Raw genomic sequence first — 113,890 nt, forward strand, 5'->3', positions numbered from 1 at the left:
GAGACCGACCACGAGCAGGCCGGCTGCGCGTCGGGTCGTCGACACGCCCCGGTTCTGTCGGCGCCCGCGCTCGAAGATGAGCGCGATCTCCAGCGGCAGCCAGACCACGTAGAAGCCCTGCAGCGCCCAGGCGACGAGGAAGCTCCAGAAGTCGCCCGCGAATGCGAGCCACCAGCTCGCCGCCGCCGTGAGGATCGCCGCGATCAGCAGGATCCTCTTGTGCCCGTACATGTCGCCGAGCTTCGCGAGGACGGGGAGGACCAGCGCCGACAGCAGAAGCTGCGCCGCCTCGAACCAGTTGACGTCGGAGTCGTGGATGCCCAGCTCCGCGACGATGTCGCTGAACAGGGGGACGTAGAAGCCCTGCAGGATGCCGCTGGTGAGCTCGACGAGGACGAACCAGCCGATCAGGCCGGCGGTGATCCCGAGCGCGGATCCACGCAGGCGCTCGGCGGGCGACGTTGACACGAGGTGAGATTACCCTCCTGCCCCCGCTGCGCTGTGCGCAGGGCCGCATAGTGTGGACGGCGTGACCGATGCAGCGGCTGAGCGTGAACGACTGACGTGGGACGGCTTCGGCGAGGCATCCCGCACCATCGCCCGGGCGATCCTCGCGGACGGATTCGTCCCCGAGGTCGTGGTCGCGATCGCGCGGGGCGGACTGCTGCCCGCCGGCGCCATCGCCTACGGCCTGGGCATCAAGAACTGCGGGGCGATCAACGTCGAGTTCTACACGGGTATCGGGACCGTCCTCGACGCACCCGCCGTCCTCCCGCCCGAGCTCGACATGAGCTATCTCCGCGGCCGGCGCGTGCTGCTCGTCGACGACGTCGCCGACAGCGGCCGCACCTTGGATCTGGCCGTCAAGCTCCTGGCCGACCAGGGCGCCGAGGTGCGCTCCGCGGTCATCTTCACCAAGCCGACGACGATCGTGGAACCCGACTACTCCTGGAAGGCGACGTCCCTCTGGATCGACTTCCCCTGGTCGTGGAAGGGCTCCGTCGTCGAGGAGGACACCGGGGCCGTCGAGAGGTCCGCTTAGCCGATGGCGCTGACGCTGCCCCAACTGGCGGACGCGGGGCTCCTCGATCCCGACTGGGCTGCGGCGCTCGGACCCGTCGGTCCCGACATCGCCGCGCTCGGCGACCGCCTCCGGGCCGAGGTGGCCGCGGGGAGGACGTATCTTCCGGCGGGCGATCGCGTGCTCCGCGCGTTCCAGCGCCCCTTGCGCGATGTCCGGGTGCTGCTCGTGGGGCAGGATCCCTATCCGACCCCCGGGCACCCCATCGGCCTGTCGTTCGCCGTCGACCGGCACGTCCGGCCGCTGCCGCGGAGCCTCACGAACATCTACCAGGAGCTCCACGCCGATCTCGGCATCCCTCCCGCCGCCCACGGCGATCTGTCGGGCTGGAGCGATCAGGGCGTCATGCTGCTGAACCGCGTCCTCACGGTCGCCCCCGGCGCCTCGGCCTCCCACCGCGGCTGGGGCTGGGAGAAGGTCACCGAGCACGCGATCCGCACTCTCGCCGCACGTGACGAGCCGCTGGTGGCGATCCTGTGGGGGAGGGATGCCGCGAACCTCCGCCCGCTCCTCGGTGCGACCCCCGTCATCGAATCCGCCCACCCGTCGCCGCTCTCCGCGAGCCGCGGCTTCTTCGGCTCCCGCCCCTTCTCGCGGGCGAACGCCCTGCTCGAGCAGCAGGGCGCCCCCGCGATCGCGTGGACGCTCCCCGCGTAGGCTGGAACCCATGCTGGAGGAGGAGTATGAGAAGACGCGCCGCCGCCTTCCTCAGCACCTGCAGAAGCAGCCCGAACCCGAGCGCCCCTTCGCGTACACGATCCGGTCCGTCGAGGATCGTGACATCCCCGACGTGCGGGAGATCTACAACTACTACGTCACCAACTCGGTCGTGACCTTCGACGAGAGCCCGTGGACGATCGGGCAGTGGCGCGACAAGCTCGCGCATCTGCGGAAGCTCGGCATGCCGTTCCTCGTCGCCGAGTCGCCGACGGGGCAGATCCTCGGATACGCGCTCGTGCAGCCGATGTCCACGAAGAGCGCCTACCGCTTCTCGGTCGAGAACTCCATCTACCTCGGGCAGGCCGCGGCGGGGAAGGGCCTCGGCCGCGCGCTCCTGGAGGCGCTCATCTCGGCGTGCGAAGAGGCCGGCATCCGCGAGATGGTCGCCGTCATCAGCGACAAGGGCGCCGAGGCATCCGTCGCCCTGCACGAGAAGCTCGGCTTCGTCGAGGTCGGGCGCATGGGCCGTGTGGGGTTCAAGTTCGGCCGCTGGCTCGGCACGATCTATCTGCAGAAGCACCTCAAGCCCGTGAAGAAGAAGAAGGGCCTCTTCGCGCGCTGAGCCGGCCGCCTGCGGGTCAGTCCGCGGGCCCGGCGGAGCGGTTGCCGTCGCTCCAGTCGCGGACCGCGTCGACGAGCTCGCGCCAGGGCCCGGTGAGCGCGCGGTCGGGCAGTTCGGCCTCACGGTCCTCGTCGGGTCCGCATCGCGCGTGGATGTTCCACTGGAAGCGGTCGGCGCCGCGGCGGTCGCCGTCGACGGGAGCGTCCCAGGGGCAGCGCGAGATGAGGGCGACCCAGTCGGATGCCTCGTCCTGGCGCGGCTGGGCCGTCCAGACCTTGGTGAGCCCGGCGAAGCCTCCCGTGCGCGTGACGGCGACGACGAGGAGCGGCGAGCCGTCGGGCGTCGCCCCGTCAGGCCGCGGGCTTCTCGATTCGCTCATCGCCGATGACGCCGACCTCGGTCCACGCATCGCGGACGGCCGACACCTCCTCCGACTCCACACCGTACTCCGCTTCGGCGGTCGCGATGGTGGCGGCGGCGAACTCGGCGAAGTCCGCGGTGGGGGAGAGCGTGCCGGAGGTCAGCGTTCGGTACCAGATGCGCCCTGCGCGCTCCCAGGCGGAGCCTCCCAGGGCGAGTGCGGCGAGGACGAAGGCCCGGTTCGGGATGCCGGAGTTGATGTGCACTCCGCCGTTGTCGTTCGTCGTCACGACGTAGTCGCGCATGTGGCCCGGCTGCGGGTCCTTGCCGAGCACGTCGTCGTCGTACGCCGTGCCGGGATCCTTCATGGAGCGGAGTGCGCGGCCCTCCACAGCATCCGTGAAGATCCCCTCCCCGATGAGCCAGCTCGCCTCGTCGGCCGTCTGGCCGAGCTGGTGCTGTTCGGTGAGCGCAGCGAACACGTCGGAGATCGACTCGTTGAGGGCGCCCGACTGACCCTCGTACTCCAGCCCGCCGGAGACCTCGGTCACGCCGTGCGTGAGCTCGTGCGCGATGACGGTCACCGAGTTGGTGAAGCCCGTGAAGATCTCGCCGTCTCCGTCGCCGAACACCATCCGCTCACCGTTCCAGAAGGCGTTGTCGTAGTCCTCGCCGTAGTGGACCGTCGCGAGGAGCTCCCCGCCGGCGTCGTCGATGCTGTTACGCCGATACGCGTCCCAGTAGAAGTCGAACGTGGCCCCGAGCCCGTCGAACGCCTCGTCGACGGCTTCGTCGCCCGTCGGCGGATCGTCCTCCCCGCGCACCCGGACTCCGGGGAGCGTCTCGCGATTGCGGGCGTCGGAGATCGTGCGATCGGGGGCGGGACCGGTCTCGGCGACGAGGCTTCCCGCCTCGTCGATCGACAGGCGCAGGCGCGAGCGGCTCGGCCGGTACTCCCGCTCGCCCTCGAGGGTCGCCCGAGCCGCCTCGGCGGCGCGCGCGAGGTGCGGCTCGGTCGCCGCCGCGATGCGGGCGAGCAGGTACGGCGGAACGATCGCGTGCCTCATGCCTCCGAGGCTAACGTCGGTCGGCGACACCGAGCGGCCGCCACTCGGTCGGCGCATCCTGTCGGTCGGCGACGGGGTGAGCGGCGGTTCGCGCCAGGTGAAGGGGATGGATGCCGCGGCCCGCGCGCGGACTTGGCGCATTCCGTCGGTCGGCGACGGGGTGAGCGGCGGTCTGCGCCAGGTGAAGGGGATGGATGCCGCGGCCCGCGCGCTGACGTGGCGCATTCCGTCGGTCGGCGACGGGGTGAGCGGCGGTTCGCGCCAGGTGAAGCCAGGTGAAGGGGGCGGCGAGGCGGGCGAAGGGTCAGGATGCCTCGGCGCCCGGGTCGATGACGGGGATCGACGCCAGCAGCCGCCGTGTGTACGAGACCTGCGGCTGCAGCAGCACCTTCTCGGTCGGGCCCTCCTCCACGATGCGGCCGTCCTTCATGACGACGACCTCGTCGCAGAGGTTCTGCACGACGCCGATGTCGTGCGACACGAGCAGCAGCGTGAGGCTGTCGCGCCGGCGCAGCTCGCCGAGGAGCTCGAGGATCTGCGCCCGCACCGTCACATCGAGCGCCGACATCGGCTCGTCGCCGACGAGGAGCCGCGGTCGGTGCACGATCGCGCGGGCAATAGCGATCCGCTGGCGCTGACCGCCGGAGAACTCGTGCGGGAAGCGATCGGCCATGTCGGGCTCGAGACCGACGTCCCGCAGCACCTCGTGCACGCGCGCCCGGCGACCGTCGCTCCCGGGCCCGCCCTCGCCGTCGAGTCCGAGCGCCCAGAGGGGCTCCGCGACGATCCGGCCGACGCTCATTCGCGGGTCGAGCGACGAGTAGGGGTCCTGGAAGACCATGCCGGTGTCGCGCCGGAGCCAGTGCAGGGCGCGGGCGCCGGCCGAGGCATCCACCTCCCGCCCGTCGAATTCGATCGTGCCCGCGGTCGGGGCGTCGAGCGCGAGGAGGAGGCGCACGAGCGTGGACTTCCCCGATCCCGACTCGCCGATGATGCCGACGGCGCTTCCGGCGAACACGTCGAGGTCGGCGTCCTCGAGGGCCGTCGAGGTGCGCGCCTTCTCGAAGAGGGTGGCCTTGGGCACGGGGAAGCGCCGCGTCAGGCCGCGAGCGCGCAGGAGGGGAGCCGGCGAGATCATGCGAGACCTCCCGGCCGCCACAGCGTCGCCGTGGCATCCCGCAGAAGCTCCCGCGTCACCGTGGAGGACGGCGCCGTCAAGAGCGTCGACACGGCCGCCGCCTCGACGACGCGACCCTCCTCCAGCACGATGCCGTGCGTGGCGATCCGCGAGAGCACGGCGAGGTCGTGCGTGATGAAGACGAGCGACATGCCGTCTGTCTCGACGAGCGAGAGCAGGAGGTCGAGGATCTCGGCCTGGATCGTGACGTCGAGCGCGGTGGTCGGCTCGTCCGCGATGAGCAGGCGCGGCCGGCAGGCCAGAGCCATCGCGATCGCCACGCGCTGCCGCTGACCGCCGGAGAGCTGATGCGGATACCGGGCGACGATGCGCTCGGGGTCGGGGAGCGCGACGCGCCGGGCCTCCTCGACGGCGCGGGCGTTCGCCGCGGCACGCCCGGCCCGCTGGTGGATGCGGACGGACTCCGCGATCTGCCGGCCGACCGTCCGGATGGGGTTGAGCGCCGTCCGCGGCTCCTGGAAGACGATGCCGATGTCGTCGCCGCGGAGCTCGGCGAGCTCCCTGTCGGCCAGCCCGAGCAGCTCCCGGCCGTTCCAGCGGACCGATCCGCCCGCCTCCGCGCCGTCGGGCAGGAGGCCCATCACGGCGAGCGCCGTCAGAGACTTGCCCGAGCCCGACTCTCCGATGAGCCCGACCCGTGCACCGTCGGGCACGTCGAACGAGATGCCGTCGACGACGCGCCGGCCGGCGATGTCGATCGTGAGGTCGCGGATCTCGAGGGTCACGAGACCACCTCCGGCACGTGCGTGCGCGCCTGTCGGGCGGCGCCGCCGCGACGCGACAGCGTCGGGTCGGTGGCCTCGCGCAGGCCGTCGCCGAGGAGGTTCAGCCCGAGGACGGTGAACGTGATCGCGAGCCCGGGCCAGACGACGGACAGCGGGTAGACGGTGATGAACTGCTGCAGCTCGGCGAGGAGGAGCCCCCACGACGGCTCGGTGACGGGGGCGCCGAAGCCGAGATACGACAGGCCGGCCTCGGCCAGCACGGCGACGGCCATCGCCCACGACAGCTGCACGATGAAGACCGGCGCGACATTCGGGAGCAGGTGCCGCACGAGATTCTGCCACGGGGTGAGTCCCGCCATGCGGCCCGCGAGCACGAAGTCGCTGTGCAGCACTCGCCGGAGCTCGGGCCGCGTCACGCGGGCGATGTTGACGCCGAAGCCGATGCCGACCGACCAGATGACGACCCAGAGGGATCCGCCCCACACGGCCGAGATCATCATCGCGATGAGAAGCACCGGGAACGCGATCAGGATGTCGACGAAGACCGCCACCGACTCGCGGATCCACCGCGCGGTGAGGGCGCCGAGGGCCGCGAGCGCGATGCCGACGATCGTCGCGATGACACCCGAACCCACCGCGACGACGACCGTCGTCTTCGCCCCCGCGATGACGAGGCTCAGGATGTCGCGTCCCGACCCGTCGGTGCCCAGGAGGTGCGGGATGCCGGGCGGTGCCCACCGGCCGCGCACGTCTACCTGCTGCGGGTCGAACGGCGTCCAGAACGTCGCGAGGAGGGCGGTCGCGAGCACGACGGCGACGACGATGAGGCCGAACCGGCCCGTGGACAGCGCCCACAGGCGGCCGAGCCACGCCCACCGCGAGGGGCGGCGCCGGGTCGCGCTCCGGCGGGAGCGCCGGGTATCGGCGAGGCGCTCGGTCATGACGCCTCCCGCTGCCGGGGGTCGAGTGCGCGGTGCACGAGGTCGACGACGAAGCCCACGATCAGCACGAAGCCCGTCAGGGCGAGGAGCTCTCCCTGCACCTTGGGAAGGTCCCGGGCGCTCACATCCGCGACGAGCATGCGCCCGATGCCGGGGAGGCTGAAGAGCTGTTCGATCACGACGGCGCCGACGATGATGCCGGCCACCTGAAGCCCCAGCACCGTGACGACCGAGAGGCCGACGTTCGGCAGGCCGTGGCGGATCAGCGCCGCGTCGCGCGTCAGCCCCTTCGCCGCGGCGGTTCTGACGTAGTCCTGGCCGACGGCTTGCAGGGTGGCGCTGCGGACGAAGCGCAGGAGCATCGCGCCCTCGACGATCCCGATGGTCAGCGCCGGCAGGATGAGCGCGCGCAGCGCCGCCGACGGGTCGGCCCAGCCGGCGCGCGGGAAGCCCTGCGCGGGGAGCCAGCCGAGCCAGACGGCGAACACGACGACGAGCATCATGCCCGCCCATACGACGGGCACCGCCGCGAGGGCCTGTGATCCGACGCTCAGCGCGGTGCCGGACGCCCGCCCGCGGCGCATCGCGGAGACGACGCCGAGCGGCAGGCTGAACAGGAGCGCGATCGTCAGCGAGAGGATGCCGAGGGGCACCGTCACCTGCGCCTTCTGCGCGAGCTCGCCGGTGACGCTCGAGCCGGTCAGCAGCGACGTGCCGAGGTCGCCGCGCAGGACCCCCCCCATCCAGTCGAGGTACTGCGCGGGAAGCGGCTCGCCGAGGCCGAGCCGCTCGCTGATCGCGTCGACCTGCTGCGGCGTGCTGCTCGTGCCCGCGATCAGCTGCGCGACGTCACCGGGGAGCACCCGCAGCGTCAGGAAGATCAGCACGCTGGCGACGAAGAGCCCGAGCAGGAGCAGGGCGAGCCGCGTCAGCGTGTATCGGATCACCCGTTGCTCTTGGCCAGCTGCGAGAGATCGAGGCGCTCGTTCACATTGATCGAGGGCATACCCGTGATGTTAGTGCCGACGGCGACGACCGACGCCCCGTTGAAGAGCCAGTCGGCCGCGGCATCCTCCGACACGATCCGGGCCGCCTCCTCGAGGAGCGCGGCGGCCTCCTCGGGGTCGGTGGCGGCGACGGACCGCCGGTAGAGCTCCTGCACCTCGGGGTTGTCGTAGGTGAAGTAGTAGTCGGGGTTCGCCCAGTTCTCGAAGTCGCGGGCCTCGGTGTGCAGCACGTAGCTCAGGTCGTAGTCCTTGTTGACGTACACGTCGTTGAGCCAGGTCGGGAAGTCGACGGAGTCGACCTCCAGGGTGATGCCGACCTCGTTGAGGTCGGACACGAGGATCTGCGGGATGGTGGTGGAGTAGAAGTTCGGGATCGTGAGGGTCAGGGTGAGGTCCTCGGCGCCCGCCTCCTCCAGGAGCGCCTTCGCCGCCTCGGGGTCGTAGGGGGCGACGTCCGAAAGGTCCTCGTAGCCGGGGTCAAGGGACGGGATCGGCCCGTAGAGCGTCTCACCCGAGCCCGCGGCCTCGATGAAGGCCTCGTGGTCGATCGCCTGCCGGATCGCCTGACGGACCCGCTTGTCGGCGAGCGGACCGGAGGCCTGGTTGAAGGCGAGCGTGCCCTTGTCGGTCGACTGCCCGAGCACGAGCTCGAAGTCGCCGTTCGCCTCCACCTGATCGCGGAGGTTCGCGTCGAAGCCGGTCACGACGTCGACCTCGCCGGCCAGCGCGGCGTTGAGGGCGGCCTGATTGTCGGGGATGTAGTCGAAGACGACCTCGCCGACCTGCGCGGGGTCGCCCCAGTACGCGTCGTTGCGGGTGAACGTGATGCTGTCGCCCTGGCGCCAGGTGTCGAGCACGAACGGACCGGTGCCGTTGGCCGCCGTCTTGTAGTCCACCGTGTCGCCCTGCTTCAGCACGAGGCCCGCGCGCCCCGTGAGGTTCCACAGGAGCGTCGAATCGGGGGCGCTCAGCGTGAGCGTGATGGTCTGTCCGTCCGCCGTGATCGTCTCGACGTTGGCCAGGCGGGCCGAGTCGGACCACTCCGGGGTGGTCTTGCGCGTCGTGAGCGACCACACGACGTCCTCGGGGGTGAGGGGCTGTCCGTCGTGGAACGTGACCCCCTCGCGCAGGGTGAAGGTGTAGGTCAGCCCGTCCTCGGACACCTCCCAATCGCTCGCGAGAGCCGGCACGATGTCCTGCTCGGGCGTGCGCGCGACGAGCCCCTCGTAGACGTTGTCGATCAGGATCTGGTCGAGCGCCGCGCCCGCCGTCTGGCGGATGTCGAGGTTGCTCGGCTCGAGGACGAGACGGATGACCGCCGAGGCGTCGGCGTCCGGCGCGCCGGCGCTGCTGGACCCGGTGCTCCCACCCCCGGTCGTGCACGCCGAGAGCAGCAGCGCTCCGACGGCGAGGAGGGAGGTCGCGGCGAGTGCGGTGCGGCGGAGCATGGCCGTCCTTTCGGGGCATCCGGTGCAGAGGGGAACGCGGTGCCGAGCGCGTCGGGACGCGATCTCGTGCGATCAACCAGCCTAGGCAACCGCGACGCGCCCCGAGCCCGGCCCTACGCACAACGAAACAGAAGCGTTAACCCTTCCCCGCCCGCTCCGCGACGAAGCGGCCCAGCTCGAGCGGGCGCTCCTCCTGCACGTTGTGACCCGAGTCGAACTCGACGACGGATGCCGCCGGCACCCGTTCGCGGAACGCGCGGGTGTCGGCATCGGTCAGGTATCCCCGCGTGCCGCGCACCAGCGTCAGGGGGGCGCGGATGGCGGCGAGATCCGTCCAGCCGCTTTCGGAGAGGACGGCGGCGAGGGCGTCCTGCTGCGCGGCAGCGGCATCCGCGAGCTCGGGGGAGGCCGCCATCGCGTTCGCCAGGTGCGCGAAGTGGTGCTTCCACTCCACGCGGCCGTCCGGCCGGATGCGGCTGTTGTGATAGACCCCGCGTTCGGCCGCCGCCCGCGACCCGCCGAGTCCGAACGCGAGGGCGCGCTCGACCAGCTCGTCGCGCGAGGTCCAGTCGGTGGGGCCTGCGAAGAACTGCCGCAGCTGTGCGGCTCCGCCGTTCGGGTCGAGCCCGGGGGTGATGTCGACGACGACCACTTCGCGGACGAGGTCGGGACGGGATGCCGCGACCGCCGCCGCCGTCAGCCCCCCGAGCGACTGGCCGACGAGGAGCTGCGGCCGATCGCTCCACGCCTCGATCCCCACGGCGACGTCCGGCGCCAGCGTGCCGCCGGTGTACGCCGCGTCGGCACGCCACGACGAGTCGCCGTGCCCGGGCAGATCGATCGCGAGGGCGGGCAGGCCCAGCGCGAGGATCGTCGTGTCCCACGTGTGGGCGTTGAGCCCCGCGCCGTGCAGGAAGGTCACCTGCGGGGCCTCTCCGCCGTAGCGGAGGGCGCTCAGCACCCGACCGTCCGGGAGCGGAAGCGACAGGCGCTCGCCGCGCGGAAGCGGCCCGTCGATCCCGATGTCGGCGGCCTGGGCGGGAAGGAACGAGAACTCGTCGGTGGGGTCGCTCACCCGGCCCATTCTGCCGCGCGGGCGAGCGCCGCGGCATCCGTCGCCGTCATAGGGTGAAGGGCATGAGCGAAGAACGTCGCGTGCACCTCTCGCGCTCGGCTCCCGACGCGTACAAGACGCTCGACGCCTTCTCGAAGACCGTCGGCCGCATCGCCGCCGATGCGGGGATCGACGGCCGGCTCAAAGAACTCGTGCAGATCCACGCCTCTCAGCTCAACGGGTGCGCCTACTGCGTGCGGGTGCATGTCGACCGCGCGCTCAAGGAGGGCCTCGATGCGGACCTGATCGCGCAGCTCGCGACGTGGCGCGACTCGGGCGTCTTCACGGATCGGGAGCGCGCGGGACTCGAGCTCGCCGAGGCGTTCACGTTCATCCATGACGGGGGAGTGCCCGACGAGGTGTACGACCACGTCGGCGGCATCCTCAGCGAGGACGAGTACGTCGCGCTCAGCTGGATCCTGGTGTCCATCAACGCCTTCAACCGCGTCGCCATCGCGGGCCGCTACCCCGTGCCCCCGCGCGCGACCGGTCGCGCATGACCGACCCGCAGGTCCCCGGCGCGGTGAATCTCCGCGATGTCGGGGGCCTTCCCGCCGGTGCTGGCCGGACCCGCTCCGGGATCCTCTACCGCTCCGGGAACCTCGCCCAGCTCGAGGATCCGGGCGTCGAGGCACTGCGAGGACTGCGCCTGCGTCGGATCATCGACCTCCGGGACGACGAGGAGGTGACGGCGGCGCCCAGCCGGCTCGGCGACCTCGCCATCCCGACGCAGCGCGCGCCCCTGTTCCTCGGATCGGTCGCCTCCTTCTTCCACGACGACATCCCGCTCGACGAGATGTATCAAAGGATCGTCGAGGACTCGGCCGATCGCGTCGTCGACGTCGTGCGCGGCATCCTCGTCGACCAGCCCGTGCTCGTCCACTGCACGGTGGGCAAGGACCGCACGGGAGTGACCGTCGGCTTGACCCTCGCCGCGGCGGGCGTCGATCGCGACGCCGTCGTCGCCGACTACGCCCGCACCGAGGGCCTCCTCCCCGAGTGGCGCAACCGTCATGTCGTCGAGAAGCTCCGGGAGCTGCATCCCGAGGCCGTACACCTGGAGGACCTCGCGACGCGTTCGCCCGCGCCGGTCATGGCGGGGCTGCTCGGCGACCTCACCGAGCGCTACGGGTCGCCGACGGACTACCTGCGCGCGCACGGGATGACCGACGACGAGATCGCCTCGCTGCGAGGGCTCCTGATCGAGGGCGCGTGACGCTGGGGTCAGGTTAGGCAACCCTATCCTCGGGGTATAGTGGGGCGAGATGATCGACACGACCGAGCACAACGCCGCGGCCTGCCGTGCGTCGCGCCACACGCGGGTCCAGCACCTCATCACGGCCGACGAGTCCTCTCTCGCGGCGCTGGAGGCACTGCTGGCGACACTGCCCATCTGCTCGACCGGTCGGGTCTTCATCGAGGTTCCGGACGCGTCCTGGGAGGCGCCGATCACGGCTCCGGCCCGCATGGTCGTGACCTGGCTCGACCGCTCGCGTCGCAGCGGCGATCCGGGCACGGGAAGAGCCTGCGCTGCCGGGCAGGCGCTGACCCGGGCGGTGACGGCGTGGGCCGACGAGATGCTGTGCGCGGAAGACGACCGCACGCGTATCCATCTGCTGGGCGGATACCTCGGGACGGCCGACATCGTCGAGCACCTCATCGAGCGCCGCGGCATCTCCGCATCGTCGATCCATGCGCCCGTGGAGTACGGCATCGCGAACCTCGCCTGAAGGCGATCCCGAGAGCTCGAATGCGTCAGTTCCCCTTGACGCTCTCGGTCGACGGGAGTTCGATGGTCGCCGGCGGGCGAAGGTGCCCGTCGACACCTGTGCAAAGGGGAAAACATGCGCAAGAAGCTGATGCTGGCGTTCGCCGTGGGGACGATGCTCGCACTCGGAGGCGCCGGCGGCGCCTTCGCCGGTGAGATCGGCGGCAACGGACAGGGCACTCAGGCACCGTCCCACGCGAAATCGGAATGCTCGTTCTCAGGCCTCGAGGACGGCTCGGAGGATCCGGAAGCCCCCTCGGGCCCCGGAAACACCCAGAACTGGGGTCACAGCAAGCAGTTCGCCGCCGAGATCGGGGCGACCGGCCACGGCGCCGCAGTCGTCACCATCCAGACGCCGGACGGACCGATCTCCTTCGGGTGCAACGCGAAGCAGTTCCCGATGAAGTGATCGCGCGACGGGTGCGGTCGGGCCTGCGCCCGGCCGCACCTTTTGCGTTTCCGGACCGCTGCCGGACGAGCGGCGATCCGCGTCCTTTCCTCTTGACGCCTCCCTCTCCCAGGAGTTCGATGGGCGCCGACGGGCGAAGGCGCCCGCCATCTCACGTGCAAAGGGGAGAACAATGCACAAGAAATGGATGCTGGGAGTCGCCGTGGGGACGGTGCTCGCACTCGGAGGCGCCGGCGGCGCGTTCGCGGGCGAGATCGGCGGCAACGGACAGGAGACGCAAGGACCCGCGCATGCGAAGTCCCTGTGCGTCTACTCCGGCCTCGAGGACGGCTCTGAGGGCGGTCCGTCGGGTCCGGGCAACACGCAGAACTGGGGACAGATCCCCCAGGAGCTGCGCAAGGCGTGGAGCGATAGGGGCGCTGCGGTGGTCAGCACGCCCTTCGGCGAGGAAGGATGCAACGCCCACCTGTACCCGGCCAAGTAGATCTCAGCGCGGTGCGGCCGGTCGGGACCGGCCGCACCTTCTCGCGTCTCAGCGGGGAACCGGCCGCCGCGGGCGCGGGACGTAGTTCCCGTCCTCGAGTCCCGCCTCGATCTCGAAGCGGTTGCGCAGGGGATCGCGGCCCGCGAGGAGGTAGAGCACCGGCAGAAGGAATCCGTAGCGCCGCCATTGCCGCGCATGGACCGCCTCGTGCTCCAGCAGCCGCTCGGACGGGTCGGCGCCTCCCGTCAGGAAGCAGCCGCCGACGCAGACCCCGCCGCGGGCGAAGGCCCAGCTCGGCAGCCCGCGGAAGACCCACAGTCCGTTCCGCTTCTCGACGGGGCCGGTGCTCCAGAGCCCGCCCCAGATCCAGCCGATCGCCGATCCGTACCAGTAGCCCGCACGGCTGACCGCCGAATCGAGCAGAAAGCGCGGGATGAGCCGGTCGAGGCGCCGGCCGCGGTCGACGGCACGCGCGGCGGCCGCCTCCCATCCGAGTGGGGGACGGGGGATCGGGTTCATGCGAGGGCCCCGACGATGCGCAGGATCGCGCCGAGGTCGTCACCGGCTGCCGCGGGCGAGCTGGGCGCGAACCCCGCGATCGTCGCGCCGGCCAGCGGCGCGACGCCCCGCACCGCCGCGATCGCCGCCACGAGCTGGGCCACCGTCAGGCCGAAGGGCACGGGTGAGGTGACCCCCGTCATCGCGGCCGGATCGAGCACGTCGAGGTCGACGTGGATGTAGACGCCCGTCGCGCCCGTCGCCTCGATCGCGGCGGTGAGCGTCGCAGGCTCGGCGAGGTCGGCGGCGTCGATCGTCGCGATCCCCGTGGTGGCGGCGCGCTCCTCCTCTTCGGCGTCGTAGTCCCGAGCGCCGGCGAGAACGACCCGCTCGGCAGGGACGAGCCCGGAAGGGAGCGAGAGGCTGTCGGGTCCGTCGCCCAGGACGGCGCTCAGCGCCATCCCGCCGAACGCCCCGGAGTGCGTCGTCCGAGACGTGTGCAGGTCGGGGTGGGCGTCGAACCACACGACGGCGAGTCGATCCTCACGTTCGGCCGCCACGCCGATCGGGGCGACTCCGACGCCGCAGTCGCCCCCGACCACGATGACCGGAGCCTCAGCGGCCTCCAGCTCGGCGACGACGGCATCGCTCGTGCGGATGAGCGAGCTGTAGCGCAGGACGCCCGTCTCGAGCGACTCTCCCGCCTCGAGGGGAACGTCGACCGCCGTGCACGCCGCGCGCGGCAGGTCGCCCGCGATCGCCTGCGCACCGTCGATGAGCTGCATCGCCCGTGCCGAAGGCGAACCCTGCCACTGGGGGACGATCAGGAAGCGAGCCATCCCTCCATCATTCCCCAGCGCTGAGTGCGGGGCATCCGCGCCATGCGGAAGGGCGCCGCGGCGGCAGCCGCGACGCCCTTCGAATCCGCGCCTACGGCGTGTACGGAGCGCTCGGCGCGTCGATGGCCGCCTGCGCCGGCTGCTGCCCGCCCTTGAGGGCCGCGAGTCGCGCCTCGACCTCGGTCAGCTCGCCGACGTCCTCGAGCTGGTTGAACTGGGCGTCGAGGCTCGACGCGGCCAGCTCCTGCTTGCCCTGGGCCAGCGCCTCCTGGCGGCGGATCTTGTCCTCGAACCGGCCGAGCTCGCTCGTCGGGTCGAGGACGTCGATCGACTTGACGGCGTCATGCACCTTGATCTGGGCCTCGGCGGTCTTCTGGCGTGCGAGCATCTCGGAGCGCTTGGACTTGAGCTGCTCGAGCTTCTGCTTCATGCCGTTGAGGCCGTCCTTGAGCTTGTCGACCACCTCCGTCTGGGACGCGATCGTGGGCTCGACGGCCTTCGCCTGGTTCTCCTCGCTGATCTGACGCTGCAGCGCGATCTTCGCGAGGTTGTCGAACTTGTCGGCGTCGGTCGTGTTGCCCTGCCCGCGCAGCTGGTCGGCCTTGCGCGAGGCGGCCAGGGCCTTGTTGCCCCACTCGGCGGCGGCCTGGACGTCCTCCTGGTGATCGCGCTCGAGCAGACGCAGATTGCCGATCGTCTCGGCGATCGCCGCCTCGGCGTCGGCGATGCTGTTGGTGTAGTCGCGCACCAGCTGGTCGAGCATCTTCTGGGGATCCTCGGCGGAGTCCAGAAGCGCGTTGATGTTCGCTCGGACGAGCGTGGAGATGCGACCGAAGATGGACTGCTTTGCCATCGGTTTTCCTTCCTGTCGAAGTAGGGGAATCAGGGATGCCGCGAGTCGGCGAACCCGGGGAAGTCGGTCAGAAGCGTCCTCCGCCTCGCCGGCCGCGCGTGCCGCCTCCGCCGAAGCTGCCGGGCCGGAAGCCCCCGCCCGAGCCCGAGCGCATGCCGCCGCCTCCGCCGAACACGCTGCCGCCGCCGACGCCCCCCGAGCGGCCGCCTCCGCCGAGCACGGAGTTGAGGACGATACCGCCGAGGACGGCACCGAGCATGCCGCCCCCTCCGCCGCCCGCACTGCCCATGCCCCCCGGCGCGGCGAGCATCCCGCCGCCTCCGAACGACCCGACATCGCTCTGCGCGTACTGGATCGCCTGCCCGGCCAGCTGATCGGCGCGCTGCGCGTACTGCAGCGCGCGATGCGGGTCGGCGGACTGGAGCTGCTCGGCCTGGACGAGCGAGGCGCCGGCTTCGGCGAGACGCGTGCGCGCCTCGGCACCCACCGCGCCGCGACGCGCCGTGATGTAGTCCTCCGCCGCCGACACCTGGGCGCGCGCCTGCATGATCGTCTGACCCAGCATCTGCTGGGCCCGCTGCGCCTGGGCCGCGGCGTCGCGGACGCCGGCGATGACGGCGTCGATCTGGCGGTCGGCCGCCTCGAGCGCCTGAAGGGCGGCGAGGGGACGCCGCTGGGTCGCCCCGAGCAGTGCGCGGGCCGCGTCGAGCTGCTGCCGCGTCGCCGTCACCGTCGCGGCGACCCGTCCGTCGGGATCGGGCAGAGCGGAGGCCGCCGCGATGTCCTGCTCGAGCTCGGCCACGAGCGCCAGCGCGCTCTGCTCGCCCGCGGCCAGGTCACGACCGAGCTTGTCGATCGCCTCTTCGAGGAGCTTCGCCTGCCCGACGGCCTCCTCGGCGGCTCGGATGCTGACGGCGGCCTGACCTCCGTCGCCGGCGCCGATCGCGGTCTGCGCCGACGCGAGCTGCGCCTCGGCGAACATCAAGCGGTCGCGGGCCTGCTCGGGGTTGTCCGCCACGGTCGAGAGGGCCTCCGGGGCATATGTCTGACCCAGGTCGGCGAGGCGGTCGGCCGCGGCATCCAGAGCCCCCGCGGCGGCCGTCCGCTGCTCCTGGACCCGCGCGAGCGCCTCCGGAGCGTTCTGCTCGAGCTTGCGAAGCTCGTCGAACGCCTCCGCCTTCTCGTCGAGTCCGTTATTGGCCTCTTCGAGCAGCTGGAGGATCTGGGTGTTCCAGGCGCGCACCTGCTCCTCGGTGTCGGGGGTCGCGTCGTCCAGCTGCTGCTGGAGCAGGAAGGCCTTGGTGAGGCTCGCCTTCGCCGCGTCGAGGGCCTGAGCGAACTCGACAGTGGCCGCGTCTCCGAACTGGGCCCTGGCGAACCCCAGTTCCTGCTCGCTCGTCTTCACCGCGTCGTCTGTCTCGACGAGGGCGGCCGACGCCTGGCGGGCGAGCTCCTCGGTGCTCACCGGGGGAGCCCCCTGCGGGCCGGGGATGCCGGCCGGCGCCTGCCTCCGCCGCCGGCGACGGACGACCAGCCAGATGATCACGCCGATGGCCCCGATGGCGAGGACGAGCACGAGGAGTCCGGTGAGCACGCTCCAGCCGGCTCCGGCCAGACCGGAGACCCCGCCGCCGCTCGTCCCGTCGCTCGTTCCGCCACTGCTCCCGCCGACGGCGGATGTCAGTCCGTCGGCGGCGGCGTCGATCGCGCCGCCCCAGTCGTCCTCGGCGAGCTGCGGCTGCACCTGCTGCTGCTCGATCGAGGTGAGCTCATCCGCGGTCACGGGGCCGGCCGAGTCGCCCGACAGGTAGAACTGGCGCCCGTCGACCGCGACGGCGAGAAGGTACTGGTTCGGGCCGAGCCCATTGACGGTGGCGGTCTGGTTCGCCCAGTTCGCAGCATCCGACGGATTCGTGAAGTCGTCGACGAACACGACCCACAGATCGACGTCGGTCTCATCCGAGAGCTGCTGCAGCCGCTCCTCGGCGGCCTGCTCCTCGGAGCCCGACAGCGCGTCGACCTGGTCGACGACGTAGCTGGATCCCAGCGTGACGGGATCGGTGGCGGAGGCGGCACCGGCTCCGCCCAGAAGCAGCAGCGAGAGAGCTGCTGTGAGCGCGAGTACTCGTCGCGCGGGCATCGCGTCCCCCTCCTCGGGAGCCGTGGACCCGCCCCCGTGCCGAGTCTATTCACGCCCCGGCATGCATCGGTAGGGGAGCGCGCCGCCCTTGACAGGAGGCGGGTCGCTCCCCGAGCGGAGCGTCCCGCGCGGGTACGCTGACCGCTTCGGAGGGCAGATGGACGATCGATACGGCGCGGACGTGCTCGCACCCGGGTGGAAGAAGCGGCTGCAGCGTGAGCTGCCGCGCATCCCCGCGGAGGCCGACCTCGTCGTCGAGGTCGCCGACGGGGGATTCTGCGGCGCCGTGACCGGTGTGCGTTCGGGCGCGGTGGAGCTCGAGGACCGGCACGCGCGGCGTCGGCTCTTCCCGCTCGGCCCCGGCTTCCTCGTCGACGGCGAGGACGTCGTGCTCGTCGCACCGGCGTCCTCCGCACGAACGGGACCCGCCCGCACGGCGTCGGGATCCTTCGCCGTCCCCGACGCTCGCGCTCGTGTCGCGCGCGCGAGCCGCATCTTCGTGGAGGGCCGGCACGACGCCGATCTCGTCGAGAAGGTGTGGGGCGACGATCTGCGCGTCGAGGGGGTCGTCGTCGAGTACCTGCAGGGGGTCGATCTCCTCGAGGCGGTGCTCGACGAAGAGCCGCCGACCGCCGACCGGCGGTACGGCGTGCTGGTCGACCACCTCGTGCCGGGATCGAAGGAGTCCCGCCTCGCGAACGCTGTCCTGCGGGGCCCGCACGGCGCCCACCTCAAGATCGTCGGCCACCCGTACGTGGACGTCTGGCAGTGCGTCACCCCACGCGCCCTCGGGATCGCGGCCTGGCCCGAGGTGCCCCGCGGCATCGAGTTCAAGGTGGGAGTGTGCCGCGCACTGGGCTGGCCGGCGCGGGACCAGGCCGACATCGCGCGGGCATGGCAGCGGATACTCAGCGCCGTGAAGAGCTATCGCGACCTCGAGCCGTCGTTCCTCGGCCGCGTCGAGGAGCTGATCGACTACGTGACGACCTGACGCTCTGACGAAGATGCCCTCCCTCGTCGGCCGCCGCGTGGCGTCCGTCCTCGTGAGGGCGGGATCCGCGCGGGCCGTTGGCTAGCCTGGAAGGGTGTCCGACGTCCCCGCCCCCTCCGCCGAGGCCCGCACCTTCCGCGACCGGCCGGTGTCGTTCGTGCGCCGCAGCGGCCGGATGTCCGAGGCGCAGGAGCGCGCCTGGTCGGAGCTGTCCGCGCAGTTCCTGATCTCCGTGGAGCGGGATGCCGCGGCCACGAGCGTCCGTCCCGGCGCGGCCGTGGAGCCTGCCGCCGTGTGGGGGCGCGAAGCGCCTCTCGTCGTCGAGATCGGCTCGGGTCAGGGGCACGCGATCGTGCGCGCCGCGGCATCCCATCCCGAACAGGACTTCCTGGCCGTCGAGGTGTTCAAGGCCGGTCTCGCGCGCACCATGCTCGACGCCGACCGCGCCGGCGCGCGCAACCTGCGCCTCGTCGAGGCGAACGCGCCCGAGGTGCTCGAGCATCTGCTGCCCGAGGCATCCGCCGACGAGGTCTGGGTCTTCTTCCCCGACCCGTGGCACAAGAAGAAGCACACGAAGCGCCGGCTCGTCACCGACTCCTTCGCGTCTCTCGCCGCGCGGGCGCTGCGCGATGGCGGGATGCTGCGGCTCGCGACCGACTGGGAGGACTATGCGCGCCAGATGCGGACGGTGCTCGACGACGCTCCGGACTTCGAGCGGGCCTACGAGGGGGACTGGGCGCAGCGCTTCCAGGGCCGCGTCCTCACCGCCTTCGAACGCAAGGGCGCCCGCGCCGGTCGCGTGATCCGCGACCTGACGTATCGCCGCCGGGACCGCCCGTGACGCGGCACGCCGACCCCCGGCGCCGGGGAGCCTGAGTGCCCGCGCATCCCGCCGTCCCGCAGTTCGTCCGCCCCGCCTGGTCGTGGGGGCTGCTCCCCGCCCTCCTCGCCTGCCTCGCCGCCCCGGCGTTCTTCGTGGTGCGCGTGCCGTGGGTGGGCTGGGCTCTCCTGGCCGCGGCGCTCCTGGCGGCGCTGCTGATCGAGCGCGGGCGGCTTTCGGATGCTGCCCCCGGACTCGCCGGGGAACCGGGGGTCGACGCCGTGGCTCCGGGCGTCGCGCAGGCAGCCGGCATCCGTCGCCCGCCGAGCCTCGTCCGCGATCTCTCGCTCATCGCGGTCGGACTTCTCATCGTGAGCGCGATCCCGCTGAAGGCCGAGCTCGACAATCTCGCGATGCTCCGCTTCGGGGTGGCTCTGGGCGCAGCGGTCGCGGTGCCCTACGTCCTGTCCCGGTGGGTCTACCGCGACTACGCGATCCGCTTCCCCTGGCGTGGGGGAGGGCGATGGACGCTCTTCCAGTGGTCGTGGCTCGCCCTCGTCCTCGCACTCGGATGGCTGATCCTCCCCTTCTACTTCATCACCTCGGGCGTCTACACGAACTGGCCCGTCGTCGACACCCCCGACCTCATCGCGCGGCTCTTCGTCGGAGTGGGCGCGGTCGGCATCTGGGACGAGCTCTTCTTCATCTGCACGGTGTTCGCGCTGCTGCGCCGGCACTTCCCGGACTGGCAGTCCAACCTGCTTCAGGCCGTCGTCTTCGTCTCGTTCCTCTGGGAGCTCGGTTATCAGGCGTGGGGACCGTTCCTGACGATCCCCTTCGCGCTGCTCCAGGGCTTCATCTTCATGGTGACCCGGTCGCTCGCATACGTGGTCACCGTGCATCTGCTCTTCGACGCCGTCGTCTTCCTCGTGCTCGTGCACGCGCACAATCCGGGCGTCCTCGACGGGATCTTCCTCGTCTGAGGAAGAGAGTGGATGCCGCGGCCCGCTGCTCAGAGGCTGCCCAGGCTGCTCGGCTAGGCTGATGCCGGATCCTCGACCGGATCCCCGGACGACGGATCAGTACCCGGTGAGCGACAAGACTGGCCAAGGAGGCGAGTCTCGTGTCGTGGGTCATCCTCGTCGTGTCAGGAATCCTCGAAGCCGTCTGGGCAACCGCGCTGGGAAAGTCCGAGGGCTTCACCAAGCTGTGGCCGAGCATCGTCTTCGGCGTCTCGCTCGTGGCCAGCATGGGCGGCCTCGCGTGGGCGATGCGCGACATCTCGACAGGGACGGCGTACGCCGTCTGGGTCGGGATCGGCGCCTCGCTGACCGTCGCCTACGCCATGCTCACCGGGGCCGAACCGTTCTCGATCGTGCGGCTCCTGCTCATCCTCGGCCTGGTCGGGTGCGTCATCGGGCTCAAGCTCGTCGGCCACGAGTGATCTCGGCGGATCGGGCTCGAAGTCTTTCCTCTCGCCTGACGGCTGGGTAGCGTCGAAGGACCTGCCGACATTGGGGTCGTCAGGCTGAGAGGAAATGTCATGCCGTCTACGAGACGTCGGGCATTCGCCGCGGTTGCGGCGGGAGCCCTGGCAGTGTCCGTCGCGTACGCCTCACCTGCGTACGCGGCACCGAACAACAATTCGGTGAAGAAGATCACGAAGGCCGTCACCGTCGAGGGGGTGATGAATCACCTCGAGGCGTTCCAGGCGATCGCCGACGAGAACGGAGGCAACCGGGCCGCGGGGCTGCCGGGCTACGAGGCATCCGTCGACTACGTCATGGCGCAGCTGGCGGCCGCCGGCTACACCCCCGAGAAGCAGGCGTTCGAGTTCGACTTCTTCGAGGAGAACTCGGAGCTCATCCGCATCAGCCCCGACCCGCGCACGTTCGTGAACGAGGTGGACTTCATCCGGAACCAGTTCGACTCGGGCACCCCCGAGGGAACCGCCGAGGGGCCGCTCGTCCCGGTGGGCCTGGTCATCCCGGCCGCCGGCCTCCCGAACAACAGCAACACCAGCGGCTGCGAGGCCGAGGACTTCGTCGGCTTCCCCGAAGGCGGCATCGCCCTCATGCAGCGCGGCACGTGCGGCTTCGCCGTCAAGGCGCTCAACGCCGAGGCGGCGGGGGCTGCCGGCGCCATCATCATGAACGAGGGTCAGCCCGGACGGACCGGGCTCATCGGGATGATCGGCGACGCCACCGGCCTCACAATCCCCGTGGTCAACGTCACGTCGGCGGCCGGCGAGAACCTCGCCGCCACGCCGGGCGCGACCGTCCGGGTCACGGTGGAGTTCACCGCCGACACCCGGACCGCGTGGAACGTCATCGCCCAGACGAAGACCGGGAACCCGGACAACGTCGTGATGGCGGGTGCGCACCTCGACAGCGTCCAGGAGGGCGCCGGCATCAATGACAACGGCTCGGGCAGCGCGGCGCTGCTGGAGACGGCCATCCAGATGCAGAAGGTCAAGCCGAGCAACGCCGTGCGCTTCGCGTGGTGGGGCGCGGAGGAGTCGGGCCTGCTCGGATCCGAGCACTACGTCGCCGAGCTGTCGGAAGAGGAGGCCGCCAAGATCGCGCTCTACCTGAACTTCGACATGATCGCGTCGCCGAACTACACCTACGGCGTGTACGACGGCGACGACTCCAGCGGGACCGCGACGGTCGAGATCCCCGAGGGCTCGGCCCAGATCGAGGACGTCTTCCAGGCGTTCTACGACAGCGTGGGCGAGCCGTACAAGGACACCGAGTTCTCCGGACGGTCCGACTACGGCCCCTTCATCGCGATCGGGATCCCCGCGGGCGGACTCTTCACCGGCGCCGAGGTGCCGAAGACCGCCGAGGAAGCGGAGATCTGGGGTGGCGTGGCAGGCGCTGCGCTGGACCCCTGCTACCACGCGTTCTGCGACAACCTGACGGGGGCCGGCCAGCCGGTCGCCCTCTACGATCAGCTCGCACAGGACTACGAGCTGGTCGGCAACATCAACGTCGATGCGCTCGACGTCAACTCCGATGCGGTCGCCGCCGCGATCGTCACCTTCGCCTTCGACACGTCGGCGGTCAACGGTGTGCGCTCGCCCGGCAAGTCGCACGGCGCGGGCAAGAGCATGGACGCCTTCAAGGGCCGGGCGGCAGCCTAGGCATCCGCTCGTTCCCACGCGGAGCGGCCGTCCCCTCGGGGGCGGCCGCTCTGGCGTGCCACGTCTTTCCAGGGTCTTCGTGGGCGCGGCGACCCGCGGCGAAGCCGCTTCCGAAGGCGGCTATGCGACCGGCCGTGTCGACGCCGCCCACGCGCTCGCAAGGCCCAGGGCGGCGGCCGCACCGACGTGGAAGACCCACTTGCGCGAGTGGGAGTCTCACTCCGGGTCGGCGTCTGCCAGCTCGTCCTCTTCCGGCTCGAAGGTGGACTGCTCGCCGGTGTGGCCCGCGGCCACCCCGTCGGGGTCGTCGGGGATGGTGCCGTCCTGCCCCAGGCCGCCGTCCTCCGGCGTGCCCTCGGGGTCGTTCTCGACGGGTGTGCTCATGGCTCCTCCTTCGGTACGGCCGAGACGGATGCCGCGGCCTGATGTGCGGTCAGCTCTTCGCGGTGCGCCGCTCCCCGCGCAGGCGCTCCCGCTCGCGGCGCTCCTCGTCCTCGCGCTCGACGCGCTCCCGGACGCCTCCATCCACGGTCGTCCCGGCGACGAGGGGCTCGTAGATCGCGCCGGTCGTGTTCGCGACCGGGACGCCCTTCTTTGACTCCGCATCGGCGATCTTCGCCGACACGCGCTCGGCGAGGTCGGGGAAGAGCTGATGCGACAGCTTCGCGCCGCGGGCCTTGCCGCCCACGGGCTGCTCCTCCTTGGGATCGACGCACGCGCGGACGATGGCGTCGACGACGATCCGGGGATCGTCGAGGGCCGCCATGCGCGGGGTGCGCCCGGTGTAGTTCGCCGTGTGGCTCCAGAACGGCGTGTCGACGGCCCACGGCATGATCGTGCCGACCTTGATGCGATCGCTCAGACCCGCCAGGCGCAGCTCCTCGTTGAGCGATCGGCCGAGGCTCAGCACGGCGGCCTTCGATGCGGCATAGCTCGTCTGGTACGCGAGCGGGATCTCGCTCTCGACCGAGCCGACGTTGACGAGCGTGCCCTCGCCGCGCTCCACGAAGTGCCGCAGCGCGACGTGCGCGCCGTACATCAGACCCTTCACGTTGACGTCGACGATGCGCGCGTGATCAGGGAGGGGCACGTCCCAGAAGAAGCCCAGCGCGGCGATCCCGACGTTGTTGACCCACAGGTCGATGCCCCCGAACCGTTGCAGGGCCGCCTGCGCGAGCCGGTGCACGGCGTCGGGGTCGCTCACGTCGGTCGGCACGGCGAGCGCCGCGCCGCCGGCGGACGTGATCTTCTCCGCGACCTCGTCGAGAACCGCGGAACGGCGCGCCGCGACGACGACGTTGGCACCCAGCTCGCCCAGCCGCTCGGCCGCACCCCGCCCGAACCCGCTCGATGCCCCTGCGACCACGATCGTCTTGCCCGCGACATCCTTCTCCGCACCCATGCCACCATGCTCCGGGCACGCGCGACCGGACTGAACCCCCTTGCCAGTCCGGAAGCGCGGCGCTACGAGCGCTCCGAGGATGTAGCGGCTCGCCCGCCCGATGGCAACCCCGAGACCGATCCGCCCAAGGTGGATTAGCAAAGAGTGGTGAAGGTTCTGGCGTACGCGGGTGGCGAGTATCTGACGGGCGACGACATCGCCGATGCGCTCCTGGACTACAGCCAGGCGCTCGCGGACGTGGGGTCGGCGGCGAGCGTCGAGATCCCCATCGTGGCCAAGGACGGCCACCACGCCGAGGCGACCTTCCTCGTCGGACCGGCGAGCCAGATCGTGGCGACGACCGCCGAGGGGGAGTACGAGGAGCTCGTGGACGACGATCTCGTGCATCGCCTGCGTGGGCTCGCCCGCGCGCTGCACCCTGTTGCGGTCCCCGTCGACGCCGACGACCGCCCGACCGACTTCGATTCGGCGATCTGAAACCCACCTGCCCGCCCGGAACGACGAGGGCCCGGCGGGTCAGAAGCGCGCCGAGAAGCCGCCGTCGGCGTGCAGCAGCTGACCCGAGATCCAGCGGCCCTCGGGTGACACGAGGAACGACACCGTCGCCGCGATGTCGCTCGGCGTGCCCAGGCGACCGAGCGGCTGGTGCGCTCGCAGGGCGCCGCGCACGCCGTCGTCCATCCATCCCGTGTCGACCGGACCCGGGTTGAGGACGTTGGCCGAGATGCCGAGCGTGCCGAGCTCCCGGGCGGCGGAGATGACGATGCGGTCGAGGGCGCCCTTGGACGCGCCGTAGGGGAGGTTCCCCGTGGTGTGGTCGCTCGTCAGTGCCACCACGACGCCTCCGTCGGCCGGCACCTGACGGGCGAACGCTGCGATGAGGAGGAGGCTCGCGCGCGCGTTGACGGCGACGTGGGTGTCGAAGCTCTCGGCGGTGGTGTCGAGGATGCCGGACTCCACGTCGTGCGCGTGGCTCAGGACAAGGGCCGAGATCTACCCGTGCGCTGCGCGAACGGTCTCCACGAGGGCGTCGGGACCGTCGGGGGTGGAGAGATCGCACGGGAAGTGGGCGTCGCGGAGGTCGCTCGTCGCGACCTCCCAGCCGTCCGCGCGCAGACGCGGCACGACACCCGCGGCGATGCTGTTCGCGCGCGCGGCGCCGGTGACCAGGGCAAGGGGCATGGCAGGACCCTAGCGGGAACGAGAGAAGGGGCCGCCCTGGCGGGCGGCCCCTTCTCGTACGCGCCCCCGACAGGAATCGAACCTGCGACCTTTGGTACCGGAAACCAACGCTCTATCCCCTGAGCTACGGAGGCGTACCGATCGAGGGTATCACCGAGCGAGCACCGTCCCGTGCCGCCAGCCGGGGAAGCATCAGCCGGCGTCGGCGGTCACGCCGTTGCCCTCGGCGAGCCTGGCAAGGCCTGTGGCGAGCCGCTCGGCGAGGAGCGCGTGGCCCTCGGTCGTGGGGTGGTCGCGGCCGATGTCGGACGTGTCGATGACCGTGCTGTAGTTGGCTTCGGTGATCCAGTTCTCCGCGATGGGGGAGATGTACCACCAGCCGCGTGCGGCCGCGAGCTCGGCGAGATCGGCGTCGATCCTCGCCGTGGGCTTCTCGACGGGCAGGACCTGCGGCGCGGGGCCCAGGATGACGAACTGGGCCTCGGGATAGAGCTCGGCCAGCGAGTTCCAGGCTGCGGTGACGGCCGCGCGGTATCCCGCCGGGTACAGGCGCCGGTCATTGATCGAGCCCTCGACGATCACGAGATCGGGATCGAGGTTCGGGTCGAGCTGCGCGATGCGCTCGCCGAAGCTGCCGCCGTCGAGGCCGGGCTTGAGATAGCCGCTTCCGCGGACCCCGTCGACGACGGTGTTCCAGCCGAGCGTCTCGCCGATCACGTAGGCGTAGCCCAGAGTCGGAACCGTCGCGGCCGACCCGTAGGTCCACGAGTCGCCGAAGACCAGCACCGTCGGCTCCTCCGGGAGGACAAGGGGTGCCGGGGCGACGGCTGCCGCTTGGGCTCGAGCGACGGACGCGACCGGCTCGACGGGGTTCATCCAGGCCCTCCAGGCGCCGACCGAGCAGACGACGGCGACGGCGACCAGGAGGCCGATCAGCAGCCACACCGGACGCCGCGCGCGACTGCGTCCGTGCGGGTTCACGCGGGCGAGTGTACGTCAGAATTCCCGGAACGCCGCATCGGCCCGGAACCCGCGGAAAACCGGGGCGCGCGGCATCCCCCTACGCCCGTCGGGAAGCGCTCCCGGCTCCGTTGCCGCACGTCTTTCATCCGTGCGGGCGGAGCGGTCGTCACGGCATGCGAGGATACTGCGGTGCAACGCCTCGTGACCGCCGAACTCGACCTCGATCTGGGGTCGTCCGTCGACCTCATCTTCCAGATCACGGCGGCCCAGCAGGTGCCGGTCGTCAGCGAGGAGCTGACGTTCACACAGGGCGAGCGCGTGTACACGCCGACGGAGATCGTCGACCAGTCGGGCAGCCGGCTGCATCGCCTGATGGGCGAGGCCGGACGCCTCGAGGTGCGCTACCGGGCGACCGTGGAGGGGCAGATGGCGGCGAGCCGCACGAGCGACCTCGAGGCCATCACCTACCTCCGCCCCAGCCGCTACTGCCAGTCCGACGAGGTGTTCTCGCAGGCCCGCCGGCAGTTCAAGGGCCTGCACGGCTACGAGCTCATCGCCGCCGTCAGCGACTTCGTCGCGACGAGCACGACCTACACGCCGGGCCTCAGCCAGGGCACCGACAGCGCCGTCACAACGCTCATGACCGGTCAGGGAGTGTGCCGCGACTACGCGCACGTCGTCATCGCGCTGCTGCGCGCGATGGACATGCCGGCCCGGTACGCCGCGTGCTTCGCGCCGGGGCTCCGGCCGATGGACTTCCACGCCGTCGCCGAGGCGTACCACGACGGCGCCTGGTACGTCATCGACGCGACGCGCCTGGCGAACCGCCGCTCGCTCGTGCGCATCGCGACGGGCCGGGATGCCGCGGACTGCGCGTTCCTGAGCTACCACGGCGGGTACGTGGGCCTCGCGCGCATGCGGGTCGACGCTGCGGTCCTGCCCGACGACGTGTCGGGCGAGGGCCTCCAGACGCAGCCGGTCCGGGCCGAGGCATCCGATCCCGCCGCCGACGACCCCGCGAGCCTCGTCCAGCTCTCCTGACCCGCCGGTCCCTTCGCGAATCCACTCATTCGCGCCTCGGACTCCACCCTCGAGCCGCTCGAGAACCGCTTCTCGGGCGGGACCGTGTGGGTTGACGCCCGGCGGTGAGTCACGCTCGCCTCCCCAAGCGCGGAGGAGTCATCGGTGCTCCACAGGGGCGGGGGGCATGGATGCCGAGGCGCTGCCGTCGCGCACGCTCGAGGTGTGAACCTCGACGAAGTGAGCGCCCACGTCCTGTCGGCGGAGTCGCTGCGCATGTCGCGCCGACTGAGCCGCGAGGGCCTTCGGGTCGCCGTCGCGCAGAAGTCGATCATCGTCGTGCATCGGGGCTGGTACGTGGACGCCGACACGTGGTCGCGCTGGTTCGCGGAGGAGCGTCATGCCGCACGCGCGATCGCGGCCGCCCGGGCGGCGCGCGGCGGCGACGTCGTGTTGTCGCACACCTCGGCCGCCGTGCTGTGGAACCTCCCGCTCTTCCGTTACGAGCCATCCCGAGTCCACGTGTCCGGAGCGACGGCCCACGGCCTGACCAAGGGGCCCGGGCTTGCGCGGCACGCCACGCGCGTTGAGGACGACTGGGAGACGATCGGCGGTCTGCGGGTCACGAGCCTCGCTCGCACCGTGGCGGACGTGGTCGGCATCCTGCCGTTGGAGGCGGCCGTGGCGCTCGCGGACGCCGCATCGCGCCTGGTCGCGTGGGACTCGGCGAACCGGACGTATGCCGACGGGGCGGCCGACCGATTTCGCACCGACGTCCTGGCTCGACCCGCCCTGCAACCAGGTGCCCGCGGCGTGGTGCAGGCCCGATGGGTGGTCGGCTTCGCCGACGGGCGCGCCGAGTCGCCCCTCGAGAGCGTGAGCCGCCTCTACCTCCTGCTTCTGGGCTTCGCCGCACCTCGGCTGCAGGTGCGGGTCTCGCACAGCCGCGGCTTCTACGAACTCGACTTCGCTCTGGACGATGCGGATGTGTGGGCAGAAGTGGACGGCACCGTGAAGTACACGGATGCAGCGGTGCTCGCCGACCGCACGGCAGCTGACATCGTGCTCGCCGAGAAGCGGCGTGAGGACGACATCCGCGGGCGCACGGGACGGCGCGTGATCCGCTGGGGCTCGAGGGAACTGAGAGACCTCGAGCGCTTCCGAGCGGTCCTCGCGTCGTTCGGCGTGCGTCCGTCGCGACAGCCGGTGCAGCCGCCCCCGACGTTTCGCGACGTACGTCGGGGCGCGGCGGTGCCGAGACCTCACATCGCCGCGTGAGCCTCCACGCCGCGGCCGCCCGGAGATCGATGGTCGAGCGCGCGTGTGTTGGGTCGGCGCCTCACGCCGGCGGGGATGAGGGGGGAGGGTGGGGCGGGGCGAGGGCGCATCGGGAGGAGAGGCGCCGAAACGTAGACTGGTGCGGTTATGACTCCTGACGCACTCTCCGCCGCTCTCGCCGCCGTCATCGTCCCCCTCGCCGAGGCGCGGCGTCCGGGATCCGGCGAAGGCGTCACGGCGTCGGGGCTTCCCCTCGAGCGCCCGAAGAACCGCGAGCACGGCGACTGGGCGTCCAATGCCGCACTCAAGCTCGCCAAGGCCGTCGGGGCGAACCCGCGCGAATTCGCTGCCGAGATCGCCGGCAAGCTGGCCGAGACGCCGGGCGTGGCGAGCGTCGAGGTCGCGGGGCCGGGCTTCATCAACATCCGGCTGGATGCCGCGGCCGCCGGCGCGCTCGCGAAGAGCATCGTCGATGCCGGCGCCGCCTTCGGGACCAGCACCGCTCTCGCCGACGAGGTGATCAACCTCGAGTTCGTCTCCGCCAATCCCACCGGGCCCATCCATCTCGGCGGCACGCGATGGGCCGCCGTCGGCGACTCGCTGGCGCGCATCCTCGCCTCTCAGGGCGCGAAGGTCACGCGCGAGTACTACTTCAACGACCACGGCGCGCAGATCGATCGCTTCGCGCGCAGCCTCGTCGCCGCACACGAGGGCCTGCCGACCCCCGAAGACGGCTACGGCGGCGGCTACATCGCCGACATCGCCCGCCGCGTCGCCCTGGCGTACGAGGGCGACATCGATGCGCTCGACCCAGACGCGAAGCAGGAGGCGTTCCGCGAGCTCGGCGTCGGCTTCATGTTCGACGAGATCAAGAAGAGCCTCCACGACTTCGGGGTCGACTTCGACGTCTACTTCCACGAGAACGACCTGCACGAGTCCGGCGCCGTCGAGCGCGCCGTCGAGCGGCTGCGGGATCTCGGCCACATCTTCGAAGAGGACGGCGCGGTCTGGCTGCGCTCCACCACGTTCGGCGACGACCGTGACCGCGTCGTGATCCGCTCCAACGGCACGCCCGCCTACATCTCGGGCGACCTCGCCTACTACCTCGACAAGCGCGAGCGCGGCTTCAACCGGTGCATCATCATGCTCGGCGCCGACCATCACGGCTACGTCAAGCGCCTCATGGCGATGTGCGCCGCGTTCGGGGACGAGCCCTACGTCAGCCTGCAGATCCTGATCGGCCAGCTCGTGAACCTGGTCAAGGACGGCCAGCCCGTGCGCATGTCCAAGCGCGCCGGCACCGTCGTGACGATGGAGGACCTCGTGGAGATCGTGGGCGTGGATGCCGCGCGCTACGCCCTCACGCGGAGCTCGGCCGACTCGAACCTCGACGTCGACCTCGATGTGCTCCAGCGCCGCACGAACGACAACCCCGTCTTCTACGTGCAGTACGCGCACGCCCGCACCCACAACGTCGGGCGCAACGCCGACGCGGCGGGCGTCGACCGGTCGGAGTTCGCCCCCGAGCTGCTCGACCACGAGACCGAGTCCGCGCTCCTGGGCGCGCTGCAGGAGTTCCCGCGCGTCGTCGCGTTCGCGGCGGAGACCCGCGAGCCGCATCGGGTCGCCCGCTTCCTCGAGGAGCTCGCCGGCCTCTACCACCGGTGGTACGACAACTGCCGCGTGATCCCGCAGGGCGACGACCCCGTGGAGACGCTCCACCGCACCCGGCGGTGGCTCAACGATGCGACCGGCCAGGTTCTGCGCAACGGACTGTCCCTGCTCGGAGTCCACGCACCGGAACGGATGTAGCGACATGACCGTCGGCGACACGCAGCCCACTCAGCCGCTCCCGGACTGGACGACGGCTCCCCCCGAGCCCCGCCGTCGCCGCCGCGCATGGCCCTGGATCCTCGCCGCGGCGATCGTCATCGGCCTCGCGGTGGCGGCGTGGTTCCTCGGCGAGAGCATCGCGCGGGGGATCGTCGAGAAGACCATCCGCGATCAGGTCGTGACGAGCCTGGCGCTGCCGGCCGACCAGGAGGTCGACGTCGAGGTGGCCGGAACCGTCATTCCGCAGCTCGTCGCCGGAACGCTCGACGACGTGACCGTGTCGTCGGACGACGTGTCGTTCGGCGAGTTCAGCGGGGATGTGACCGTGCACGCGACGGGCATCGGCATCCGCGGCGAACCCGAGGCAGACGCCGCCACGGCCACCGTGCGCCTGGACGAGAACGAGCTCAAGGCGCTCCTCGCCGGCGTCCAGGACTTCCCCGTCGACTCGCTCAGCCTTGCATCGCCCGACCTCGCGGTGTCGACCGAGCTCCAGTTCCTCGGCATCGCCGTCCCGATCGGGGTGTCGCTCACGCCGTCCGCCGCCGACGGCGACATCGTGCTGACTCCGTCGAGCCTGCAGGTCGCGGGGGCGGAGGTCTCGGCGGACGACCTGACCTCCCGCTTCGGAGCGATCGCCGACACAGTCCTGAAGGACTACACCGTCTGCATCGCGCAGTACATCCCGGCCGGGCTCACGCTCACTCAGGTCCAGGTCGACGGCGACCACGTCGTCGCCGACTTCGACGTGGACGGACGCATCGCGAGCGATCCCGCGCTCCGCGAGAACGGGACCTGCGACGCGTGACGCCGCCCGCGCGACCGTGCCCGCACCGCAGGCCGGGAGCGGCATACGGCGTGCCCTAGACTGCAAGGACTGCCCGGCGCGTGAGTCCACCGGCCGCGGCATCCGTCGCCCTGTCCGTCGGGACGACGTCGCGCCGAAGCCTTCACCGATTGGTCCCCGCCGTGTCCGCCGCCCCGCAGAGCCGAGCCACCCCCGTGCCGGCCGCCCCGGATGATGCGAACGACCTGCCGGCGAGCGTCTGGCCGGAGGCCGCCGAGCGCGACGAGCACGGGGTCCTCGTGCTGGGGGGCATCCGCGCCACCGCGCTGCGCGAGCGATTCGGCACTCCCCTCTACGTGCTCGATGAGGACGAGGTGCGCCGCGCCGCACGGCGCACGCTGGCGGCCTTCCGCTCGGCGGCGGGCGCGCACGGCGCGCAGGCGCGCGTGTACTACGCCGGGAAGGCCTTCCTCTCCACCGAGGTCGTCCGGTGGGTGATGGAGGAGGGCTTCGCCGTCGATGTGTGCACCGGAGGAGAGCTCGCGGTCGCGCTCGCTGCCGGCGCCGACCCCGCCCGCCTGGGGTTCCACGGCAACAACAAGAGCGTCCGCGAGCTCGAGCGCGCCGTCGAGGTCGGCATCGGCTCCATCGTCCTCGACAGCTGGATCGAGCTCGAGCGCCTCGCCGCGATCGTCGAGCGCCGCGACGCCCGGCAGGCGGTGCTGCTCCGCGTCAGCAGCGGCGTGCACGCCGAGACGCATGACTTCCTCGCGACGGCTCACGAGGACCAGAAGTTCGGCTTCACGCTGGAGGATGCCCCGGCCGCCGTCGCGCGCATCCGGGAGCTCGACGGTCTCGAGTTCACGGGACTGCACTGCCACATCGGGTCTCAGATCTTCGGCACGGCGGGCTTCCGCGAGTCCGCGGCGCGCGTCGTCGAGCTGCACGCCGAGCTTCTCGCGGGCGGGGACATCCCGGTCCTCAATCTCGGCGGCGGCTTCGGAATCGCCTACCGTCCCGAGGACGATCCCACGCCGATCGAGGCGCTGGCCACCGGCATCGTCGACGCGGTGGCGCAGGAGTGCGCCGTGCGCGGCATCCCCGTCCCCCATCTCGCCTTCGAGCCGGGCCGCGCGATCGTCGGCAAGGCGGGCGTGACGCTCTACGAGGTGGGGACGACGAAACCCGTCCAGGTGGACGACGCGCTCACGCGGCTCTACGTGAGCGTCGACGGCGGCATGAGCGACAACGCGCGGCCCGCCCTCTACGGTGCGCAGTACAGCGCGCGCATCGCATCGCGCACGAGCGACGCGGATCCCGTGCTCGCCCGGGTCGTCGGCAAGCACTGCGAGTCGGGCGACATCGTGGTGGATGCCGAGCACCTCCCCGGAGACGTCGCCCCCGGCGATCTCCTCGCCGTCCCCGCGACGGGCGCGTACTGCTTCTCGCTCGCGAACACCTACAACTACGTCCCCCGTCCGCCCGTCGTGGCGCTGCGCGGGGGCGAGGCGCGCGTCATCGTGCGCGGCGAGACGGTCGACGACCTCCTCGCGCGGGACGCCGGCCTCACCGCCACCCCGACGGAAGGGAACGACATGCCGAGAATGAGTCAGCGGAGCGAGACGACGTGACCGACTACCGTCGCCTGCGCGTCGCGCTGCTCGGGGCCGGAGCCGTGGGCTCCCAGGTCGCCGCGCTGCTGCTTCGCCACGGGCAGGAGCTGGCCGACCGCGCAGGGGCGACCCTCGAGCTCGTCGGCATCGCCGTGCGGGACCCGGCGGCCAAGCGCGACGCCGACCTTCCCGCCGAGCTGTTCACGACCGACGTGGAGCCCCTCATCGTCGGCTCCGACATCGTCATCGAGCTCATGGGAGGCATCGAGCCGGCGCGATCCCATCTCCTGCAGGCGATCAACTCGGGTGCCGACGTCGTGACGGCGAACAAGGCGCTTCTGGCGACGCACGGCCCCGAGATCTTCGACGCCGCCGACCAGGTCGGCGCGCAGGTCTACTACGAGGCCGCTGCGGCCGGCGCCATCCCGATCATCCGGCCGCTGCGGGACTCGCTCGCCGGCGACCGTGTGCAGCGGATCATGGGCATCGTCAACGGGACCACCAACTACATCCTCGATCGCATGGACACCGAGGGCGCCGAGCTCGCGGACGTGCTCGCGGACGCTCAGCGCCTCGGGTACGCCGAAGCGGACCCGACGGCGGACGTCGAGGGGTACGACGCCGCGCAGAAGGCCGCGATCCTGGCGAGCCTCGCCTTCCACACGACGGTCCCGCTGGAGAGCGTCCACCGCGAGGGCATCACAGGCATCGACAAGGCGATGATGGACGCCGCGCGTCACGCGGGCTATGTCGTCAAGCTGCTCGCCGTGTGCGAGCGCCTGACCGACGGCTCGGGCGAGTCGATCTCGGTCCGCGTCTACCCCGCCCTCATCGATCGCACCCACCCCCTCGCGAGCGTGCACGGCGCCAACAACGCCGTCTTCGTGCAGGCCGAGGCGGCCGGCAACCTCATGTTCTACGGCGCGGGCGCGGGAGGGGTGCAGACGGCCTCCGCCGTCCTCGGCGACGTCGTCTCGGCGGCGCGGCGGCACATCGCGGGCGGTGTCGGCGTCGGGGAGTCCACCCGGGCGAACCTCCCGATCGTCGAGATCGGCCGGGTCACGACCAGCTACCAGATCACCCTCGAGGTCGACGACGAGCCCGGCGTGCTCGCGACGATCGCCGGCATCCTCAGCGAGGGCCGCGTCTCCATCGCGACCCTCGAGCAGACCGTGGTCACCGAGGCGAACGGCGAGCCCGGGGTCGCGCGGCTCGTGATCGGAACCCACAAGGCCCTGGAGCAGGACCTGAGCGAGACCGTCCGACGGCTCGCCGCGAGCGGCGTCGTCGAGCGCGTCGTCTCGGTCCTGCGCGTGGAAGGAGACTGACCGACATGGCAGCACACGTCTGGCGCGGAGTACTCCGCGAGTACGGCGACCGTCTGGGCGTCTCGGATGCCTCGACCGTCGTGACCCTCGGCGAGGGCGGCACGCCGCTCCTGCCCGCACCCGCGCTGTCGCAGCGCACGGGCGCCGACGTGTGGGTCAAGTTCGAGGGCATGAACCCGACCGGGTCGTTCAAGGACCGCGGGATGACGGTCGCCGTCTCGCGCGCGATCGAGCACGGCGCCAAGGCCGTCATCTGCGCGTCGACGGGCAACACATCCGCCTCGGCCGCCGCCTACGCGGCGCACGCCGGCATCACGGCGGCGGTGCTCGTCCCCGAGGGCAAGATCGCGATGGGCAAGCTGAGCCAGGCGGTCGCGCACAACGGCCGGCTCATCCAGATCCGCGGCAACTTCGACGACTGTCTCGAGATCGCCCGCGAGCTCGCCGACGACTACCCCGTGCACCTGGTCAACTCGGTCAACCCCGACCGCATCGACGGGCAGAAGACCGCGGCTTACGAGATCGTGGAGCAGCTGGGCGATGCGCCCGACTTCCACTTCATCCCGGTGGGCAACGCCGGCAACTACACCGCGTACACGCGCGGCTACACCGAGGAGGCCGAGGCGGGCGTCTCCGCCCGCGTCCCGCGGATGTTCGGGTTCCAGGCCGAGGGCTCCGCCCCGCTCGTGACCGGCGCGGTCGTGAAGAACCCCGAGACCGTCGCCAGTGCGATCCGCATCGGCAACCCGGCCTCGTGGCACCTCGCGATCGATGCGCGCGAGGCGACGGACGGCTACTTCGGAGCCATCGACGACGACCGCATCCTCGCGGCGCAGAAGCTGCTCGCGGGAGAGGTGGGCATCTTCGTCGAGCCCGCCTCGGCGATCAGTGTCGCGGGCCTCCTCGACCGCGCCGAGGCGGGAGTCGTCCCGCGCGGCGCGCGCGTGGTGCTCACGGTGACCGGGCACGGACTCAAGGACCCCCAGTGGGCGCTGCGCAACGCCGACGGCACGACGGTCGAGCCGACCGTGGTCGACGCGACCACGTCGGAGGTGGCATCCGTCCTTGATCTGGTGCCCGTCGGGGCGGCCGAGTGAACGCAGCCGCGCGCGGCTCGACCCCTGAGCTCCTCGAAGGGCGCAGCGTGCTCGTGCGCGTGCCCGCGACGAGCGCCAACCTCGGTCCCGGCTTCGACACCCTCGGTCTCGCGCTGAGCGTCTACGACGAGCTGATCGTCACGGCGCTCCCGCACGCGGGGCTCGAGATCGAGGTCACGGGCGAGGGTGCGGCCGACGTCCCGCGCGACGCCTCCAATCTCGTCGTGCGCTCGATCGCCTACGCCTTCGAGGCGGCGGGGCGACGGATGCCGGGCCTGCGCCTCCGGGCCCGCAACGTCATCCCGCACGGCCGCGGCATGGGATCCTCCGGAGCAGCCGTCGTGTCGGGACTCCTCGCGGCGAAGGGACTCCTCGAGGGGGACGTGCCGTTCGGCGACGAGACGCTCCTCTCCCTGGCCACGGAGCTCGAGGGGCACCCCGACAACGTCGCGCCGGCGCTCTTCGGCGGGCTGACGATCGCGTGGATGGACGAGACCGGCCCACAGCACAAGAAGCTGCTCGTGCACCGTGGCGTCTCCCCGCTGGTGTTCGTTCCGGAGTTCACGATGTCGACGAAGCTCGCGCGGAGCCTGCAGCCCCTGCACGTCCCGCGGGAGGACGCGGTCTTCAACGTGTCGCGCTCCGCGCTGCTCATCGCCGCACTCACCCAGAGCCCGGAGCTCCTGCTGGCCGCGACCGAGGACAAGCTCCACCAGAACTACCGCGCGCAGGCGATGCCCGGCACGGACACGCTCGTCCGGTCGCTGCGCGCAGGCGGTTTCGCGGCGGTCGTCTCGGGTGCGGGTCCCAGCGTGCTGGTGCTCGCCGACGGGCCCGGCCAGCGCCTCGCGGCCGCCGAACTCGCTGCCACCGTGACCGACACCCCGTGGGACGCGCTCATGCTCGCCGTCGACTTCAAGGGTGGTACAGTGAGGGAGTACGCGGAGGGTTCCACGTAAACACGTGAATCTGGCCTCCGTCGCAATTCTGCGAAACCCTGGCACATCCCCGCCTGATCGACCGCTGAGCGGCCACCCGGTTGTCTGAGCAGTCCGTCCAGGCCTGCGCGGCCTGCATTTCTGCCGCGCGCGGGACGGCGCCGGCGTGCACATCCATTCGTTTCACAAGGGAGAACTCGTGGAGTCCATCTCCGAGATCCACAACGTCGACACGTCCTCCGAAGAGCGCATCGAGGCGCCCGAGGATGCCGAGAACGTGACCGCCGGCGACACCGTCGCCGACGCCGAGGGCGCCGTCGAGGTGCCCGCGGAGCCCGCGGAGCAGGCCGAGGAGCCTGCCGCGGAGCCTGACGCGCAGGCGGAGGAGTCCGCCCCGGCCGGGGCCGACGTGCCCGCGGAGCCCGCCGAGCAGGCTCCGAGCGCGACCGAGCCCGAGCCCGGGGCTACCGCCGACGCGCCCGCGGAAGCGCCGGCCGCCGCGGAGCCCGAGGCCGCCCCGGAGCCCGAGGCCGCGCCGGCCGCCGAGGCGCCTGCCGACACGCCGGCCAAGGCTCCGCGCAAGCGCGCCCCGCGCCGCGCCAAGAGCACGGGCGCGAAGGCCGACGCCGACGCCGCGGCCGCCGAGACCGCGGAGGCCTCGGGCGAGGCTGTCGCCGAGGTCCCGACGCAAGGCCCGGCCGAGGTTCCGGGTGAGGGCGGGCAGGCGGCCGAGGGCGCCGTCGCGGGCGAGGAGCCGGCGGAGTCGCCCGCCGAGTCCGAGGCCCCGTCCGACGCCGAGCAGGCCGACGCCGAGCAGGCCGACGCCGAGCAGACCCCCGGCGAGCAGGCTCAGGGCGCCGAGGGCGAGGCATCCGCAGCCGACGCCGCCGGCGAGGAGACGCCGTCGCGCTCGCGCAGCCGGTCGCGCAGCCGCAACCGCAACCGCGGACAGAACGCCCAGGGCAACGGCCAGAACGCCCAGAACGGGCAGACCGCTCAGGGCGCTCCGGGCGGCCAGAACGCCCCGTCGGCCGCGCAGCCCGCCGAGCAGGACGACGAGCAGGCGCAGGGCGCCGGTCGAAACCGCCAGCGCAACAAGCGTCGCGGTCAGACGACGGGTGACGAGTTCGAGACCGAGATCGGCGAGGACGACGTCCTGATCCCGATCGCGGGCATCCTCGACGTGCTCGACAACTACGCCTTCGTCCGCACCACGGGATACCTCCCGGGGACGAGCGACGTCTACGTCTCGCTCGGCCAGGTCAAGAAGTACAACCTGCGCAAGGGCGACGCCGTCGTCGGCGCGATCAAGCAGCCCCGCGAGGGCGAGCAGTCGAGCCGCCAGAAGTACAACGCGCTCGTCAAGGTGGACTCGATCAACGGCCTGTCGGTCGACGATGCGGCGACCCGCGTGGAGTTCGGCAAGCTCACGCCGCTCTACCCGCAGGAGCGCCTGCGCCTCGAGACGGCGCCCGAGAAGCTCACGCAGCGCATCATCGACCTCGTCGCGCCCATCGGCAAGGGCCAGCGTGGCCTCATCGTCGCACCGCCGAAGGCCGGCAAGACGATCGTGCTGCAGCAGATCGCCAACGCCATTGCGATCAACAACCCCGAGGTCCACCTCATGGTCGTGCTCGTCGACGAGCGCCCCGAAGAGGTCACCGACATGCAGCGCACGGTGCGCGGCGAGGTCATCGCCTCGACCTTCGACCGTCCGGCCGAAGACCACACGACCGTCGCGGAACTGGCGATCGAGCGCGCGAAGCGCCTCGTCGAGCTCGGTCGCGATGTCGTGGTGCTCCTCGACTCCATCACGCGCCTCGGCCGCGCCTACAACATCTCGGCGCCGACGTCCGGCCGCGTTCTCACCGGTGGCGTCGACGCGTCGGCGCTGTACCCGCCCAAGCGCTTCTTCGGCGCGGCGCGCAACATCGAGAACGGCGGGTCGCTCACGATCCTCGCGACGGCCCTCGTCGAGACCGGCTCCAAGATGGACGACGTCATCTTCGAGGAGTTCAAGGGCACGGGCAACAGCGAGCTGCGCCTCAACCGCCAGCTCGCCGACAAGCGGATCTTCCCCGCGGTCGACGTCAACGCGTCGAGCACGCGCCGAGAGGAGATGCTCCTCAGCCCCGACGAGGTCAAGATCACCTGGAAGCTGCGTCGCGCGCTGGCGGGCCTCGACCCGCAGCAGGCGCTCGAGGTCGTGCTCGGCAAGCTCAAGGAGACGAGCTCGAACGTCGAGTTCCTCGTGCAGATGCAGAAGTCGATCCCGACTCCCGCGCACGGCGGCGGGCACAGCCACGGTCACGAGAACAGCATCCGCTGATCCCTCGACCCGTGTCCTCTCCGGTCCCTGAGCCCGTCGCGGGGTCATGATGTCCGACCCCGCGATGTTCGATTCCGTCCGGGCGCTGATCGACGAGCACAAGGCGGTCCAGGAGGAGCTCTCCGACCCGGCCGTGCACGCCGACGCGGGGCGCGCGAAGCGCGTCAACCGCCGCTACGCGGAGCTGTCGAAGATCGTCGCCGCCTACGACGCGTGGGTCGCGGCATCCGATGACCTCGACGCGGCGCGCGAGCTGGCGCGTGAGGACGCGGCGTTCGCCGACGAGGTGCCGGTCCTCGAGGAGCGCCTCGCGGAGGCTCAGGAGAGGCTGCGGCGCCTGCTGATCCCGCGCGACCCCGACGACGCGCGCGACGTCATCATGGAGATCAAGCAGGGCGAGGGGGGCGCCGAGTCGGCGCTGTTCGCGGCGGACCTCCTCCGGATGTACCTGCAGTACGCGGCGTCGAAGGGCTGGAAGACGGAGCTCCTCGAGCGGAACGAGTCCGACCTCGGCGGCTTCAAGGACGTCCAGGTCGCGATCAAGGGCTCGTCGTCCGACCCGGCGCAGGGAGTCTGGGCGCACCTGAAGTACGAGGGCGGCGTGCACCGCGTGCAGCGCGTGCCGGCGACCGAGTCGCAGGGGCGCATCCACACCTCCACGACGGGCGTGCTCGTCTTCCCCGAGGTCGACGAGCCCGAAGAGATCCAGATCGACCCGAACGACCTGAAGATCGACGTGTTCCGCTCTTCCGGTCCGGGCGGGCAGTCCGTCAACACCACGGACTCGGCCGTGCGCATCACGCATCTCCCGACGGGCATCGTCGTCTCGATGCAGAACGAGAAGTCGCAGCTGCAGAACCGCGAGGCCGGCATGCGCGTGCTCCGGGCGCGCCTGCTGGCCAAGCAGCAGGAGGAGCGGGATGCCGCGGCATCCGATGCCCGTCGCTCGCAGATCCGCGGAATGGACCGCTCCGAGCGGATCCGCACCTACAACTTCCCGGAGAACCGGATCGCCGATCACCGGACCGGCTACAAGGCGTACAACCTCGATCAGGTTCTGGACGGCGCGCTCGAGCCGATCATCGAGTCGGCCATCCAGGCCGACGAGGAGGCGCGGCTGGCGGCCCTCGGCTCCGACGCCTGAGAACGCGGCGAAGGCCTCACCACTCGCGGGCGATAGCGCGGCACCGCGCCTCTCGGGGTCATTAGCCTGAGCGCGTGATCACCTTCCTGATCCGCGCGGCGATCTTCCTCGTCTCGGCGTTCGTGGGGCTCGTCGCGGCGGACCTCATCCTTCCCGGCTTCTCCCTCCACTGGGACGACTGGTGGGGCATCCTCCTCGCAGTCGTCATCTTCGCGGTGCTCCAGAGCGTCCTGGCGCCGTGGCTCCTGCGGGTCACGCGCCGGCACGCCGAGGCTCTCATCGGCGGCATCGGTCTCATCTCGACGTTCGTCGCGCTCCTCATCGCGGTGCTGATCCCGGCGGCCGGCATCGGCATCGACGGGCCGGTGGCGTGGATCATCGGCACGCTCATCGTGTGGCTCGTCACGGCCCTGGCATCGTGGCTGCTGCCACCGCTGTTCCTCAAGAGGCGAGTCGCCGAGCGACGGGGATCCTGACGGATGCCTCCCCTCGCCGTCGCTGATCCGCCGGTCCGTCGCGTCTCGGCCGGATCATCCGCGTCGATCGCCTACGAGGTGCACGGATCCGGCGTCCCCCTGCTCGCGCTTCACGGCGCGTACTCCAGCCGTGTGGAGGTGCGCGGATTCCTCGAGCCCATGGTGGGGCACCGGGCCGTCCGCCGCATCTACGTCGACCTCCCTGGCCACGGCGACTCGCGACCCTCCTCCGGCGTGCCGACGCCGGACGCCGTGCTCGATCTGCTCGATCTCGTCCTCGACGCCGAGGCACCCGACGGACCCTTCCTCCTGCTCGGCCACTCCTTCGGAGGCCACCTGGCACGGGCCTTCGCGGCCCGCCGGTCGTCGCGGCTGGCGGGGCTCGCCGTGCTGTGCCCGGTCGTTCCCGGTCCCTGGGACACGGCCCGGGGCGATGTCGTGCGCGACGACGGGGTGGCGGCCGAGCTCGACGAGGGGGAGCGGAAGGAGTTCGAGGGCTACTTCGTCGTGCGCACGGCCGACACGTTGGAGCGCTTCCGGCGCGACGTCGCTCCGGCCACCGGCGAGGTCGACGACGACACGCTCGAACGCGCGATCGGCCCCGGGCCGCACGCCGTCGATCCCGACGGCGTCATCCTCACCGCCCCCGTCCTCATCGTGGCTGCCCGGCACGACCGCTACGTCGGCTGGCACCGTCAGCAGCGCCTGGGCGAGCGGTGCCCGCACGCGACGGTGGCGACGGTCGCCGACGCGGGACATGCGCTTCCGCACGAGCGACCCGCGCTCGTCGGGGCGCTCCTGTGCGACTGGCTCGACCGCGCGGGAGTCTGACGGCCCGCCGCAGCGCCCGCAACCGTGCGGGCCTGGCGTCCCCCGCCGACGGCCGGGCGGGCGATCAGATGTGGTACTCGGGCACCGTGAGCAGGGCGCGCGTGTCCTCGCCCGCCTGCCGGGCACGCGGCTTGGCGGGGACGCCGACGAGGATGCTGTCGGCCGGGGCATCCTTCGTCACGACGGCGTTGGCGCCGATGACCGATCCCGAGCCGATCGTGATCGGCCCGAGCACCTTCGCCCCCGCGCCGACCGCGACGCCGTCGCCCAGGGTCGGATGCCGTTTGCCCCCGTCGCGCGTGCGCCCGCCGAGCGTGACGCCGTGGTACAGCATGACGTCGTCGCCCACCTCGGCCGTCTCGCCGATGACGACGCCCATCCCGTGGTCGATGAAGAAGCGGCGGCCGATCGTCGCGCCCGGGTGGATCTCGATCCCCGTGAGCCAGCGCGCGACCTGCGACCCGGCCCTCGCCAGGAACCGATACCCGCGGAGCCACAGCCAGTGGTCGACGCGGTGAGCCCAGACGGCATGCAGGCCCGGGTAGAGCAGCGCGATCTCGACGCTGCCGCGAGCGGCGGGATCGCGCAGCTTCGCCGCGGCGAGATCCTCGCGGATGCGATCGAGGGCGGAGGAGATGGCGCTCATGCTCTCGCCCCTTCGGGCTCGCGCAGATGCTCGTAGAGCGCCGTCGAGAGATAGCGCTCGCCCGAGTCGGGGATGATCACGACGATCCGCTGCCCCTCCGCCTCCGGACGCGCGGCGATCTGAAGCGCCGCCCACACCGCCGCGCCCGCCGACATGCCGGCGAGGATGCCCTCCTCCGTCGCGAGCCTGCGGGCGATGTCGATCGCCTCGTCGAAGCCGACGTCGAAGATCTCGTCGACGACGCTGCGATCCAGCACGTCCGGCACGAAGTTCGGCCCGATGCCCTGGATGCGGTGCCCGCCGGCGCGCCCCTCGGTCAGCAGCGGGGAGTCCTTCGGCTCCACGAGCACCGACCGCAGCGCGGGGTTGCGCTCCTTGAGCACCTGGCTGACCCCCGTGATCGTCCCTCCCGTGCCCGATCCCGCGACGAACCAGTCCACCCGGCCGTCCGTGTCCCGCCAGATCTCCTCGGCGGTCGTGCGGCGGTGGATGGCGGCGTTCGCCGGATGGTCGAACTGCCGCGCCAGGACCGCCCCGGGCGTCTCGGCGACGATCCGCTTCGCGGCCTCGACGGCCTCGGTCATGCCCTTGTACGGGTCGGTCAGCACAAGTTCCGCCCCGTACGCCTTCAAGAGCGTGCGGCGCTCCTTCGACATCGAAGCGGGCATCGTGAGGATCACCCGGTAGCCGCGGGCGGCGCCGAAGAGCGCGAGGGCGATCCCTGTGTTGCCGCTGGTCGACTCCACGATCGTGCCGCCGGGCTTCAGCTCGCCGGACTGCTCCGCGGCATCGATCAGCGCGATGGCGAGCCTGCACTTGACGCTCTTGCCCGGGTTGTAGAACTCGAGCTTGGCCACCACCTCGGCCCCCAGCCCCTCGGTCAGGCGGTTCAGGCGCACCAGAGGGGTGTCGCCGAAGGCGGTGGTGATGTCGGCGTGTATGCGGGGCACGGGGGTTCTCCCGACGATGGAGCGGTTCAGCCCTCTCGCAGGTCTTCGTACAGGACGGTCGAGAGGTAGCGCTCTCCGAACGAGGGCACCACGACAACGATATTCTTGCCCGCGGCCTCGGGGCGCGCGGCGACCTGCAGCGCCGCCCAGACCGCAGCGCCGCTGGAGATCCCGACGAGGATCCCCTCCTTCGTGCCGACCTCGCGCGCGACGCGCAGCGCGTCGTCGAGCTCGACGTCCACGACCTCGTCGATGACGCCCCGGTCGAGGATCGCCGGGACGAAGTTCGGGCCGATGCCCTGGATCTTGTGCGGTCCGGGGGTGCCCTTGGTGAGCAGGGGCGAGTCGGCCGGCTCGACGGCCACGACCGTGGCGTCCGGTACGCGCTCCTTGAGCACCTGCCCGACACCCGTGATGGTGCCGCCCGTGCCGATGCCGGCGACGAAGTAGTCGACCTTGCCGTCGGTGTCGCGAAGGATCTCCTCCGCGGTCGTCTTGCGGTGGATGGCGGGGTTCGCCTCGTTCTCGAACTGGCGCGCGAGCACCGCGCCGGGCGTCTCGGCGACGATCTCCTCGGCCTGCGCCACGGCGCCCTTCATACCGCCGGACGGGTCGGTGAGCACGAGCTCGGCACCGTACGCCTTGAGCAGCAGGCGGCGCTCCACGGACATCGACGAGGGCATCGCGAGAATCACCTTGTAGCCGCGCGCGGCACCGACCATGGCCAGAGCGATGCCCGTGTTCCCGCTCGTGGCCTCGACGATCGTGCCCCCTGGCTTCAGCTGACCGGATGCCTCGGCGGCGTCGACGATCGCGATGCCGAGGCGGTCCTTGACGCTCGAGGCCGGGTTGTAGAACTCCAGCTTGGCCAGCACCGTGCCGGGCAGGCCCTCGGTGACGCGGTTGAGGCGGACGAGCGGGGTGTCGCCGAAGGCGCTGGTGATGTCGGAGTGGATGCCGGGCATGTTCTCTGGTCGGCCTTTCGATTCGGGTGGAGTCGGGTTCTGTCGCCGGCTGATCCGACGTGCGCGGGCGTCCCTGCCCGGATGGCATCAGCCTAGGAGAGCCGGTCGCGAAAATTACGGCATGTGACGCCTGGGCCCGCGCGGGAGGCGCCGGCGCTCCCGCGGGCCCGGAAGCCGCGAGCCCGACGGCCGTCGCGACGCACGTAGGCTGAGGGCGCCATGTCGTCAGATCATACGGATCCCGTTCCGCTCTCCGACCACCTGCGCCGAGCGGCGGCGGCGCTCACCGGGGCCGGCGTGCCCGACGCTCGGGTCGACGCCGAGCTGCTCGCGGCGCATGTCCTCGGGGGAGGACGGGGAGAGGTCCAGGCGCGGGCGCTGCGCGGGGAAGACATGCCGCTCGCGGACGCCGAGCGGTTCGAGGCCCTGGTCGCGCGACGCGCGACGCGCGAGCCGCTCCAGCATCTGACCGGCCGCGCGCCGTTCCGCCATCTCGAGCTGCGCGTGGGACCGGGAGTCTTCGTGCCGAGGCCCGAGACCGAGATTGTCGCCCAGCTGGCGATCGACGCGCTGCGGGCCGCGGCATCCCCCTCTCCCGTCGCCGTCGACCTCGGGACGGGCAGCGGCGCGATCGCCCTGGCGCTTGCCACCGAGGTGCCCCACGCGCAGGTGCACGCCGCGGAGAACTCGGCGGAGGCCTTCGCCTGGACCGAGGAGAACTTCCGCGAGGTGGACGCCGGGAACGCGCACCTGGCCTTCGTCGACCTCGAGCACGCGTTCCCCGAGCTGGACGGCACGGTCTCGGTGCTCGTGTCGAATCCGCCCTACGTTCCGGATGCCGCGATCCCGCGCGACCCGGAGGTGCGGCTCTTCGACCCGCCTGCGGCGCTGTACGGCGGCGAGGACGGACTCGACGTCGTGCGGGTGCTCAGCCGGGTGGGACGCCGGCTCCTGCATCCGGGCGGGACGATCGTCATCGAGCACGGCGAGTGGCAGGGCGAGGCGATCCGCGGCATCCTCGCCGGCGACGGCTGGCGCGCCCCGGCGACGCACCCGGATCTGACGCTGCGCGACCGAGCCACGACGGCGCTGCGGGCCTGACGCCCGGCGGGGCCGGCGGCGGGTCGCAGGTAGACTGACGGCGCCATGTCCTCCCTCTTCGACTGCCGCGACGAGGCGCAGCTTCTCCCCGGTATGCGCCAAGCCCGTCAGGCGATCGGCCGCGGCGAGCTCGTCGTCATGCCGACCGACACGGTCTACGGCGTCGCCGCCGACGCGTTCAGCGCCGGCGCCGTCCAGCGCCTCCTCGACGCGAAGGGCCGCGGCCGGCAGTCGCCGCCCCCCGTCCTCGTCGCGGGGCTCACGACGCTGCGCGCCCTCGTCGCCGAGGTCCCGCCGGCCGTCGAGAAGCTCGTCGAGGAGTTCTGGCCCGGTGGCCTCACGATCGTCCTGCCGGCACAGCCGTCCCTGTCGTGGGACCTCGGCGACACGCACGGCACCGTCGCGGTGCGCATGCCGGCGCACCGCATCGCCCTCGAGCTGCTCGAGGAGACCGGTCCGCTGGCCGTGTCGAGCGCCAACCGGACGGGCCGGCCCGCCGCCGTCCGGATCGAGGACGCGCAGGACATGCTGGGCGAGAGCATCGCGGTCTATCTCGACGACGGCTACTCCAAGACCGGCATCTCGTCCACGATCGTGGACGCGACGAGCCTCGTGGGGGGCGCGGAGCCGCGCATCCGCGTGCTGCGGGAGGGCGCGATCAGCCGAGCGCAGCTGCGCGAGGTGCTCGGCGGGCTCCTCGAGGACGATCCGGACTCCGAGGCCGCCGGCGGCGGCGCGTGAAGCAGTATCTCTTCACGGTGCTGTTCACGGCGATCGTGACCTTCGCCCTCTCGTGGGCGGTGTGGCGGCTCAGCACGAAGTACAAGCTGTATCCCGGCATCCGCGAGCGCGACGTCCACAAGACCCCCACCCCGCGCCTCGGCGGCATCGCGATGTTCTTCGGCGTCGTCGCCGCGATCGGGGTCTCCGCCGCCAACCCGTACTTCGCGATCGTGTGGAGCGTGCCGCAGCAGGTCTGGGCGATCCTCGCCGCGACGATCATCATCGTGATCGTCGGGATCTGCGACGACCTGTGGGACCTCGACTGGTTCATCAAGCTGGGCGCCCAGTTCCTCGCGGCGGGCATCATCGCGTGGTTCGGCGAGCTGCAGATCTACTCCCTGCCGATCGGCGGCCTCACGGTCGGCTCGGGGTGGGTGAGCTTCGCGCTCACCGTCTTCGCGATCGTCATCGTCATGAACGCCGTCAACTTCATCGACGGTCTCGACGGGCTCGTCGCCGGAGTGTGCCTCATCGCGAACGGCGTCTTCTTCGCGTACTCCTATATGCTCTCGCGCGACTTCACGGCCAGCAACTTCTCGCTCGCGACGTTCCTGGCCGCGGTCCTGATCGGCGCGTGCCTGGGCTTCCTCCCGCTCAACTGGAGCCCCGCGAAGCTGTTCATGGGGGATGCCGGAGCCCTCATGATCGGTCTGCTCATGGCCTGCTCGGCGATCGCCATCACCGGCCAGCTCGACCCGACGGTGCTCGACCCGGAGGACTTCGGGCGATCCCAGCTGCTCGGTGCGTTCCTGCCGATCCTCCTCCCGATCGTCATCGTGCTGCTTCCGCTCCTCGACTTCGGGATGGCCGTCATCCGGCGCATGCAGGCGGGCAAGTCACCGTTCTCGCCCGACCGCAAGCACCTCCACCACCGCATGCTCGACATGGGCCACAGCGATCGAGACGCCGTCGTGATCTTCTACGCCTGGACGGCGATCGTCGGACTCAGCGTCCTCCTGATGTACATCGGCACGACAGCCGGCTGGCCGGGCCTGTACGCCCCCGGCGTCCTCTACCTCATCGTCGGGGCGGCCGCCTGCCTGGTCCTGACCTTCCTGCCCTCTCGCCGGACACCGGCGCCCCGTCCCGTCCCGGAGACCGTCTCATGAGCCCCAGTCCTGTTTCGAGCACGCCGATCCTGCGCACGACGCTGCAGTGGTCGGGCATCGTGACGGCCGTCCTGGCGGTCCTCGCCGCCGTCATCGGCTTCCTCGTCGCCGGCAAGACCGGGATGTGGAGCGCGCTGGCGGGGGTGGTGATCGCGGCGGTCTTCCTCGCGATCACGGGTGCCAGCATCCTGATCGCGAATCGATGGTACGGCGACGACCTCTACGTGCCCATCTTCTTCGGCATCGTGCTGGGCGGGTGGATCCTGAAGTTCGTCATCTTCATCGTCGCCCTGCTCGTCCTGCGGGGGCAGCCGTGGATCGAGCCGACCATCTTCTTCGTCTCGGTGGTGGTAAGCGTGCTGGCCTCCCTGCTGGTCGACGTCGTCGTCATGCTGCGCATGCGCGTGCCGCACGTGAGCGATGTGCAGCTGCCCGACGATCCCGAGGCGGGGGAGAGGTCAGACCACAGGTCCGCCTAGCCCTGGCGCGGCTTCCGGGCCCTTCCGAGTTTGATAGGGTGGTTCTGCGCCCGCCCGCTCGCTTCGAGCGCTTGCGGAGTGACGCTCATCGACCATCGTCGCAACGGTTCACCCCGATGCCCCGAAGCTGGAGCCAGCGCTGTTCACTCAAGCTGCGACCCTGATCGCCAAAACCGCCGAAGAGGGCGAGGGCTTCCACGCGCCGTCGATCTTCGAGTTCTTCCCCGACGTGGTCACGACGGTCTTCGGCATCCCGATCACCCGCATCCACATCATCCAGCTCCTCGCGACGATCGCGGTCGTCCTGGTGTTCTGGCTCGGCACGCGCCGGATGAAGGTCGTCCCGGGCCGCTTCCAGAGCTTGACCGAGATGGGGCTCGGGTTCGTCCGCAACAACATCGCGTACGACCTGCTGGGCAAGAAGGACGGCGAGAGGTTCCTCCCGATCCTCACGACGATGTTCTTCATGATCCTGTTCATGAACATCACGGGAGTCATCCCGTTCCTGAACATCGCGGGCACGTCGATCATCGCGGTGCCCCTGACGCTCGCGGTCGTGAGCTACGTCACCTTCATCTACGCCGGCCTCAAGAAGAGCCCCAAGAACTTCTTCAAGAACTCGCTCTTCCCCTCCGGCGTGCCGTGGCCGATCTACTTCATCGTGACGCCGATCGAGTTCATCTCGACGTTCATCATCCGGCCGATCACGCTGACACTGCGACTCCTCATGAACATGATGGTCGGCCACCTCCTGCTCGTGCTGTTCTTCTCGGCGACGTCGTTCTTCCTCTTCACCGCCGGCGGCTGGTGGAGCATCCTCGCCGCGGGCAGTCTCGCGTTCGGCTTCGCCTTCACACTCTTCGAAATCCTCGTGGCCGTCCTCCAGGCCTACGTCTTCGCTCTCCTCACCGCGGTCTACATCCAGCTCGCGGTCGCGGAAGAGCACTGAGCGGGTCGGCTGACTGCCGCCCATAACCGAAAGGAAACACCCCCGTGGACGCAACTACGGTTCTCGCCGAGATCACCGGCAGCATCGCGACCGTCGGCTACGGCCTCGCGGCGATCGGCCCGGCCATCGGCGTGGGCATCGTCGTGGGCAAGACCATCGAGGGCGTGGCGCGCCAGCCCGAGCTCGCGGGTCGTCTGCAGGTCCTCATGTGGATCGGTATCGCCTTCACCGAGGCGCTCGCCTTCATCGGCATCGCGACCGCCTTCATCTTCGGCTACTGATCCGCCTTCACGACGTAAGGAGACAGGATGCTGAACGCTCTTGTCACACTCGCCGCGGAAGAGGGTGAGACCCCGAATCCGCTGCTGCCGGCCTGGTATGACATCGTCTGGTCGTCGGTGTGCTTCATCGTCATCCTCTTCATCTTCTGGAGAGTCGCGCTTCCGCGGCTGAAGAAGCTGCTCGACGAGCGTGCCACCGCGATCGAAGGCAACATCGCCAAGGCCGACGAGGCACAGCGCCGCGCCGAGGCTGCCCTCGAGGAGTACACCGCGCAGCTCGCCGGTGCCCGCAAGGAGGCCGGCGAGATCCGCGACGCCGCCCGCGAGGACGGCCGCAAGATCATCGCCGAGGCGAAGGAGACGGCTGCGGCCGAGGCCGCCCGCATCACGGCATCCGCGCACTCGCAGATCGAAGCCGAGCGCCAGTCGGCGCTGGTGTCGCTGCGCAGCGAGGTCGGGACGCTCGCGATCGACCTGGCCGGCGGCGTCATCGGCGAATCCCTCGCCGACGACGCGAAGGCGCAGAACGTCGTCGACCGGTTCCTCGCGGAGCTGGAAGCATCCGAGACGGCCGCCGCCGGCTCGGCTGACGGACAGAGGGCGTAATGGGAAGCGCGACCACTTCGGCGCTCGCCGCGACGACGGCGGTGCTCGACCGGACCGCCGGGGTCGACCTGAGGGTCGCGGACGAGCTGTTCGCGGCGGCTCGCGCCCTCGGCGACTCGCCGCAGCTCGCCGGCGCGCTCGCGGACTCCGCGGCGTCGACCGAGGCGCGCGCCAAGGTGGTCGCCGACGTCTTCGGCCGCACCTTCTCGCCGACGACGGTGTCGTTCCTCGTGGCGGCCGTCCGGCAGCGCTGGTCGTCGGCGTCCGACCTGATCGACGCGATCGAGGAGCTCGCGGTGCGCGCCGCCGCCCGTGCCGGGTCGGCGTACGACATCGAGGGCGAGATCTTCCAGTTCTCGCGCACGGTCGCCGCCAACCCTCAGCTCGAGCTCGCACTCGGCAGCCGGCTCGGGGATGACTCGGCGAAGGGCTCGCTCGTGCGCTCGCTCCTCGGCGGCCGCGCGAGCGAGGCGACGACGCTGATCGTCTCGTCGCTCGTGCAGCAGCCGCGCGAGCGCCGCGTTCGCCAGCTCCTGTCGCGGGCGATGGACCTCGTCGCCGACCAGCGCGGGCGCACCGTGGCGACGGTCGTCTCGGCGGTTCCGCTGAGCGCCGCCCAGAGCCAGCGGCTCGCCGCGGCGCTGTCGAAGCGCTACGGCACCGACGTGTCGATCAACGCGGTCATCGACCCGACGGTGGTCGGCGGCGTGCGGGTGCAGATCGCCGACGACGTCATCGACGCGAGCGTCTCATCCCGCCTCGCCGAGCTCCGGCAGCGACTGGCCGGCTAGCACAAGACTTCCCGCCCCCGCGGGCGGAGACTTCGGGACCGGTCGCACGACGGTCCCACTGAACGAAGGAAGACAATGGCAGAACTCTCAATCAGCCCCGACGTCATCCGTGACGCGCTGAAGGACTTCGTCGCCGCATACGAGCCCACGGGGGCTGCGGCCACCGAGGTCGGCACCGTCATCGACGCTGCCGACGGCATCGCCCACGTCGAGGGACTGCCCGGCGTCATGGCGAACGAGCTCGTCGTGTTCGCCGACGGCACCCAGGGCCTGGCGCTCAACCTCGACGAGCACGAGATCGGCGTGGTCGTCCTCGGCGACTTCTCCGGCGTCGAGGCCGGCCAGCAGGTCACGCGCACCGGCGAGGTCCTCTCGGTCCCCGTCGGCGACGGCTACCTCGGCCGCGTCGTCGACCCGCTCGGCAACCCGATCGACGGCCTCGGCGAGGTCGCGCCGCTGGACGGCCGGCGCGCTCTCGAGCTGCAGGCGCCGGGCGTCATGCAGCGCAAGAGCGTGCACGAGCCCATGCAGACCGGCATCAAGGCGATCGACGCGATGATCCCGATCGGCCGCGGTCAGCGCCAGCTCGTCATCGGCGACCGCCAGACCGGCAAGACGGCGATCGCCCTCGACACGATCATCAACCAGAAGGCCAACTGGGAGTCGGGTGACCCCGTCAAGCAGGTCCGCTGCATCTATGTCGCGATCGGCCAGAAGGGCTCGACGATCGCGGCGGTGAAGGGCGCGCTCGAGGACGCCGGCGCGATGGAGTACACGACGATCGTCGCGGCCCCGGCCTCCGACCCCGCCGGCTTCAAGTACCTGGCGCCGTACACCGGCTCGGCCATCGGCCAGCACTGGATGTACGACGGCAAGCACGTGCTGATCGTGTTCGACGACTTGACCAAGCAGGCCGAGGCCTACCGCGCCGTCTCGCTGCTGCTTCGCCGCCCGCCGGGTCGCGAGGCGTACCCCGGTGACGTCTTCTACCTGCACTCGCGTCTGCTCGAGCGCTGCGCGAAGCTGTCGGACGAGCTCGGCGGCGGATCGATGACGGGTCTGCCCTTCATCGAGACGAAGGCCAACGATGTGTCGGCGTACATCCCGACCAACGTCATCTCCATCACCGACGGACAGATCTTCCTGCAGTCCGACCTCTTCAACGCCAACCAGCGTCCCGCGGTCGACGTGGGCATCTCGGTGTCGCGCGTGGGCGGCGACGCGCAGGTGAAGTCGATCAAGAAGGTGTCGGGCACGCTCAAGCTGGAGCTCGCCCAGTACCGCTCGCTCGAGGCGTTCGCGATGTTCGCGAGCGACCTGGATGCCGCGTCGCGTCGTCAGCTCGCCCGCGGGGCGCGACTGACCGAACTGCTGAAGCAGCCCCAGTACTCGCCGTACCCCGTGGAGGAGCAGGTCGTCTCGATCTGGGCCGGCACGAACGGCAAGCTCGACACGATCGAGGTCGAGGACGTGCTGCGCTTCGAGCGCGAGCTGCTGGACTACCTTCGCCGCAACACGACGATCCTCACGACGCTGCGCGACACGAACGTGCTCGACGACGACACCGCCGCCGAGCTCGCCAAGGTCACCGACGCGTTCATCCTCGAGTTCCAGGCCGGCAAGGGCGGTCAGGCGATCGGCACCCCCGGCCACGAGGAGTACGACGCCGCCGCCGTCGAGGACGTCAGCCAGGAGAAGATCGTCAAGGGCCGCCGCTAAGGCAGGTCTGGACAGGGACAATGGGCGCTCAACTCAGGGTCTACAAGCAGAAGATCTCTTCCGCTCAGACGACCAAGAAGATCACCAAGGCGATGGAGCTCATCGCGGCTTCGCGCATCCAGAAGGCGATGGGACGCGTGCGCGCCTCGGCGCCGTTCGCGCGCGCCGTGACGCGCGCCGTGTCGGCGGTCGCGACGCACTCGAACGTCGACCACCCGCTCACGACGGAGCGCGACGTCATCCGCCGGTCGGCGGTCGTGATCTTCGCCTCCGACCGGGGCCTGGCGGGCGCGTTCAACTCCCAGATCCTGCGGGAGGGGCTGCAGCTGGCTGAGCTCCTGCGCTCCCAGGGCAAGGAGCCGGTGTTCTACCTCGTCGGCCGCAAGGCCGTCGGGTACTTCCAGTTCCGTCGCATGGAGAGCGCGGCGGAGTGGACGGGCGACACCGACACCCCCCACTTCCACACCGCGGAGGAGATCGCCGGCGTCCTGCTCGATGCGTACGACCGGGGCGGCGACCAGGGCGGCGTCGACGAGATCAACCTCGTCTACAACCGCTTCGTCAGCATGATGACGCAGACGCCCGAAACCGTCCGCCTGCTCCCGCTCGAGGTCGTGGAGGCGGACGCGTCGAGCGCGACCGTCTACCCGCTCTACGAGTTCGAGCCCGAGGCGGGGGTCGTGCTCGACGCCCTCCTGCCGGTGTACATCCAGAGCCGCGTCTTCAACGCGCTCCTGCAGTCGTCGGCCGCGAAGCACGCCGCGACGCAGAAGGCCATGAAGTCCGCGAGCGACAACGCCGACAAGCTCATCACCGACTACACCCGCCTGCGCAACAACGCGCGCCAGGCCGAGATCACGCAGCAGATCGCCGAGATCGTCGGCGGCGCCGACGCTCTGGCGTCGGGCAAGTAGACCATACGAAAGAGAAGAAGCCATGAGCCTCACCGCTGAGAAGACGGAAGCCGGCACCACCGCCGCGCCCGCCGTCGGTCGCGTCGCCCGCGTGACGGGCCCCGTCGTCGACATCGAGTTCCCGCACGACTCGATCCCCGACATCTACAACGCGCTCACCACGAGCGTCACGGTCGAGGGCGTGACCACCGAGTTCACCCTCGAGGTCGCTCAGCACCTCGGTGACGACCTCGTCCGTGCCATCGCCCTGAAGCCCACCGACGGCGTCGTGCGCGGCCAGGAGGTGCGCGACACCGGCGGCCCCATCACCGTCCCCGTCGGCGACGTCACGAAGGGCCGTGTCTTCAACGTGACCGGCGAGGTGCTCAACGCCGGACCCGACGAGAAGATCGAGGTCACGGAGCGCTGGGGCATCCACCGCTCGGCGCCTGGCTTCGACCAGCTCGAGTCGAAGACGCAGATGTTCGAGACGGGCATCAAGGTCATCGACCTGCTGACCCCGTACGTCCAGGGTGGGAAGATCGGCCTCTTCGGCGGCGCGGGCGTCGGCAAGACGGTGCTCATCCAGGAGATGATCCAGCGCGTCGCGCAGGACCACGGCGGCGTGTCGGTGTTCGCCGGCGTCGGCGAGCGCACGCGTGAGGGCAACGACCTCATCCACGAGATGGAGGAGGCGGGCGTCTTCGACAAGACCGCTCTCGTCTTCGGCCAGATGGACGAGCCCCCGGGGACGCGCCTGCGCGTGGCCCTGTCCGCCCTGACGATGGCGGAGTACTTCCGCGACGTCCAGAAGCAGGACGTGCTCCTCTTCATCGACAACATCTTCCGCTTCACGCAGGCGGGCTCGGAGGTGTCGACGCTGCTCGGCCGCATGCCCTCCGCCGTGGGCTACCAGCCGAACCTCGCCGACGAGATGGGGGTGCTCCAGGAGCGCATCACCTCGACGCGCGGTCACTCGATCACGTCGCTCCAGGCGATCTACGTCCCCGCCGACGACTACACCGACCCCGCCCCGGCCACGACCTTCGCGCACCTCGACGCGACGACCGAGCTCTCCCGGGAGATCGCGTCGAAGGGTCTCTACCCGGCGGTCGACCCGCTCGCCTCGACGAGCCGCATCCTCGACCCGCGCTACATCGGCGAGGACCACTACCGCGTGGCCACCGCCGTCAAGCAGATCCTCCAGAAGAACAAGGAGCTCCAGGAGATCATCGCGATCCTCGGTGTCGACGAGCTCTCCGAAGAGGACAAGGTCGTCGTCTCCCGCGCACGGCGCATCCAGCAGTTCCTGTCGCAGAACACGTACATGGCGAAGAAGTTCACCGGCGTCGAGGGCTCCACGGTCCCGATCAAGGAGACGATCGAGTCGTTCGACGCGATCGTCAAGGGCGACTTCGACCACGTCGCCGAGCAGGCCTTCTTCAACGTCGGCGGCATCTCCGACGTCGAAGAGGCGTGGGCGCGCATCCAGAAGGAGAACGGCTGACATGCCCCTGAAGGTCACCCTCGTCTCGGCCGAGTCCGAGGTGTGGTCGGGAGAGGCATCGCTCGTCGTGGCGAAGACCGTGCTCGGCGAGATCGGCTTCATGCCCGGTCACGAGCCGGTGCTCGCCGTGCTGGCCGAAGGCCAGGTGCGCATCACGAAGACCGACGGCACCAAGATCACCGCCAACGCGCAGGACGGCTTCCTCTCGATGGACGGCGACGAGATCTCGATCGTCGCCGGCAACGCCGCCCTCATCGCCTGAAGACCGACCGGCCCCGAGCCTGTCGACGGCGCACGCCGTCCGGATCCGTCCGGGCGGCGTGCGCCATTTCCGGAAGCCCGCATGCTGATCCTCCTCCCGCCGTCCGAGACCAAGCGCTCCGGCGGCGCCGGCCGTCCGCTCGACCTCGAGCGCCTCGCCCTGCCCGGTCTGACGCCTCAGCGCGAGCAGGTGCTGGCGGCGCTGGAGGAGCTGGCGACGGATGCCGCGGCATCCGCCCGCATCCTGAGACTCGGAGCGACGCAGCTTCACGAGATCGAGCACAATGCCCGCGTGCGCACGGCCCCGGCGATGCCGGCGGTGGATCGCTACACCGGCGTCCTCTACGACGCGCTGGACGCGGCATCCCTCGACTCCGTCGCACGTTCGTGGTTGTCGCGGCACGTGCTCATCCACTCCGCTCCCCTCGGTCCGGTCGGGGCGCTCGACCGGATCCCGGCGTACCGGCTCGGGGCGTCGGCGTCGCTCCCCGGCATCGCGCCGCTGCGGCGGGTGTGGGCTCGGGCTGTGACCGACGCACTGGCCGCGGCGGCGCCGCCGTTCGTGCTCGACCTGCGTTCCGAGGCCTACTCGGCGCTCGGCCCCGTGCCGGAGTCGGTCCCGTCGCTCTACGTCCGGGTGGTGGCGGAGGCCGACGGCGGCGCCGTGCGTGCCCTGAACCACTTCAACAAGCATGCCAAGGGCGCCCTCGTCCGGCGCCTCGCGGTCGCGCGTCCGCGCGTGCGCTCCCGCGAGGGTCTCGTGCGGTGGGCGGATGCCGCGGGTCTGCGCGTGCGCGACGGAGCCCCGGGCGAGCTCGAGCTGTTCGCCTGAACTTCGCCGGCTCTCCTGCGCCTCACCGGCTCGCCTGCGCCACCGATGTCACGCGATCGAGCCGACGAAGCCGCCCGCCCCGCGGGCTCCGGCGTCAGCGCTCGGTGTTGTCGGCGGTCTGCTGGGTGTTCTCGGCGATGGCGATGAGCGCGACGACGGCCTCGATGATGAAGCGCAGCACCACGATCAACAGGAACGTGACGATCGGCACGATGATGAGCGTCGCCACGAGGAGCGAGACTCCCGCCCCGGTGTTGACGGGGATCAGGCCGATCGACCTCACGATCCCTCCGATGAAGTACACGAGGAAGCCGATGGCGATCGCCACCAGTCCCACCACGTAGAAGGCGCTCGCGAGGCGGCGCGTGATGAACGTCCGGAAGGAGATGTCGAAGAGGGCCCGGACGAAGCCGAGACCGACGTCCGAGGCATCGCCGGCGAGCCGGGGCACGCCCGTGTCGTCCGGGTCGGTCGCGGGGCTGTACGCAGCGGTGGTCGCCGGCGACGGTGACCCGCTGGCCGCGGTGTCGCCGGGCGCCGCGGATCCGGGGGAGTGGGCGGGCCGCCGCGCGCCCGCGCCCGCCGCGGCCTGAGAGGCCGGCTGCTCGGGAAGCGGCGGCCGGGGAGGGGGAGTGGGTTCGCTCATCGGGAGTCCTTCCGCTGATCTTCCGGCCAGGCTATCGCCGCAAGTGCGCCCGGCCGGGTATGCCGTGTCGATGACTGCCACGCGCGCACGCGCATCGCTACCATGTGAGGCGGCGGGGCGGAGCGTCTCGTCGGCGTGGCGACACGTCCCTCATGTTCCGGAAAGGGACACGATGTACGACTATTCCGACAGCGCGGGCCTCGCTGCCTTCCTTGCCATCGTCGGCTTCCTCTCGTTCGTGTTCTTCGTCGGGTTCTACGTGCTGAGCTCGTGGTTCCTGATGAAGATCTTCGACAAGGCCGGGGTGCAGGGCCGGTGGCGCGCGTGGGTGCCCGTCTACAACTACATGGTCTTCGCCAAGCTCGGCGACCTGAACCCGTGGCTGGTCCTGATCGGCCTCGGCGCGGGCATCGTGCTCAGCTGGGTGCCGGTCCTCGGATCGCTCATCGGAATCGCGACCTTCGTGCTGACCCTCCTGGCGGCGTGGCGCGTCGGACTGAAGCTGCAGAAGGAGGCGGTGTGGCTCGTTCTCTACTTCTTCCTGTCGATCGTGTGGCTCGGCATCCTCGCCTTCGACAAGTCGCGCTGGAACACGGCGATCCCCGCCGCTCCGTGGGCCGGCAACGGCTTCCTCTCCGACCGTACGAGCTGGAGCGGCATCCCCGCCCAGACGCCCGCCGGGGGGTACCCCGCCAACCCCGTCACCCAGCCCGGCTATCCGGCCGCGGGAGGCTACCCGCCGGCGGCGGGATACGCCGCACCGACCGCCGGCTACGACGCACCGCCCGCGGGATACTCGGCACCCCCGGCTGGCTACTCCGCCCCGCCTGCGGGGTACACCGCCCCGCCTGCCGGCTACACCCCGCCCCCCGCGGCCTCGGAGCCCCCTGCGGGGTACACCCCGCCGCCCGCGGCGGCGGAGCCCCCCGGCGGCTACACGGCGGCCCCGTCAGCAGCATCGGCACCCGAGCCGCCGGCCGCGCCCGAGCCGCCGGCCCCGTCCGAGCCGCCGGCCGCGTCCGAGCCGCCCGCCGCGTCCGAGCCGCCGGCCGCGCCCGAGCCGGAAGGCCCGAACGCTCCGCGCGCCTAGAGCACGTCGACAGAAGTCCCCGCCGGCCGGCGGGGACTTCCGTCGTCCGCCGGGCGGTTAGCGTTGACGGCATGACCACCGCCTCCGTTCCCCAGCGCCGGGTCGGCGCATCCGGTCTCCGCGTCTCGGCCGTCGGCCTCGGCTGCAACAACTTCGGCCGCAAGGACACCCGCACGGAGGGCATCGAGGGCACGCGTGCCGTGCTGGATGCCGCGATCGAGGCCGGGGTGACCTTCCTCGACACCGCCGACATCTACGGCCGGGAGCCGGGTCTGTCCGAGACGCTCATGGGCGAGGCGCTTCAGGGCCGGCGCGACCAGGTCGTGCTCGCAACCAAGTTCGGCCACGCCGACTTCGCCCCGGCGGTCCTCGGCGGGTCGAAGGCCTCGCGCAGCGCGGTGCGACGGGCCGTCGAGGCATCCCTGCGGCGCCTGCGAACCGACTGGATCGACCTCTACCAGCTTCACACCCCCGATCCCGAGACGCCCATCGAGGAGACCCTCGACGCGCTCGGCGACCTCGTGCGCGAGGGAAAGGTGCGCTACATCGGGCACTCCAACCTTCCGGGCTGGCAGATCGCCGAGGCCCATTTCGTCGCGCGCGAGCGGCGCTCGATCCCGTTCGTCTCGGCGCAGAACCAGTACAGCCTGCTGGCCCGCGACGCCGAGCGCAACGTGCTGCCGGCGGCCGAACGCTACGGCCTCGGCTTCCTCCCGTTCTTCCCCCTCCACAACGGCCTGCTCACGGGGAAGTTCGCACGGGATGCCGCACCCGCCGACACCCGGATCATGAGGCAGCGGCCGCACCTCTACGAGAACGCGCCGTGGGACGCGCTCGAGGCGTACCGGGCCTTCTGCGACGAGCGCGGTATCACGATGCTCGAGGCGACGTTCGGCTGGCTGCTCGCGCGCCCGGCGATCTCCAGCGTCATCGCGGGCGCGACGAGCCCCGAGCAGGTCCGCGCGAACGCGGCAGCCGCGGCCGCCTGGACGCCCACGGCGGAGGACCTCGAGGCCATCGACGGCTTCTTCCCGCCGCCGCCCCGCTCGGACACGTGACCCCCTCGCGGCGGGGGGCGCGGCATCCTCCCGGCGGTTCGCTCTCAGCGCACGCCCCGTATTTGTACCACGTCGTCGGGCAGGCGTAGCGTCAGTCGACGTGCGCGACCGCCTGGTGCGGATGTCGTCGCGTCGCGAAAGGACCCTCGTGCTCGGCAAGATCCTGGTGCGCTATCTCAGCCCGGCGTGGCTGCTGCTCATCGCCGTCGTCGTCTTTCAGCTGGCGCAGTCGATCGCTTCGCTCCTGCTGCCCACCCTCAACGCGGACATCATCGACAAGGGCGTCGTCACGGGCGACATCGACTACATCTGGCGGACCGGCGGGGTCATGCTCGTCGTGAGCCTCGTGCAGGTCGTCTGCGCGATCATCGCGGTGTACTTCGGCTCACGCCTGGCGATGGGCATGGGCAAGGAGCTGCGCGGCGACCTCTTCCACCGCGTCGTGGCGTTCTCGCAGCGCGAGGTGGGTCAATACGGCGCGCCGTCCCTCATCACCCGCAACACCAACGACGTCCAGCAGGTCCAGATGCTGGTGCAGGTCTCGGCGACCCTGATGGTCTCGGCGCCGATGCTGGCGATCGGCGGCGTCATCATGGCGGTGCGCCAGGACGCCGGACTGTCGTGGCTGATGGCCGTCGCGATCCCGATCCTGCTCGTCATCGTGGGGCTCATCGTGTGGCGGATGGTGCCGGCCTTCACGCAGATGCAGAAGAAGATCGACCGCGTGAACCAGATCATGCGGGAGCAGCTCACCGGCATCCGCGTCATCCGGGCGTTCGTGCGCGAGCGCGAGGAGCGCGTGCGGTTCGCGGCGGCGAGCGAGGACGTGATGGCGACCGGCCTTCGCGCGGGCAATCTCATGGCGCTCATGTTCCCCGCCGTCATGCTGGTCATGAACGTCTCCAGCGTCGCGGTGATCTGGTTCGGCGCCTTCCAGGTGCAGGACAACGGCGTGCAGATCGGCACGCTCATCGCCTTCCTCAGCTACCTCATGCAGATCCTCATGGGCGTCATGATGGCGACGTTCATGTTCGTCATGATCCCGCGCGCGGCGGTGTGCGCGAACCGCATCGGCGAGGTGCTGGACACCGAGCCGTCGGTATCGGCGCCCGCCGACCCCGAGGCGGCGCCCGAAGCGCTCGGACGGGTCGAGTTCGACCACGTCGACTTCGCCTACCCGGGCGCCGACGAGGCGGTCCTGCACGACCTCACCTTCACCGTCGAGCCCGGCACGACGACCGCCATCATCGGATCGACCGGTGCGGGCAAGACGACGCTCGTCGGCCTCGTGCCGCGGCTGTTCGACGTGACCGCCGGCGCGGTCCGCGTCGACGGCGTCGACGTCCGCGACTACGAGCCCGACCTGCTGTGGAGACGCATCGGGCTGATCCCGCAGCGCGCGTTCCTCTTCTCGGGGACGGTGGCCTCCAACCTCCGGTACGGCGACGAGGACGCGACCGACGGCGAGCTGTGGCGGGCGCTCGAGCTGGCCCAGGCGAAGGACTTCGTCGCGGCCATGCCGGGCGGCCTGGATGCCGCGATCGCCCAGGGCGGCACGAACGTCTCCGGCGGCCAGCGCCAGCGACTGGCCATCGCGCGCGCGCTGGCGAAGCAGCCCGCGATCTACATCTTCGACGACTCCTTCTCGGCACTGGATCTTTCGACGGATGCCTCGCTGCGCCGCGCCCTCGACACCCACCTGCCGCACGCGACGCGGCTCGTGGTCGCGCAGCGGGTCTCGACGATCCAGCATGCCGACCAGATCATCGTGCTCGATCACGGACGCATGGTGGGCGTCGGCACGCACGTCGAGCTCGTCGCGACGAACGACACCTACCGTGAGATCGTCGACTCCCAGCTCGCGGCGGAGGCGGCGGCGTGAGCGGCGCACAGGGGAAGGGCGAGAGCACCTCGACCGGATCGACGGCCATGCCGGCGCGTCGCATGCCCGCCGGACGCGGGCCCTTCGGGCAGGTCGCGCCCGGCGAGAAGGCGCAGAACTTCGGCCCCAGCGCCAAGCGACTGCTCTCGACCCTCCGGGTCGACATGCCGCTGCTCATCCTCGTGCTCGTGCTCGGCACGCTCAGCGTCGCGCTCTCGGTCATCGGGCCCAAGCTCCTCGGCGACGCGACGAACGTGGTCTTCGCCGGCTTCGTGTCGCTGCAGACGCCTTCCGGCATGACGCAGCAGCAGGTCATCGACTCCCTCGTCGCGCAGGGCGACCAGCAGCAGGCCGACATGCTCTCGACGATGGACTTCGTGCCCGGTGCCGGCATCGACTTCCCGAAGCTCGCCATGATCGTGACGGCCGTGCTCCTGGTATACGTCTTCGCCAGCATCTTCGGCTGGCTGCAGGCGAGGATCCTCAACGGCGTCGTGCAGCGGGCGATGAATCGCCTGCGGATGCAGGTCGAGGACAAGGTGCAACGGCTCCCGCTGTCGTACTTCGATAAGGTGCAGCGGGGCGAGCTCCTCAGCCGCGTCACCAACGACGTCGACAACATCGGCCAAACCCTCCAGCAGACGCTCTCGCAGGTCGTCATCTCGCTGCTGACCGTCATCGGCGTGCTCGTCATGATGTTCCTCATCTCGCCGCTGCTCGCCGTCATCGCGCTGGTGACGATCCCGCTGACCCTGATGGTGACGGTGTTCGTGGCGAAGCGCTCGCAGACGCTCTTCGTCGCGCAGTGGAAGGCGACCGGCGTCCTCAACGCCCGGGTGGAGGAGACCTTCTCGGGGCACTCGATCGTGAAGGTGTTCGGGCACCAGAAGGAGGTCGAGGCCGCGTTCCGCGAGGAGAACGAAGAGGTGTACCGCGCGAGCTTCGGCGCGCAGTTCATCTCCGGCATCATCATGCCCGCGATGATGTTCATCGGGAACCTCGTGTACGTCGCGATCGCCGTCGTGGGCGGACTGCAGGTCGCAGCGGGTCTCATGTCGATCGGCGACGTGCAGGCGTTCATCCAGTACTCGCGCCAGTTCACGCAGCCGCTCAGCCAGCTCGGATCGATGGCGAACCTCCTCCAGTCCGGCGTCGCGAGCGCCGAGCGCGTCTTCGAGCTCCTCGACGAGGACGAGGAGTCGGCCGACCCCAACCCCGCCGCGACGGCGCCCGAGTCGGCGAGTCACCTCGCCTTCGAGGACGTCTCGTTCCGCTACAGCCCGGACGAGCCGCTGCTCGACGGCCTCTCCCTCGAGGCCCACCCCGGAAGCACCGTCGCGATCGTCGGTCCGACCGGGGCGGGCAAGACGACGCTGGTCAACCTCATCATGCGGTTCTACGACGTGGACTCCGGCCGCATCACCCTCGACGGCGTCGACACGCGCACGATGACGCGCGACGACCTGCGCGCCCGGACGGGGATGGTGCTGCAGGACACCTGGCTGTTCGCCGGCACGATCCGCGAGAACATCGCGTACGGGCGACCGGATGCCTCGGAGGAGGAGATCGTCTCGGCGGCCACAGCCGCCTACGTGGACCGGTTCGTCCACGCGCTTCCCGACGGCTACGAGACGATGCTCGACGACGAGGCCACAAACCTCAGCGTCGGAGAGCGCCAGCTCGTCACGATCGCGCGCGCCTTCCTCGCCGACCCGCGGATCCTGATCCTCGACGAGGCCACATCCTCCGTCGACACCCGCACGGAGCTGCTCATCCAGCGCGCGATGTCGCGCCTCCGCGCCGATCGCACCGCGTTCGTCATCGCGCACCGGCTCTCGACCATCCGCGACGCCGACCTCATCCTCGTCATGGAGGACGGGGCGATCGTCGAGCAGGGCTCCCACGACGCGCTCCTGCGCGCACGCGGTGCCTACTGGCGGCTCTACAACGCCCAGTTCGAGGCGGCGATCGACGATGAGGCGTCGTCGGCGGCGCCCGCCCTGGTCGGCGCCCCGCCCGTGCCTACCACGGCGACCATCCTCGCCGCCACCGCGGAGGAGGACTTCGAGGCGCTCGAGGGGTAGTCCACTAGTATGTGAGCACGTCGGTGGGCCCGCTGGTCCGCCCTGGTTCCCTGGGAGATGGCGGCGTGCCGGAAGTTTCCACCCAGCATCGCTCGGTGCAGATCGGCGAGAGTTCGCACGGTGGCACGATCGAGCTCGCCTGGGCGGGCGCGACCCACACGGGCCGCCGTCGCGACGTCAACCAGGACGCGCTGCTGACCGAGTACCCGCTGTTCGTCGTGGCCGACGGCATGGGCGGACACCTCGGGGGCGAGATCGCGAGCACGAGCACGGTGGACCGGCTGCGCGGTGTCGTGGATGCCGGGAGCGTGACGCCGAAGACGATCGAGAAGGGCCTCGCGCGGGCCGTGAAGGACATCGCGTCCCACCCCGAGACCACGGACGACGGCACCGGCACCACCCTGACCGGTGTCTACCTCGACACCGCGGAGAACCCGCCCCACTGGGTGACGCTGAACATCGGCGACTCGCGGGTCTATCTGCTGCGCGACGGTGCGATCGCCCAGGTCACGACTGACCACTCGGTCGTGCAGGAGCTCGTCGCCGCGGGACGTCTGAGCCCCGAGGAAGCCGAGAACCACCCCTACGGGAACGTCATCACCCGCGCGGTCGGGCCGAGCGAGAGCGTGGCGCCGGACTACGTCAGGCTCGACGTCACCGACGGCGATCGGTTCGTGATCTGCTCGGACGGCCTGACGAAGGAGCTCACCGATTACGGCATCCAGCACTTCCTGACCGAGAACGCCGACCCCGCCGACGCGGTGTCGTCGATGATGGACGCGGCTCTGGAGAACGGCGGGCGGGACAACATCACGATCATCGTCCTGGACGTGGCGATCCCCGCCGCCTCCTCCACAGACGCCGGCTGACCCCCACCTCTCCCCGGACGGGGAACCGATCGCATCCGCGGCGGACCGCTCCGGCTTGGCTGGGACGGTGGCATCCTTCGCTTCGCTGCTCGATCCGGCGTTCGACCCCCTCGACGAGCCGCTGACCCTTCCTGCCGAGCCGTCGGCGCCACGTCGCCCTTCGGTGCCGATCATCGCGACCGCCGTGCCGGTGGCGGGCGCCGTCGGGCTCTGGCTGCTGACGGGTTCGGTGCTCTCGCTGTGGTTCGCCCTCCTCGGACCGCTCATCGCGGGCGCGACCCTCCTCGACGGGCTGCGCACCGCCCGTCGCGAGCGACGGCGGACCGCGCACGAGACGGATGCCGCGCGCGCCCGTGTCGCAGCATCCGTCGACGCACGCCACGAGCGCGAGCGTGAGCGGCGCCGCAGCCGTCACCCCGATGTGGCGGGCTATGTGGCCCGCGAGAGCGAGGTGTGGCGGGCCGCCCCGGGCCGCTCAGAGTCGCTCGTCGTCGGACACGGCGACGCGCCCAGCGGGCTGCACGTGGCCGGCGGTGGCTCCGACCCCGCGAGCGTCGCGCTCCGACGGCGCGCGCTCGTGCTCGCCGGCGCGCCCGTTCCGGTGCCCGTGGCGGGCGGGATCGCCGTCGTCGGTCCGCCGGTCCTCGCCTCGGCGGTGTCGCGCGCCCTCGTGCTGCAGGCATGCCTGGCGACTCCGCCCGGCGAGCTGCGGATCGTGGGGACGCCGGCCCCCGTCGACGCGTGGGTCGAGGCGCTTCCGCATCGGCGCGCGACGACGGGGAGGGCGCTGGCCCTGGTCGGAGAGGGCGAGCCGGTCCCGGTCGGGGCCGACACCTACATCGCCCGCGCGGCGCCGGGCGGTCCGCTGCCTCCCGGCTGCGGCACAGTCCTCCAGATCGACGCTCCGGGGCGCGCGCGCGTCGACAGCGTCGGGAAGGCGCATGTCGTCGCGATCGAGGGGGTGTCGGATGCCCAGGCCCGCCACCTGGCGGCGCAGCTCGCCATGCTCGCGCGCGACCTGCCGGGTGCCGACTCGCCGCCGACGGAGCCCGTCCTGCTGGCTCCGCTCCTTTCCGATCCGCCCTCGGACGGGCTCGCGGTGGTCATCGGAGTCGAGGCGGGGGCGCCCGCCGTCGTCGATCTCGTGGCGGACGGTCCCCACGCCGTCGTGGCGGGCATGACCGGCAGCGGGAAGAGCGAACTGCTCGTGACCTGGGTGCTCGCGCTGTGTGCGACCCGCTCGCCGCGCGAGGTCAGCTTCCTCCTCGCGGACTTCAAGGGCGGGACCGCATTCGACGCCCTCGCCGCACTGCCGCATGTGACCGGCGTCATCACGGATCTCGACGGCGACGGGGCGCGGCGGGCGATCCAGAGCCTGCGAGCCGAGGTGCGCTGGCGCGAGGGCGAGCTCGCGAAGGCGGGGGCGCGCGACATCCTCGACGCACGTGTCGATCTTCCTCGTCTCGTCGTCGTCGTCGACGAGTTCGCGGCCCTGCTCGGCGACCATCCGGAGCTGCACGCGGTGTTCACCGACATCGCCGCGCGAGGGCGGGCGCTGGGCATGCACCTCGTGCTGGGCACGCAGCGGGTCTCGGGGGTCGTGCGCGATGCACTGCTGGCGAACTGCCCCCTGCGCATCAGCCTGCGGGTCGCCGACCCGGCCGACAGCCGTGCCGTCGTCGGAACCGAGGAGGCTGCGCATCTGGCCGGGGGCGACGGGGCGAAGGGCGTCGCGCTGATCCGGGGATCCGTGGATGCCGCGCCCCGGCGCGTGCGCATCGCGCTGTCGTCTGCGGCCGATCTGGCGCGGATCGTGGCGGAGTCCGACCCGCATCGCCCGCGACGGCCGTGGCTCCCCGACCTGCCGAGGCGGATCGATCTCGCCGACCTGCTACGCCATGCCCCGAACGCCGAGATCGTCCTCGGGCTCGCGGACGAGCCCGACGCTCAGCGCCAGGTGCCGGTCGAGCTCCGGCGGGAGGACAGGGGAGTGCTCGTCGTCGGCTCGGCCGGCACGGGCAAGACGACGGCCCTGCGCACGATCGCCGCCCAGGCTCGCGATGCCATCGTGATCCCGCCGGACCCCGAGCGGGCGTGGGACCTCGTGGGCGCTCTCACGGAGGAGCCGCCGGCGCGAGGCACCGTCATCGTGATCGACGACCTCGACGCCCTCGCGGTCCGCTTTCCCCACGAGTACGGCCTCGAGCTCTGCGAGCGTCTCGAACGACTCGCCCGCGGCGCCGGCGACCATGGGCACCTGATGGTCGCGTCCGCGCAGCGCCTGGCCGGCGCGAGCCTGCGCATCGCCGATCTTCTTCCCCGGCGCGTCGTTCTGGGCGCCTCCTCGCGCGCGGAGTACCTCGCGCTCGGAGGCGAGAGCGCGCACTTCTCGCACGATCAGCCGCGGGGGCGCGCCCGCATCGACGGGCGCGCCGTCCAGATCGCCCAGGCTCCTCCGGTGGCCGAGCCCTCCGAGCCGGAACAGCGAGCGTGGCGTCCTGTCGAGGGGATCACGGGGTTCGCTGCCCGCAGGTCCGCCGCCGCCCGCGCGATGCTCGGAGCGTGGGAATCGGAAGGCGCGCACATCATGACGGTCGGCCAGGCGGCGGCCCTCGGCCTGCCGCAGCTCGCGGGCCGGGCGGGGCGCACGGTGATCGTCGGCGACGGCGAGGACTGGCAGCGGCAGTGGCAGCTCCTCTCGGCGGTGCGTGACGAGCACCGGCTCGTCATCGATCCCTCGGTGAGCCCCGACTTCCGGGCGCTGAGCGCGGATCGGGCGCTGCCGCCGTACTGCGCGCCGGGACGGGCGCGGGCCTGGCTGTGCCGGGACGGCCTCCCGCCGGAGCGGATCGTCCTTCCTCCGGCCGACGGAGCCGGGGCAGGGACCGCCCGGGAAGGGTGAGCGTGACCGGATCGTTCCTTGACCGCCTTCGGACGGCGGCCCTACGTTTCCTCTGTGTCTACTACCCCGATCGACCTGAACCGGCCCGACGGCAAAGGTCTCAAGGCGGGGGCTCTCGGACTGTGGGGATCCACAGTCATCGGCCTCGCCTCGACCGCTCCCGTCTACTCCCTCGTCGCGACCCTCGGATTCGTCGTGCTCGCCGTCGGCGCGCAGGCGCCCATCGCGTTCATCATCGCGTTCGTCCCGATGCTGTTCATCGCGTTCGCCTACCGCGAGCTCAACAACAGGGTCCCCGACTGCGGCACCACCTTCACGTGGGGCACCAAGGCGTTCGGCCCCTGGGTCGGATGGCTGGGCGGCTGGGGGGTCGCGGTGGCGGGGACCATCGTCCTCGCCAACCTCGCGCAGATCGCCGGGATCTACTTCTGGGCGCTGATCGACGGCATCGTCCGCAGCTCCGACGACGCGCTCCTCGCCGAGAACGTGCCGCTCGTGACCGCCACCGGCGTGGTCTTCATCGCGGCCATGACGTGGGTCAGCTGGCGCGGTGTCGAGATCGGCGAGCGCATCCAGAACGTGCTCCTCGCGATCCAGTACCTCGCCCTCGCGATCTTCGTCATCGCGGCGCTCTGGCAGTTCTTCGCCGGCACGGCGCCGGATCCGACGCCCCTCGAGCTGTCGTGGTTCAACCCGTTCGCCTTCACCGACTGGTCGGGATTCATCGAGGCGATCCTGCTGGCGATCTTCATCTACTGGGGATGGGACACCTGCCTCGCCCTCAACGAGGAGACCAAGGACCCCAAGCGCATCCCTGGCCGCGCCGCGCTCCTCACGACCGTCATCCTGCTCGTCACCTACGTCGGCGTCACGGTCGCCGCGATGATGTACGCGGGACTCGGCGAGACGGGGACCGGGCTCGGCAACGAGGCCAATGCCGACGACTTCTTCCTCGCCATAAAGGACGGGCTCCTCGGTCCCGTGGGCTGGGTGCTGGTCGTGGCCGTCATGATCTCGGCCATCTCGTCGACCCAGACGACCATCCTGCCGACCGCCCGCGGCACGCTGGCGATGGCGGCGTACAAGGCGCTGCCGAGGCGGTTCGCCCGTGTCCACCCCGAGTACAAGACGCCCTCGTTCTCGACGCTCACGATGGGCGTCGTGGCCAGCGTCTACTACGTGGGGATGACGCTGATCAGCGACAACATCTTGCAGGACTCGATCCTGTCCCTGGGCCTGGCCATCGCCTTCTACTACGCGATCACGGGCTTCGCCTGCGTGTGGTTCTTCCGGAGCGAGCTGTTCACCTCGAGGAGGAACTTCTTCTACAAGTTCCTCTTCCCGCTCCTGGGCGCACTCATGCTGACATACGCGTTCATCCAGTCGGCGATCGACATGTACGACGTGGACTACGGCTACACCGTGCTCCTCGGCATCGGAGGCACGTTCGTCATGGGAATCGGCGCGCTGGCCGTCGGCGTGCTGCTGATGCTGCTGTGGTATGTCTTCCCGCGCTCGAAGCCCTTCTTCCGGGGCGAGAGCCTCAACCGCGACACCCCGGTGCTCGTGCCCGAGGATCCCGCCGACTACGCGCGTTCGATCGACGGCGGACTCGTCTAGCGGCCCGCTCCGGCGGTCCGGACTCGGACCGCCGGAGCGGGTACCGTCTCTCAGCGGAGCGCGTCGGCCAGCGGCGCGAGCTCGAGCCCGTGCGCCGTCGCCACCCCCTGGTTGACGACGGTGCCGCCGACGGTGTTGAGGCCCGCGGCCAGCGCCGCATCGCGCGCGAGCGCCTCCTTCCACCCCGACCGCACGATCTGCCTGATGTAGGGCAGCGTCGCGTTGGTCAGCGCCGAGGTCGACGTGTTCGGGACGGCCCCGGGCATGTTGGCGACGCAGTAGAACACGCTCCCGTGCACCGGGAACGTGGGGTCGGCGTGCGTCGTGGGATGAGTGTCCTCGAAGCACCCGCCCTGGTCGACGGCGATGTCGACGAGGACGCTCCCGGGCCGCATGCGGCGGACCATGTCGTTGGTGACGAGCTTGGGCGCCTTCGCTCCGGGGATGAGCACCGAGCCGATGACGAGGTCGGAGTCGGTCACGGCCCGGTCGAGGTCGAGCGGATTGGATGCCGCGGTCTTCACCCGCCCCTGGAAGTGGTCGTCGAGGTACCGCAGGCGCTGGACGTTCGTGTCGAAGACGGTCACGTCAGCGCCCATCCCGACCGCGATCACCGCGGCGTTCGCACCCGCCACGCCTCCGCCGATGACCGTCACCCGTGCGGGACGTGTTCCCGGCACCCCCGACATGAGCAGCCCCAGGCCGCCCGCCGAGCGCATCAGCGTCGCCGCGCCGACGGTGGGGGCGAGGCGTCCCGCGACCTCGCTCATCGGCGCCAGGAGCGGCAGGCCGCCGCCGGGAAGCTGGACCGTCTCGTATGCGATGGCCGTCACACCGTCCGAGATCAGGCGCTCCGTCAACGGCCGATCGGCGGCGAGATGCAAGTACGTGAACAGCACGAGGTCGTCGCGGAAATGGCCGTACTCACTCGCGATCGGCTCCTTCACCTTGAGGAGCAGCTCGGCCCGCGCCCAGACCTCGGCGGCGTCCTCGAGGAGGGTCGCGCCGGCGTCGGCGTACTCGGCGTCGGGCATGGACGAGCCCTCGCCCGCGCCGCGCTGTACGAAGACCTCATGCCCCGCGGCGACGAGGTCGTGCACGCCCGCCGGCGTCAGGGCGACGCGATACTCGTTGTTCTTGATCTCGGTAGGGACGGAGATCCTCATCGATCGTTCCTTTCCGCTCCTCGTGGGAGCCCTGCTAGAAAGCGGGGCGGATGGCCCCGACATCTCGGCCGCCGCCGGACACCGACAGCGGGAGTCTCGTCATCGTCTCGGCGACGTCGGCGGAGGCGAGGGCCCCGGCCCTCTCGAGCAGTCGCAGCGCGACGGCGGTGGCAGCCCGGCCGTTGCCGTCGAGGATCTTGAGGGCGACCGTGGCGCCGTTCGGGGCGACCATCACCATGACGCCTTCGGCGCCCGTCTTCGCGAACACACCGAGGTGCTCGATGGCGATCGTGTCGGGCCGCCCCGGTCCGTCGATGGCCCACGGATTCGCGCGTACCGCGCGCACGAGCGTGCCCGCCTGACGGTGCAGGGCGAAGGGGGAGGTCTGCGAGGCCGTTCCGATCCGGTGGACGGCCTTCGACAGGCCCATGAGACTCATCGCGTACACCGGGGCGCCGCATCCGTCGACCGCCGTCGTGCTCACCTTCTGGCCGACGAGCCGCTCGATGACGTCCCGGATGTGGACCTGAAGAGGATGCTCGGGGTCGAGGTACCCTCGGGGATCCCAGCCCGTCGTGGTGCACGTCAGCAGCATCGCCGCGTGCTTCCCGGAGCAGTTCATCCGGATGCGCGACGGCTCGGCATGATCGCGCACGAGCTCGTCCCGGGTCGCCTGGTCACCCGGCCATGCCGGCGGGCAGCCGAGGTCCTCTTCGCCGAGGCGGGCGGCGGAGAGGATGTCGCGGACGACGCCGACGTGCCGGTCGGTGCCGGAGTGGCTGGCCGCCGCGAGCACGAGCTGCTCGCCCTCGAGAGGAGCGCCCGCGGTCAGGCACGCGAGGGCCTGCAAGGGCTTCAGGCTCGAGCGCGGGAGGATCGGCGCCTCGACGTCGCCGAGGCGCTCGACGACGACCCCGTCGCTCGACAGGACGACCGCGGCACCCGAATGGCGGGACTCGACGAACCCGCTGCGCTCCACCACGGCGAGCTCCACGGCGTCGGTTGCGGCGAGTGTCTGCGGCACCCCGCCAGCCTACCGTCGGGCCGGGCGGCGCCCGCGTCATGCGAGACTGGCGCCATGTTCGGCGAGCATCGATACCGTCTGCGCTCCACCTGGACGGGCAACCGGGGGCACGGGACGACGGGCTACCGCGACTACGACCGATCGGCGACGATCGAGATCGACGGCAAGGACGCGCTGTCCGCGTCGGCGGACAAGCCCTTCCGCGGCGATCCGGCGAAGTGGAATCCGGAGGACATGCTCCTGGCCTCGCTGAGCCAGTGCCACCTTCTGTCGTACCTGCACGCGTGCGTCGAAGCGGGCGTGGTCGTGGTGTCGTACCGGGACGAGGCATCCGGTCTCATGGTCGAGGACGGGCACGGCGGCGCTCGTTTCACCCAGGTCACGCTGCGGCCGCACGTGACCGTCGCAGACGCGTCGATGACGGATGCCGCCCTGAAGGCCCACGAGAAGGCCAACGAATGGTGCTTCATCGCGAACTCGGTGAACTTCCCGGTGCTGCACAAGCCGAAGATCGAGGTCGCTCAGCGGACATGACCGCTGCCGCGCGGACACGACGGACACCACGGCCACCGCGCCGGTGATGCACGGCCGGCGCGCAGCGGATGCGGCGGCGCGACCGACTCAGCGCCGCTCGTGCGGAAGCACCTGCTTCAGGCGGTCGATGCCGTGGGCAGGCGCCTCGTTGTAGGCGTTCGCGAGCTCCTGACCCGACAGCGCGTGGATCGCGGACATGATCTCGTCCGTCGCGAGGCGCCGCGCGCGCCCCGACTCGGCCGTGCCGTGATGCGAGACGTCGATCGGCGCGCCGAACCGCACCGTGATCCGCTCGCTGAGCGACGGGCGCTTCGCGCCGACGGGCATGACTCTGTCGGTGCCGACGAGCCCCACCGGCACGACCGGGGCGCCGGTCTGCAGGGCGAGGAAGGCCACGCCGGTCCGGCCCTTGTAGAGCCGCCCGTCGAGCGAGCGCGTCCCCTCCGGGTACAGGGCGACCGCCTTGCCTTCTTCAAGGAGCCGGCGCTGCTGATCCAGAGCGTCGAGGGCGGCCTGACCGGCTCCGCGCTGCACCGGCACGGCGCCGATCGCCGTGAAGAACTCGCGCGACATCCAGCCGGAGATGCCCGCACCGTCGAAGTAGCTGGACTTGGCGAGGAAGTGAACGGGGCGGGGAGCGGCGACCGGGATGGCGATCGAGTCGATGAACGACAGGTGGTTGCTCGCGAAGATGACGGGCCCGTGCTTGGGGACGTTCGCCCTGCCCTCGACGTGCGGCCGGTAGATCAGACGTCCGAGGGGGGCGATGATGAACCGGCCGAGCGCGTACGTCGCCCCCATGCGGGTTTCGGGAGCCTCCGCGACGGTCGACTGCGCGGCTGACGGCTCCGGAAAAGTCACCCGTCGAGGGTACTCCCGGTCCCATTCCCGCTCGGGCATGACCGCCTCTCAGCGCGTTCCGATGAAAGTTAGGGAAGGATGGAGTCTCCGCTTCCCCTTTCTCAGAGGTCTTCTGTGCGCACTCGTTCGCTCGCTCTCCTGTCACTCGCCGCGATGTCGGCGCTCGTTCTCGCCGGCTGCACGAACGCGCCGTCGGAGTCGGAGTCGGAGTCGTCGCCGTCGGCGACCACGGCCGCCGATCTGTGCGGCGCGCAGGTGGATCCGGGCTCGGCGTCCGACTCCGTCACCGTCGACGGCGCCGCCGGCACGGAGGCGACCGCGACCTTCACTTCGCCCCTGGAGGTCTCCGAGCTCCAGGCGACCCAGATCGATGAGGGCACGGGTGACGCGCTCCAGTCCGGCGACCTCGTCCAGTTCGCGCTCTCGGCCTTCGACGCCTCGACCGGCGAGAAGCTGGGCGCCCAGGGCTACAACGACGACCTCCCGCCGCAGCAGATCTCGCCGGACAGCGTGCTGGGCCAGGTCGTCGGCTGCGCCAAGCCGGGCTCGCGCTACGTGGCCGCCTTCCCCGAGTCGACCGAGCAGGGCACGGGTGCGCAGGTCTACGTCATCGACGTCCTGGGAACGGTCCCGACCGCTGCGTGGGGCGAGCCGCAGCCGCCCGCGGAAGGGCTCCCGACCGTCGAGCTCGACGCCGACGGCGCTCCCACCGTCACCCTGCCCGGCGACGACATCCCCACCGAGTTCGAGAAGGCCACGCTCAAGAAGGGCGACGGCGCCGTCGTCGAGCCCGGCGACTCGGTCCTCGTGCAGTACCACGGCGTCTCGTGGAACACCGGCGAGGTCTTCGACGAGTCCTGGGGCAAGCAGCCCTTCACCTTCACCGTCGGGAACGGCGTCGTCCAGGGCTTCTCCGACGCTGTCACCGGAGAGACGGTCGGCTCGCAGGTGATCGCCGTGCTGCCCCCGTCCGTGGCTTACGGCGAGGGTGAGATCAACGACGCCGACCTCAAGGGTCAGACCCTCGTCTTCGTCGTCGACATCCTCGCGGCGGCCAAGACGCCCGCCCAGTAGCGCACCGCCGCGAAGAGCCCGCCCCCGCAGAGGAGGCGGGCTCTTCGCGTGTCGCTCGGGCGCGCCGTCTAGGCTGACGGGGTGCGGCGCGTCATCATCCTCGGCTCGACAGGGTCGATCGGCACTCAGGCCCTCGACGTGATCCGCGCGAATCCTCGCCGGTTCGAGGTCGTCGGACTGTCGGCGGGATCCAATCGTGCGCTCCTGGACGCCCAGGCGGAGGAGTTCGACGTCGACGACACGGCGCTCGGCGCGGACGACGCCGAGCGGCTGATCCGGGATGTCGAAGCCGACGTCGTGCTCAACGGCATCACGGGGTCGGTGGGCCTCGGTCCGACGCTCGCGGCGCTGGAGAGCGGCCGGACCCTCGCGCTGGCGAACAAGGAGTCGCTCATCGTCGGCGGCGACCTCGTCACGGCGCTCGCCGCACCGGGCCAGATCGTCCCCGTCGACTCGGAGCACTCCGCGATCGCCCAGGCGCTGCGCTCCGGCGCACCCGAGGAGGTCCGGCGACTCGTGCTGACCGCCTCGGGAGGACCCTTCCGCGGCCGCGGAAGGGAGTCGCTCGCCGAGGTGACGCCGGCCGAGGCGCTGGCCCATCCGACGTGGGACATGGGTCGCGTCGTCACGACGAACTCGGCGACGCTCGTCAACAAGGGTCTCGAGGTGATAGAGGCGCACCTTCTGTTCGACGTGCCCTACGACCGCATCGATGTCGTCGTCCATCCGCAGTCGATCGTCCACTCGATGGTCGAGTTCACGGACGGCTCGACGATCGCTCAGGCGTCGCCGCCCGACATGCGGCTGCCGATCTCGCTCGGGCTGGACTGGCCGAATCGCATCTCCGGAGTCGGGCGGCCGATCGACTGGAGCGCCCCGACGTCATGGACCTTCGAGCCCCTCGACGCCGAGGCGTTCCCGGCCGTGCGCCTGGCCAAGCAGGTCGGCCGTGCGGGCGGCACGTACCCCGCGGTCTTCAACGCCGCCAACGAGCAGGCCGTCGACGCGTTCCACGAGGGAGCGCTTCCCTTCCTGGGGATCGTCGAGACCGTCGAGCGGATCGTGGACGCGCACGAGGCGCCCGACGAGCTGACGCGCGAGTCGCTGGCCGCCGCCGAGGCGTGGGCGCGCCTGGCCGCGGACCGCGCGATCGCGGCGCGCGGCTGACCGGTATCGCTCAGTCGATCGGGCGGCTCGGATCCGAGAGCGGCGTGGAGTCGGCGGGGTAAGGCACGGGCCAGTGCGCGTCCGGCACCGGCCACCCCTGTGCCCGCAGCGCCCGGCGTGCGAGCTCCCGGGCGGAGTAAGGGGTGCGCTCTCCGCGGATGTCGCGGTAGTCCTGATGGCCGGGCCCCGCCCAGAGGATCGCGTCGCCGTCGCCGACGAGCCTCACGGCCTCGATGATCGCGCGCTCCGGCGGCGAGAACTCGAGGATCTCCGCATCCGGCCGTGCCCGGCGGGCGCCCTCGATGAGGGTCGCCCTGATCGAGTCCGGGTCTTCGAATCGCGGATGGTGGTCGGTGACGATGAGGATGTCGCTGCCCTCGACGGCCGTGCGGCCCATGTCGTGCCGCTTGGTCGCGTCGCGGTCGCCGTCGGCGCCGAAGAGCATGACGACCTTGCCCGGGGTCACGTGCCGGACGGCGGCGAGCGTCTTCTCGAACGCGTCGGGGGAGTGCCCGAAGTCCACGTACACGGCCGGTCCCCGGTCGCCCGACACCCGCTGCGTCCGGCCGGGGAGATAGGCCTCGATCGCGCCGCCGTCGAGCGTGGCGACGAGATCGTCCCACGCGTAGCCGCCTTCGAGGATCATGACGATCGCCAGCCCGGCGTTCGCGGCCATGTGCCGGCCGATGACGGGGACGACCGTCGTGAGCGAGCGGCCGTCCTTTCCGCGGAGCACGAACTCGGTGCCCGCCTGCCGCTCGGCGACGATCTCCACGGTCCAGTCGGCGGCGGCCGCGGCATCCGGATCCGCGGCGATCGCGGGCGTTCCGACGGTGACGTGGGGCACCTCGCACCGCTCGACCACCTCGAAGCCCGGCGTCGAGTCGAGCGAGATCACGGCTCGGCGGGCGCGGTCGGGGCGGAAGAGCGGGAGCTTCGCCTCGAAGTACTCCCGCATGTCGGCGTAGTCGTCGAGGTGGTCGTGGCTGAGGTTCGTGAAGCCCGCGACGTCGAAGACGATCCCGTCGACGCGGTGGCGGCTCAGCGCCTGCGCGCTCACCTCGACGGCGACGGCCTCCACGCCGCGCTCGCGCATGAGGGCGAGGAGCGCGTGGAATTCGGATGCCTCGGGCGTGGTGAGCCGCGACACGATGACCTCGCCGGCGATGTGCCGCTCGGCGGTCGAGGACAGTCCCGTCACGACGCCGAGCTGCTCCAGGATGCCGTCCAGGAGGTGGGAGACGCTGGTCTTGCCGTTCGTGCCCGTGGTGCCGAAGAGGATCGGTATGTCGTCGCCGGGACCGGTTGCGTACACCCACGCCGACAGATCGCCGAGGAGCGCGCGAGGGTCGTCGACGACCACGATCGGCAGTCCGGCTCCGGCGGCGAGGTCGGCCCCCTCGGCATCCGTCACGATCGCGACAGCGCCCTTCCGGGCGGCGACCGGCGCGAACTCCGCCCCGTGACGGTTGACGCCGCGGATCGCGACGAACGCCTCTCCGGGGCGCAGATCCGCTGTGGCGAGGGTAACGCCCGTGAGCTCCACGCCCGCGGCGTGGCCGCGGACCTCTCGTCCGAAGCGCTCGGCGAGCTGCTCCAGCGAGCGGGCGGGCGGGTTCTCGGGTCGGAGCACGGGCGGCAGATTCGAGGGGATGTCAGTCGGCATGGCGATTCAATCCTCTCATCGAGCACCGGGTCGGACCCATCGGCTTCCTCGGCCAACTCAAAGGCGCGCGCGAGTACCGTTGGCCTGTGACCGCCATCGCGTTCCTCATCGGGGTCGTCGTGCTCGTCGTCGGCCTCGCCGTGTCGATCGCCCTGCACGAGCTCGGCCATCTGCTGCCGGCGAAGAGATTCGGCGTGCGCGTGGGGCAGTACATGATCGGCTTCGGCCCGACGCTGTGGTCTCGCCGCCGCGGCGAGACGGAGTACGGCTTCAAGGCCATCCCGCTCGGCGGCTACATCTCGATGGCGGGGATGTACCCGCCCTCGCCGCGCGAGCGGGCAGGCAAGGCCGGACGCGCAGGAGGCGGCTTCTTCGCCACCATGGTGCAGGACGCCCGTACGGCGAACGACGAGACGCTGCACGGCCGCGACGATGACCGCGTCTTCTACAGGCTGCCCGTGTGGAAGCGCGTCGTCGTGATGCTCGGCGGCCCGGTGATGAATCTCCTGCTCGCGATCGTCCTCTTCACGATCGTCTTCAGCGGCATCGGCATCCAGACCGCGACGACCACCGTCGCGGGGCTGTCGGAGTGCGTGCCGGCGACGCTGGCCTCGGAGTGCACGTCGGAGGATCCGCCGGCGCCGTCGCAGGCAGCCGGGATCGAGCCGGGCGACGTGATCGTCTCCGTCGACGGCACGCCGGTCGAGACGTTCGCCGATGCCTCGGCGATCATCCGTCAGTCGCCCGGGGTGCCCGTCGCCCTGGTGGTCGAGCGAGACGGCGCGGAGGAGACCCTCACCGTGACGCCCGCGGCGATCACGCCGTCCGGCGACGACCCGGACGCCGAGCCTGAGACGATCGGATTCGTCGGCATCAGCCCCACCGTCGAGTACGTTCGACAGCCCGTCTGGGCGGGGGCCCAGGCGGCGGTCGAGAACGTGGGCGCCGTGGCCGGCATCATCTGGCAGCTCCCCGTCAAGATCATCGACGCCGGCGTCTCGCTCGTCACCGGGGAGGAGCGCGACCCGAACGGTCCTCTCAGCGTCGTCGGCGCGGGGATCCTCGCCGGTGAGGTGGCGGCCGTCGATGCGCCCATCCTCAATCGTGTGTCGGCGATGCTGGGCCTCCTCGCCTCTCTCAACATCGCCCTCTTCGTCTTCAACCTCATCCCGCTGCTCCCGCTCGACGGCGGGCACATCGTGGTCGCGCTCTGGGACGGCCTGAAGCGTCTGTGGGCCCGGATCTTCCGGCTTCCGCCGCCGCAGCCGGTCGACGCGACCAAGCTCGTTCCGGTGACGTTCGTCGTGGTGATAGCCCTCATCGTGATGGGCGGCATCCTGATCCTCGCCGACATCTTCAACCCGCTGTCGATCATCCGATGACCGCCGGGTGAGATCTGTTCCGGTCGCGTGTCGAAATCGGGCTTGTCCGTTCGCTGATGAGGTGAAACGGTTCCCCTGACGAAAGGACCACGACCGTGAAGTACGTCATCATGTTCACTTCGACGCCCGAGCTCGACGCCGCCGTGCCCCCGGAGCGGGCGCAGGAGGTGTACGCCCGGGTCTACGAATGGTTCGGCCAGAACGCCGCCAAGATCGCCGACGGCGGTGCCGAGCTTCAGCCGGCGAGCACCGCGACGACCGTCGCGCATGGCACGGAGGGCCCGGTCGTCGCCGACGGGCCGTTCTCGGAGGCGAAGGAGGTCATCGGCGGATTCAGCGTGCTCGACGTCGACGACCTCGACGAGGCGATCGCGATCGCCCGCACCTGGCCCATGCTCGAGCTGCCCGGGACGTCGGTCGAGATCCGGCCGATGGTGACCGACTACAGCCAGTTCGAGCAGTGACCGACCGGGCCCCTGCGCCCCCTCCGCCCGACGCCGGCGCGTCGCGCGGAGCCTCCGGGCGTGGGGGCCCGCCCGCGTACCCCGGCGATCCCGCCCGCGGGGACGCGGCACCCGCGTCTTCGGACGCAGCCCTCGCGCGCGTCGTGCGCGAGGAGTCCGGCCGCATCGTGGCGGCGCTGACGGCCTCGCTCGGGAGCCTCGATCTCGCCGAGGAGTCCGTGGCCGAGGCCGTCGAGGAGGCGCTGCGGGAGTGGCGGGGACGCGGCATCCCTCCCCGTCCCGGCGCATGGCTCACGCAGGCCGCCCGGCACAACGCACTGGACCGCATGCGCCGCGAGAAGCGCTACCGCGAGAAGCTCGCGGTGCTCGCCGAGCGCCCCGTCGCTTCCGGCGACGGAGAGGTCGACGAGCGCCTGCCGCTGCTGTTCGGATGCTGTCACCCCGCGCTCTCGTCCGAGGCTCAGCTCGCGCTCACGCTGCGGGCGGTCTGCGGGCTCACAACCGCGCAGATCGCACGCGCGACGCTGACCGCCGAGACCACGGTCGGGCAGCGGATCGTCCGGGCCAAGCGCAAGATCGGGGCCGCCGGCATCCCGATCCGGATCCCGGAGGGGCCCGAGCGGGCGGAGCGGCTCGACATCGTGCTGACGATCGTCTCGGTCATGTACGCCGAGGCGCATCTCGTCGCGGGGCGAGACGCGTCGGCCGACCGCGACGTGGCGGACGACGCGCTCTGGCTCGCGGGCGTGGTCGCCGCGGCGCTTCCGCGCGAGGCGGAGGCGCACGGACTGCGCGCGCTCCTGCTCTTCCACCGGGCCCGGGAGGGAGCGCGGGCGGTGGACGGCGAGCTCGTGCTCCTCGGCGACCAGGATCGGGCGAGGTGGGATCCGTCACTCCTGACGCAGGCCCGGACGGCCCTCGAGCGCGCCGCGATGCTCCGGCGTCCGGGACGCTGGCAGCTGCACGCCGCGATCGCCGGGTGTCACGCGGATGCCGCGACCTCCGCCGACACCGACTGGCTGCAGGTCCTGACGCTCTACGACATGCTGCTGCGCTACGACCGGTCACCGCTCGTGCGGCTGAACCGCGCTGTCGCCCTGGCCGAGATCGAGGGACCCGCGGCGGCGCTCGTCGAGGTCGACGCGCTGGAGCCCGCCCTCGCCGGCTACCACCTGTGGCACGCCGTCCGTGCCCACCTGCTGCGCGCACTCGGCCGGGATGCGGAGGCCACCGCGGCGGACCTCCGCGCGCTGGAGCTCACCGCGAATCAGGCCGAGCGCCGGCTCCTCTCCGCCCGGCTGGCCGGCTGACCCGCCGAGCCGGGTCAGGCCCCGACGGGCGTGAGCGCGTGGGCGACCAGCCGCTCCAGCGTCGTCATGCCGTCGCGGGAGAGGATCGACTCGAGGTGGCCCTGCACCGACGCGAAGCCCGGCCCCCGCAGGGCGTAGACGTCGCCGGTCTCGGGGTCCGCCGACACCTCGACCCCGGCGACCGGGTCGGCGCCGGGCGCGAGGCGCGCCGTGAAGGTGTTGTAGAAGCCGATCGAGGCGGGCTCGCCGAAGACGTCCACCGTCTTCTGCAGCCCCTGATGCGGGCGGGCGAGCGGCACGAGGTCGAAGCCGAGCGAGTCCGCCAGGATCTGGTGGCTGAGGCACACGGTCAGAAGGGGCCGGCCCGATGCGCGGCGCCGCGCGACCACATCGCGCATGCGACGGATGCGGGGGCTCGACGTGTCGCGCGGATCACCCGGTCCCGGGCCGCACACGACGAGCTCGGCGTCGTCCACCTCATCGTCGGTCACGGCGCTCCACGGCACGATCCGCACCTCGAGGCCGAGGTGGCGCAGCTGGTGGGCGAGCATCGTCGTGAAGCGGTCTTCGACGTCGACCACGACGGCGGACCGCCCCGCGAACGGGCCCTCATCCGCTGCATCCTGCGGATTCAGCCAGAATGCGGCCAGCCGCGCGTTGCGGGACTGCAGCAGCGCGGAGATCTCCGGGTCGTCGGCGAGGCGGACGGGCTCGGCAGCCGGAGCGTCTTCGTCGATCTCGTCGACGGCGACGGGCGCCGGGGTGTCGCGTGCGATCGCGCCGATCGCGCCGAGCACGCCCGCGGCCTTGCCGTGCGTCTCGCCCACCTCGCCGTACGGGTCGGAGTGGCGCACGAGGGTCGCTCCCACCGGCACGCGCAGGCGGCCCTCGACGAGGTACGCGGTGCGGATGAGGATCGGCGCGTCGAGGTCGTGCGTCGGCTCACCGGTTCCCGCAGGCGTTCCCGCGGTGGACGGGCGGCGCGGCGTGAACAGTGCCGCGACGCCGGAGTAGTAGCCGCGCGGGGTGCGCTCGTGCCGGGTGATCACGGTGCACGCGTTCTGCATCGGCGATCCCGTCACCGTGGGCGCGAACATCGTCTCGCGGAGGATGTCGCGCGGGTCGAGGCGGCTCCGGCCGCGCAGGACGTACTCGGTGTGGGTGAGGCGCGACATCTCCTTGAGGTGCGGACCGGTGATGCGGCCACCGTCCGAGCAGACCGCGCTCATCATCTTCAGCTCCTCGTCGACGACCATGAAGAGCTCCTCGGTCTCCTTCGTCGACTCGAGGAACTCGCTCAGCGTCTCCGCCGTCGCCCCGCCCTCGGGGTGACGGAAGGTGCCGGAGATGGGATTCATGGTGACCACGCCGTCCCTCGCGCTGACGTGCGCCTCGGGGCTCGCCCCGACGGCGATGTGGCCGGGGGTCACGATGGCGAACGTCCAGTAGGCGCCGCGCTCGTACTCGAGCAGGGCCCGGAACCACGTGAGCGCGGCCGTGCGCGCCTCCGCATCGACCGTCGCGGTGAAGTCGCGGCGGATGACGAAGTTCGCGCCCTCGCCGCGTCCGATCTCGTCGGCGATGACGCGACGCACGATGTCGGCGTACTCCTCGTCGGCGATGTCGAAGCCCGCGTCCTGAAGGGGCACGGGGGCGGCGGGAAGCGCACCGAGGGCCTCGTCGCGCGCGTACGACTCGTGCGCCCCGACGATCAGGCAGCGCAGGGGCGCTCCGTCGTCGTGGCATTCGAAGCCGCGCTCGACGACCTGGCGGAACGGCACGAGCGCGAGGACCTCCCGGGGGTCGCCGTCGGGGCTCGAGAGCGGGATGTCGGCAAGCCGCTCCACGTCGACGACGTCTCCGGTCAGCAGCTCGACGGTCGATCCGTCGCGTGCGATGAGCGCGAACGAGTCCGCCGCGGCGAGCGCGGCGGTCAAGAGGGAGGGGCTAGCTGTCATCGCCGGCCTTTCATCGGGACGGGCGGTCGCTCACACAAGAAAGACCGCCCTCGGGGCGGTCTGTGGTCTGGGAACGCGAACACACCGCCGTCAGGGGGCGGGCCACCAGAAGGTGAGGTTCGCGGACATGCCGTCACGATAGCAGAGGGCAGGCGCCGCCTCGTCCGGCCGCTGCCGAGGCATCCGGTTCCTCAGACGCCGTTGCGCTCGAGGACGGCCGCCTGATGCCGGAAGCCGACCGTCTCGTAGCCGACGACGATGACGAACGGCGAGGCGGCCACGAGCAGGAGCGAGGTGCCGATCGAGACGCCGGCGGCCGCCGCGACGACGCTGAGGACCAGCACCGCCACCGCCCCGTCATCCGTCCCAGACGATGGCTCAGGCTCATGCCGGGCAAGATACCAGCGCCGCGCGGGCGCCGCGTCGCGGCATCCGCTCCCAGCCTCGCGCCATGTGCGCGGCGTAGGCTGTCAGCCGTGCCTGCTGTCAACATCGGGATGCCGAAAGTCCCCGAAGTCCTCGCCCCCCGACGCAAGAGCCGCCAGATCCGGGTCGGCAAGGTGCTGGTCGGCGGCGACGCCCCGGTCAGCGTCCAGTCGATGACCACGACGCCCACGACGAACATCAACGCGACGCTCCAGCAGATCGCCGAGCTGACCGCGTCAGGGTGCGAGATCGTGCGCGTGGCCGTGCCGTCTCAGGACGACGCCGATGTGCTCCACATCATCGCGAAGAAGAGTCAGATCCCGGTGATCGCCGACATCCACTTCCAGCCGAAGTACGTCTTCCAGGCGATCGACGCCGGGTGCGGCGCGGTGCGGGTGAACCCCGGCAACATCCGCAAATTCGACGACCAGGTGGGCGCGATCGCGAAGGCGGCGAAGGATGCCGGCGTGTCGCTGCGCATCGGCGTCAACGCGGGATCCCTCGATCCGCGGCTGCTGGAGAAGTACGGCAAGGCCACGCCCGAGGCGCTCGTCGAGAGCGCGGTGTGGGAGGCCTCCCTGTTCGAGGAGCACGACTTCCACGACTTCAAGATCTCGGTGAAGCACAACGACCCCATCGTCATGGTGAAGGCGTACCGCCTGCTCGCCGAGCGCGGCGACTGGCCGCTCCACCTCGGCGTCACCGAGGCAGGCCCCGCCTTCCAGGGCACGATCAAGTCGGCGACCGCCTTCGGCATCCTGCTCGCAGAGGGCATCGGCGACACGATCCGCGTGTCGCTGTCCGCGCCCCCGGCCGAAGAGGTCAAGGTCGGCCACCAGATCCTGCAGTCGCTCAACCTGCGCGAGCGCAAGCTCGAGATCGTCTCGTGCCCGTCCTGCGGCCGCGCCCAGGTCGACGTGTATTCACTGGCCGACAACGTCACCGAGGGGCTCAAGGACATGACCGTGCCGCTGCGGGTGGCCGTCATGGGGTGCGTCGTCAACGGCCCGGGCGAGGCACGCGAGGCCGACCTCGGCGTCGCGTCCGGCAACGGCAAGGGGCAGATCTTCGTCAAGGGCCAGGTCATCAAGACCGTCCCCGAGGCCGAGATCGTCGCGACGCTCATCGAGGAGGCGAACCGGATCGCCGCGGAGATGGGCCCGGACGCCCCGCTCGGCACCGCACAGGTCGTCACCGCCTGAGCCCGCAATCCTGGCGGGATCGCGGGCCGCAGGAGTAGCATCCCTGCACAGCGCTTCCGCCCGAGGGCGCTGTCGGCGGCTCGGTGTCGCGCCGCACGTGGGGACGGGCCAGGAGACACCGATGTCCCGTCGACGCACGCGCACGACCGTCGCCCTCACCGCAGCGCTTGTCGCGGCCGCTCTGACGACGGGCGCCGGGATCGCGTCCGCCTCGCCGTCCGCGGGTTCCGCCGGTGTCGTCGCGGGTGCGGCGGGGACGGCGATCGAGCGGGCACCGGAGGTCCGCGCCCCGAAGCCGAAGGCGACCGACATGCCCGAGAGCGCGGCCCCGGCGGTGCCGGGCCGCGGCTGGTGGAAGCACGTCTATGCGGGCCGCGGCAAGCCGAGAGTGGATGCCGCGACAGCGCAGGGTTACCTGGACACCGTGGCGTCGCGATCGTCCGTGTTCCCCGAGCATACGGACGCATCCACTCCGGCGTCCGCCCACGCGGTGCTGTCGCCGAAGGGCCGCGACGTGCGCGGGCGCGCCACGGCCGCTCTGCTGGTCGCCTGGCTGCAGTGGGCCGGCGGTGCGGTGGCGGAGGACGCCCTCGTGCCGCTGAAGTCGGGCGAGTTGCCGCTCTCGGAGCTGCTGTCGCGGGCAGAGGAGGTCGTGCTCGACCCCAGCGCCACTCCGGCCCAGCTCCGGGCGGTCACCCGCGACCTCGCGCGCGTCCGCCACGCGACCTGATCTCGAAGCCGGGCCGCGACGCGCCGTGCCCAGCTTGCCGCGCCCGCGCTCATCAGATCGCGGGGAGTCCCCCGCGAGGACTCGCTCCGCTCGTCGGCGGCTGCGCCGCGCCCCCGCTCATCAGATCGCGGGGAGTCCCCCGCGAGGACTCGCTCCGCTCGTCGGCGGCTGCACCGCGCCCCCACCTAGACTTGTCGCTCGTGGTCACCCGTCTGTCGAAGTTCTTCCTCCGCACGCTCCGTGAAGACCCCGCCGACGCCGAGGTCACCAGCCACAGGCTGCTCGTGCGCGCCGGCTACATCCGCCGTGCCGCGCCCGGCATCTTCACGTGGCTCCCGCTGGGGCTCCGCGTCAAGGCGAAGATCGAGGCCGTCATCCGCGACGAGATGACCCGGGCGGGCGCCTTCGAGGTGCACTTCCCGGCGCTCCTGCCGCGCGAGCCTTACGAGGCGTCCGGCCGCTGGACGTCGTACGGCGACGGCATCTTCCGCCTCCAGGACCGTAAGAACGCCGACTATCTGCTCGCGCCCACGCATGAGGAGATGTTCACGCTGCTCGTGAAGGACCTGTGCTCGTCGTACAAGGACCTGCCGCTGACGATCTACCAGATCCAGGACAAGTACCGCGACGAGGCGCGCCCCCGCGCGGGGCTCCTGCGCGGGCGCGAGTTCACGATGAAGGACGCGTACTCGTTCGACTACACCGACGAGGGTCAGGATGCCTCGTACCAGTCGCAGCGCGACGCCTACGAGCGCATCTTCCAGCGCCTCGGCCTCGAGTACGTCATCGTCGCCGCCGACAACGGCCTCATGGGCGGCGCGCGCAGCGAGGAGTTCCTGCATCCGACGCCGGTCGGCGAGGACACCTTCGTGCGCTCGGACGGAGGGTACGCGGCGAACGTCGAGGCCTACGTCACGACCCCCCCGGAGGCGATCCCGCTCGACGGGCTTCCCGCGCCGGTCATCTTCGACTCGCCGAACACGCCGACGATCCAGACGCTCGTCGATCACGCGAACGCGCACCTCGATCCGCCCGCGCCCGGGATCGCGGGCCCCGCGACCGAAGGCCTCACGCAGTGGTCGGCAGCGCACACGCTCAAGAACGTCGTGCTGGCCCTCACGCACCTCGACGGCACGCGCGAGCTCGTGATCGTCGGCGTCCCGGGCGACCGCGACGTCGACGACAAGCGGGTCGAGGTCGCCTTCGCGCCGGCGGCCGTCGAGCCGGCCACGGAGCAGGACTTCGAGGACAACCCGCTCCTCGTCAAGGGCTACATCGGCCCGTGGTCCGAGACGGGTCCGATCCTCGGCGAGGAGTCGGCGACGGGCATCCGGTTCCTGCTCGACCCGCGGGTCGTCGACGGCACCGCGTGGGTGACCGGCGCGAACATCGACCAGAAGCACGTCCACTCGCTCGTCGCTGGCCGCGACTTCACCGGAGACGGATTCGTCGAGGTCGCCACGGTCCGCGAGGGCGACCCGGCGCCGGACGGCTCCGGTCCCGTGCACCTCGCGCGCGGCATGGAGATCGGGCACGTCTTCCAGCTCGGCCGCTTCTTCGCCGAGACGCTGGGCCTGCAGGTGCTGGATGAGAACGGCAAGCTCGTCACCGTCACGATGGGGTCGTACGGCATTGGCGTGACCCGGATCCTCGCGATCATCGCCGAGCTCAACAACGACGACAGGGGCCTGATCTGGCCGGCGCCGGTCGCGCCGTTCGACGTGCATGTCGTGGCGACCGGGAAGGACGCCGTGGCGTTCGACCTCGCCGAGTCGGTCTCGGCGCAGCTCGAGGCATCCGGCCTGGACGTCCTCTACGACGACCGGGCGAAGGTGTCGCCCGGCGTGAAGTTCGCCGACGCGGAGCTCGTCGGGGTGCCGCGGATCCTGATCGTCGGACGAGGCGCGGCCGAGGGTCAGGTCGAGCTGTGGGACCGGCGCACGGGAGACCGCGGGGTCGTCGCCGCCGCGGACGCCGTCGCCCGCCTGACCGCCGGCTGAGCGCAGCCCCCGCCGCGCGGCCACCGCTCGGGGGAGGAGAACCGACGCGCGGAGGACGGATGCTGTCTCCCGGCCCTCCCCTGGTCCGTTCTCCTCCGCTCGTGCCGAGCGGGGGAGGAGCGACGGGCTCGCGCCCCGTGGCGTCAGTCCTCGGACGTCGCGGCGCGTGGCGATGCCGAGCCGATGAGGGCGCGCAGCTCGGCGTTGATCCGCTCGGACTCCTCGAGGAGGAGCAGGAGCTGAGCCGTCGAGGCGAGTGCGAACGACGGCGCCGCGTCGACGGCGCGTCCGGCATCGACCGAGCCCGCCGTCCCGCCCGCGGCCGATGCCGCGCCCGCCGTGACCGCGCCCGACACGGAGCCCGCCGCGAGGCCCGTCGCCGTGTGCTCGGCGGTCACGGGTGGGAGGGCCGGAGCCGCCGTGGCAGCCGCGGCCGCAGCATCCTTCTCCCCTTCGTCGTGTTCCTCCGCCTCCGCCCCGCGGCTCGGGCCGAGGAAGACGTTCGCCAGGTATCCCGTGAACGTACCGAAGATGCCGACGCCGACGACGATGATGAGCGTGCCGATGAGACGCCCTGCATTGGTCACGGGGTACTGGTCGCCGTAGCCGACGGTCGAGATCGTCACGAGCGTGTACCAGAGCGCGTCCGAGGCCGACGTGATGTTCGCGCCGTCGGCATCCTCCTCGATGAAGAGGATCGCGATGCTGCCGAACTCCAGCACGAGGATGCCCATCAGCAGCAGCGTCATGAGCGCGCTGTTGGCGCGGTCATGGATGACCGTGTTCCACAGGTTGCGCGGGCCGACGCCGCGCATCAGCCGGACGACGCGCCAGAGCCGGAAGACGCGCAGCACCTTCAGCTGCGGGAACCACAGGCTCGCCAGCAGGTCCGCCCATCCGAAGCCGCGGAAGAAGTAGTGGCTCGCCGACGGTGCCGTCGCCATCCGGTAGATGAAGTCCCCGAGGAAGATCACGCTGAAGAGCGCGTTCATGACCCAGAGGATGAGCTGCAGGGCCTCGCTGCCGTGCATGACGGCCATCAGCACCAGGTTGGCGATCGAGAGCACCGACAGGGCTCCGATGAAGATCTCGTACGAGATGTTCTTCAGTTCGGACCGCTCCGAACGCGCGCGTGATCTGGCCATCTCCGCTCCTCGGGCTCGCGGCCGCCGGGAGCGGCCGACGCCCCATTGTGGTCACGCGCACGGCCTCGTCACAGCGCGGCTCACGCAGTGCGGGTGACGTGTGGGCCGCGCAGCTGCGCACTCGCGCCGCCGTCCCCCGTACGACGGCGCGTCCCCATCCCGTCACCGTCCGTTCATCTGCCGGCACGCCGCGCTTCTCGTCCGCTCGGACAGGCTTGATGCGTCCGCCCCAAAGAGTGAGGATGCTCCATGACCGTCGTCGACGACTCCCGCCGATCGCTTCCCATGGCCGACCACGCGCGCGGCAAGCGCTCCGCTGTGACCTGTCAGTTCAAGTGCGCGAACGCGTGCACGAAGCCGGAGTGCAACACCTCGTCGAACGAGACCTTCCAGCAGGTGGCTGCGCGGGCGCTGTCGCGACGAGCCGTGCTGGGTCTCGGGGCTGCGGGCGCGCTCGCGCTCACGTTCGCCGGGAACGCGTCAGGGGCGCCGGGTGCGGCCGCGCTCGACCTGGACGCGTTCGGGCCCGGTCTGCCGGACCTGCCCCCCAAGGGACTGTCCAAGCTGCCGTACCAGGCGATCGCGCCCGTGCCGGCCAACGTCGACCAGTTCGTCGTACCGAGCGGCTATCGCTGGGCTCCGATCATCCGGTGGGGCGACCCGCTCTTCACCGAGAGTCCGGTCTTCGACATCGGCGCGCAGAGCGCCGAGGCACAGGCATTGCAGTTCGGCTACAACAGCGACTACCTCGACATCATCCCCGACAAGTCGCTCACGACCGGCGTGCTGGTCAACAACCATGAGTACGTGAACCTCAACATCATGTTCCCGACGTCGCCCGCGCCGGACGCTGCCGAAATCCGGCGCCGCGGCGACATCGCGAAGATGGCGCAGGGTCTGTCGGTCGTGGAGCTTGAACGGGGCAGGTACGGCGACCCGTGGGAGTACGTCGTCGATGGAAGGCGGAACCGGCGGATCACGGTCGAGACGGTCTTCGAGCTGACCGGCCCCGCGGCGGGGACCGATCTGGTCAGGACGGCCGACGACCCGGAAGGCCGCTGGGTCCGTGGCACGCTCGGGAACTGCGCGGGCGGAACGACGCCGTGGGGCACCATCCTGTCCGGCGAGGAGAACTTCGACGGGTACTTCGCCTGGGCGGCCGACACGCCGGCGCAGCGCCGGTACAGCGCGACGTCCACGAACTCGACCTCGACGGGGTGGGAGACCTACGACCCCAGGTTCAACGCGCACGACCCGGCCTTCGTGAACGAGCCGAACCGCTTCGGCTACATCGTCGAGATCGATCCGTACGACCCGACGTCGACGCCGAAGAAGCACACGGCGATGGGGCGCTTCAAGCACGAGGGCGCCAACGTCCACCTCGCGAAGGACGGGCGGGTCGTGGCGTACATGGGCGACGACGAGCGCAACGACTACCTGTACAAGTTCGTCTCCAAGCACAAGATCTCGAAGTCACGGAAGAAGAACCTGACGCTCCTCTCCGAAGGAGACCTCTACGTCGCGAAGTTCTCCGGCGACTCCCCGGCACCCGAGATCGACGGCACGGGCGAGCTCCCCGCCGACGGGGCCTTCGACGGCAGCGGGATCTGGATCCCGCTGACGAAGAACGGCAAGAGCGTCGTTCCGGGCTTCACCACCGCGCAGGTCCTCGTCTACACCCGCCTCGCGGCGGATGCGGTCGGCCCGACGAAGATGGACCGTCCCGAGGACGTGCAGCCCAATCCCTGGACGGGCAAGGTCTACGCCGCGCTCACGAACAACTCCACGCGCGGCACCGCGTACCCCGTCGACGAGGCGAACCCGATCAGCCGGGATCCCGGGACGCTCGCCGTGACCGGCAACCGCTACGGCCACGTCATCGAGATCACCGAGACCTCGGGCCACGCGGGCACGACCTTCGGGTGGAGCATCCTCCTTCTGTGCGGCGACCCGAAGGTGTTCCAGAGCACCTACTTCGCCGGGTTCCCCGCTGACAAGGTCTCGCCGATCTCCTGTCCCGACAATCTCGCCTTCGACGCGGCCGGAAACCTGTGGGTCGCGACGGACGGCGCGCCCAGCACCATCGGCTACAACGACGGCCTGTTCAAGATCCCGCTCGAAGGGTCCGACCGGGGGTTCGTGCAGCAGTTCCTCTCGGTTCCGCGCGACGCCGAGACGTGCGGCCCGGTGATCCACGACTGGGAGGGCAAGGTCTTCGTGGCCGTCCAGCATCCGGGCGAGCGCGGATCCTTTGAGCAGCCGACGTCGCGCTTCCCCGACTACGGCTCGAGCGCGCCGGGTGACACGTCCGATGCCCCGCGCCCCTCGGTCGTGCAGGTCTTCCGAGGCTGAACGTGACGGTGCGGGGCGTCCGACCGAACGCCCCGCACCGTGAGAGGCGGGCTGACCGACCCTGCCGTCAGATCGCGGTTCCGCCCGTGAGGCGGCCGTGGGCCATCGTGTCGTCGGGGGTGTCGCGGGTGACGAGGGACTTCACCATCTTCGCGGCCATGACGATCTTCCCCTGCGCCGGCTCCCAGAACTCCGCGGTCACGGGCGTCACGCACAGCAGCGCGATGTCGGGGGTGTCGAGGCCGTCCTCGAACCAGATGTCCAGCGACGGGGTGTAGAGCTCCTTCATCTTGGCCTCGTCGTACACGACGCGTGCCGTGCCGGCGACCGAGACGAACCGCATCCCCTTGGCGTCGACGTACGACAGGGAGACGTCGTGGTCCGCCTGGACTTCGTCGACCTTCTTCGAATGATCGGATGTGAAGAACCAGATGTCGCCGTCGTCGTCCATCTGGCGTGTGCTCATCGGCCGTCCGACGAGGTTGCCCCCCGCGTCGACCGTCGTGAGCATCGTGAAGTCGATGTCCTCCACGAGCTCCTTGATGCGGCCGGCGGCTTCCGTTCCCGTGACTTCGCTCATGCATCGAGGCTTCCTGATCGGGGGATGCCGCGACAGGGCTTGACAGGTCCCTTCGGGCTGCGACGGCATCCGTGGCGCGGAAGCAGCCGGCCGGGGTGCTTACCATGACCCCGTGAGCGAGTCGGCGAGCGCGGGCCGGAGGTGGCTGCGCTGGAGCGTGCTTCCGCGCGTGCTGGCCGGCGCCCCGCCCCAGCTCCTTCTGGTCGTCGGCGTCTTCATCATCACGCTCGCGATCCTGATCGTCGCTCGTCCGCTCACCTCGCTGCTGCTGCTCGGCCTCTACGTCGGCATCAGCGCGATCGTCTCGGGTGTCATCGAGCTCGGGACGCGGCATCCGTCGCCCTCGTGGTGGACCCGCGTCGTATCGGTGCTGTGGATCCTCCTGGGCCTCGCCGTGATCGTGTGGCTCGGCCGCAGCATCGAGCTGCTGCCGGTCGCGCTCGCCATCCTGCTCGTCGTGGGCGGACTGGCGTCGATGGGCGACGCGATCTTCGGCGGCAGGGTCAGCGAGCGCGTGCTCGCCGCCGCGTGGGGGATCGCCCAGATCGGCTTCGGCATCCTCGCGCTCACGTGGCCGGTCGTCACGGTGCTCGTCGTCGCCGTCGTCTTCGGCCTGAGGATGCTGGTCTTCGGCGCGTCGCTCGTGGTCCGGGGTCTGCGCACCCTTCTCCGCCGGCCCGCACGCGGGGAAGGCGCGCAGGCCGCTGCGCCGTCGCGGGCCGCCCGGGCGTGGACGGCAGCGGGACGCTACGCGCTGGCGGTGCTGCTCATCACGGCGACCGTCGCGGGCTGGTGGGTCGACGACTGGCTGGAGCGCGGCGCGCCCGTGGTCGACGCCTTCTACGAGCCGCCGGCCGAGGTGCCGCGCGGGCACGGCGAGCTGATCAGGGTCGACGACTATCCCGGCCGAGCGCCCTCCGGCGGGGAGGTGAAGCGGATCCTCTACACGACGCGGGACGCGATCGGCCGCCCCGCGGTCGCAAGCGCGCTCGTCATCGTGCCGACGGCGTCGAGTACCGGCCCTCGTCGCGTGGTCTCGTGGAACCACGGGACCACCGGCGTCGCTCGCGGCTGCGCCCCGAGCCTCCGCGACGACGCCGCGACGCGGTGGGCCATTCCGGCGCTCGAGGAGGCTCTCGCCCGGAACTGGGTGGTCGTCGCTTCGGACTATGCCGGTCAGGGCGCGCCGGGCGTGTTCCCGTACCTCATCGGAGAGGGGGAGGCGAGGTCGTCGCTCGACGCGGTCCTGGCGGCGGGTTCGATCGACGGCCTCTGGCTCTCGCGCGAGATCGTCGTGTGGGGTCATTCGCAGGGAGGGCACGCCGCCCTGTGGGCCGAGCCGATCGTCGCGGACTACGCGCCCGATCTCCGCGTGCGCGGCACCGCCGTGCTCTCACCCGTGACCGACACGGCGGCGCTGGCCGACGAGCTCACGCGGGGGAACACGAACGCGCTGCTCTCGGTCCTCATCGCGTGGGTGCTCGTCCCTTACGCCGACACCTACCCCGAGATCGAGCTGGACGACTACGTGGCGCCGGGCGCGCGGCTCATCGTGCGGGAGCTCACGCAGCGGTGCCCGTCCGAACCCGGGGCGATCGTCTCGGTCGTCGCGGCCCTGGGCGTGTCGGAGACGACTCCGCTCTACACCGCCGATCTCACCTCGGGAGCCTTCGGCCGCCGCCTGGATCAGAACGCCGCGAACGGGCCGTGGGCGTCGCCCGTGCTCCTGACGTGGGGGACGGACGACGAGGTGATCCCGCCCAGCCTCCAGGAGGCCTTCGTGGAGACGGCGTGCGCGCAGGGGACGAAGCTCCGCTGGGTCGTGATGCAGGGCTACGACCATCTCGGCGTGCTGCTTCCCTCGTCGCGATTCCTGCCTTCGCTGGTGCGCTGGACCGACGCCCGCTTCTCCGGCTCCGACGATCCGGTCGACGATTGCGGCCGGTGACCGCCGCGGGCAGCGGCGGCCGGTGACCGCCGCGGGCGGCGGCGGTCGGTGACCGCCGCGGGTGACGCGGCCGGTGATCCGGTCCGCTCAGATGCGCGCGTAGCGGGCGCGGAAGGCGCAGAACACCGCGTATGCGAGGAAGCCCACGCCGACGAGGCCCGCGAGCCAGGGCCCGATCGGCAGACGCAGGAGGGCCTGCATCGCGCCGTCGAGGCCGCCGGCGGCCTGCGGGTCCACGCGCACGGCCGCGATCACGAGGATGATCCCGACGGCGACGAGGGCGAGCCCCTTCGCGAGGAAGCCCACGACGCCGAGGGCTTTCACGAACGCTCCGAAGGCGCCGTCCGGAAGCTCGACCTTCTTCTCGAAGCTGCGCAGAACCCCCATGACGACGAACGCGACGCCCCCGCCCCCGATCGCCAGACCGATCAGTCCCAGCACGAACGGGCCCCCGGGGATCGAGAGGATGCCGCCGCTGACGTTCTCGGCAGCCCTCTCCCCGCTCGGCCGGACGCCCACGGCGACGGCCGCTGAGAACAGACCGAGCGCGACGAAGACGACCGCCTGGCCCCACTCCGCCAGCCGCCGGCCCCATTTCCCCGCCGCGCCGCGGACGTCGCCGCGGAGGTCGCGGGTGAGCAGGCCCTCCGCAGCGTGCCAGGCGCCGAGGGCGCACAGCGCCACCGCGAGCGCCCACAGCGCCGCGAAGCCGAGCGGCGCGGCGGCGATCGCCTTGAATGCGCCCGCCTGATCGGTCTCGCCGTCGCCGCCGAAGGCGAGGATGAGGACGAGGACCCCGACGAGCGCGTGCACGACGCCGTTCGCCACGTATCCGGCCCGGGCGAGCCATCGCAGCGCGGAGCTCTTCTCGACCTTGCGCGCGGCGTCCTTCGCGCCGGCCTTGACGTCGCTTGGCGTGCCCACCTGACCAGCCTAGGAAAGGGATCGCGCGTGTGCGGAGTCTTGACGCGCGTGCCCGACCGGGTCGCGTCGACCGCCAGCCCGCTCCCAGCCGGTGGAATGAGGCATCCGGTAACGTTATGGGGATGTCGAGGGGAGTGACGCCCTCGGTGAGAGCTGAATAGGGAAGAGGAGAGATCACTGTGGACATCGATCTCGGACTGCTGCGGACCGTCGAGCGGGAGAAGGAGATCCCCTTCGACGAACTCGTGGGCATCATCGAGCAGGCGATTCTGACCGCCTACGCCAAGCACACCTCTCCCACGGGCGAACTGCCGCCCGGCGCCCGCGCTCAGCTCGACCGCAAGACCGGTCACGTCGCGGTCTTCATCCCGCTGCTCGACGACGAGGGCGCGGTCGTCGGCGAGGAGGAGTCGACCCCCGAGGACTTCGGCCGCATCGCCGCCTTCGCCGCGAAGCAGGTGATCAGCCAGCGCCTGCGCGACATCGCCGACGATGCGGTTCTCGGCGAGTTCCGCGGCAAGGAGGGCGACATCGTCGCCGGTGTCGTGCAGCAGGGCCCGAACCCCCGCATGGTGCACGTCGACCTCGGCACGGTCGAGGCCATCCTCCCGCCTGAAGAGCAGGTGCCGGGCGAGGAATACCCGCACGGCTCGCGTCTGCGGGTGTATGTCACCTCGGTCGCGAAGGGGACGAAGGGTCCCTCGATCACCGTGTCGCGCACGCACCCCGGTCTCGTGCGCAAGCTGTTCGCGCTCGAGGTGCCGGAGATCGCCGCAGGACTCGTAGAGATCGTCTCCCTCGCCCGCGAGGCCGGGCACCGCACGAAGATCGCGGTGAAGGCGAACGACCCGACGATCAACGCGAAGGGCGCGTGCATCGGCGAGCTCGGCCGGCGCGTGCGGGCGGTCACGGAGGAGCTGGGCGGCGAGAAGATCGACATCGTGGATTACGACCCGGAGCTGGCGAAGTTCGTCGCGAACGCCCTGTCGCCCGCGAAGGTGTCGTCGAGCTTCGTCCTCGATGCGAACAGCAAGGCGGTCCGCGCGCTCGTGCCCGACTATCAGCTCTCGCTCGCGATCGGCAAGGAAGGTCAGAACGCCCGCCTCGCCGCGAAGCTCACCGGCGCGAAGATCGACATCCAGCCGGACTCGATCCTCGAGGACGCCTGACGCGGGCCGGCCGGCGTGTGCCGGCTCGGGCTTCACCGGTGCGGGAGGGAGGTCCGGGGGAGGATTCCCCGGGTGTAGAATGATTCCTGTACGAACGTGCGTCGGATGCCGCACGCGTGCTTCCCGCTCCGCCCTTCTCAGGGTGGTCGCCATCGATTCCGTTCTCGTCGTCGACGAGCGCGCGATCCTGCCGGGGAGGGGCGCGTGGGTGCACGAGACCCGCGAATGCATGGATGCCGCACTCCGGCGCCGCGCTTTCGTACGGGCACTCCGTGTGTCAGGCCCGCTTGACACGCAGACCATCGAGAAACGGCTGAACGGCTATGGAAACAAAGTGAACGGCTCGAAATGAGACCCGTCCGCGACTAATGGTCTGCCCTGTCTGGGCAGGCCCCAGACAGGAGAATTTGTGGCTGCCAAACCACGCGTGCACGAGATCGCTTCCGAACTCGGCGTCGACAGCAAGGTCGCTCTGGCCAAGCTGAAGGAACTCGGGGAGTTCGTCAAGAGCCCCTCGTCCACCATCGAGCCCCCCGTGGCTCGCAAGCTCCGCGCTGCCCTCGAGGCGGAGGGGGCTGCCAAGCCCGCCGCTGCCCCCGCGCAGTCGCCGGCTTCTTCCGCGCGTCCCGCCGGCCGTCCCGGCCCGGTGCGCCCCCCGGCTCCCGCCGCGCCCGCGGCATCCGCTCCCTCGGCCCCCGCGCGCCCCGCGGCGGCGCCGTCCTCCGCGGCGCCGGCGCCGGCGCCCGCGTCCGCGGCGCCCACCCCCGCTCCCGCCCCCAAGCCGGCTGAGCCGGTCGCACCGGCGGCCAAGGCGGCCCCCGCCGCGCCCGCGCCCGCTGCTCCCGCAGCCAAGCCCGGTGGCCCCAAGCCCGGCCCCGCCGCCACGCCGCAGCCGCCGCGTCCCGGCGGCGCCCCGCGTCCGGGCAACAACCCGTTCGCGTCCAGCCAGGGGATGGGTCAGCGCCCCGGCGGTCCGCGCCCCGGCAACAACCCGTTCGCGTCGAGCCAGGGCATGGGCCAGCGGCCGACGCCCGGCAACATCCCGCGCCCGCAGGCGCCGCGTCCCGGGGCCCCGCGTCCCGGGGCCCCGCGTCCGGGCGGCGCGGGTCGTCCCGGTGGCGGCGGACGTCCCGGCGCGCCGTTCCAGCAGCGTCCCGGCGGCCCCGGTCGTCCCGGCGGTGCCGGCGGCGGCTTCCAGCGTCCCGGTGCTCCCGGCGGCGCCCCCGGCGGCGGCTTCGCCGGTCGGCCCGGTGGGGGCGGCGGTCGCGGCCGTGGTCCGGGCGGTGGCACCGCGGGTGCCTTCGGCAAGGGCGGCGGCAAGTCGAAGCAGCGCAAGTCGCGTCGCGCGAAGCGGCAGGAGTTCGAGATGCGGTCGGCGCCCGTCGTCGGCGGCGTCAACGTCCAGAAGGGCAACGGCGAGATCATCCGCCTGCGCCGCGGCGCGTCGATCGCCGACTTCGCCGACAAGCTCGAGGCCCTGAACGGCTACACCGTCCAGCCCGGAACGCTCGTCACGATCCTGTTCAACCTCGGAGAGATGGCCACGGCGACCGAGTCGCTGGATGAGGCCACCTTCGAGGTGCTCGGCGCCGAGCTCGGCTACAAGATCCAGATGGTCTCGCCCGAGGACGAGGACAAGGAGCTCCTCGAGGGCTTCGGTCTCGACCTCGAGGCCGAGCTCGAGGCGGAGAACGAGGAGGACCTCGAGATCCGGCCCCCGGTCGTCACCGTCATGGGTCACGTCGACCACGGTAAGACGCGCCTCCTCGACGCCATCCGCCAGACCAATGTGGTCGCGGGCGAGGCGGGCGGCATCACGCAGCACATCGGTGCGTACCAGGTCTGGACCGAGCACGACGGCATCGAGCGCGCGATCACCTTCATCGACACCCCGGGTCACGAGGCGTTCACCGCCATGCGTGCCCGTGGTGCGCAGGTGACCGACATCGCGATCCTCGTGGTCGCGGCCGACGACGGCATCATGCCGCAGACGGTCGAGGCGCTCAACCACGCCCAGGCGGCGAACGTGCCGATCGTGGTCGCGGTCAACAAGGTCGACAAGCCGGACGCCAACCCCGCCAAGGTGCGTCAGCAGCTCACCGAGTACGGGCTGGTCGCCGAGGAGTACGGCGGCGACGTGCTGTTCGTGGACGTCTCGGCGCGCCAGGGGACCGGCATCCAGGAGCTCCTCGACGCCGTCCTGCTGACGGCCGACGCGGGCCTGGATCTCACCGCGAACCCGAACAAGGACGCCCGCGGTGTCGCGATCGAGGCGAAGCTCGACAAGGGCCGCGGTTCCGTCGCGACGGTGCTCATCCAGTCGGGGACGCTGCGTGTCGGTGACGCGATCGTCGCGGGCACCGCGTACGGTCGCGTCCGCGCCATGATCGACGAGAACGGCGACGCGGTCGAAGAGGCCTACCCGTCGCGTCCCGTCCAGGTGCAGGGGCTCAACTCGGTCCCGCGCGCCGGTGACACGTTCATCGTGACGGAGGAGGACCGCACCGCGCGCCAGATCGCCGAGAAGCGCGAGGCCGCCGAGCGCAACGCCCAGCTGGCCAAGGCCCGCAAGCGCATCTCGCTCGAGGACTTCACGCGCGCTCTCGAAGAGGGCAAGGTCGAGTCGCTCAACCTCATCATCAAGGGCGACGTGTCGGGTGCCGTCGAGGCGCTCGAGGAGTCGCTGCTCAAGATCGAGGTCGACGAGTCGGTGCAGCTGCGGATCATCCACCGCGGCGTCGGCGCGATCACCGAGTCCGACATCAACCTCGCCACGATCGACAACGCGATCGTCATCGGGTTCAACGTCCGTCCCGACACGAAGGCGCGCGAGCGGGCCGCCCGCGAGGGCGTGGACGTCCGGTTCTACTCGGTCATCTACAACGCGATCGACGATGTCGAGCAGTCGCTCAAGGGTCTGCTCAAGCCCGAGTACGAAGAGGTCCAGTCCGGCGTCGCCGAGATCCGCGAGGTGTTCCGCTCGTCGAAGTTCGGCAACATCGCCGGTGTCATCGTCCGCTCCGGCACGATCACGCGCAACGCGAAGGCGCGCGTCATCCGCGACGGCGTCGTCATCGCCGATGGCCTGGCCATCGAGTCGCTGCGTCGCTTCAAGGACGACGTCACCGAGGTCCGCACGGACTTCGAAGCCGGTATCGGGCTCGGCAAGTACAACGACATCCAGGTCGGCGACGAGATCGAGACCACCGAACTGGTCGAGAAGCCGCGAGGCTGACAACAGTTCCGGTCGTTGAGCGAGCGAAGCGAGACGGAACGCGCCGTGCGAACGCGACGCGTTTCGTCTCGTCGCTCCGCTCCTCGTCCAACGTCCGGGGAAAAGGAACACTCATGGCAAGCGAACGTCAAGCCCGCCTCGGCGACCGCATCCGCGTCATCCTCGCGGAGCGCCTCGAGCGGGGTCTTCGCGACCCGCGACTGGGCTTCGTGACGATCACCGACGTCCGCGTCACGGGCGACCTGCAGCACGCCTCGGTCTTCTACACCGTGCTCGGGTCGGAGGAGGAGCGCAACGCCTCCGCGGAGGCGCTCAAGTCGGCCACCGGGATGCTGCGCTCCGAGGTCGGCAAGCACCTCAACGTGCGACTCACCCCGACCCTGGAGTTCATCCCGGACGCGATCCCGGAGAACGCGGGGCACATCGAGGATCTCCTTCGCGAGGCGCGCGAGCGCGACGCCGCCGTGGCGGGGATCGCCGCCTCGGCGAGCTATGCCGGCGAGCCGGACCCCTACGTCAAGCCGCGCGAGGACGACGACGAGGACTGACCCCCGGCGCCGGCGTCAGCGGGGGAGTCGCAGGAAACCGCCGGATGCCTCGGCGAGGCCGTCGGCGAGAAGCGAGTCGATCGCGCGGTCGCGCTGCCGCGGGTCCGGCCAGTGCGGCACGACGTCGTCGAGCGGCACCGCGTAGGACGCGGCATCCCGGAGCACTCTGAGCACCGCGCCGCGCGCCTGGCGATCGCTGCCCTCGTAGCGCGCCTGCCGGCGGCGCTCGTCGCCGGTGTCGGGGAAGCCCGCAAGGCGCCACGCGCACCGCTCGGCGAGGGGACAGATCCCGCACCGCGGCGACCGCGCGATGCACACGGTCGCGCCGAGCTCCATCGCGGCCGCGTTCACGACGGCCGCGTCCCCGTCGTCGGCGGGAAGCACCGCGTCCATCGCCGCGAGGTCGCGGCGGGCCGGGGGACCCGGCTGCGACCTGCCCGCCACCGCCCGCGCCAGCACACGGCGCGTGTTCGTGTCGACGACGGGATGCCTCTGGCCGTAGGCGAAGACCGACACGGCGCGCGCGGTGTAGTCGCCGATGCCCGGAAGAGCCAGGAGCGCCTCGACGTCGCTCGGGACGACGCCTCCGTGCCGATCTCGGATCTCGACCGCCGCGCGGTGCAGCCACAGCGCCCGGCGGGGGTAGCCGAGGTTGGCCCACTGCCTCACGGCCTCGGCCGGGGCATCCGCGGCCAGCGCCGTGGGAGTCGGCCACCGTCGCAGCCACGCTTCGAGGTGGGGGATGACGCGGTCGACCGGGGTCTGCTGGAGCATGAACTCGCTCACGAGCACGCCCCACGCGCCGAATCCGGGCCTCCGCCAGGGCAGGTCCCGGGCGTGCTCGCCGTACCACGCGATAAGCGGCATCGCGAGATCGGGCATGCCGATCAGCCTAGGTCGCGCCGCCGCGTGCGCGCTCGCATGGCCGTCCGTCGGTCCGGCATCCGGAGCGGATGCACGCCGCCTGCGGCATCCGTCCGGCGTCTGTCGTCGCCGTAGGCTGGGAGCATGCGCCTGCCGACCACCCCCGCCACGACGCTCTGGCGGGAACTGCGCGACGAGGTGCGTCAGCACTACCGCGCCGGTCGTGTGATCGTCGCCGTCGACGGGATCGACGGAGCGGGGAAGACGACCTTCGCCGACGGCCTCGCGGCCGTCTTCGCCGAGGACGGATCGGCGGTGTTCCGGGCGAGCATCGACGACTTCCACCGTCCGCGCGCCGAGCGCTACGCGCGCGGCCGCACCTCGCCCGAAGGGTTCTACCGCGACTCCTACGACTACGCGACATTCCGCCGCGTGCTGATCGACCCCTTCCGAGAGGGGCGCCAGACAGCGGCGACGACGGGGTTCCAGCTCGCCGCCTTCGACCTCGCCCGCGATACGCCGCTGGAGTCGGCCTGGGTCACGGCTCCGCGCGATGCCGTGCTGCTCGTCGACGGCATCTTCCTCCATCGGCCGGAGCTGCGGGGCCTGTGGGACTGGTCGGTCTGGCTCGACGTCCCCATCGATGTCGCGTACCGGCGCGTGGCGGAACGCGACGGAACCGATCCGGACTTCCTCGCCCCGTCCAACGCGCGCTACCGCGAGGGCCAGGACCTCTACCAGCGCGACGCCGCGCCGCGCGCCGCGGCTTCCGCGATCGTCGACAACACCGACCTCGAGCACCCCACGCGGGTGTACCGGGACTTCTGCTGATGCCGGGCGACGCGCCGGCCCCCGGCATCCTCCTCGTCGACAAGCCCGGAGGGATGACGAGCCACGACGTCGTCGCGCGCGCCCGTCGCGCCCTCGGCACCCGCAAGGTCGGTCATGCCGGCACACTCGACCCGATGGCCACGGGCCTGCTCGTCCTCGGCATCGAAGGGGCGACGCGCCTGCTGACCTTCATCGTCGGGCTCGACAAGACCTACGAGGCGACGATCCGGCTCGGCGTGGCCACCGACTCCGACGACGCCGACGGGACGGTGACGGCGGCGACGGATGCCTCGTCCCTGTCCTCGGAGGCGATCCGCGCTGCCGTCGAGCCGCTGCGCGGCGCCATCTCACAGGTGCCGAGCCGTGTGTCCGCGATCAAGGTCGGCGGGAAGCGCGCGTACGCCCTCGCCCGCGAGGGAGTCGACGTGGAGCTCGCGCCTCGCGAGGTCGTCATCCACCGCTTCGACGTGCGTGCCGAGCGGCGGGAAGGCGAGGTCGTCGATCTCGACGTCGTCGTCGACTGCTCGAGCGGCACCTACATCCGCTCCCTCGCACGCGACCTCGGCTCGGCACTCGGCGTCGGGGGTCATCTGACGGCGCTGCGCCGCACCCGCGTCGGTCCGTTCGACGTCGAGGGCGCCGCGACCCTGGAAGCGCTCGACGGCCTTCCTCTGCTTACTCCCGCCGCGGCGGCGGAAGCCGTGCTCGGCCGGTTCGAGGTGAGCGCCGAGGAGGCGCGGGACCTCCGCCACGGCAAGCGACTCGGCGAAGCGGCGTCGCGGCTGAGCGCGCCGCGCGCGGCGGCCATCGATCCCGACGGCGCCCTCGTCGGGATCGTCGAGCGGCGGGGGACGGACGTGAAGAGCGCCATGAACATGCCCGAGGAGCAGAGCCGATGATCCTGTGGTTCACCTACCTCGAGGTCGCCGTCGCTGTGGTCGCGGGGATCTTCTGCTTCGTGCTGGGGCTCATCGGCCGCCGGCCGAGCGACTGGAGCGTCGGGTCGCTCGCCCTGGTCGAGCTTCTGCTCCTCGTGCAGGTCGTGATCGCGATCGTCTCGCCCCTCGCGGGCAATCCGCCGACAGGTTCGCTGCTGGAGTTCTGGGTCTACCTCGTCTCGGCCGTGCTCCTCCCGCCGCTCGCGGTCGGCTGGGCGCTGATCGAGCGCAGCCGGTGGAGCACCGTGATCATGGGGGTCGCGGCGCTCGCGATCGCGGTCATGGTGTGGCGGATGCAGGTCATCTGGACCGTGCAGATCGCCTGACGTTCAGCGCTTGACGAGGTAGGCGGAGTGCACCCAGCCGGTCCTGCCCGCGTACGTCACCTGGCGCCAGTCGCCGCTCGTGGCGAGGATGGGTCCGACGTTCGCCCCCTGAGGGATGATGAGGATCGTGGTGGCGGTGGTGGACGGTGCTGCTCTCAGCCGAAGCGGCGCCGTCGTGACGTACGTCGCCGGCGGCTGCGGTTTCGTGGGAGAGACGTAGGCAGCCGAGACCCAGCCGGACTCCGTGCCGACGCGAACGGGGATGAAGCTCCCCGAGATCGTTCCGGGCACGTGGCTCATCGCCGTCCCCTGCGCGAGCACGCGGATGATCGGGGAGGTGGTCGACGGTCCGGTGCGGAAGTTGAGGGCGACGACGGCGTAGTAGGTGCAGGTCGCCGGCGTGGGCGCGGCGGTCACGGCGATGGCCGACGCGTACAGGTCCACCCCGCGCGGCTGAAGGAAGGAGGCGGCGTTCTGCGCCTCGGACCCGGTCGAGGCGGCTTTCCACAGCTCGAGGTGGAGGTGATTGCCGGAGGAGACGCCGCTGCTTCCGACCTCGCTGATGCGCTGTCCGGCCGCGACGCTCTGGCCGACGCTCACGTGCGTCGTCGCCGACCAGATGTGCATGTACACCGATGTGTACTGCACTCCGTCGATGAGATGGCGCACCGAGATGTAGCCGGCTTGCGAGCTCGTGCCGCTCACCGTGGCCGTCACGACTCCCGCCGCGATGCTGTGGATCGGCGTGCGTCCGGGCGCGGCGAGGTCGACCCCGTAGTGGTAGGTCGATCCGCCCTGCACCGGGATGCAGCGGGGCCCGAAATGCGAGGACAGGTAGTAGGTCTTCGCGGCGATGGGAAGCACGAAGCTCGTCGCCGGGGCGGGGTCCGACGTGGCGAGCGTCGTCTGGGTCTGGGCCCGGGTGTGGGCCTCGGTCGGCGTCTGGGTCTGGGTCGCGGACGCAGGCGTCGCGGTCAGGCTCGCGAGTGCGAGGAGAGCGGCGACGAGTGCGCCGAGCAGCGGGGTTCGGATCGATCGCATGGCGGTCCGTTCGTGACGAGGGGCGGACAGGATGGGTGCGGTCGGGTTCCGTTGCTCAGCATGCTGGCACTGAATCGCGCGGGAGTCTACGGGCCTCCGTGACGCGGTCCCCCGCGCTGCCCGCGTCGCGCCAGCGGGGACGCCGGGCCCGGTCGGGCGGGCCCGGAATAGAATCGACGGCGATGTCTTCCCCCACCACGCGCTCCCGTCGCATGACGGGCATCGGCCGTGTCCTCGTGATCGTCTACGCCATCATGGCGCTCGCCGCGACCGGCCGCTCCTTCGTGCAGATCGTCGAGAGGTTCGACGAGGCGCCCCTGGCCTACGCGCTCTCGGCCGCCTCGGCGATCGTCTACATCGTCGCGACCCTCGCGCTCATCTTCGCCGGCAGCCGGGCCTGGTACGTCGTCGCCTGGATCGCGATCGGCTTCGAGCTCCTCGGCGTGCTGGTCATCGGCACGCTGAGCCTCGTGCTGCCCGAGCTGTTCCAGCATCCGACCGTGTGGTCGCTCTACGGCTACGGCTACCTCTTCATCCCGCTCGTCCTGCCGTTCTTCGGCATCTGGTGGCTGATCACCCACCCGCCGGTCGGTGACGCGAGGAAGACGGATGCCGAGGCCTCCGCGGTGACGCGATGATCGTCTTCCGCGACCCCGCCGAGGTGCCGGCGGGCTTCGGCCCGTCTGTCATCGCCATCGGCAAGTTCGACGGCGTGCACGCCGGTCACCGCGCGGTGCTCGAGCGCGCGAAGGTCGACGCCGCCAGCGGCGGGGCGCAGGTCGTCGCGGTGACGTTCGACCGCAATCCGCTGAGCCTGCTCCGCCCGGAGGTGTGCCCGGAGGACCTGATCGGCGTGACGCAGAAGGTGCACCTGCTGGCCGACACGGGCATAGATGCCACGCTCGTGCTGCGGTTCGACGAGGCGCTCGCCGCGCTGTCGCCCCGCGACTTCGTCGAGCGCGTGCTCGTGAACGCCCTGGGCGCGCGCACGGTGCTGGTCGGGCGGGACTTCCGCTTCGGGCGGGGCGGCGCCGGAAACCCCGGTGTGCTCCGCGAGCTGGGTGACGAGCTGGGCTTCCGGGTCGACGTCGTCGACGATGTGCGGTCGCTGGACAGCGACCGGCGCGTGTCGTCGACGTGGATCCGCGAACTGCTCTCGGCGGGAGACGTCGAAACCGCCGCGAAGCTCCTCGGCCGGCCGCACGCGGTGTGGGGCGAGGTGGTGCACGGTGCCAAGCGCGGGCGCGAGCTCGGCTATCCGACGGCGAACCTCGCCGCGGATCTCGAGGGCTTCATCCCGGCCGACGGCGTCTACGCGGGCTGGCTCGTCGACGAGGGCCCCGGCGGCCCTCGGCGATCGACGCGCTACCCGGCGGCGATCAGCGTCGGATCCAACCCGACGTTCGACGACGTGACGGCTCGCCAGGTCGAGGCGTACGTGCTCGATGAGACCGACCTCGACCTCTACGGCCGGCGCGTCGAGGTGCAGTTCACCGCCCGCGTCCGGAGCATGGTCGCCTTTCAGGGGGCGGACGCGCTCATCGAGCAGATGGGCGACGACGTGACCCGCGTGCGGGCGCTGCTGTCCTGACCGCCGCCCCCGGAGGCCCGTAGACCGGGCGGGAGGGCGGCCATACGATCGATCCGTGGATGCCGCAGCCCTCCCATCCGCCGCGGGCCGGACGGCGAGCCCCGCGCCCACCCCCGCGCCCACCCCCGAAGCGCTGCCCGACGCAGAGAATGAGAGAACCATGAGCCGCACCGAGCTGCAGACCCTCCCGCAGCGCGCCGTCGAACTGCTCGGCGGAGAACCAGACGACACGACGCTGCGCCGCTACCTGCACGGCCTGCCCGGCGTCGACGCCGTCGGCCTCGAGCAGCGCGCGGCGGGCCTGGGGACGCGCTCGATCAAGACGACCTCGAAGGCCTGGGCGCTCGACAAGATCATCGAGCTCATCGATCTCACGACGCTCGAGGGCGCGGACACACCCGGCAAGGTGCGCTCCCTCGTGGCGAAGGCGCTGAATCCGGATGCCTCCGACCCCTCCTGTCCGCGCGTCGCCGCCGTCTGCGTCTACGGCGACATGGTGCCTGCGGCCGTCGAGGCGCTCGGCGCCGCGCACGGCGATCCCGACGAGGGGGGAGTGAGCGTCGCCGCCGTCGCGACGGCCTTCCCCAGCGGCCGCGCGTCGCTGGACATCAAGCTCGCCGACACGGCAGCAGCGGTGGCCGACGGCGCGGACGAGATCGACATGGTGATCGACCGAGGAGCCTTCCTCGCCGGGCGCTACGGTCTCGTCTTCGACCAGATCGCGCGGGTGAAGCAGGCCTGCCGCCGCGAGGACGGCACGTACGCCTCGCTCAAGGTCATCCTCGAGACGGGGGAGCTCAACACCTACGACAACGTCAAGCGCGCGTCGTGGCTGTCGATCCTCGCGGGCGGCGACTTCATCAAGACCTCCACCGGCAAGGTGCAGCCCGCGGCCACCCTGCCGACGACGCTCCTCATGCTCGAAGTCGTGCGGGACTGGCACCGCGCGACCGGCGAGAAGATCGGGGTGAAGCCCGCCGGCGGCATCCGCACCTCCAAAGACGCGATCAAGTACCTCGTGACGGTCGCCGAGACCGTGGGCGAGGAGTGGCTGCAGCCGCACCTGTTCCGGTACGGGGCATCCAGCCTTCTCAATGACGTGCTCCTGCAGCGCCAGAAGATTCGAAGCGGCCACTACTCGGGCGCCGACTACGTGACCATCGACTGAGGACCGACATGACATTCCTGGAATACGCCCCCGCACCGGAGTCCCGCAGCATCCTGAAGCTGCGCGACGAGTACGGCCTGTTCATCGACGGCGACTTCCGCCCGGGCACGGGGGAGCCCTTCGCCACCATCTCGCCCGCCGACGAGCAGCAGATCGCGACGATCGCCGCTGCGAGCGGAGAGGATGTCGATGCCGCCGTCGCCGCCGCGCGCAGGGCGTACGACAAGACGTGGTCGCGGATGAGCGGCCGGGACCGCGGCAAGTACCTCTTCCGGATCGCCCGCCTGGTGCAGGAGCGTGCGCGCGAGCTCGCCGTCGCCGAGAGCCTCGACAACGGCAAGCCGATCAAGGAGAGCCGCGACGTCGACGTGCCGCTGGTCGCCGCGTGGTTCTTCTACTACGCCGGCTGGGCGGACAAGCTCGGCTACGCCGGGCTCGGCGCCGACCCGAAGCCGCTCGGGGTCGCCGGCCAGGTGATTCCGTGGAACTTCCCGCTGCTGATGCTCGCGTGGAAGGTCGCCCCGGCGCTCGCCGCGGGGAACACCGTGGTGCTGAAGCCCGCTGAGACGACGCCGCTCTCGGCGCTCATCTTCGCCGAGATCCTGCAGCAGGCCGACCTTCCCCCCGGTGTGGTGAACATCGTGACGGGCGCGGGTGCGACGGGCGCCGCCGTGGTGCGGCATCCCGACGTCGACAAGGTGGCGTTCACGGGCTCGACCGCCGTCGGACGCGAGATCGCGAAAGCCGTCGCCGGCACCGACAAGAAGCTGACGCTCGAGCTCGGCGGCAAGGCGGCCAACATCGTCTTCGAGGACGCGCCGATCGACCAGGCCGTCGAGGGGATCGTCAACGGCATCTTCTTCAACCAGGGTCATGTGTGCTGCGCCGGCAGCCGCCTGCTCGTCCAGGAGTCCATCCACGACGAGGTCGTCGACCGTCTCAAGACCCGCCTGTCGACGCTGCGCCTCGGCGACCCGCTCGACAAGAACACCGACATCGGGGCGATCAACTCCCGCGAGCAGCTCGACCGCATCCGGGAGCTCAGCCGCATCGGCGAGGAGGAGGGCGCGGAGCGCTGGAGCGCCGACTGCGTCATCCCCGACAGCGGCTTCTGGTTCGCGCCGACGATCTTCACGAACGTGCAGGCCTCGCACCGCATCGCCCGAGACGAGATCTTCGGTCCCGTCCTGTCGGTGCTCACCTTCCGCACGCCGGGCGAGGCGATCGAGAAGGCGAACAACACGCCGTACGGCCTGTCGGCCGGCATCTGGTCGGACAAGGGGTCGCGCATCCTCGCGGTGGCCGATCGCCTCCGAGCCGGCGTCGTGTGGGCCAACACGTTCAACCGCTTCGACCCCACGTCGCCGTTCGGCGGCTACAAGGAGTCGGGCTACGGGCGCGAGGGCGGCCGCCACGGCCTCCTCGCCTATCTGAAGGGAGGCCGTGCGTGAGCAACCGCCTGACCGTTCCCAAGACCTACAAGCTCTACATCGGCGGCGCGTTCCCGCGCAGCGAGTCGGGGCGCACCTACGAGGTCGCCGCGCGCACGGGCGGGTTCCTCGCCAACGCGGCGCTCGCTTCCCGGAAGGACGCGCGCGATGCCGTCGGCGCGGCGCGCGGCGCCGTGAAGGGCTGGTCGAGCGCGACCGCCTACAACCGCGGGCAGGTGCTGTACCGCGTCGCCGAGATCCTCGAGGGCCGCCGCGCCCAGTTCGCCGACGAGATCGTCGCCCAGACCGGAGCGTCGCGGGCTGCGGCCGAGACCGAGGTCGACGAGTCGATCGACCGATGGGTCTGGTACGCGGGCTGGTGCGACAAGTTCGCGCAGGTCGCCGGCAACGGCAACCCGGTCGCCGGTCCCTACTTCAACATCTCGGTGCCGGAGCCGACGGGCGTCGTCGGCATCATCGCGCCACAGGACACGGCTCTCGTCGGCATCGTCTCTGCGATCGCGCCCGCGCTCGTCGCGGGCAACTCCGTCGTCGCCGTGGCCTCCCAGCGGTACCCGCTCTCGGCGATCAGCCTCGCCGAGGTGCTGGCGACCTCGGACGTCCCCGCCGGCGTCGTGAACATCCTCACCGGATCGCCGGCCGAGCTCGCGCCGTGGCTCGCCTCGCACCCCGATGTGCACGGATTGGACCTCGTGGGCGCGGGCGACCTCGACTGGATCGACCTGCAGGTCGCGGCGGCCGAGACGCTCACGCGTGTGCTTCCTCCCGAGCAGGGGACGGATGCCGCGGCCCCGAGCATGGCGCGCATCGCGGCGTTCACCGAGACCAAGACGGTGTGGCACACGAAGTCGCTGGTCTGACGCGGTCACTGATGCCGTGGGGCAGGGCGCGAGCCCTCGATCCGCGCGTCCCCGCACGGCTCGCCGTGCAGTGTGGATCGATCGCGAGGAGTAAAATCGCAGCCGACCGTCGGAGTGGGCCGCGGTCGGAGGAGGCGTGACGATGCCGACCCGGAAGTGGCAGGTCTTCGTGCTCCCGATGGTCGTGCTGGGCCTGCTGACCGCGTGCGCAGCGGAGCCCGCCGACTCGTCGCCGTCTGCGGCGACACCGTCCGCGACCCGGACGGCGATCGCCTCGCCCTCCGCCACGGCTTCGCCCTCCGCGACGGCCACGGCCGGCATCGCGCTTCCCGGCGCCTGCGAGGAGATCTACTCGGCCGAGATGCTGGCGTCGCTGCAGGCGACCGTGCCACCCCTCAACGACCCCGACGTCACGATGCTCTCGACGCAGAACGTCGACCTTCTCGAGCAGCTCGACTCCGGCATCCCGACTCTCCGGTGCACGTGGGGCGGGCCGAGCGAATACGGCATGGCCACCGTCGTGTCGGTCATCGATCCCGCTGACGGCGAGGCGATCCTCTCCAGCCTCGGAGCGGCCGGCTTCGCGTGTGGCGACCATGCCCAGGGGACGATGTGCCGGATCGAGCAGCGCACCGTCGACTACGACGATCAGGAGATGGTCTCCGGCGAGACGCACTACGTGCGAGGCAACGGCTGGGTGTCCACGTCGTGGCTGAACGTCGCGCCGGAAGGGTACACGGAAGACATCGTCGCGACGCTGTGGGGCTGATGGGCCCTCGACGCGCTAGACTGGGCGGCGGGGATCCCGACCCCCACGCCGCGGCTCGCTGAAGCGAGTCCCAGTGGCGGGGGGCCGAGGCATCCCGTCCCGCGTCCGTGACGGCGCACGCGCCGCCCGCGGGAGCTGTGCAGACCCCGCCGGTCCTCCGACCGGTCTTCGCCGGAGCATCCGGCACCCTACGCTCAGGAGGAGCATGCCGCCTACGGCATCCGCCGCTTCGACCTCGACGCGGCGCAGGAAGGCCTCGCCGTCGCGCCGCGACGACGAGGCGCCCATCATCCCGATCCTCGCCCGCAAGGTGCGCGAGGTCGAGGCGAAGGCCCAGCGGGGCAAGCTCGGCCCGACCAATCGCGTCAAGTTCCAGGTGATCGCCTTCCTCGTCCGGGAGGAGCGCGCTCGCGTGAAGGCCGACACGGCCATCGCCGACGGCACCCGCGCCGAGCTGCTCAAGCGTCTCGACGGCGTCGCCACGATCCTCGCCAAGACCGCGGCGCGTGACACGAGCCTCATCCAGCTGCTCGAGGTCGACCAGGCCACATCGCCGGTCGCCCGCCGCATGCGCCGCGACTGGCTGCTCGAGTCCGGTGCCGAGCTCCCGCCCGACGAGCTCATCATCACGGACACCGTTCCCGCGGCGGCGCCCGTCGTTCCCGCGGCGCTGGCCGAGCGGCAGGTGGTGCCGATGCAGGTGCTCGCGCGGCGGGAGGCCAATCCGTTCCTCGCGCCCGACCTCACCCTTCGCCTGCCCAAGGAGACGCCGCGCCGGCGCCTCGACGGCTGGGAGCTCATGGGCCCCCTCTACAAGGCGTTCGAGACGGGCGCCGGCGGCGGCTCCGCCACGATGCCGCTCCCCGAGATCCCCGAGTTCGACCGGCTGTCGCCGAAGGGCCTCGAGATCATGCCGCACCAGTCGCGGTTCCTCGAGGCGGTCCGCGACGGACACCGCACGTTCCTCCTGGCCGATGAGCCGGGCCTCGGCAAGACGGCGGAGTCGGTGCTCGCAGCATCCGTCGCGGGTGCCTACCCGCTGCTCGCGGTCGTTCCCAACGTCGTCAAGATGAACTGGGCGCGCGAGGTCGAGAGGTGGACGCCGCAGCGTCGCGCGACCGTCATCCACGGCGACGGCGAGAACATCGACGCCTTCGCCGACGTCTTCATCGTCAACTACGAGATCCTCGACCGGCATCTGTCGTGGCTCTCCACGATCGGCCTGAAGGGCATGGTCGTCGACGAGGCGCACTTCATCAAGAACCTCACGTCCCAGCGCTCCCAGAACGTGCTCGCGCTGGGAAGCCGCATCCGGGAGCAGGTGCGCAACCCGCTCCTGCTGGCCCTCACCGGAACGCCGCTCATCAACGACGTCGAGGATTTCGACGCGATCTGGCGCTTTCTCGGCTGGACGAACGGCGAGAAGCCGGGTCCCGCGCTGATGGAGAAGCTCGACGAGACGGGGCTCACTCCCGCCGACAAGGCCTTCTACCCGCAAGCGCGCGACGCGGTCATCTCGATGGGCATCGTGCGGCGCAAGAAGAAGGACGTCGCGGCGGACCTTCCCGACAAGCTCATCGCCGACCTCCCGGTCGAGCTCGACGACGAATTCGGCCGGTCGATCCGCCAGGCGGAGCGTGAGCTCGGCGAGCGCCTCGCGGCCAAGTACCGCCGCATCATCGAGGCCCGTGGGGATCGCGGGCACGGCCCCGGCCACATCGACGACGACATCGTGCGGCTCGTCTCGCACAACGAGCTGGAGGAGTCGAAGGCGGCCGGAACGGGTGCCGAGAACGTCTTCACGATGGTCCGCAAGATCGGCCAGGCGAAGGCTCAGCTCGCGGCGGACTACGCGGTGCAGCTCCAGCGCTCGGTCGACAAGGTCGTGTTCTTCGCCAAGCACATCGACGTCATGGACCAGGCCGAGGCGCACTTCGCCGCGGCGGGTCTGAAGACCGTGTCGCTCCGCGGCGACCAGACGACGGCGGCGCGTCAGCAGGCGATCGACGCCTTCAACAACGACCCCGGAGTCGGCATCGCCGTCTGCTCGCTCACCGCGGCGGGGGTGGGCGTGAACATGCAGGCGTCGTCGAACGTCGTGCTCGCCGAGCTGTCGTGGACCGCTGCCGAGCAGACCCAGGCCATCGACCGCGTTCACCGGATCGGCCAGGACGAGCCGGTGACGGCGTGGCGCATCATCGCCGCGCACACGATCGACACGAAGATCGCCGAGCTCATCGACTCGAAGCAGGGGCTGGCCGCCCGCGCGCTCGACGGCGAGGCCGTCGACCCGCAGTCGAGCGACTCCGTGCAGCTCTCGGCGCTCATGCACCTGCTGCGTCAGGCGCTCGGCGCCGACTGACGCCCGCCCTCGATCGAAGGGGCTTGCACGGCGATGGATGCCTCGGCAAGCCCCTTCGTCGCGCGCGGGCCGCGCTCTATCGTCCGGAAGGAAGGAGAGGAGCCGGTCATGAGCGATCCGAGCAACCTGGAGCGGGAGGCCGTGCCGTTCGGCGCGATCCGCGACGAGAACGATGCCCCGCTGGACGAGGACATGGACGAGAACGCCGTCGACAGCGCCGACGCCGACGAGCGGGCCGCGCGCGAGGGCACGAAGGGCGACGAGCAGAACCCCGTGTGAGCGGTGATCCCGGGGGCCTCCGAGTGCGGGGCCCGCGGGCGATGAGCGGTGCCGCTCCGGCGGTGCCGGCGCCTGAGCGTGCGCCTCGGGTCGTGTGGCAGGGCCGCGGCATCCGACGATAGTGTCGGATGCGGCAACGGCGCCGATTCGTCACCCGACTTAAGGACCTCACATGAAGATCGGCATCCTCACGAGCGGCGGCGACTGCCCGGGGCTCAACGCGGTCATCCGCGGCGTCGTGCTGAAGGGGACGACCACGTACGACCTGGAGTTCGTCGGCATCCGCGACGGGTGGCGCGGAGTCGTCGACGGCGACTTCTTCCCCCTCACCCGCCACGAGGTCAAGGGACTGTCCAAGGTCGGCGGCACGATCCTCGGCACCTCGAGGACGAACCCGTACGAGGGTCCGCGCGGCGGCGCCGAGAACATCTCCAAGACGCTCTACGGACACCGCCTCGACGGGATCATCGCGATCGGCGGCGAGGGCACGCTCGCGGCGGCGGAGCGCCTCTCGAAGGACGGCATCAACGTCCTGGGCGTCCCCAAGACGATCGACAACGACCTGCGGGCCACCGACTACTCGTTCGGGTTCGACACCGCCGTGAACATCGCGACCGACGCGATGGACCGCCTCCGCACGACCGGCGACTCGCACCAGCGCTGCATGGTCGCCGAGGTGATGGGGCGCCACGTCGGCTGGATAGCCCTGCACGCCGGGATCGCCGCGGGTGCGCATGTCATCTGCATCCCCGAAGTGCCTCTGTCGATCGACGAGATCACCGCCCAGGTGACGAAGGCGCACGATCGGGGCCGAGCACCGCTCGTCGTCGTGTCGGAGGGCTTCACGCTCACCGGCATGGAGGAGGCCTACAGCGACAAGGGACTCGACGCCTTCAACCGCCCCCGCCTCGGCGGCATCAGCGAGGTGCTCGCGCCCGAGATCGAGCGCCGCACGGGCATCGAGACGCGCGCCACCGTGCTGGGTCACATCCAGCGCGGCGGATCGCCGTCCGGCTTCGACCGCGTCCTCGCGACCCGCCTCGGCCTGCACGCCGCCGACGCCGTGATCGACGGCGCCTGGGGACAGATGGTGGCCCTCCGCGGCACCGACATCGTCCGCGTGCCGTTCGCCGACGCGCTCGGCGAGCTCAACACCGTGCCCCAGTACCGCTACGACGAGGCCGCGGCCCTCTTCGGCTGATCCGCGGGGCTCGCGTCGCTTCGCACCGCGACAGGCGATCCGACGAGGACAGGCGGCATCGGCGGCGGAGCGCCTGTTCTCGGCCGATCGCCTGTTCACGCCGCGCGCCTCCGGAGGTGCAGGCCCTGCGACATCGCCGTGATGACGGTGTCTACGACGGCCTGCGGCCGGTAGAGCGTCTGGAAGTAGTCGAAGCGAAGGACTGTGAACCCGAGGAGCTGAAGGCGTGCGTCGGCCTCGAGGTCACGCCGACGATCGCGCGGACTGCTGTGATGAGCGAACCCGTCGAGCTGGACGACGAGGAATCGCCCGATGAGCCCGTCGACGCGATGCCCGTCGATCCAGGCCTGCTGCTGCACCTCCACACCTGCGGTGCGCATCGCATCCACGAAGCGGGTCTCGACGCCCGAGTCCGACAGATCGCCGGCCACCCTCGCCAGCTTCGCGGCTCGGGAGCTCCGCCACTGCACGGCCTCCAGCATCCCGGCATCCACCAGCCGCTTCCGCATCGCCGACTCCCAGACGGCGAGCGCGTCCGGCTCGTCGAGACAGCGCGCCGTGTGGAACAGCACGTTGAGCACGGGATCGACGGTCGAGAGCGGTCCGACCGGAGCGGGCCCCCGAGCGGTGTGGATGCGAAGTCCCCCGGAGTTCAGCCGTGACGCCGTGCGGGCGACGGCGACGTGCACGAGGTCGTGGTCGGGTGTCCACAGCCCGAGTGCCGACGCCGCCGACACGCAGGTGAGCCGTCCGCTGACGGATGCCGCGGCACGCAGCCGCTCATCGCATCCGGGCGTCACGAGCCACGACCGGCGCACCCGTTCGAGCAGCCCGCCCGCGACCGCGGCGGCGATGTGATGCCGCGAGTGACCGGATCGCACGGCCTCGGTCGTATGGGCCACGCCTCCCCGCGCCTCGATCCAGGTCACGAGGGCGGCATGCTGTGGCATCCACCGATCGTGACGCCCTCCACGGGGGTCCACCCGCGATCGCGGCCATTCGTGGACACATCGGCGGAGTCCCTGCCTGGGGAGGGGACCAGAGCGCCAGCAGCGCTGCTCGGCAGCAGGCGATCAGCTGAGGGCAGGCTGCTCGGCTCCACGTCGGCCTGCGTCGGGCCGATCGCCTGTGTTCGACAGACGCCGCGACCGGACATGCCGGTGTCGACGGAATGGATGCCGGGTCAGGCGTCCGCGACGCCGAGGACGTCCAGCAGCCACGCGAGCTCGAACGCGCGCTCCCGCCACGCGTTGTACCGGCCCGACACGCCGCCGTGGCCGGCCACCATCTCGCACTTGAGCAGCGCGTCGGCGCCCACCTCGCGCAGGCGCGCGACCCACTTCGCCGGCTCGACGTAGAGAACTCGCGTGTCGTTGAGCGACGTCACGGCCAGGATCCGCGGGTAGGCGACGTCGGGACGCACGTTCTCGTACGGCGAGTACGACTTCATGTACGCGTACACGTCGGCGTCGTGCAGGGGGTCGCCCCACTCGTCCCACTCGATGACGGTGAGCGGCAGCGAAGGGTCGAGGATCGTCGTCAGCGCGTCCACGAAGGGGACGTCGGCGAGGATGCCGGCGAAGAGCTCGGGCGCGAGGTTCGCGACGGCGCCCATCAGCAGGCCGCCCGCCGAGCCGCCCTCGGCGACGAGCTGCGCCGGGGTCGTGTATCCGTTGTCGACGAGATGCCGGGCGCAGTCCACGAAGTCCGTGAAGGTGTTGCGCTTGCGGAGGAGCTTGCCGTCCTCGTACCACTGCCGGCCCATCTCGCCGCCGCCCCGGACATGCGCGACGGCGAAGACGACCCCCCGGTCGAGCGCCGACAGTCTCGGCACCGACAGGCCCGGCTCGATCGAGTGCTCGTACGACCCGTAGCCGTAGAGGTGCACGGGCCGCGGGCTCGAGCCGACGTCGCCGAACGAGCGCTTCCACACCAGCGAGATCGGGATGCCGGTGCCGTCCTGCGCCGTCGCCCAGACGCGCTCCTGCGCATAGTCGGCGGGATCGTAGCCGCCGAGCACAGGCTGGCGCTTGCGCAGCAGCAGCTCGCCCGTCGCGATGTCGTAGTCGTACACGGTGCTCGGCGTCGTGAACGAGCCGTAGCCGATCCGCAGCAGCGGAGGAGCCCACTCCGGATTGCCGCCGCTGCCGACGCTGTACAGGGGCTCGTCGAACTCGAGCTCGCGGACGGCGGCCGAGCCGTAGTCGAGCAGACCGAGGCGGGGGAGGCCGCCCCGCCGGTACGCGACGACGCCCCAGTCCCGGAAGGTCGACATGCCGAGGAGCCGCCGGCCCGGCTCGTGAGCGACGACCACCTGACGGGATCCGGAGGGATCGGATGCCGCGACCCGCACGAGCTCGAAGTCCAGGGCTCCGTCGTTGTGGACGACGTAGAGGACGTCCTCGCCGTCGACCACGGCGTGGTGCGACTCGTACTCGACGCCCTCGCGGCGCGGCCACACGACGCGCGGCTCGGCGCGCAGGTCGTCGGCATCCAGCAGCCACTCCTCGGACGTGATCGACGACCCGAGCCCGATGACGAGGTACCGGTCGCTGCGGGTGAAGCCGGCGCCCACCCAGTACCGCTCGTCGGGCTCGTGGAACAGCCGGGTGTCGCCCGAGACCGGCGTGCCGAGCTCATGCAGCCAGACGGTGTCGGGTCGCCAGGCGTCGTCGACCGTCGAATAGACGATGAAGCGCCCGTCGGGCGAGAACCCTGCTCCGGCGAAGGTCCCCTCGATGACGTCGGGGAGATCCTGCCCCGTCGCGAGATCGCGCACCCGCACCGTGTAGCGCTCATCGCCCTCGTGGTCGACGCCCCACAGCATGAGCCGGCCGTCGCGGGTGACCTCGAAGCTTCCGAGGGAGAAGAACTCGTGGCCCTCCGCCTCGACGTTGCCGTCGAGGAGGATCTGCTCGCCCGGGACTTCGGTGTCGGGCGAGAGCTCGGGCGGCGTCCAATCGTCCGCGGAGGCGAGCGGAGCGCGGCACTGGATGCCGTACTGCTTGCCCTCGATCGTGCGGCCGTAGTACCACCACTCGCCGTGGCGGCTGGGAACCGACAGGTCGGTCTCGAGGGTCCGGCCCTTGATCTCGTCGAAGATGCGGTCGCGCAGCCCCGCGAGGTGCGCGGTGCGCGCCTCGGTGTAGGCATTCTCGGCCTCGAGGTGGGCGATGACGGCCGCGTCGTCCTTCGCGCGGAACCATTCGTACGGGTCGTCGAAGGCATCGCCGTGGTAGGTCCGCGACACGGGATTGCGTGCCGCGACGGGGGGAGTCGGGGGGACGAGGGATGCCGCGCCGGGCGTGTCCTGAACAGTCACCGTCCCACGCTAACGGAGGCCGGTTCACAGGGGCCCGGACAGGGTTATCCGATCTCGGGTGGATGTGCGAGGATACCTCGTGGCTCGGTAAACGGAGCATGAATTCCCGCCGAACTTTTCGTTCGCACGCCGATCGCGTCGGCAACCCTCTGAAGCAACTCTACGGAAAGCGAACGGTGGAAACCGCAGCCCTGCTCGTGGTGCTGGTGATCGCACTGGCACTGTTCTTCGACTTCACCAACGGATTCCACGACACGGCGAACGCGATGGCGACACCCATCGCGACCGGAGCCCTCAAGCCCAAGGTCGCCGTGCTCCTGGCGGCCCTGCTGAACCTCGTCGGAGCGTTCCTCTCGACCGAGGTGGCCAAGACCATCTCGGGCGGCATCATCCACGAGGACGACATATCCTCCAGCATCTTCCCGGCCGTGATCTTCGCCGGGCTGATCGGCGCGATCACCTGGAACATGCTCACGTGGCTCCTCGGCCTGCCGTCGAGCTCGTCGCACGCCCTCTTCGGCGGGCTGATCGGCGCGACGATCGTCGGCGTCGGCGTCACCGCGATCGACTTCAGCGTCGTCGTCTCCAAGGTCGTCCTCCCCGCCGTCATCGCTCCCCTCACGGCCGGGATCATCGCCTTCACGGCGACGAAGCTCGCCTACGCCATCACCCGGCGCTACGACAGCAGGCCGGACGGCCGCGACGGGTTCCGGGTGGGGCAGATCTTCACCTCGTCGCTCGTGGCCCTCGCCCACGGCACGAACGACGCCCAGAAGACGATGGGCGTCATCACCCTCCTGCTCATCACCGTCGGCTGGCAGACCAGCACCGAGCCGCAGACCTGGGTCATCTTCGCGTGCGCGATCACGATCGCCCTCGGTACCTATATGGGCGGATGGCGCATCATCCGCACCCTCGGGAAGGGCCTGACCGACGTCAAGCCCGCGCAGGGCTTCTCGGCCGAGGCATCCACCGCCGCGACCATCCTCTCGTCCAGCGCCCTCGGGTTCGCCCTGTCGACCACGCAGGTCGCGTCGGGCTCGGTGATCGGATCCGGCGTCGGCCGGCGGGGCTCCAAGGTCCGCTGGCGCACGGTGGGCCGGATCGTGATCGGCTGGCTGCTGACGCTTCCGGCCGCGGGTGCCGTCGGAGCGCTCGCCGCGCTCATCGTCGTGTGGCTCGGCGGGTGGGGCATCGCGATCGACGCCGTCCTCGCCGTCGCGATCATCCTGGGGCTGTTCCTCCGCTCGCGCCGCAACGAGGTGAACGCGAGCAACGCGATGAGCGAGGTCGCCGAATCGGGCACCGCCGTGAAGGTCAAGCGCAACCCGCCGCCGACGAGGCGACAGCGCCTCCGCGAACGCCGCCAGCAGCGCGAACGGGCCCGCCAGGACAAGGGAGCGCCGCAATGAGCATCACGATCGACTGGTTCGCGTTCGTCCAGGTCTTCGTCGCGGCGATGATCGCCTCGGTGCTCGTCGTCGGCTTCTACGCGACGGGCCTGCGCCTCCTCGTGCGTGCGGGCCGCGCGCCGGTCGTGGCGCCGGCCGAGTTCACCGACGCCATCGCGGTGATCACCGAGAAGCAGCGCGCACGAGCCGAGAAGGC

The 113,890-nt window shown here is 71.0% G+C and carries 108 protein-coding genes, 1 tRNA gene, 1 pseudogene and 1 riboswitch (2 of these 111 only partly in view); of the genes and pseudogenes, 75 read left to right on the top strand and 35 right to left on the bottom strand.

Annotated elements, in window-relative coordinates:
- On the bottom strand, nt 1–468 hold the 5' portion of the coding sequence (locus tag EV279_RS14435) for an MFS transporter (protein ID WP_243728632.1). The gene continues 1,047 nt to the left of window position 1, outside the view; the window shows 468 of its 1,515 coding nt (coding positions 1–468); the start codon lies at nt 466–468; its stop codon lies beyond the left edge, outside the window.
- A gap of 61 nt (nt 469–529) precedes the next feature.
- Here EV279_RS14435 and EV279_RS14440 point away from each other — a divergent pair, with 61 nt between their 5' ends.
- The 3 genes from EV279_RS14440 to EV279_RS14450 are packed head-to-tail and all read left to right on the top strand — an operon-like array spanning nt 530 to nt 2,363.
- Nucleotides 530–1,042, top strand: coding sequence for a phosphoribosyltransferase (locus EV279_RS14440; protein ID WP_133545195.1), 513 nt, complete (start codon nt 530–532; stop codon nt 1,040–1,042).
- 3 nt (nt 1,043–1,045) lie between these two features.
- Entirely contained in the window at nt 1,046–1,738 is a 693-nt protein-coding gene (locus tag EV279_RS14445) for a uracil-DNA glycosylase (protein WP_133545197.1), read from the top strand.
- Nucleotides 1,739–1,748: 10 nt separating this feature from the next.
- Nucleotides 1,749–2,363: a GNAT family N-acetyltransferase gene (locus EV279_RS14450; protein WP_133545199.1), complete on the top strand. Its 615-nt coding sequence runs from the start codon at nt 1,749–1,751 to the stop codon at nt 2,361–2,363.
- Between the two features lie 16 nt (nt 2,364–2,379).
- Here EV279_RS14450 and EV279_RS14455 read toward each other — a convergent pair whose 3' ends face one another.
- The 8 genes from EV279_RS14455 to EV279_RS14490 form a co-directional block, all read right to left on the bottom strand.
- Entirely contained in the window at nt 2,380–2,742 is a 363-nt protein-coding gene (locus tag EV279_RS14455) for a protealysin inhibitor emfourin (protein WP_133545201.1), read from the bottom strand.
- Complete coding sequence (locus tag EV279_RS14460; RefSeq protein ID WP_133545203.1) at nt 2,714–3,790, bottom strand: M4 family metallopeptidase; 1,077 nt, start codon at nt 3,788–3,790, stop codon at nt 2,714–2,716. The genes EV279_RS14455 and EV279_RS14460 overlap by 29 nt, the downstream gene beginning before the upstream one ends.
- A 304-nt stretch (nt 3,791–4,094) precedes the next feature.
- Nucleotides 4,095–4,928: an ATP-binding cassette domain-containing protein gene (locus EV279_RS14465; RefSeq protein WP_208109573.1), complete on the bottom strand. Its 834-nt coding sequence runs from the start codon at nt 4,926–4,928 to the stop codon at nt 4,095–4,097.
- Nucleotides 4,925–5,713, bottom strand: coding sequence for an ABC transporter ATP-binding protein (locus EV279_RS14470; protein WP_133545205.1), 789 nt, complete (start codon nt 5,711–5,713; stop codon nt 4,925–4,927). Before EV279_RS14470 ends, EV279_RS14465 begins: the two co-directional genes overlap by 4 nt.
- On the bottom strand, nt 5,710–6,654 hold the full coding sequence (locus EV279_RS14475) for an ABC transporter permease (RefSeq protein WP_133545208.1): 945 nt from the start codon (nt 6,652–6,654) through the stop codon (nt 5,710–5,712). The genes EV279_RS14470 and EV279_RS14475 overlap by 4 nt, the downstream gene beginning before the upstream one ends.
- On the bottom strand, nt 6,651–7,601 hold the full coding sequence (locus EV279_RS14480) for an ABC transporter permease (RefSeq protein ID WP_133545210.1): 951 nt from the start codon (nt 7,599–7,601) through the stop codon (nt 6,651–6,653). Before EV279_RS14480 ends, EV279_RS14475 begins: the two co-directional genes overlap by 4 nt.
- On the bottom strand, nt 7,598–9,109 hold the full coding sequence (locus EV279_RS14485) for an ABC transporter substrate-binding protein (RefSeq protein WP_133545212.1): 1,512 nt from the start codon (nt 9,107–9,109) through the stop codon (nt 7,598–7,600). Before EV279_RS14485 ends, EV279_RS14480 begins: the two co-directional genes overlap by 4 nt.
- 136 nt (nt 9,110–9,245) lie before the next feature.
- On the bottom strand, nt 9,246–10,193 hold the full coding sequence (locus tag EV279_RS14490) for an alpha/beta hydrolase (protein WP_133545214.1): 948 nt from the start codon (nt 10,191–10,193) through the stop codon (nt 9,246–9,248).
- Nucleotides 10,194–10,246: 53 nt separating this feature from the next.
- Here EV279_RS14490 and EV279_RS14495 point away from each other — a divergent pair, with 53 nt between their 5' ends.
- The 5 genes from EV279_RS14495 (at nt 10,247) to EV279_RS14515 (ending at nt 12,884) form a co-directional block, all read left to right on the top strand.
- Nucleotides 10,247–10,723: a carboxymuconolactone decarboxylase family protein gene (locus EV279_RS14495; protein WP_133545216.1), complete on the top strand. Its 477-nt coding sequence runs from the start codon at nt 10,247–10,249 to the stop codon at nt 10,721–10,723.
- Nucleotides 10,720–11,439 carry a tyrosine-protein phosphatase gene (locus tag EV279_RS14500; protein ID WP_133545218.1) on the top strand — a complete coding sequence of 240 codons (720 nt, stop codon included), beginning with the start codon at nt 10,720–10,722 and terminating at the stop codon, nt 11,437–11,439. Before EV279_RS14495 ends, EV279_RS14500 begins: the two co-directional genes overlap by 4 nt.
- Before the next feature lie 49 nt (nt 11,440–11,488).
- A complete protein-coding gene (locus tag EV279_RS14505) occupies nt 11,489–11,953 on the top strand; it encodes an SIP domain-containing protein (RefSeq protein WP_133545220.1) in 465 nt (154 codons plus the stop codon).
- Nucleotides 11,954–12,067: 114 nt separating this feature from the next.
- A complete protein-coding gene (locus tag EV279_RS14510) occupies nt 12,068–12,400 on the top strand; it encodes a hypothetical protein (protein WP_133545223.1) in 333 nt (110 codons plus the stop codon).
- Between the two features lie 172 nt (nt 12,401–12,572).
- A complete protein-coding gene (locus EV279_RS14515) occupies nt 12,573–12,884 on the top strand; it encodes a hypothetical protein (protein ID WP_133545225.1) in 312 nt (103 codons plus the stop codon).
- Between the two features lie 48 nt (nt 12,885–12,932).
- Here EV279_RS14515 and EV279_RS14520 read toward each other — a convergent pair whose 3' ends face one another.
- The 4 genes from EV279_RS14520 to EV279_RS14535 all read right to left on the bottom strand — a co-directional run bounded on the left by EV279_RS14520 (nt 12,933) and on the right by EV279_RS14535 (nt 17,214).
- A complete protein-coding gene (locus EV279_RS14520) occupies nt 12,933–13,403 on the bottom strand; it encodes a Fe-S oxidoreductase (RefSeq protein WP_133545227.1) in 471 nt (156 codons plus the stop codon).
- On the bottom strand, nt 13,400–14,221 hold the full coding sequence (locus tag EV279_RS14525) for an arginase family protein (protein ID WP_133545229.1): 822 nt from the start codon (nt 14,219–14,221) through the stop codon (nt 13,400–13,402). The genes EV279_RS14520 and EV279_RS14525 overlap by 4 nt, the downstream gene beginning before the upstream one ends.
- A gap of 91 nt (nt 14,222–14,312) precedes the next feature.
- The gene (locus EV279_RS14530) at nt 14,313–15,074 is read right to left on the bottom strand and encodes a PspA/IM30 family protein (RefSeq protein ID WP_133545231.1); all 762 of its coding nucleotides are present in this window, start codon (nt 15,072–15,074) and stop codon (nt 14,313–14,315) included.
- A gap of 67 nt (nt 15,075–15,141) precedes the next feature.
- On the bottom strand, nt 15,142–17,214 hold the full coding sequence (locus tag EV279_RS14535; RefSeq protein ID WP_133545233.1) for a TPM domain-containing protein: 2,073 nt from the start codon (nt 17,212–17,214) through the stop codon (nt 15,142–15,144).
- 157 nt (nt 17,215–17,371) lie between these two features.
- Between EV279_RS14535 and EV279_RS14540 the strand changes: the two genes are divergently transcribed.
- The 5 genes from EV279_RS14540 to EV279_RS14560 all read left to right on the top strand — a co-directional run bounded on the left by EV279_RS14540 (nt 17,372) and on the right by EV279_RS14560 (nt 22,170).
- Nucleotides 17,372–18,205 (top strand): DUF3097 family protein, encoded by an 834-nt coding sequence (locus tag EV279_RS14540; protein WP_133545235.1) that lies wholly within the window; start codon nt 17,372–17,374, stop codon nt 18,203–18,205.
- 175 nt (nt 18,206–18,380) lie between these two features.
- A complete protein-coding gene (gene trmB, locus EV279_RS14545) occupies nt 18,381–19,046 on the top strand; it encodes a tRNA (guanosine(46)-N7)-methyltransferase TrmB (protein ID WP_243728646.1) in 666 nt (221 codons plus the stop codon).
- A gap of 35 nt (nt 19,047–19,081) precedes the next feature.
- Nucleotides 19,082–20,008, top strand: a complete 927-nt coding sequence (locus tag EV279_RS14550; RefSeq protein WP_133545239.1) for a CPBP family intramembrane glutamic endopeptidase — start codon at nt 19,082–19,084, stop codon at nt 20,006–20,008.
- 63 nt (nt 20,009–20,071) lie between these two features.
- Nucleotides 20,072–20,136, top strand: a riboswitch (guanidine-III (ykkC-III) riboswitch).
- Between the two features lie 12 nt (nt 20,137–20,148).
- Nucleotides 20,149–20,469 (top strand): multidrug efflux SMR transporter, encoded by a 321-nt coding sequence (locus EV279_RS14555; RefSeq protein WP_133545241.1) that lies wholly within the window; start codon nt 20,149–20,151, stop codon nt 20,467–20,469.
- Between the two features lie 99 nt (nt 20,470–20,568).
- On the top strand, nt 20,569–22,170 hold the full coding sequence (locus EV279_RS14560) for a M28 family metallopeptidase (RefSeq protein ID WP_133545243.1): 1,602 nt from the start codon (nt 20,569–20,571) through the stop codon (nt 22,168–22,170).
- A 216-nt stretch (nt 22,171–22,386) separates the two neighbouring features.
- On the opposite strand, the gene EV279_RS16870 is transcribed toward EV279_RS14560, so the two are convergent.
- Both EV279_RS16870 and EV279_RS14565 read right to left on the bottom strand, forming a co-directional pair.
- Nucleotides 22,387–22,554, bottom strand: a complete 168-nt coding sequence (locus EV279_RS16870; RefSeq protein ID WP_166644540.1) for a hypothetical protein — start codon at nt 22,552–22,554, stop codon at nt 22,387–22,389.
- 49 nt (nt 22,555–22,603) lie between these two features.
- On the bottom strand, nt 22,604–23,572 hold the full coding sequence (locus EV279_RS14565) for an SDR family NAD(P)-dependent oxidoreductase (protein ID WP_133545245.1): 969 nt from the start codon (nt 23,570–23,572) through the stop codon (nt 22,604–22,606).
- 147 nt (nt 23,573–23,719) lie between these two features.
- On the opposite strand from EV279_RS14565, the gene EV279_RS14570 reads away from it, so the two are divergent.
- Nucleotides 23,720–24,049 (top strand): hypothetical protein, encoded by a 330-nt coding sequence (locus EV279_RS14570; RefSeq protein WP_133545247.1) that lies wholly within the window; start codon nt 23,720–23,722, stop codon nt 24,047–24,049.
- A 39-nt stretch (nt 24,050–24,088) separates the two neighbouring features.
- Here the strand turns inward: EV279_RS14570 and EV279_RS14575 are convergent.
- The 3 genes and pseudogenes from EV279_RS14575 to EV279_RS14585 form a co-directional block, all read right to left on the bottom strand.
- A pseudogene (locus tag EV279_RS14575) lies at nt 24,089–24,754 on the bottom strand (SDR family oxidoreductase).
- Between the two features lie 61 nt (nt 24,755–24,815).
- Nucleotides 24,816–24,888: transfer RNA gene (locus EV279_RS14580), tRNA-Arg, on the bottom strand.
- A gap of 58 nt (nt 24,889–24,946) precedes the next feature.
- Nucleotides 24,947–25,735, bottom strand: coding sequence for an SGNH/GDSL hydrolase family protein (locus tag EV279_RS14585; RefSeq protein WP_243728633.1), 789 nt, complete (start codon nt 25,733–25,735; stop codon nt 24,947–24,949).
- Between the two features lie 171 nt (nt 25,736–25,906).
- Between EV279_RS14585 and EV279_RS14590 the strand changes: the two genes are divergently transcribed.
- From EV279_RS14590 to EV279_RS14645, 12 genes are all read left to right on the top strand, one after another.
- Nucleotides 25,907–26,758, top strand: coding sequence for a transglutaminase family protein (locus tag EV279_RS14590; protein ID WP_133545249.1), 852 nt, complete (start codon nt 25,907–25,909; stop codon nt 26,756–26,758).
- A gap of 204 nt (nt 26,759–26,962) precedes the next feature.
- Nucleotides 26,963–28,015: a hypothetical protein gene (locus EV279_RS14595; protein ID WP_133545251.1), complete on the top strand. Its 1,053-nt coding sequence runs from the start codon at nt 26,963–26,965 to the stop codon at nt 28,013–28,015.
- Between the two features lie 147 nt (nt 28,016–28,162).
- Nucleotides 28,163–29,827 (top strand): arginine--tRNA ligase, encoded by a 1,665-nt coding sequence (gene argS, locus EV279_RS14600; RefSeq protein ID WP_133545253.1) that lies wholly within the window; start codon nt 28,163–28,165, stop codon nt 29,825–29,827.
- Nucleotides 29,828–29,831: 4 nt separating this feature from the next.
- Nucleotides 29,832–30,656, top strand: coding sequence for a DUF2993 domain-containing protein (locus EV279_RS14605; protein WP_133545255.1), 825 nt, complete (start codon nt 29,832–29,834; stop codon nt 30,654–30,656).
- 161 nt (nt 30,657–30,817) lie between these two features.
- Nucleotides 30,818–32,266 carry a diaminopimelate decarboxylase gene (lysA, locus tag EV279_RS14610; protein ID WP_133545587.1) on the top strand — a complete coding sequence of 483 codons (1,449 nt, stop codon included), beginning with the start codon at nt 30,818–30,820 and terminating at the stop codon, nt 32,264–32,266.
- Nucleotides 32,263–33,576, top strand: a complete 1,314-nt coding sequence (locus tag EV279_RS14615; RefSeq protein WP_133545258.1) for a homoserine dehydrogenase — start codon at nt 32,263–32,265, stop codon at nt 33,574–33,576. Before lysA ends, EV279_RS14615 begins: the two co-directional genes overlap by 4 nt.
- Nucleotides 33,577–33,581: 5 nt before the next feature.
- Entirely contained in the window at nt 33,582–34,673 is a 1,092-nt protein-coding gene (gene thrC, locus EV279_RS14620) for a threonine synthase (RefSeq protein WP_133545260.1), read from the top strand.
- Nucleotides 34,670–35,632 (top strand): homoserine kinase, encoded by a 963-nt coding sequence (gene thrB, locus EV279_RS14625; protein ID WP_133545263.1) that lies wholly within the window; start codon nt 34,670–34,672, stop codon nt 35,630–35,632. Before thrC ends, thrB begins: the two co-directional genes overlap by 4 nt.
- Before the next feature lie 178 nt (nt 35,633–35,810).
- Complete coding sequence (rho, locus tag EV279_RS14630; RefSeq protein ID WP_243728634.1) at nt 35,811–37,940, top strand: transcription termination factor Rho; 2,130 nt, start codon at nt 35,811–35,813, stop codon at nt 37,938–37,940.
- A 64-nt stretch (nt 37,941–38,004) separates the two neighbouring features.
- On the top strand, nt 38,005–39,084 hold the full coding sequence (prfA, locus tag EV279_RS14635) for a peptide chain release factor 1 (protein ID WP_133545265.1): 1,080 nt from the start codon (nt 38,005–38,007) through the stop codon (nt 39,082–39,084).
- Nucleotides 39,085–39,158: 74 nt separating this feature from the next.
- Nucleotides 39,159–39,560: a phage holin family protein gene (locus EV279_RS14640; RefSeq protein WP_133545267.1), complete on the top strand. Its 402-nt coding sequence runs from the start codon at nt 39,159–39,161 to the stop codon at nt 39,558–39,560.
- Between the two features lie 3 nt (nt 39,561–39,563).
- Entirely contained in the window at nt 39,564–40,391 is an 828-nt protein-coding gene (locus EV279_RS14645; protein ID WP_133545269.1) for an alpha/beta hydrolase, read from the top strand.
- Nucleotides 40,392–40,455: 64 nt separating this feature from the next.
- Here EV279_RS14645 and epsC read toward each other — a convergent pair whose 3' ends face one another.
- The 3 genes from epsC to cysK (EV279_RS14660) are packed head-to-tail and all read right to left on the bottom strand — an operon-like array spanning nt 40,456 to nt 42,952.
- On the bottom strand, nt 40,456–41,037 hold the full coding sequence (epsC, locus tag EV279_RS14650) for a serine O-acetyltransferase EpsC (RefSeq protein ID WP_133545271.1): 582 nt from the start codon (nt 41,035–41,037) through the stop codon (nt 40,456–40,458).
- The gene (gene cysK / locus EV279_RS14655; protein WP_133545273.1) at nt 41,034–41,987 is read right to left on the bottom strand and encodes a cysteine synthase A; all 954 of its coding nucleotides are present in this window, start codon (nt 41,985–41,987) and stop codon (nt 41,034–41,036) included. Before cysK (EV279_RS14655) ends, epsC begins: the two co-directional genes overlap by 4 nt.
- Before the next feature lie 26 nt (nt 41,988–42,013).
- Complete coding sequence (cysK, locus tag EV279_RS14660) at nt 42,014–42,952, bottom strand: cysteine synthase A (protein WP_133545275.1); 939 nt, start codon at nt 42,950–42,952, stop codon at nt 42,014–42,016.
- A 219-nt stretch (nt 42,953–43,171) separates the two neighbouring features.
- Between cysK (EV279_RS14660) and prmC the strand changes: the two genes are divergently transcribed.
- From prmC to yaaA, 13 genes are all read left to right on the top strand, one after another.
- Nucleotides 43,172–44,053, top strand: a complete 882-nt coding sequence (gene prmC, locus EV279_RS14665; protein ID WP_133545277.1) for a peptide chain release factor N(5)-glutamine methyltransferase — start codon at nt 43,172–43,174, stop codon at nt 44,051–44,053.
- 45 nt (nt 44,054–44,098) lie between these two features.
- Complete coding sequence (locus EV279_RS14670) at nt 44,099–44,794, top strand: L-threonylcarbamoyladenylate synthase (RefSeq protein WP_133545279.1); 696 nt, start codon at nt 44,099–44,101, stop codon at nt 44,792–44,794.
- Nucleotides 44,791–45,945, top strand: coding sequence for an MraY family glycosyltransferase (locus tag EV279_RS14675; RefSeq protein ID WP_133545281.1), 1,155 nt, complete (start codon nt 44,791–44,793; stop codon nt 45,943–45,945). Before EV279_RS14670 ends, EV279_RS14675 begins: the two co-directional genes overlap by 4 nt.
- Nucleotides 45,942–46,424, top strand: a complete 483-nt coding sequence (locus EV279_RS14680) for a hypothetical protein (protein WP_133545283.1) — start codon at nt 45,942–45,944, stop codon at nt 46,422–46,424. The genes EV279_RS14675 and EV279_RS14680 overlap by 4 nt, the downstream gene beginning before the upstream one ends.
- 139 nt (nt 46,425–46,563) lie before the next feature.
- Nucleotides 46,564–47,373 (top strand): F0F1 ATP synthase subunit A, encoded by an 810-nt coding sequence (gene atpB / locus EV279_RS14685; protein WP_133545285.1) that lies wholly within the window; start codon nt 46,564–46,566, stop codon nt 47,371–47,373.
- Between the two features lie 44 nt (nt 47,374–47,417).
- Nucleotides 47,418–47,654: an ATP synthase F0 subunit C gene (atpE, locus tag EV279_RS14690; protein WP_133545287.1), complete on the top strand. Its 237-nt coding sequence runs from the start codon at nt 47,418–47,420 to the stop codon at nt 47,652–47,654.
- 27 nt (nt 47,655–47,681) lie between these two features.
- Nucleotides 47,682–48,260 (top strand): F0F1 ATP synthase subunit B, encoded by a 579-nt coding sequence (locus EV279_RS14695; RefSeq protein ID WP_133545289.1) that lies wholly within the window; start codon nt 47,682–47,684, stop codon nt 48,258–48,260.
- Nucleotides 48,260–49,051: a F0F1 ATP synthase subunit delta gene (locus tag EV279_RS14700; protein ID WP_133545291.1), complete on the top strand. Its 792-nt coding sequence runs from the start codon at nt 48,260–48,262 to the stop codon at nt 49,049–49,051. The genes EV279_RS14695 and EV279_RS14700 overlap by 1 nt, the downstream gene beginning before the upstream one ends.
- A 75-nt stretch (nt 49,052–49,126) precedes the next feature.
- Complete coding sequence (gene atpA, locus EV279_RS14705; protein ID WP_133545293.1) at nt 49,127–50,770, top strand: F0F1 ATP synthase subunit alpha; 1,644 nt, start codon at nt 49,127–49,129, stop codon at nt 50,768–50,770.
- Between the two features lie 20 nt (nt 50,771–50,790).
- Entirely contained in the window at nt 50,791–51,684 is an 894-nt protein-coding gene (locus EV279_RS14710; protein ID WP_133545295.1) for a F0F1 ATP synthase subunit gamma, read from the top strand.
- A 22-nt stretch (nt 51,685–51,706) separates the two neighbouring features.
- Nucleotides 51,707–53,170 carry a F0F1 ATP synthase subunit beta gene (gene atpD, locus EV279_RS14715; RefSeq protein ID WP_133545297.1) on the top strand — a complete coding sequence of 488 codons (1,464 nt, stop codon included), beginning with the start codon at nt 51,707–51,709 and terminating at the stop codon, nt 53,168–53,170.
- Between the two features lies 1 nt (nt 53,171).
- Nucleotides 53,172–53,432: a F0F1 ATP synthase subunit epsilon gene (locus EV279_RS14720; RefSeq protein ID WP_133545299.1), complete on the top strand. Its 261-nt coding sequence runs from the start codon at nt 53,172–53,174 to the stop codon at nt 53,430–53,432.
- Nucleotides 53,433–53,513: 81 nt separating this feature from the next.
- A complete protein-coding gene (yaaA, locus tag EV279_RS14725; protein ID WP_133545301.1) occupies nt 53,514–54,263 on the top strand; it encodes a peroxide stress protein YaaA in 750 nt (249 codons plus the stop codon).
- Between the two features lie 94 nt (nt 54,264–54,357).
- Here the strand turns inward: yaaA and EV279_RS14730 are convergent, their stop codons facing one another.
- A complete protein-coding gene (locus EV279_RS14730; protein ID WP_133545303.1) occupies nt 54,358–54,909 on the bottom strand; it encodes a DUF4282 domain-containing protein in 552 nt (183 codons plus the stop codon).
- A 172-nt stretch (nt 54,910–55,081) separates the two neighbouring features.
- Here EV279_RS14730 and EV279_RS17155 point away from each other — a divergent pair, with 172 nt between their 5' ends.
- The 7 genes from EV279_RS17155 to EV279_RS14765 all read left to right on the top strand — a co-directional run bounded on the left by EV279_RS17155 (nt 55,082) and on the right by EV279_RS14765 (nt 66,414).
- Complete coding sequence (locus EV279_RS17155) at nt 55,082–55,999, top strand: DUF5684 domain-containing protein (RefSeq protein ID WP_208109574.1); 918 nt, start codon at nt 55,082–55,084, stop codon at nt 55,997–55,999.
- 71 nt (nt 56,000–56,070) lie between these two features.
- Entirely contained in the window at nt 56,071–57,057 is a 987-nt protein-coding gene (locus EV279_RS14740; protein WP_133545305.1) for an aldo/keto reductase, read from the top strand.
- Between the two features lie 148 nt (nt 57,058–57,205).
- Nucleotides 57,206–58,939: an ABC transporter ATP-binding protein gene (locus tag EV279_RS14745; protein WP_133545589.1), complete on the top strand. Its 1,734-nt coding sequence runs from the start codon at nt 57,206–57,208 to the stop codon at nt 58,937–58,939.
- 62 nt (nt 58,940–59,001) lie between these two features.
- Entirely contained in the window at nt 59,002–61,023 is a 2,022-nt protein-coding gene (locus tag EV279_RS14750; RefSeq protein ID WP_208109582.1) for an ABC transporter ATP-binding protein, read from the top strand.
- 65 nt (nt 61,024–61,088) lie between these two features.
- Nucleotides 61,089–61,892, top strand: coding sequence for a protein phosphatase 2C domain-containing protein (locus EV279_RS14755; RefSeq protein WP_133545307.1), 804 nt, complete (start codon nt 61,089–61,091; stop codon nt 61,890–61,892).
- 67 nt (nt 61,893–61,959) lie between these two features.
- Nucleotides 61,960–64,794, top strand: a complete 2,835-nt coding sequence (locus EV279_RS14760) for an FtsK/SpoIIIE domain-containing protein (protein WP_133545309.1) — start codon at nt 61,960–61,962, stop codon at nt 64,792–64,794.
- A 54-nt stretch (nt 64,795–64,848) separates the two neighbouring features.
- On the top strand, nt 64,849–66,414 hold the full coding sequence (locus EV279_RS14765) for an APC family permease (RefSeq protein WP_133545311.1): 1,566 nt from the start codon (nt 64,849–64,851) through the stop codon (nt 66,412–66,414).
- Nucleotides 66,415–66,464: 50 nt separating this feature from the next.
- On the opposite strand, the gene ald is transcribed toward EV279_RS14765, so the two are convergent.
- Nucleotides 66,465–67,580, bottom strand: a complete 1,116-nt coding sequence (gene ald, locus EV279_RS14770) for an alanine dehydrogenase (protein WP_133545313.1) — start codon at nt 67,578–67,580, stop codon at nt 66,465–66,467.
- A gap of 34 nt (nt 67,581–67,614) precedes the next feature.
- Entirely contained in the window at nt 67,615–68,604 is a 990-nt protein-coding gene (locus EV279_RS14775) for an asparaginase (protein WP_133545315.1), read from the bottom strand.
- A 54-nt stretch (nt 68,605–68,658) separates the two neighbouring features.
- Here EV279_RS14775 and EV279_RS14780 point away from each other — a divergent pair, with 54 nt between their 5' ends.
- Nucleotides 68,659–69,138 (top strand): OsmC family protein, encoded by a 480-nt coding sequence (locus tag EV279_RS14780; protein ID WP_133545317.1) that lies wholly within the window; start codon nt 68,659–68,661, stop codon nt 69,136–69,138.
- 87 nt (nt 69,139–69,225) lie between these two features.
- On the opposite strand, the gene EV279_RS14785 is transcribed toward EV279_RS14780, so the two are convergent.
- Nucleotides 69,226–69,939 (bottom strand): lysophospholipid acyltransferase family protein, encoded by a 714-nt coding sequence (locus EV279_RS14785; protein WP_243728647.1) that lies wholly within the window; start codon nt 69,937–69,939, stop codon nt 69,226–69,228.
- A gap of 174 nt (nt 69,940–70,113) precedes the next feature.
- Here EV279_RS14785 and EV279_RS14790 point away from each other — a divergent pair, with 174 nt between their 5' ends.
- Both EV279_RS14790 and dxr read left to right on the top strand, forming a co-directional pair.
- The gene (locus tag EV279_RS14790; RefSeq protein WP_133545321.1) at nt 70,114–71,073 is read left to right on the top strand and encodes an FKBP-type peptidyl-prolyl cis-trans isomerase; all 960 of its coding nucleotides are present in this window, start codon (nt 70,114–70,116) and stop codon (nt 71,071–71,073) included.
- An 81-nt stretch (nt 71,074–71,154) separates the two neighbouring features.
- On the top strand, nt 71,155–72,240 hold the full coding sequence (dxr, locus tag EV279_RS14795) for a 1-deoxy-D-xylulose-5-phosphate reductoisomerase (RefSeq protein ID WP_133545323.1): 1,086 nt from the start codon (nt 71,155–71,157) through the stop codon (nt 72,238–72,240).
- Between the two features lie 10 nt (nt 72,241–72,250).
- Here dxr and EV279_RS14800 read toward each other — a convergent pair whose 3' ends face one another.
- Nucleotides 72,251–73,906, bottom strand: a complete 1,656-nt coding sequence (locus EV279_RS14800) for a UDP-N-acetylmuramoyl-L-alanyl-D-glutamate--2,6-diaminopimelate ligase (protein ID WP_208109575.1) — start codon at nt 73,904–73,906, stop codon at nt 72,251–72,253.
- Between the two features lie 86 nt (nt 73,907–73,992).
- Here EV279_RS14800 and EV279_RS14805 point away from each other — a divergent pair, with 86 nt between their 5' ends.
- The 3 genes from EV279_RS14805 to EV279_RS14815 all read left to right on the top strand — a co-directional run bounded on the left by EV279_RS14805 (nt 73,993) and on the right by EV279_RS14815 (nt 77,062).
- The gene (locus EV279_RS14805) at nt 73,993–75,288 is read left to right on the top strand and encodes a M50 family metallopeptidase (RefSeq protein WP_133545325.1); all 1,296 of its coding nucleotides are present in this window, start codon (nt 73,993–73,995) and stop codon (nt 75,286–75,288) included.
- Nucleotides 75,289–75,383: 95 nt separating this feature from the next.
- Entirely contained in the window at nt 75,384–75,752 is a 369-nt protein-coding gene (locus EV279_RS14810) for a YciI family protein (protein WP_133545327.1), read from the top strand.
- Nucleotides 75,753–75,919: 167 nt separating this feature from the next.
- Nucleotides 75,920–77,062 (top strand): DUF6596 domain-containing protein, encoded by a 1,143-nt coding sequence (locus EV279_RS14815; RefSeq protein WP_243728635.1) that lies wholly within the window; start codon nt 75,920–75,922, stop codon nt 77,060–77,062.
- A gap of 14 nt (nt 77,063–77,076) precedes the next feature.
- Here the strand turns inward: EV279_RS14815 and EV279_RS14820 are convergent, their stop codons facing one another.
- Entirely contained in the window at nt 77,077–79,020 is a 1,944-nt protein-coding gene (locus EV279_RS14820; protein WP_133545331.1) for a chorismate-binding protein, read from the bottom strand.
- 191 nt (nt 79,021–79,211) lie between these two features.
- On the bottom strand, nt 79,212–79,370 hold the full coding sequence (locus EV279_RS16875; RefSeq protein ID WP_166644541.1) for a hypothetical protein: 159 nt from the start codon (nt 79,368–79,370) through the stop codon (nt 79,212–79,214).
- A gap of 126 nt (nt 79,371–79,496) precedes the next feature.
- Between EV279_RS16875 and ispG the strand changes: the two genes are divergently transcribed.
- The 3 genes from ispG to EV279_RS14835 all read left to right on the top strand — a co-directional run bounded on the left by ispG (nt 79,497) and on the right by EV279_RS14835 (nt 83,378).
- The gene (gene ispG / locus EV279_RS14825; RefSeq protein ID WP_208109576.1) at nt 79,497–80,648 is read left to right on the top strand and encodes a flavodoxin-dependent (E)-4-hydroxy-3-methylbut-2-enyl-diphosphate synthase; all 1,152 of its coding nucleotides are present in this window, start codon (nt 79,497–79,499) and stop codon (nt 80,646–80,648) included.
- Nucleotides 80,649–80,769: 121 nt separating this feature from the next.
- The gene (locus tag EV279_RS14830; RefSeq protein ID WP_133545333.1) at nt 80,770–81,378 is read left to right on the top strand and encodes a hypothetical protein; all 609 of its coding nucleotides are present in this window, start codon (nt 80,770–80,772) and stop codon (nt 81,376–81,378) included.
- 200 nt (nt 81,379–81,578) lie between these two features.
- Nucleotides 81,579–83,378 carry a proline--tRNA ligase gene (locus EV279_RS14835; RefSeq protein WP_133545336.1) on the top strand — a complete coding sequence of 600 codons (1,800 nt, stop codon included), beginning with the start codon at nt 81,579–81,581 and terminating at the stop codon, nt 83,376–83,378.
- A gap of 143 nt (nt 83,379–83,521) precedes the next feature.
- Here the strand turns inward: EV279_RS14835 and EV279_RS14840 are convergent, their stop codons facing one another.
- A complete protein-coding gene (locus EV279_RS14840; RefSeq protein WP_133545338.1) occupies nt 83,522–84,523 on the bottom strand; it encodes an ion transporter in 1,002 nt (333 codons plus the stop codon).
- Nucleotides 84,524–84,772: 249 nt separating this feature from the next.
- Here EV279_RS14840 and EV279_RS14845 point away from each other — a divergent pair, with 249 nt between their 5' ends.
- Nucleotides 84,773–86,875, top strand: coding sequence for a PhoX family phosphatase (locus tag EV279_RS14845; protein WP_133545340.1), 2,103 nt, complete (start codon nt 84,773–84,775; stop codon nt 86,873–86,875).
- Between the two features lie 67 nt (nt 86,876–86,942).
- Here the strand turns inward: EV279_RS14845 and EV279_RS14850 are convergent, their stop codons facing one another.
- Nucleotides 86,943–87,455, bottom strand: a complete 513-nt coding sequence (locus EV279_RS14850; RefSeq protein ID WP_133545342.1) for a pyridoxamine 5'-phosphate oxidase family protein — start codon at nt 87,453–87,455, stop codon at nt 86,943–86,945.
- 112 nt (nt 87,456–87,567) lie between these two features.
- Here EV279_RS14850 and EV279_RS14855 point away from each other — a divergent pair, with 112 nt between their 5' ends.
- Nucleotides 87,568–89,403: a lipase family protein gene (locus EV279_RS14855; RefSeq protein ID WP_133545345.1), complete on the top strand. Its 1,836-nt coding sequence runs from the start codon at nt 87,568–87,570 to the stop codon at nt 89,401–89,403.
- A gap of 87 nt (nt 89,404–89,490) precedes the next feature.
- Here EV279_RS14855 and EV279_RS14860 read toward each other — a convergent pair whose 3' ends face one another.
- Entirely contained in the window at nt 89,491–90,327 is an 837-nt protein-coding gene (locus tag EV279_RS14860) for a DUF1206 domain-containing protein (RefSeq protein WP_133545347.1), read from the bottom strand.
- A gap of 179 nt (nt 90,328–90,506) precedes the next feature.
- Between EV279_RS14860 and nusA the strand changes: the two genes are divergently transcribed.
- The 4 genes from nusA (at nt 90,507) to rbfA (ending at nt 95,279) form a co-directional block, all read left to right on the top strand.
- Nucleotides 90,507–91,496 carry a transcription termination factor NusA gene (gene nusA / locus EV279_RS14865; protein WP_133545349.1) on the top strand — a complete coding sequence of 330 codons (990 nt, stop codon included), beginning with the start codon at nt 90,507–90,509 and terminating at the stop codon, nt 91,494–91,496.
- A gap of 79 nt (nt 91,497–91,575) precedes the next feature.
- Complete coding sequence (locus tag EV279_RS14870; RefSeq protein WP_133545351.1) at nt 91,576–91,848, top strand: YlxR family protein; 273 nt, start codon at nt 91,576–91,578, stop codon at nt 91,846–91,848.
- A gap of 57 nt (nt 91,849–91,905) precedes the next feature.
- Nucleotides 91,906–94,731, top strand: a complete 2,826-nt coding sequence (gene infB / locus EV279_RS14875; RefSeq protein WP_243728636.1) for a translation initiation factor IF-2 — start codon at nt 91,906–91,908, stop codon at nt 94,729–94,731.
- Nucleotides 94,732–94,844: 113 nt separating this feature from the next.
- A complete protein-coding gene (gene rbfA / locus EV279_RS14880) occupies nt 94,845–95,279 on the top strand; it encodes a 30S ribosome-binding factor RbfA (protein WP_133545353.1) in 435 nt (144 codons plus the stop codon).
- 15 nt (nt 95,280–95,294) lie between these two features.
- Here the strand turns inward: rbfA and EV279_RS14885 are convergent, their stop codons facing one another.
- Entirely contained in the window at nt 95,295–96,161 is an 867-nt protein-coding gene (locus tag EV279_RS14885) for an A/G-specific adenine glycosylase (RefSeq protein ID WP_133545355.1), read from the bottom strand.
- Nucleotides 96,162–96,287: 126 nt separating this feature from the next.
- On the opposite strand from EV279_RS14885, the gene EV279_RS14890 reads away from it, so the two are divergent.
- Genes EV279_RS14890 through EV279_RS14900 form a run of 3 tightly spaced genes read left to right on the top strand, consistent with a single transcriptional unit; the run spans nt 96,288 to nt 98,238 of the window.
- Entirely contained in the window at nt 96,288–96,974 is a 687-nt protein-coding gene (locus EV279_RS14890) for a uridine kinase (RefSeq protein WP_133545357.1), read from the top strand.
- Nucleotides 96,974–97,873 carry a tRNA pseudouridine(55) synthase TruB gene (gene truB, locus EV279_RS14895; protein WP_133545359.1) on the top strand — a complete coding sequence of 300 codons (900 nt, stop codon included), beginning with the start codon at nt 96,974–96,976 and terminating at the stop codon, nt 97,871–97,873. Before EV279_RS14890 ends, truB begins: the two co-directional genes overlap by 1 nt.
- Nucleotides 97,870–98,238 carry a hypothetical protein gene (locus EV279_RS14900; protein WP_133545361.1) on the top strand — a complete coding sequence of 123 codons (369 nt, stop codon included), beginning with the start codon at nt 97,870–97,872 and terminating at the stop codon, nt 98,236–98,238. Before truB ends, EV279_RS14900 begins: the two co-directional genes overlap by 4 nt.
- A gap of 3 nt (nt 98,239–98,241) precedes the next feature.
- On the opposite strand, the gene EV279_RS14905 is transcribed toward EV279_RS14900, so the two are convergent.
- Complete coding sequence (locus EV279_RS14905) at nt 98,242–99,279, bottom strand: peptidoglycan DD-metalloendopeptidase family protein (RefSeq protein ID WP_133545363.1); 1,038 nt, start codon at nt 99,277–99,279, stop codon at nt 98,242–98,244.
- A gap of 182 nt (nt 99,280–99,461) precedes the next feature.
- Here EV279_RS14905 and EV279_RS14910 point away from each other — a divergent pair, with 182 nt between their 5' ends.
- From EV279_RS14910 to EV279_RS14945, 9 genes are all read left to right on the top strand, one after another.
- Entirely contained in the window at nt 99,462–99,917 is a 456-nt protein-coding gene (locus EV279_RS14910) for a hypothetical protein (protein ID WP_133545366.1), read from the top strand.
- Nucleotides 99,914–100,870 (top strand): bifunctional riboflavin kinase/FAD synthetase, encoded by a 957-nt coding sequence (locus tag EV279_RS14915; protein ID WP_133545368.1) that lies wholly within the window; start codon nt 99,914–99,916, stop codon nt 100,868–100,870. The genes EV279_RS14910 and EV279_RS14915 overlap by 4 nt, the downstream gene beginning before the upstream one ends.
- Nucleotides 100,871–101,030: 160 nt before the next feature.
- On the top strand, nt 101,031–102,038 hold the full coding sequence (deoC, locus tag EV279_RS14920; RefSeq protein ID WP_133545370.1) for a deoxyribose-phosphate aldolase: 1,008 nt from the start codon (nt 101,031–101,033) through the stop codon (nt 102,036–102,038).
- Between the two features lie 8 nt (nt 102,039–102,046).
- Entirely contained in the window at nt 102,047–103,489 is a 1,443-nt protein-coding gene (locus tag EV279_RS14925) for an aldehyde dehydrogenase family protein (protein WP_133545372.1), read from the top strand.
- A complete protein-coding gene (locus tag EV279_RS14930; protein ID WP_133545374.1) occupies nt 103,486–104,349 on the top strand; it encodes an aldehyde dehydrogenase family protein in 864 nt (287 codons plus the stop codon). Before EV279_RS14925 ends, EV279_RS14930 begins: the two co-directional genes overlap by 4 nt.
- A gap of 142 nt (nt 104,350–104,491) precedes the next feature.
- A complete protein-coding gene (locus EV279_RS14935; protein WP_133545376.1) occupies nt 104,492–105,118 on the top strand; it encodes a hypothetical protein in 627 nt (208 codons plus the stop codon).
- Nucleotides 105,119–105,323: 205 nt separating this feature from the next.
- The gene (locus tag EV279_RS14940; RefSeq protein WP_133545378.1) at nt 105,324–107,480 is read left to right on the top strand and encodes a DEAD/DEAH box helicase; all 2,157 of its coding nucleotides are present in this window, start codon (nt 105,324–105,326) and stop codon (nt 107,478–107,480) included.
- A 108-nt stretch (nt 107,481–107,588) separates the two neighbouring features.
- On the top strand, nt 107,589–107,759 hold the full coding sequence (locus tag EV279_RS16880) for a hypothetical protein (RefSeq protein WP_166644542.1): 171 nt from the start codon (nt 107,589–107,591) through the stop codon (nt 107,757–107,759).
- A 172-nt stretch (nt 107,760–107,931) separates the two neighbouring features.
- Nucleotides 107,932–108,960 (top strand): 6-phosphofructokinase, encoded by a 1,029-nt coding sequence (locus EV279_RS14945; protein WP_133545380.1) that lies wholly within the window; start codon nt 107,932–107,934, stop codon nt 108,958–108,960.
- 95 nt (nt 108,961–109,055) lie between these two features.
- On the opposite strand, the gene EV279_RS14950 is transcribed toward EV279_RS14945, so the two are convergent.
- Together EV279_RS14950 and EV279_RS14955 are read right to left on the bottom strand one after the other, a co-directional pair.
- The gene (locus tag EV279_RS14950; protein ID WP_133545382.1) at nt 109,056–109,910 is read right to left on the bottom strand and encodes a DUF559 domain-containing protein; all 855 of its coding nucleotides are present in this window, start codon (nt 109,908–109,910) and stop codon (nt 109,056–109,058) included.
- A 233-nt stretch (nt 109,911–110,143) separates the two neighbouring features.
- A complete protein-coding gene (locus EV279_RS14955; RefSeq protein WP_133545384.1) occupies nt 110,144–112,282 on the bottom strand; it encodes a S9 family peptidase in 2,139 nt (712 codons plus the stop codon).
- A 176-nt stretch (nt 112,283–112,458) separates the two neighbouring features.
- Between EV279_RS14955 and EV279_RS14960 the strand changes: the two genes are divergently transcribed.
- Together EV279_RS14960 and EV279_RS14965 are read left to right on the top strand one after the other, a co-directional pair.
- A complete protein-coding gene (locus EV279_RS14960; RefSeq protein ID WP_133545386.1) occupies nt 112,459–113,694 on the top strand; it encodes an inorganic phosphate transporter in 1,236 nt (411 codons plus the stop codon).
- Nucleotides 113,691–113,890, top strand: partial view of a peptidase gene (locus EV279_RS14965; RefSeq protein WP_133545388.1) — the 5' portion only. It continues 136 nt past the right edge of the window; the window shows 200 of its 336 coding nt (coding positions 1–200); its start codon is at nt 113,691–113,693; its stop codon lies beyond the right edge, outside the window. The genes EV279_RS14960 and EV279_RS14965 overlap by 4 nt, the downstream gene beginning before the upstream one ends.

It is taken from the genome of Microbacterium sp. BK668 (assembly GCF_004362195.1).
GTDB lineage: Bacteria > Actinomycetota > Actinomycetes > Actinomycetales > Microbacteriaceae > Microbacterium.

What these genes read in the sequence shown, in the direction of transcription:
- EV279_RS14445 (WP_133545197.1), top strand. Translation starts at nt 1,046, where the DNA reads ATGGCGCTGACGCTGCCCCAACTGGCGGACGCGGGGCTCCTCGATCCC.
- EV279_RS14450 (WP_133545199.1), top strand. Translation starts at nt 1,749, where the DNA reads ATGCTGGAGGAGGAGTATGAGAAGACGCGCCGCCGCCTTCCTCAGCAC.
- EV279_RS14455 (WP_133545201.1), bottom strand. Translation starts at nt 2,742, where the DNA reads ATGAGCGAATCGAGAAGCCCGCGGCCTGACGGGGCGACGCCCGACGGC.
- EV279_RS14460 (WP_133545203.1), bottom strand. Translation starts at nt 3,790, where the DNA reads ATGAGGCACGCGATCGTTCCGCCGTACCTGCTCGCCCGCATCGCGGCG.
- EV279_RS14465 (WP_208109573.1), bottom strand. Translation starts at nt 4,928, where the DNA reads ATGATCTCGCCGGCTCCCCTCCTGCGCGCTCGCGGCCTGACGCGGCGC.
- EV279_RS14475 (WP_133545208.1), bottom strand. Translation starts at nt 6,654, where the DNA reads ATGACCGAGCGCCTCGCCGATACCCGGCGCTCCCGCCGGAGCGCGACC.
- EV279_RS14485 (WP_133545212.1), bottom strand. Translation starts at nt 9,109, where the DNA reads ATGCTCCGCCGCACCGCACTCGCCGCGACCTCCCTCCTCGCCGTCGGA.
- EV279_RS14490 (WP_133545214.1), bottom strand. Translation starts at nt 10,193, where the DNA reads ATGGGCCGGGTGAGCGACCCCACCGACGAGTTCTCGTTCCTTCCCGCC.
- EV279_RS14495 (WP_133545216.1), top strand. Translation starts at nt 10,247, where the DNA reads ATGAGCGAAGAACGTCGCGTGCACCTCTCGCGCTCGGCTCCCGACGCG.
- EV279_RS14500 (WP_133545218.1), top strand. Translation starts at nt 10,720, where the DNA reads ATGACCGACCCGCAGGTCCCCGGCGCGGTGAATCTCCGCGATGTCGGG.
- EV279_RS14505 (WP_133545220.1), top strand. Translation starts at nt 11,489, where the DNA reads ATGATCGACACGACCGAGCACAACGCCGCGGCCTGCCGTGCGTCGCGC.
- EV279_RS14510 (WP_133545223.1), top strand. Translation starts at nt 12,068, where the DNA reads ATGCGCAAGAAGCTGATGCTGGCGTTCGCCGTGGGGACGATGCTCGCA.
- EV279_RS14515 (WP_133545225.1), top strand. Translation starts at nt 12,573, where the DNA reads ATGCACAAGAAATGGATGCTGGGAGTCGCCGTGGGGACGGTGCTCGCA.
- EV279_RS14520 (WP_133545227.1), bottom strand. Translation starts at nt 13,403, where the DNA reads ATGAACCCGATCCCCCGTCCCCCACTCGGATGGGAGGCGGCCGCCGCG.
- EV279_RS14525 (WP_133545229.1), bottom strand. Translation starts at nt 14,221, where the DNA reads ATGGCTCGCTTCCTGATCGTCCCCCAGTGGCAGGGTTCGCCTTCGGCA.
- EV279_RS14530 (WP_133545231.1), bottom strand. Translation starts at nt 15,074, where the DNA reads ATGGCAAAGCAGTCCATCTTCGGTCGCATCTCCACGCTCGTCCGAGCG.
- EV279_RS14535 (WP_133545233.1), bottom strand. Translation starts at nt 17,214, where the DNA reads ATGCCCGCGCGACGAGTACTCGCGCTCACAGCAGCTCTCTCGCTGCTG.
- EV279_RS14540 (WP_133545235.1), top strand. Translation starts at nt 17,372, where the DNA reads ATGGACGATCGATACGGCGCGGACGTGCTCGCACCCGGGTGGAAGAAG.
- trmB (WP_243728646.1), top strand. Translation starts at nt 18,381, where the DNA reads ATGTCCGAGGCGCAGGAGCGCGCCTGGTCGGAGCTGTCCGCGCAGTTC.
- EV279_RS14560 (WP_133545243.1), top strand. Translation starts at nt 20,569, where the DNA reads ATGCCGTCTACGAGACGTCGGGCATTCGCCGCGGTTGCGGCGGGAGCC.
- EV279_RS16870 (WP_166644540.1), bottom strand. Translation starts at nt 22,554, where the DNA reads ATGAGCACACCCGTCGAGAACGACCCCGAGGGCACGCCGGAGGACGGC.
- EV279_RS14565 (WP_133545245.1), bottom strand. Translation starts at nt 23,572, where the DNA reads ATGGGTGCGGAGAAGGATGTCGCGGGCAAGACGATCGTGGTCGCAGGG.
- argS (WP_133545253.1), top strand. Translation starts at nt 28,163, where the DNA reads ATGACTCCTGACGCACTCTCCGCCGCTCTCGCCGCCGTCATCGTCCCC.
- EV279_RS14605 (WP_133545255.1), top strand. Translation starts at nt 29,832, where the DNA reads ATGACCGTCGGCGACACGCAGCCCACTCAGCCGCTCCCGGACTGGACG.
- thrC (WP_133545260.1), top strand. Translation starts at nt 33,582, where the DNA reads ATGGCAGCACACGTCTGGCGCGGAGTACTCCGCGAGTACGGCGACCGT.
- prfA (WP_133545265.1), top strand. Translation starts at nt 38,005, where the DNA reads ATGTTCGATTCCGTCCGGGCGCTGATCGACGAGCACAAGGCGGTCCAG.
- EV279_RS14645 (WP_133545269.1), top strand. Translation starts at nt 39,564, where the DNA reads ATGCCTCCCCTCGCCGTCGCTGATCCGCCGGTCCGTCGCGTCTCGGCC.
- epsC (WP_133545271.1), bottom strand. Translation starts at nt 41,037, where the DNA reads ATGAGCGCCATCTCCTCCGCCCTCGATCGCATCCGCGAGGATCTCGCC.
- cysK (WP_133545275.1), bottom strand. Translation starts at nt 42,952, where the DNA reads ATGCCCGGCATCCACTCCGACATCACCAGCGCCTTCGGCGACACCCCG.
- prmC (WP_133545277.1), top strand. Translation starts at nt 43,172, where the DNA reads ATGTCGTCAGATCATACGGATCCCGTTCCGCTCTCCGACCACCTGCGC.
- EV279_RS14670 (WP_133545279.1), top strand. Translation starts at nt 44,099, where the DNA reads ATGTCCTCCCTCTTCGACTGCCGCGACGAGGCGCAGCTTCTCCCCGGT.
- EV279_RS14680 (WP_133545283.1), top strand. Translation starts at nt 45,942, where the DNA reads ATGAGCCCCAGTCCTGTTTCGAGCACGCCGATCCTGCGCACGACGCTG.
- EV279_RS14695 (WP_133545289.1), top strand. Translation starts at nt 47,682, where the DNA reads ATGCTGAACGCTCTTGTCACACTCGCCGCGGAAGAGGGTGAGACCCCG.
- EV279_RS14700 (WP_133545291.1), top strand. Translation starts at nt 48,260, where the DNA reads ATGGGAAGCGCGACCACTTCGGCGCTCGCCGCGACGACGGCGGTGCTC.
- atpA (WP_133545293.1), top strand. Translation starts at nt 49,127, where the DNA reads ATGGCAGAACTCTCAATCAGCCCCGACGTCATCCGTGACGCGCTGAAG.
- EV279_RS14710 (WP_133545295.1), top strand. Translation starts at nt 50,791, where the DNA reads ATGGGCGCTCAACTCAGGGTCTACAAGCAGAAGATCTCTTCCGCTCAG.
- atpD (WP_133545297.1), top strand. Translation starts at nt 51,707, where the DNA reads ATGAGCCTCACCGCTGAGAAGACGGAAGCCGGCACCACCGCCGCGCCC.
- EV279_RS14720 (WP_133545299.1), top strand. Translation starts at nt 53,172, where the DNA reads ATGCCCCTGAAGGTCACCCTCGTCTCGGCCGAGTCCGAGGTGTGGTCG.
- yaaA (WP_133545301.1), top strand. Translation starts at nt 53,514, where the DNA reads ATGCTGATCCTCCTCCCGCCGTCCGAGACCAAGCGCTCCGGCGGCGCC.
- EV279_RS14730 (WP_133545303.1), bottom strand. Translation starts at nt 54,909, where the DNA reads ATGAGCGAACCCACTCCCCCTCCCCGGCCGCCGCTTCCCGAGCAGCCG.
- EV279_RS17155 (WP_208109574.1), top strand. Translation starts at nt 55,082, where the DNA reads ATGTACGACTATTCCGACAGCGCGGGCCTCGCTGCCTTCCTTGCCATC.
- EV279_RS14740 (WP_133545305.1), top strand. Translation starts at nt 56,071, where the DNA reads ATGACCACCGCCTCCGTTCCCCAGCGCCGGGTCGGCGCATCCGGTCTC.
- EV279_RS14750 (WP_208109582.1), top strand. Translation starts at nt 59,002, where the DNA reads ATGCCCGCCGGACGCGGGCCCTTCGGGCAGGTCGCGCCCGGCGAGAAG.
- ald (WP_133545313.1), bottom strand. Translation starts at nt 67,580, where the DNA reads ATGAGGATCTCCGTCCCTACCGAGATCAAGAACAACGAGTATCGCGTC.
- EV279_RS14780 (WP_133545317.1), top strand. Translation starts at nt 68,659, where the DNA reads ATGTTCGGCGAGCATCGATACCGTCTGCGCTCCACCTGGACGGGCAAC.
- EV279_RS14785 (WP_243728647.1), bottom strand. Translation starts at nt 69,939, where the DNA reads ATGGGGGCGACGTACGCGCTCGGCCGGTTCATCATCGCCCCCCTCGGA.
- EV279_RS14800 (WP_208109575.1), bottom strand. Translation starts at nt 73,906, where the DNA reads ATGCCGACTGACATCCCCTCGAATCTGCCGCCCGTGCTCCGACCCGAG.
- EV279_RS14820 (WP_133545331.1), bottom strand. Translation starts at nt 79,020, where the DNA reads ATGACAGCTAGCCCCTCCCTCTTGACCGCCGCGCTCGCCGCGGCGGAC.
- EV279_RS14830 (WP_133545333.1), top strand. Translation starts at nt 80,770, where the DNA reads ATGTCCCGTCGACGCACGCGCACGACCGTCGCCCTCACCGCAGCGCTT.
- EV279_RS14840 (WP_133545338.1), bottom strand. Translation starts at nt 84,523, where the DNA reads ATGGCCAGATCACGCGCGCGTTCGGAGCGGTCCGAACTGAAGAACATC.
- EV279_RS14845 (WP_133545340.1), top strand. Translation starts at nt 84,773, where the DNA reads ATGACCGTCGTCGACGACTCCCGCCGATCGCTTCCCATGGCCGACCAC.
- EV279_RS14850 (WP_133545342.1), bottom strand. Translation starts at nt 87,455, where the DNA reads ATGAGCGAAGTCACGGGAACGGAAGCCGCCGGCCGCATCAAGGAGCTC.
- EV279_RS14870 (WP_133545351.1), top strand. Translation starts at nt 91,576, where the DNA reads ATGATTCCTGTACGAACGTGCGTCGGATGCCGCACGCGTGCTTCCCGC.
- rbfA (WP_133545353.1), top strand. Translation starts at nt 94,845, where the DNA reads ATGGCAAGCGAACGTCAAGCCCGCCTCGGCGACCGCATCCGCGTCATC.
- EV279_RS14885 (WP_133545355.1), bottom strand. Translation starts at nt 96,161, where the DNA reads ATGCCCGATCTCGCGATGCCGCTTATCGCGTGGTACGGCGAGCACGCC.
- EV279_RS14890 (WP_133545357.1), top strand. Translation starts at nt 96,288, where the DNA reads ATGCGCCTGCCGACCACCCCCGCCACGACGCTCTGGCGGGAACTGCGC.
- truB (WP_133545359.1), top strand. Translation starts at nt 96,974, where the DNA reads ATGCCGGGCGACGCGCCGGCCCCCGGCATCCTCCTCGTCGACAAGCCC.
- EV279_RS14900 (WP_133545361.1), top strand. Translation starts at nt 97,870, where the DNA reads ATGATCCTGTGGTTCACCTACCTCGAGGTCGCCGTCGCTGTGGTCGCG.
- EV279_RS14905 (WP_133545363.1), bottom strand. Translation starts at nt 99,279, where the DNA reads ATGCGATCGATCCGAACCCCGCTGCTCGGCGCACTCGTCGCCGCTCTC.
- EV279_RS14910 (WP_133545366.1), top strand. Translation starts at nt 99,462, where the DNA reads ATGTCTTCCCCCACCACGCGCTCCCGTCGCATGACGGGCATCGGCCGT.
- EV279_RS14915 (WP_133545368.1), top strand. Translation starts at nt 99,914, where the DNA reads ATGATCGTCTTCCGCGACCCCGCCGAGGTGCCGGCGGGCTTCGGCCCG.
- deoC (WP_133545370.1), top strand. Translation starts at nt 101,031, where the DNA reads ATGAGCCGCACCGAGCTGCAGACCCTCCCGCAGCGCGCCGTCGAACTG.
- EV279_RS14925 (WP_133545372.1), top strand. Translation starts at nt 102,047, where the DNA reads ATGACATTCCTGGAATACGCCCCCGCACCGGAGTCCCGCAGCATCCTG.
- EV279_RS14935 (WP_133545376.1), top strand. Translation starts at nt 104,492, where the DNA reads ATGCCGACCCGGAAGTGGCAGGTCTTCGTGCTCCCGATGGTCGTGCTG.
- EV279_RS14940 (WP_133545378.1), top strand. Translation starts at nt 105,324, where the DNA reads ATGCCGCCTACGGCATCCGCCGCTTCGACCTCGACGCGGCGCAGGAAG.
- EV279_RS16880 (WP_166644542.1), top strand. Translation starts at nt 107,589, where the DNA reads ATGAGCGATCCGAGCAACCTGGAGCGGGAGGCCGTGCCGTTCGGCGCG.
- EV279_RS14945 (WP_133545380.1), top strand. Translation starts at nt 107,932, where the DNA reads ATGAAGATCGGCATCCTCACGAGCGGCGGCGACTGCCCGGGGCTCAAC.
- EV279_RS14950 (WP_133545382.1), bottom strand. Translation starts at nt 109,910, where the DNA reads ATGCCACAGCATGCCGCCCTCGTGACCTGGATCGAGGCGCGGGGAGGC.